Source organism: Sphingobacterium bambusae (genome assembly GCF_033955345.1).
Lineage (GTDB): Bacteria > Bacteroidota > Bacteroidia > Sphingobacteriales > Sphingobacteriaceae > Sphingobacterium > Sphingobacterium bambusae.
The window spans coordinates 4728013-4843355 of sequence record NZ_CP138332.1; the positions used below are offsets into that span (position 1 = coordinate 4728013).

General features: G+C 45.0%; 88 protein-coding genes, 4 tRNA genes and 3 rRNA genes (2 of these 95 only partly in view). 65 read left to right on the plus strand and 30 right to left on the minus strand.

Annotation, left to right across the window (positions count from 1 at the left end):
* The 18 genes from SCB77_RS19590 to SCB77_RS19675 all read left to right on the plus strand — a co-directional run.
* Positions 1–121 carry the 3' portion of a hypothetical protein gene (locus SCB77_RS19590; protein ID WP_320183696.1) on the plus strand. Its footprint begins 89 nt before the window's first position, so only the last 121 of its 210 coding nucleotides appear in the window; its start codon lies beyond the left edge, outside the window; the stop codon is at positions 119–121.
* Positions 122–224: 103 nt separating this feature from the next.
* Positions 225–926, plus strand: coding sequence for a DUF1963 domain-containing protein (locus tag SCB77_RS19595; RefSeq protein ID WP_320183697.1), 702 nt, complete (start codon positions 225–227; stop codon positions 924–926).
* A 200-nt stretch (positions 927–1126) separates the two neighbouring features.
* On the plus strand, positions 1127–1504 hold the full coding sequence (locus SCB77_RS19600) for a type II toxin-antitoxin system RelE/ParE family toxin (protein WP_320183698.1): 378 nt from the start codon (positions 1127–1129) through the stop codon (positions 1502–1504).
* Positions 1470–1760: a helix-turn-helix transcriptional regulator gene (locus tag SCB77_RS19605; protein ID WP_320183699.1), complete on the plus strand. Its 291-nt coding sequence runs from the start codon at positions 1470–1472 to the stop codon at positions 1758–1760. Before SCB77_RS19600 ends, SCB77_RS19605 begins: the two co-directional genes overlap by 35 nt.
* A 302-nt stretch (positions 1761–2062) precedes the next feature.
* Positions 2063–2872 (plus strand): hypothetical protein, encoded by an 810-nt coding sequence (locus SCB77_RS19610; protein ID WP_320183700.1) that lies wholly within the window; start codon positions 2063–2065, stop codon positions 2870–2872.
* Positions 2869–3735: a WG repeat-containing protein gene (locus SCB77_RS19615; protein ID WP_320183701.1), complete on the plus strand. Its 867-nt coding sequence runs from the start codon at positions 2869–2871 to the stop codon at positions 3733–3735. Before SCB77_RS19610 ends, SCB77_RS19615 begins: the two co-directional genes overlap by 4 nt.
* Positions 3736–3757: 22 nt before the next feature.
* Positions 3758–4564, plus strand: a complete 807-nt coding sequence (locus SCB77_RS19620) for a hypothetical protein (protein ID WP_320183702.1) — start codon at positions 3758–3760, stop codon at positions 4562–4564.
* Positions 4565–4617: 53 nt separating this feature from the next.
* Positions 4618–4839 carry a hypothetical protein gene (locus SCB77_RS19625; protein WP_320183703.1) on the plus strand — a complete coding sequence of 74 codons (222 nt, stop codon included), beginning with the start codon at positions 4618–4620 and terminating at the stop codon, positions 4837–4839.
* A gap of 190 nt (positions 4840–5029) precedes the next feature.
* Positions 5030–5746 (plus strand): hypothetical protein, encoded by a 717-nt coding sequence (locus SCB77_RS19630; protein WP_320183704.1) that lies wholly within the window; start codon positions 5030–5032, stop codon positions 5744–5746.
* Positions 5747–5916: 170 nt separating this feature from the next.
* On the plus strand, positions 5917–6555 hold the full coding sequence (locus SCB77_RS19635) for a hypothetical protein (protein ID WP_320183705.1): 639 nt from the start codon (positions 5917–5919) through the stop codon (positions 6553–6555).
* Positions 6556–6688: 133 nt separating this feature from the next.
* Positions 6689–7855 carry a carboxypeptidase-like regulatory domain-containing protein gene (locus SCB77_RS19640; RefSeq protein WP_320183706.1) on the plus strand — a complete coding sequence of 389 codons (1167 nt, stop codon included), beginning with the start codon at positions 6689–6691 and terminating at the stop codon, positions 7853–7855.
* A gap of 51 nt (positions 7856–7906) precedes the next feature.
* Positions 7907–8416: a hypothetical protein gene (locus SCB77_RS19645; RefSeq protein ID WP_320183707.1), complete on the plus strand. Its 510-nt coding sequence runs from the start codon at positions 7907–7909 to the stop codon at positions 8414–8416.
* A 13-nt stretch (positions 8417–8429) separates the two neighbouring features.
* Positions 8430–9257 (plus strand): hypothetical protein, encoded by an 828-nt coding sequence (locus tag SCB77_RS19650; RefSeq protein WP_320183708.1) that lies wholly within the window; start codon positions 8430–8432, stop codon positions 9255–9257.
* A gap of 116 nt (positions 9258–9373) precedes the next feature.
* Entirely contained in the window at positions 9374–10375 is a 1002-nt protein-coding gene (locus SCB77_RS19655; protein WP_320183709.1) for a helix-turn-helix domain-containing protein, read from the plus strand.
* A 727-nt stretch (positions 10376–11102) separates the two neighbouring features.
* A complete protein-coding gene (locus SCB77_RS19660; protein ID WP_320183710.1) occupies positions 11103–11711 on the plus strand; it encodes a hypothetical protein in 609 nt (202 codons plus the stop codon).
* A 66-nt stretch (positions 11712–11777) separates the two neighbouring features.
* Entirely contained in the window at positions 11778–12434 is a 657-nt protein-coding gene (locus tag SCB77_RS19665) for a hypothetical protein (RefSeq protein WP_320183711.1), read from the plus strand.
* A gap of 137 nt (positions 12435–12571) precedes the next feature.
* On the plus strand, positions 12572–13138 hold the full coding sequence (locus tag SCB77_RS19670; protein WP_320183712.1) for an NAD(P)H-dependent oxidoreductase: 567 nt from the start codon (positions 12572–12574) through the stop codon (positions 13136–13138).
* Positions 13139–13633: 495 nt separating this feature from the next.
* Entirely contained in the window at positions 13634–14539 is a 906-nt protein-coding gene (locus tag SCB77_RS19675; protein ID WP_320183713.1) for a LytTR family DNA-binding domain-containing protein, read from the plus strand.
* Between the two features lie 294 nt (positions 14540–14833).
* Here SCB77_RS19675 and SCB77_RS19680 read toward each other — a convergent pair whose 3' ends face one another.
* The 3 genes from SCB77_RS19680 to SCB77_RS19690 all read right to left on the minus strand — a co-directional run bounded on the left by SCB77_RS19680 (position 14834) and on the right by SCB77_RS19690 (position 19619).
* The gene (locus SCB77_RS19680; protein ID WP_320183714.1) at positions 14834–15724 is read right to left on the minus strand and encodes a PepSY-like domain-containing protein; all 891 of its coding nucleotides are present in this window, start codon (positions 15722–15724) and stop codon (positions 14834–14836) included.
* A gap of 261 nt (positions 15725–15985) precedes the next feature.
* Positions 15986–16825, minus strand: a complete 840-nt coding sequence (locus tag SCB77_RS19685) for an SDR family oxidoreductase (protein WP_320183715.1) — start codon at positions 16823–16825, stop codon at positions 15986–15988.
* Between the two features lie 103 nt (positions 16826–16928).
* The gene (locus SCB77_RS19690; RefSeq protein WP_320183716.1) at positions 16929–19619 is read right to left on the minus strand and encodes a carboxypeptidase-like regulatory domain-containing protein; all 2691 of its coding nucleotides are present in this window, start codon (positions 19617–19619) and stop codon (positions 16929–16931) included.
* 227 nt (positions 19620–19846) lie between these two features.
* On the opposite strand from SCB77_RS19690, the gene SCB77_RS19695 reads away from it, so the two are divergent.
* Genes SCB77_RS19695 through SCB77_RS19710 form a run of 4 tightly spaced genes read left to right on the plus strand, consistent with a single transcriptional unit; the run spans position 19847 to position 24188 of the window.
* Entirely contained in the window at positions 19847–20872 is a 1026-nt protein-coding gene (locus tag SCB77_RS19695; protein WP_320183717.1) for a TolB-like translocation protein, read from the plus strand.
* 11 nt (positions 20873–20883) lie between these two features.
* A complete protein-coding gene (locus SCB77_RS19700) occupies positions 20884–21501 on the plus strand; it encodes a hypothetical protein (RefSeq protein ID WP_320183718.1) in 618 nt (205 codons plus the stop codon).
* A gap of 52 nt (positions 21502–21553) precedes the next feature.
* Positions 21554–23575 carry a tetratricopeptide repeat-containing sensor histidine kinase gene (locus tag SCB77_RS19705; protein WP_320183719.1) on the plus strand — a complete coding sequence of 674 codons (2022 nt, stop codon included), beginning with the start codon at positions 21554–21556 and terminating at the stop codon, positions 23573–23575.
* Positions 23568–24188 carry a response regulator transcription factor gene (locus tag SCB77_RS19710; protein ID WP_320183720.1) on the plus strand — a complete coding sequence of 207 codons (621 nt, stop codon included), beginning with the start codon at positions 23568–23570 and terminating at the stop codon, positions 24186–24188. Before SCB77_RS19705 ends, SCB77_RS19710 begins: the two co-directional genes overlap by 8 nt.
* A gap of 23 nt (positions 24189–24211) precedes the next feature.
* Here SCB77_RS19710 and SCB77_RS19715 read toward each other — a convergent pair whose 3' ends face one another.
* The 3 genes from SCB77_RS19715 to SCB77_RS19725 all read right to left on the minus strand — a co-directional run bounded on the left by SCB77_RS19715 (position 24212) and on the right by SCB77_RS19725 (position 28738).
* The gene (locus SCB77_RS19715) at positions 24212–25546 is read right to left on the minus strand and encodes a sensor histidine kinase (protein ID WP_320183721.1); all 1335 of its coding nucleotides are present in this window, start codon (positions 25544–25546) and stop codon (positions 24212–24214) included.
* A gap of 383 nt (positions 25547–25929) precedes the next feature.
* Complete coding sequence (locus SCB77_RS19720; protein ID WP_320183722.1) at positions 25930–27357, minus strand: 7TM diverse intracellular signaling domain-containing protein; 1428 nt, start codon at positions 27355–27357, stop codon at positions 25930–25932.
* A 418-nt stretch (positions 27358–27775) separates the two neighbouring features.
* The gene (locus SCB77_RS19725; RefSeq protein ID WP_320183723.1) at positions 27776–28738 is read right to left on the minus strand and encodes a lipid A deacylase LpxR family protein; all 963 of its coding nucleotides are present in this window, start codon (positions 28736–28738) and stop codon (positions 27776–27778) included.
* 330 nt (positions 28739–29068) lie between these two features.
* Here SCB77_RS19725 and SCB77_RS19730 point away from each other — a divergent pair, with 330 nt between their 5' ends.
* The gene (locus SCB77_RS19730; protein WP_320183724.1) at positions 29069–29542 is read left to right on the plus strand and encodes an LIC11966 family surface protein; all 474 of its coding nucleotides are present in this window, start codon (positions 29069–29071) and stop codon (positions 29540–29542) included.
* A gap of 267 nt (positions 29543–29809) precedes the next feature.
* Positions 29810–30865 (plus strand): NAD(P)-dependent alcohol dehydrogenase, encoded by a 1056-nt coding sequence (locus tag SCB77_RS19735; protein ID WP_320183725.1) that lies wholly within the window; start codon positions 29810–29812, stop codon positions 30863–30865.
* Between the two features lie 21 nt (positions 30866–30886).
* Here SCB77_RS19735 and SCB77_RS19740 read toward each other — a convergent pair whose 3' ends face one another.
* Together SCB77_RS19740 and SCB77_RS19745 are read right to left on the minus strand one after the other, a co-directional pair.
* Positions 30887–32953, minus strand: a complete 2067-nt coding sequence (locus SCB77_RS19740) for a M48 family metallopeptidase (protein WP_320183726.1) — start codon at positions 32951–32953, stop codon at positions 30887–30889.
* A gap of 463 nt (positions 32954–33416) precedes the next feature.
* On the minus strand, positions 33417–34628 hold the full coding sequence (locus SCB77_RS19745) for an MFS transporter (protein WP_320183727.1): 1212 nt from the start codon (positions 34626–34628) through the stop codon (positions 33417–33419).
* Between the two features lie 260 nt (positions 34629–34888).
* On the opposite strand from SCB77_RS19745, the gene SCB77_RS19750 reads away from it, so the two are divergent.
* The 5 genes from SCB77_RS19750 (at position 34889) to SCB77_RS19770 (ending at position 38255) form a co-directional block, all read left to right on the plus strand.
* Positions 34889–35233 (plus strand): hypothetical protein, encoded by a 345-nt coding sequence (locus SCB77_RS19750; RefSeq protein WP_320183728.1) that lies wholly within the window; start codon positions 34889–34891, stop codon positions 35231–35233.
* Between the two features lie 144 nt (positions 35234–35377).
* Positions 35378–36220 (plus strand): ABC transporter ATP-binding protein, encoded by an 843-nt coding sequence (locus SCB77_RS19755; RefSeq protein WP_320183729.1) that lies wholly within the window; start codon positions 35378–35380, stop codon positions 36218–36220.
* On the plus strand, positions 36213–37019 hold the full coding sequence (locus SCB77_RS19760; RefSeq protein WP_320183730.1) for a hypothetical protein: 807 nt from the start codon (positions 36213–36215) through the stop codon (positions 37017–37019). Before SCB77_RS19755 ends, SCB77_RS19760 begins: the two co-directional genes overlap by 8 nt.
* A gap of 1 nt (position 37020) precedes the next feature.
* Positions 37021–37398 carry a GntR family transcriptional regulator gene (locus SCB77_RS19765; RefSeq protein ID WP_320183731.1) on the plus strand — a complete coding sequence of 126 codons (378 nt, stop codon included), beginning with the start codon at positions 37021–37023 and terminating at the stop codon, positions 37396–37398.
* A complete protein-coding gene (locus tag SCB77_RS19770; protein ID WP_320183732.1) occupies positions 37398–38255 on the plus strand; it encodes a hypothetical protein in 858 nt (285 codons plus the stop codon). The genes SCB77_RS19765 and SCB77_RS19770 overlap by 1 nt, the downstream gene beginning before the upstream one ends.
* An 83-nt stretch (positions 38256–38338) precedes the next feature.
* Here SCB77_RS19770 and SCB77_RS19775 read toward each other — a convergent pair whose 3' ends face one another.
* Positions 38339–39424, minus strand: coding sequence for a mechanosensitive ion channel family protein (locus SCB77_RS19775; RefSeq protein WP_320183733.1), 1086 nt, complete (start codon positions 39422–39424; stop codon positions 38339–38341).
* 218 nt (positions 39425–39642) lie between these two features.
* Here SCB77_RS19775 and SCB77_RS19780 point away from each other — a divergent pair, with 218 nt between their 5' ends.
* Positions 39643–40887: a DEAD/DEAH box helicase gene (locus tag SCB77_RS19780; protein ID WP_320183734.1), complete on the plus strand. Its 1245-nt coding sequence runs from the start codon at positions 39643–39645 to the stop codon at positions 40885–40887.
* Between the two features lie 45 nt (positions 40888–40932).
* On the opposite strand, the gene SCB77_RS19785 is transcribed toward SCB77_RS19780, so the two are convergent.
* The 3 genes from SCB77_RS19785 to SCB77_RS19795 are packed head-to-tail and all read right to left on the minus strand — an operon-like array spanning position 40933 to position 42508.
* Positions 40933–41205, minus strand: coding sequence for a hypothetical protein (locus SCB77_RS19785; RefSeq protein WP_320183735.1), 273 nt, complete (start codon positions 41203–41205; stop codon positions 40933–40935).
* Positions 41206–41215: 10 nt separating this feature from the next.
* Complete coding sequence (locus SCB77_RS19790; protein ID WP_320183736.1) at positions 41216–41410, minus strand: hypothetical protein; 195 nt, start codon at positions 41408–41410, stop codon at positions 41216–41218.
* A 33-nt stretch (positions 41411–41443) separates the two neighbouring features.
* Positions 41444–42508, minus strand: a complete 1065-nt coding sequence (locus SCB77_RS19795) for a helix-turn-helix transcriptional regulator (protein ID WP_320183737.1) — start codon at positions 42506–42508, stop codon at positions 41444–41446.
* Positions 42509–42935: 427 nt separating this feature from the next.
* Here SCB77_RS19795 and SCB77_RS19800 point away from each other — a divergent pair.
* The 4 genes from SCB77_RS19800 (at position 42936) to SCB77_RS19815 (ending at position 46063) form a co-directional block, all read left to right on the plus strand.
* Positions 42936–43001, plus strand: a tRNA-Lys gene (locus tag SCB77_RS19800).
* A 7-nt stretch (positions 43002–43008) separates the two neighbouring features.
* A tRNA-OTHER gene (locus tag SCB77_RS19805) sits at positions 43009–43068 on the plus strand.
* Positions 43069–43408: 340 nt separating this feature from the next.
* Positions 43409–44506, plus strand: coding sequence for a slipin family protein (locus SCB77_RS19810; protein WP_320183738.1), 1098 nt, complete (start codon positions 43409–43411; stop codon positions 44504–44506).
* 138 nt (positions 44507–44644) lie between these two features.
* Entirely contained in the window at positions 44645–46063 is a 1419-nt protein-coding gene (locus SCB77_RS19815) for an RtcB family protein (protein WP_320183739.1), read from the plus strand.
* A 61-nt stretch (positions 46064–46124) separates the two neighbouring features.
* Here SCB77_RS19815 and SCB77_RS19820 read toward each other — a convergent pair whose 3' ends face one another.
* Positions 46125–47177, minus strand: a complete 1053-nt coding sequence (locus SCB77_RS19820; protein ID WP_320183740.1) for a saccharopine dehydrogenase NADP-binding domain-containing protein — start codon at positions 47175–47177, stop codon at positions 46125–46127.
* Positions 47178–47368: 191 nt separating this feature from the next.
* On the opposite strand from SCB77_RS19820, the gene SCB77_RS19825 reads away from it, so the two are divergent.
* A complete protein-coding gene (locus SCB77_RS19825; RefSeq protein WP_320183741.1) occupies positions 47369–48784 on the plus strand; it encodes an aldehyde dehydrogenase family protein in 1416 nt (471 codons plus the stop codon).
* An 83-nt stretch (positions 48785–48867) separates the two neighbouring features.
* On the opposite strand, the gene SCB77_RS19830 is transcribed toward SCB77_RS19825, so the two are convergent.
* Positions 48868–50142: a DEAD/DEAH box helicase gene (locus SCB77_RS19830; RefSeq protein ID WP_320183742.1), complete on the minus strand. Its 1275-nt coding sequence runs from the start codon at positions 50140–50142 to the stop codon at positions 48868–48870.
* A gap of 199 nt (positions 50143–50341) precedes the next feature.
* Positions 50342–56227 carry an alpha-2-macroglobulin family protein gene (locus tag SCB77_RS19835; protein ID WP_320183743.1) on the minus strand — a complete coding sequence of 1962 codons (5886 nt, stop codon included), beginning with the start codon at positions 56225–56227 and terminating at the stop codon, positions 50342–50344.
* Between the two features lie 220 nt (positions 56228–56447).
* Between SCB77_RS19835 and SCB77_RS19840 the strand changes: the two genes are divergently transcribed.
* The 14 genes from SCB77_RS19840 (at position 56448) to SCB77_RS19905 (ending at position 80840) form a co-directional block, all read left to right on the plus strand.
* Complete coding sequence (locus tag SCB77_RS19840; RefSeq protein ID WP_320183744.1) at positions 56448–57320, plus strand: glycerophosphodiester phosphodiesterase family protein; 873 nt, start codon at positions 56448–56450, stop codon at positions 57318–57320.
* Positions 57321–57495: 175 nt separating this feature from the next.
* Positions 57496–57786 (plus strand): peptidase associated/transthyretin-like domain-containing protein, encoded by a 291-nt coding sequence (locus tag SCB77_RS19845; protein WP_320183745.1) that lies wholly within the window; start codon positions 57496–57498, stop codon positions 57784–57786.
* Positions 57783–59513 carry a TonB-dependent receptor gene (locus tag SCB77_RS19850; RefSeq protein ID WP_320183746.1) on the plus strand — a complete coding sequence of 577 codons (1731 nt, stop codon included), beginning with the start codon at positions 57783–57785 and terminating at the stop codon, positions 59511–59513. Before SCB77_RS19845 ends, SCB77_RS19850 begins: the two co-directional genes overlap by 4 nt.
* A gap of 2 nt (positions 59514–59515) precedes the next feature.
* Positions 59516–60691 (plus strand): PepSY-associated TM helix domain-containing protein, encoded by a 1176-nt coding sequence (locus SCB77_RS19855; protein WP_320183747.1) that lies wholly within the window; start codon positions 59516–59518, stop codon positions 60689–60691.
* A 317-nt stretch (positions 60692–61008) separates the two neighbouring features.
* Positions 61009–63270 (plus strand): GH92 family glycosyl hydrolase, encoded by a 2262-nt coding sequence (locus SCB77_RS19860; protein WP_320183748.1) that lies wholly within the window; start codon positions 61009–61011, stop codon positions 63268–63270.
* Positions 63271–63854: 584 nt separating this feature from the next.
* Complete coding sequence (locus SCB77_RS19865) at positions 63855–66080, plus strand: alpha/beta hydrolase family protein (protein WP_320183749.1); 2226 nt, start codon at positions 63855–63857, stop codon at positions 66078–66080.
* A 148-nt stretch (positions 66081–66228) separates the two neighbouring features.
* Complete coding sequence (locus tag SCB77_RS19870) at positions 66229–66711, plus strand: hypothetical protein (RefSeq protein WP_320183750.1); 483 nt, start codon at positions 66229–66231, stop codon at positions 66709–66711.
* A 193-nt stretch (positions 66712–66904) separates the two neighbouring features.
* Complete coding sequence (locus SCB77_RS19875) at positions 66905–69190, plus strand: GH92 family glycosyl hydrolase (protein ID WP_320183751.1); 2286 nt, start codon at positions 66905–66907, stop codon at positions 69188–69190.
* Positions 69191–69206: 16 nt separating this feature from the next.
* On the plus strand, positions 69207–70145 hold the full coding sequence (locus SCB77_RS19880) for an endonuclease/exonuclease/phosphatase family protein (RefSeq protein WP_320183752.1): 939 nt from the start codon (positions 69207–69209) through the stop codon (positions 70143–70145).
* 115 nt (positions 70146–70260) lie between these two features.
* Positions 70261–74172: a PAS domain S-box protein gene (locus tag SCB77_RS19885; RefSeq protein WP_320183753.1), complete on the plus strand. Its 3912-nt coding sequence runs from the start codon at positions 70261–70263 to the stop codon at positions 74170–74172.
* A 349-nt stretch (positions 74173–74521) separates the two neighbouring features.
* Positions 74522–77608: a SusC/RagA family TonB-linked outer membrane protein gene (locus tag SCB77_RS19890; RefSeq protein ID WP_320183754.1), complete on the plus strand. Its 3087-nt coding sequence runs from the start codon at positions 74522–74524 to the stop codon at positions 77606–77608.
* Between the two features lie 14 nt (positions 77609–77622).
* The gene (locus SCB77_RS19895; RefSeq protein WP_320183755.1) at positions 77623–79302 is read left to right on the plus strand and encodes a RagB/SusD family nutrient uptake outer membrane protein; all 1680 of its coding nucleotides are present in this window, start codon (positions 77623–77625) and stop codon (positions 79300–79302) included.
* A 201-nt stretch (positions 79303–79503) separates the two neighbouring features.
* Complete coding sequence (locus tag SCB77_RS19900) at positions 79504–79914, plus strand: Rrf2 family transcriptional regulator (RefSeq protein WP_320183756.1); 411 nt, start codon at positions 79504–79506, stop codon at positions 79912–79914.
* Positions 79915–79988: 74 nt separating this feature from the next.
* Positions 79989–80840 carry an SDR family oxidoreductase gene (locus tag SCB77_RS19905; RefSeq protein WP_320183757.1) on the plus strand — a complete coding sequence of 284 codons (852 nt, stop codon included), beginning with the start codon at positions 79989–79991 and terminating at the stop codon, positions 80838–80840.
* Positions 80841–80878: 38 nt separating this feature from the next.
* On the opposite strand, the gene SCB77_RS19910 is transcribed toward SCB77_RS19905, so the two are convergent.
* Positions 80879–81175, minus strand: coding sequence for an HU family DNA-binding protein (locus tag SCB77_RS19910; protein ID WP_380936949.1), 297 nt, complete (start codon positions 81173–81175; stop codon positions 80879–80881).
* A gap of 645 nt (positions 81176–81820) precedes the next feature.
* Between SCB77_RS19910 and SCB77_RS19915 the strand changes: the two genes are divergently transcribed.
* Positions 81821–83659 carry a gamma-glutamyltransferase family protein gene (locus SCB77_RS19915; protein WP_320183758.1) on the plus strand — a complete coding sequence of 613 codons (1839 nt, stop codon included), beginning with the start codon at positions 81821–81823 and terminating at the stop codon, positions 83657–83659.
* Positions 83660–83726: 67 nt separating this feature from the next.
* Here the strand turns inward: SCB77_RS19915 and SCB77_RS19920 are convergent, their stop codons facing one another.
* The 3 genes from SCB77_RS19920 to SCB77_RS19930 form a co-directional block, all read right to left on the minus strand.
* A complete protein-coding gene (locus tag SCB77_RS19920; RefSeq protein WP_320183759.1) occupies positions 83727–84476 on the minus strand; it encodes a head GIN domain-containing protein in 750 nt (249 codons plus the stop codon).
* Positions 84477–84828: 352 nt separating this feature from the next.
* The gene (locus SCB77_RS19925) at positions 84829–87486 is read right to left on the minus strand and encodes a glycoside hydrolase family 78 protein (RefSeq protein ID WP_320183760.1); all 2658 of its coding nucleotides are present in this window, start codon (positions 87484–87486) and stop codon (positions 84829–84831) included.
* A gap of 443 nt (positions 87487–87929) precedes the next feature.
* Entirely contained in the window at positions 87930–88295 is a 366-nt protein-coding gene (locus tag SCB77_RS19930; RefSeq protein ID WP_320183761.1) for a diacylglycerol kinase family protein, read from the minus strand.
* Between the two features lie 292 nt (positions 88296–88587).
* Here SCB77_RS19930 and SCB77_RS19935 point away from each other — a divergent pair, with 292 nt between their 5' ends.
* The 6 genes from SCB77_RS19935 (at position 88588) to rrf (ending at position 96231) form a co-directional block, all read left to right on the plus strand.
* Entirely contained in the window at positions 88588–90408 is a 1821-nt protein-coding gene (locus SCB77_RS19935) for a sensor histidine kinase (RefSeq protein ID WP_320183762.1), read from the plus strand.
* A gap of 603 nt (positions 90409–91011) precedes the next feature.
* A 16S ribosomal RNA gene (locus tag SCB77_RS19940) occupies positions 91012–92541 on the plus strand.
* Between the two features lie 111 nt (positions 92542–92652).
* A tRNA-Ile gene (locus SCB77_RS19945) sits at positions 92653–92726 on the plus strand.
* Between the two features lie 86 nt (positions 92727–92812).
* Positions 92813–92886: transfer RNA gene (locus SCB77_RS19950), tRNA-Ala, on the plus strand.
* Positions 92887–93096: 210 nt separating this feature from the next.
* A 23S ribosomal RNA gene (locus tag SCB77_RS19955) occupies positions 93097–95980 on the plus strand.
* 139 nt (positions 95981–96119) lie between these two features.
* Positions 96120–96231: ribosomal RNA gene (rrf, locus tag SCB77_RS19960) — 5S ribosomal RNA — on the plus strand.
* Together the 16S, 23S and 5S rRNA genes with 2 tRNA genes alongside form the textbook arrangement of a ribosomal RNA operon.
* 54 nt (positions 96232–96285) lie before the next feature.
* On the opposite strand, the gene SCB77_RS19965 is transcribed toward rrf, so the two are convergent.
* Positions 96286–96543, minus strand: a complete 258-nt coding sequence (locus tag SCB77_RS19965; protein ID WP_320183763.1) for a hypothetical protein — start codon at positions 96541–96543, stop codon at positions 96286–96288.
* 349 nt (positions 96544–96892) lie between these two features.
* On the opposite strand from SCB77_RS19965, the gene SCB77_RS19970 reads away from it, so the two are divergent.
* From SCB77_RS19970 to SCB77_RS19990, 5 genes are all read left to right on the plus strand, one after another.
* Positions 96893–97135, plus strand: a complete 243-nt coding sequence (locus SCB77_RS19970) for a hypothetical protein (protein ID WP_320183764.1) — start codon at positions 96893–96895, stop codon at positions 97133–97135.
* A gap of 70 nt (positions 97136–97205) precedes the next feature.
* The gene (locus tag SCB77_RS19975) at positions 97206–98189 is read left to right on the plus strand and encodes a lipoate--protein ligase (protein ID WP_320183765.1); all 984 of its coding nucleotides are present in this window, start codon (positions 97206–97208) and stop codon (positions 98187–98189) included.
* A gap of 122 nt (positions 98190–98311) precedes the next feature.
* Positions 98312–98617: a hypothetical protein gene (locus tag SCB77_RS19980; protein WP_320183766.1), complete on the plus strand. Its 306-nt coding sequence runs from the start codon at positions 98312–98314 to the stop codon at positions 98615–98617.
* A gap of 48 nt (positions 98618–98665) precedes the next feature.
* On the plus strand, positions 98666–99568 hold the full coding sequence (locus SCB77_RS19985; protein ID WP_320183767.1) for a TIGR01777 family oxidoreductase: 903 nt from the start codon (positions 98666–98668) through the stop codon (positions 99566–99568).
* A 193-nt stretch (positions 99569–99761) separates the two neighbouring features.
* Positions 99762–100484, plus strand: coding sequence for a carboxypeptidase-like regulatory domain-containing protein (locus tag SCB77_RS19990; protein WP_320183768.1), 723 nt, complete (start codon positions 99762–99764; stop codon positions 100482–100484).
* A 74-nt stretch (positions 100485–100558) separates the two neighbouring features.
* On the opposite strand, the gene SCB77_RS19995 is transcribed toward SCB77_RS19990, so the two are convergent.
* Entirely contained in the window at positions 100559–101521 is a 963-nt protein-coding gene (locus SCB77_RS19995) for a helix-turn-helix domain-containing protein (protein ID WP_320183769.1), read from the minus strand.
* A 117-nt stretch (positions 101522–101638) separates the two neighbouring features.
* Here SCB77_RS19995 and SCB77_RS20000 point away from each other — a divergent pair, with 117 nt between their 5' ends.
* Entirely contained in the window at positions 101639–102274 is a 636-nt protein-coding gene (locus SCB77_RS20000; RefSeq protein WP_320183770.1) for an LA_2272 family surface repeat-containing protein, read from the plus strand.
* A 4-nt stretch (positions 102275–102278) separates the two neighbouring features.
* On the plus strand, positions 102279–102938 hold the full coding sequence (locus SCB77_RS20005; RefSeq protein ID WP_320183771.1) for a hypothetical protein: 660 nt from the start codon (positions 102279–102281) through the stop codon (positions 102936–102938).
* A 57-nt stretch (positions 102939–102995) separates the two neighbouring features.
* Here the strand turns inward: SCB77_RS20005 and SCB77_RS20010 are convergent, their stop codons facing one another.
* The 8 genes from SCB77_RS20010 to SCB77_RS20045 all read right to left on the minus strand — a co-directional run bounded on the left by SCB77_RS20010 (position 102996) and on the right by SCB77_RS20045 (position 111966).
* The gene (locus SCB77_RS20010; protein ID WP_320183772.1) at positions 102996–104531 is read right to left on the minus strand and encodes a hypothetical protein; all 1536 of its coding nucleotides are present in this window, start codon (positions 104529–104531) and stop codon (positions 102996–102998) included.
* A gap of 682 nt (positions 104532–105213) precedes the next feature.
* Positions 105214–105960, minus strand: coding sequence for a phosphate ABC transporter ATP-binding protein PstB (gene pstB / locus SCB77_RS20015; protein WP_320183773.1), 747 nt, complete (start codon positions 105958–105960; stop codon positions 105214–105216).
* The gene (pstA, locus tag SCB77_RS20020) at positions 105950–106804 is read right to left on the minus strand and encodes a phosphate ABC transporter permease PstA (protein WP_320183774.1); all 855 of its coding nucleotides are present in this window, start codon (positions 106802–106804) and stop codon (positions 105950–105952) included. The genes pstB and pstA overlap by 11 nt, the downstream gene beginning before the upstream one ends.
* Complete coding sequence (pstC, locus tag SCB77_RS20025; protein WP_320183775.1) at positions 106794–107684, minus strand: phosphate ABC transporter permease subunit PstC; 891 nt, start codon at positions 107682–107684, stop codon at positions 106794–106796. Before pstC ends, pstA begins: the two co-directional genes overlap by 11 nt.
* The gene (locus SCB77_RS20030) at positions 107674–108546 is read right to left on the minus strand and encodes a PstS family phosphate ABC transporter substrate-binding protein (RefSeq protein ID WP_320183776.1); all 873 of its coding nucleotides are present in this window, start codon (positions 108544–108546) and stop codon (positions 107674–107676) included. Before SCB77_RS20030 ends, pstC begins: the two co-directional genes overlap by 11 nt.
* Before the next feature lie 194 nt (positions 108547–108740).
* The gene (locus SCB77_RS20035; protein WP_320183777.1) at positions 108741–110456 is read right to left on the minus strand and encodes a fibrobacter succinogenes major paralogous domain-containing protein; all 1716 of its coding nucleotides are present in this window, start codon (positions 110454–110456) and stop codon (positions 108741–108743) included.
* 45 nt (positions 110457–110501) lie between these two features.
* Complete coding sequence (locus SCB77_RS20040; protein ID WP_320183778.1) at positions 110502–110672, minus strand: hypothetical protein; 171 nt, start codon at positions 110670–110672, stop codon at positions 110502–110504.
* Between the two features lie 406 nt (positions 110673–111078).
* Positions 111079–111966 carry a 1-aminocyclopropane-1-carboxylate deaminase/D-cysteine desulfhydrase gene (locus tag SCB77_RS20045; protein WP_320183779.1) on the minus strand — a complete coding sequence of 296 codons (888 nt, stop codon included), beginning with the start codon at positions 111964–111966 and terminating at the stop codon, positions 111079–111081.
* Positions 111967–112017: 51 nt separating this feature from the next.
* Here SCB77_RS20045 and SCB77_RS20050 point away from each other — a divergent pair, with 51 nt between their 5' ends.
* Positions 112018–113058, plus strand: a complete 1041-nt coding sequence (locus tag SCB77_RS20050) for an RluA family pseudouridine synthase (protein ID WP_320183780.1) — start codon at positions 112018–112020, stop codon at positions 113056–113058.
* A 17-nt stretch (positions 113059–113075) separates the two neighbouring features.
* Entirely contained in the window at positions 113076–113933 is an 858-nt protein-coding gene (locus SCB77_RS20055) for an aminotransferase class IV (RefSeq protein WP_320183781.1), read from the plus strand.
* A 141-nt stretch (positions 113934–114074) separates the two neighbouring features.
* Here the strand turns inward: SCB77_RS20055 and SCB77_RS20060 are convergent, their stop codons facing one another.
* A protein-coding gene (locus tag SCB77_RS20060) for an amino acid permease (protein WP_320183782.1) crosses the window boundary here: on the minus strand, positions 114075–115343 show its 3' portion. 162 nt of this gene lie beyond the right edge of the window; only the last 1269 of its 1431 coding nucleotides appear in the window; its start codon lies beyond the right edge, outside the window; the stop codon is at positions 114075–114077.

Consider the following 115343-nt stretch of genomic DNA (forward strand, 5'->3'; position numbering starts at 1 on the left):
GCACATTGACCAGCTGGCTACACAAGATGGTTGGGTGCTTATTTCGCACAATGGTGACCATTATCTAAATAACTTTTCAAACCCTGATTATCATCTCCGCATGCAGCTCAATCCTTCTTAATCTATACGACCGTAAATGTATCTACTGGAAAAGAGGCACGTTTGTTGAATAACTTTTTGAAATAACAAGCAGATAGACTGGAAGTGCCTAAATGGAATGACTTATGAGTAGAATCGAAACAAAATTTGACATTATACGATTTACGCCCGATGGTAAACAATACTATCCGGCCTCCATGGAACATGAAGATTGGATGTCCGATAACTATGTAAAACATACGGAAGTGGATATTGCGCTGGGCCAATCTCGCTACGGTGGACCGGTGATAGACTTGCCCGAAGGTTTCGAGCATCCGCAAGAATTGAGATTTGCAGGTCAACTGGATTTGGCTAAATTTTCGCCTTTTGACGCGTCGGGGCTCCTGCCCAAAACCGGACAGCTTATTTTCTTTGCCGACTTGTTCACGGATACCGGAAAGGTGATATATGCTGATGTGCCGAATGAAAGGTTGATACGAACAGTTAGGGAACATGAAGATAACTTCTTCTCCGGTGTCCTAGTCGATAATATATTTGCCGAAACAGAAACGCTGGCCGAGCGTTTCCGCGAAGATAGCGATGAGGAAGATGGCCAATCTTGGGATTATTTTGCGGGAACGGAGAAATCAAAAATATTTGGGATTTATACACATTGCCAGTACGAGCAGAAAGAAATTGAGAAAATGGCCTTTTCGGAAAGAGTTTTACTGTTACAGGTTGGAGAGGCCGGCTTTAACGACGACGGTGTTTTTAGTGTGACAATTCCAAAGGACGATTTGAAAAATCTGGTTTTTGATCGTTGTGAATTTGCTTGGGGACAATCCTAAAGAATATCGGACGAGTCTAAAAGGCTTTGACGAGCGTAATCTAGGCTACATCAAGGAAGATTTTAGCAATGAAGACGGAGAGGTGGTGAAACCGCAGTTCTGTACCGCTTCATATTTATTCTAAAAGGCCACGTAAATATTTTTAAATAGAGGGCTTCGTAAAACTTGTTAAAAGGTAACTTTTAAATTACCTTTGTGTAATGAAAGTAAGAGAAGTCATAGCTTTTAAAACTTATTTTGAGGATTTTCTGTTGGAACAACCAAAGAACGTTCAGGACAAGATCTTTAAAATTATGGAGGCTACCGAGACACTTGAACGTGTTCCTTCAAATTACTTAAAACATCTAACCGGAACGGGTGGACTCTACGAAGCAAGAATTCAACTTGGTTCTAACATTTGGCGGGTATTTTGCTTTTTTGACGGAGATAGGCTGGTTATTTTAATGAATGGATTTCAAAAAAAGACACAGAAAACGCCAAAAAGCGAAATCAAAAAGGCTTTGAAAATTAAGGTAGAATATTACGAACAAAAAGCACAAAGCGATGGAAATCAAAAGCTGGAAAAATATAAAAGATAACGTCTACGGAGAAGTCGGCTCGGAAAGAAGGGATGAATTGGAAAGAGTAGCTGAATCTTTTAAGATTGGATTACTATTGAAAAAAGCGCGAGAAGATAAAAATCTAACACAAGCAGAGCTTGCAAAGCTTGTGGACAAAAAACGCGAGTACATCTCTAGAGTAGAAAACAACGGAAGTAATTTGACATTAAAGACTTTATTTGATATTGTCGAAAAAGGCTTAGGCGGAAAAGTGAAAATATCAATTGAAGTATAGTATGCGCAAACATTTGGTGTGGGCAAACTGATCGTTTTTTCTCGTGAATAGGGGAAGTGATACATCGTGCAAAACGAAGAGATCGAAAGGTATTTTAAGAAGCATGGAGTACAAGGACACGATTTTGGTTAGTTCGTCAAGATGATATGGTGTAGGTGTAGGTAATAGATTGTCATTCGTAAAAAAAGGCACACTTGTTGACGTAATATCTTACGTAGATCATTACCGAACTACTGTTTAATCTATTACGAAACCGAAGACATGACAATCATTAAATTGATAGGTCGTGTAAGCAAAAACCTATGGGGGAGCTAGCATTTCAAACCGTCGAAGAGTTGATTAACCATACGCCAAATCGTTTCAAAAACAGAAAGGCGAACCAGCAGGACATCGAAAAAATGAGCGAATGGATGCGCTTGTTCTCTAAATTCTTGCCAACAGTGGGTATCGCACAAGCCGATTTAAAATTGTTGGAGCAGAAGTTAGGCTCTAAAATTCCTGCCGAAATTAAAACGCTTTATGCCTTCATAGGCAATAGCACCGAAGCTTTAAAAGAAGAGAGCCTCAAGCTACATGATTTTCAATTGCTCCATACAAACGACTTTTGGATAGAGAAAGACGTCATCATCAAAGATTATTACACAGAGGAAGACTGGTTTAAAACCGACGTTCTGGTTTATGCTAGCTTAAAGAAAAAAAAAAAAGCCCTTTACGGTGTAGACTTGATTAACGGCTGGGGGCTATATTACCAAAAAGACTGGTTTTGGCAAAAGGACGATATGCCGCTCTTTCAAAAATTAACCTCGCTTTATGTCAATGTCATCATCGCCAATAAAGCCAATGTTATCAAAACGAAGGTGAAAGGAATAACAGGTATCAAACGCGACAACAAAGCAGAAGAACTGTTTAAAGGCACAATGCTCAGGTTGCCCGATTTTGAGCACTACGAACATACCATTTTTATCAGCGAAGAACTAGACCTTGTGGGGTGGCTCAGGGCGGGAATGGGCATTGATTTTCTGGTTGGTAGCGATAAAAAAGAAAGCCTAACAAATGTCATTGAAAAATTTGCTTTTACCAGCGCCAAATTTCTGAAAGAAGAAAGCAAATGAAAACACTACTCTCCATATTGATTTTACTGTTACAGCAATCAGCTAATGCACAAAGCGATCCCGAGCTATTTCCCGTTAACGATAGAAAAGCGGGTTATCTTGGCTATTACCTAAAAGACGGAACAAATGTGGTGAAGCCGCAGTTCTGTAGCGCTTCGTACTACACCGATGGCTATTATATGGTTTCCAAAGCCGAGCACGAGTACGATGCCAATGGCAGAAGAAAAGAAGCGCATATTCCCAATACCGAAAGATATGGCTTGCTTGATAGCAAAGGTAATTTTATCATCGATTTTAGCAGCGGCTACAGCTTTGTTGGGGTAAGCAACGGTGTTATTTATGTGATAAAAGACAATCGTTATGGTACCGTAAACGAAAAGAACGAAGTGCTCATTCCCATAATATATGAGGAACTGGAAGTAAAAGGCAAGAACTGGATAAGCGTTAAGCGGAATGGCAAATACGCCATCCTCAACCCTTCAGGGAAACCGATTATTCCCTTTCAATACGATTACTTCTTAGGTGATATGTTGATAGACGAAGCTAAGAACGAATTTTTGACCATTGTAGCTATCGGCGATAAAAATGGAGTCATCAATCAGCGCAATGAATGGGTAGTACCACTTAGCACCATGAACTTAATTGGGGTAAGCAAGGTTTCGGTAATTGCCAAGAAGAATAACCAATACGGGCTGCTCGACCATAACTTAAAACCCATATTACCTTTCGAATTTGAAAGTTTAACATTTGATGAGGGAAAGATTGTGGGCAGCAAAGATGGAATTGAGTATAATTATACCATGGATGGAAAGCTGTTGAACAGAAAAGAGGTGCCAAAAGAGGGCACAAAAAGCATGGATTAAATAACTGTTTATTCCTTTGACAATGAAGATGATGACGCATACCTGTGCAATGTTAAAGATGGCTGTTGCTTGCATCGTGCTGCTATTGGCTTGTGGGAGCAATACAGAAAAAGCAAAAAATAGTAAAAGTGAAACCAATTTAATGAAGCAGGGAACGGTAAAATATAAAAGCGACAGCACCAATGAATTAACCTTAGATTTTAAGCATTTGACCTATTGGTATGACGAGGAATATGCACCAAAGCCCGGTGAAGATGTGGGATATACCTATAACTCAAGAGGAAAATTTTCGATCCAAAATGACACACTTACTTTATTGTCTGCAATGCCCTCAGAGATAGACACGCAAAAAGGTTGGACAACCAATACCGAGTTTTTACCCTTGTACGCAACACATGAAAAGCTCAAGGAGAATACGGTTAAAATCTATTTTGACAATATTGCCGAGCCCGATTATTACCTAGCATACGAGCTCACAGTTAGGGGATTTGAGAAACTGACCATCGAGGAAGTTCGGTCTTTGGAAAGCCCCAAATACCTCAAGGCCGAAAAAGATACCCTATTGCTGTTTAAATATGCGCTCGTCACAAAGCCTAAAAGTAATAAGCTTTTAATCGTTGACAAAGAAAATCCCAACAACAGTTATTTTTTCGACTTGGATAAAACACCTTCCTCGTCGTTTCATTTTTATACCCGTGCGTATTGGAGTTATTACGATTTTACCGGTCTGAAATTTAAGATGTCCAGCAATAGCCTACAGCTCATCGATGAGGGCAGGCTTAACCGCTATGAACACAGTGTTATTAATAAGGTTTTTGAGAAGCAATAGTTAATCATTTTCAATGGTAAGTGTAGATCAAACAGTTATAAAATAAAAGTAATATGGAATTCCTCAATAGTAATTTGGCCAATTATGTTGAACATGCCTTAACGGCTGTTCAAGAAGCCACATTCGTCTCGATGCATATCCATCCCGTTTGGGAAGACAATGATGAGATTTTGGTCGGCAGAAAAATTCATGTCCTACCCATGTATCATAAAGAATTTACATCCTCCATTGCGCAATTGATTAATGAAATAGCAGCAGGGGAGGTCCTGCTATAAAGTTGAAAGTTAGCAGCGGCTACGTATGAACTGGGACAGTTGTTTATTGAACGCGCGAGAACACGTTGGAAGCTATGCCCATTTGGTACTCAAAAATTTGGGAAAAAGATGTTGCTATCTACGACGAGTAAGAATTGAAATACACACCATTCTATTTTAATACATGATTTAAGATATGAATAACAGGCAAATGATAAAAACCTTGGTCATCGTAGGATATATAACCGTTACGCTAAGTTTCATCGGCTGTGGCGGCTGCTCAAAAAAAGAGGCTGGTTGGGCTTCAGATCAAATGCAAAGGGAAGTTGATCAGATTTCAGACACACATAGTAACAATCTTGAAAATATGGTTATCAAAGCATTTAAGGAGAACTGGGGATCGACAACAGTTCCAACCGAACTGGAGAAGTTGATTGAATTTCAAAACAATGTCTCTGCTCCGGAGTTTTACGTGCATGGGTTTGCCGTCACGATTGATGATAAACAGGGACTCAAAAGCTGGAGTGAGGATCCTACTTTTTTAGAAAAACTGCATCCTTTTGCACAAGCAAACGGTACAGGCTCTTTTTATGCCATATGGCATGATGGCACGGTAAAACCTATTCACGAAATGCCCATTGTGGTGTTTGGTGATGAAGGCGGAACACATGTTGTAGCTGAAAACATACGACAGCTGATGCAGTTAATCACTGTTGATGTCGAAGTTTCCGTCGAATTTGACAAGGTCTATTTTTATAAAGACGACAGCTACCAGGAAAGTAGGGATCTCGAAAAATATCTGAAATGGCTGGGTGGTGCGTATAACCTAAAACAAATTCAAGATCCTGCAAAGATCATTACTGTCGCACAAGCGCAATATAAGCAGGCCTTCGATAGCTGGTTCAAACAGTATTATACAATCGATTAAACCACAGCTTTCTTATTGTATTGATATGGTAAATGACAAAACGATTTGCTTAGCATAAACAAGATATTAACGATGTTGTCTAGCGATTTTTTTTTCTAAAAGGCCTAGTCTATGAAGAATGAGCATTGCTAAACCAAGCTGCTTTGTAACACTTTAAAACAGCAACTACCATGATAAAAAACACCCACATCGTCTTACTAGCCCTATTGCTGGTTACAGGTTGTCGAGATATCGAAAATTCTACGCAAGAAAAAAAGAAGGAGCAGCTAGAAAGGATTGCTCCGCAACATCAAAACCCATCGCCTTCAGCGCCTCTAAACGAAGTGCCTGTAAAACCCATTAAAAAAGATAGATTGGATAGCGTATTTATTGGGAAAACTACACAGGAATTAAACCAATATGAGCTCCACCAATGTTTCGGAACCCTAATAGAGACAACATCGGAAAATGAAAAATATGCTGTTTCCCAATATGCCTTAAACAGGGAAGAATGCGGCAATGGCAAAAGCAAAATTCTTTTAGAAAAACTGCTGGGCTATGATGATGAGCGAAAGGCAAACTTTGCAATCAAAGACGAACTGATCGTAAACCAAAACCATCAAAAATACTATTACGCTTCCGTTAACCTAAAATTAGATGGAGACCAGGTAGCAAAAAATTATCTGGTAGCATATAAAGACAATGCAAACCCTACAATTGCCAAAATCTATAAATTATGGAAAATAAACCTGAGTAGGGGGAAATTCACGAACATTGAGGTGCCAAGAAATTTGACGTTTGATAATCCAAACTATGCAGACGGGATATAAAAATTAATGATATTGCCATGAATCTACAACCGACATCAAAAAACAGATTGAAAAAAGTGCTATCCATCAAATAGCCAAAGCAATAGCTTACGAGTGGAAATAAGAAAATGGAAATCAAAAGCTGGAAAAACAAATGAAAAACCTAATTTACATACTACTGTTAACACTTTTCTCCTGCAAAAGTGCCAACGATTTCTATCAGGGTCGGGTTACGGATGAGGACAACCAGCCGCTGGAAGGCGTGATCGTATCGGAAGATGGAAAAAAGGACAGAAAAACCCAAACTGATGAAAACGGTTATTTTAAACTTGATAGAACACCCGAGTGGTTGGGCGAATTGGTTTTCAGCAAGCATGGTTATAAAACGGATACTGTGCGAACAGTACGAAGCAGAGCAGGCGAGCAGATTTATTACAATTTCATCTATAGCGACACCACACAGGTAAAGCTGCATCGGGAAGAAAGCAAGGATCTCACTTGTGAGCAGCTGTTGACCGCTATGGTAGGGTCCAGCAATGCGCAGGCATTTAAAACATTTGGTCATCAAACCGTTCGCGTGCGACTAAGTGATAGGGCACCCGAAAAATTGACAATTGAGCTTTATGTCGTTAATAACGCGTCGAAAAATCCTGACGATCCGAAATTTGCCGAACATACAGTAGGCTGGCTGGAGTTCCACCGGCCGTCCAAACGCTTGCTCGATATCACCAACGATCCGGAGAACCCTGTGATATTAACGTATGACAGCACATTAATAGCGTCGTTTGATCTTTTTAAGCAATGTGATCCGGCGGCAGAGGTACCCGCATCTAGTGCAAGCACAGCGCCTGACGTTGATGTCATGTTGGAAGAGGATATACTGTTTAATGGGAAACTAACACGTTTTTTTTCCTATGCAGATTTTGAAGAAGTCTTCGGAAAAGCGGACAGCATCAAGCTATTGAAGGATGAGCAGCCCTGTACCTCTATTTTCGAGACCGAAGCGCCAGATGATAAATACCTTTTTAAAAATGGTTCTTGTTTTGAAACCCATGATCAGCAAGTGGCAGTAAGCGAGTTTTACCTACAGCATGGACACTATATTACCTATAAAGGCAATCGTATCGACGAACATAGCTCCATGCAGGATCTCCAAAAGCTCTTTCCTAATTCCGTTAAAAATCGATCGGCCTTGGATAAAGAAGGTAAAGACTGGCTTATCCAGCTTCGCGAGGACAGCAATGGGATATCGGACGGATTGATTAAGCTGTTTTTAAGAAATGGAAAAGCATCGCTTATCCTGTGGTGGTTTCCGTGTTGAAGCAATAGTTTACGATTGGAAATAGCGAAATGTAATGATGAGCCCTCAAAAATGATAACCAACAATCCCAGCGATATCTATTTTTTTAGACCAGACCTGCCGACTATTGATACGGCAATACTGTTTAACATTACGCAAGAAAATGAAGGACTTCGTGTGCAGAATCAGCATGTAAGTTTTCTATTCGCCCATTTGAACGAAAAGGAATTTGACGAAATCTACAATAAGTTTAACCAGCACCTTAACCTTAATTTTGAACCACTGATGGTGAAGAGCAAGGTTGTCGAATTAACGGCACCGGAAAAAGAAAGTTTGTTACAAAGAATCATAATGCACTGGATTTATTACTACACGGTCAACCATCTTCCTGTTCTTGTTCAGCGCTCCGATTTTTTACATCCGCAAACCACAGATGAAGTGATTTGGGCACTCAATGAAAAATTCAACCTGAAAAACAGGGATACCCAATTAAGCTTACTTTTTGGTGCACATATTTTAAGAAGAGATATAGCCGACTACACGGGAGACGTTAAAGGTCGCCGAATATATTACGATAGATAAACAAAAAGATAACATGGAAAAACTGCCACTACATAAACATTCCATTTGGGAACAATTAGATAGCCCTTTCCGCAACGCCGCAGAGGTACCAGCAGTGCTTGAGGAGTTATCAATAACTTTTGACCCTGATCTTTTGGTAGAAATTACCACGGAATACATTACCCATCAAATGAGCTTGTATCAGGTCACCTTTGCTGCATTCCCACATCTTTTAGCCACTTGCGAGAGTGCCGAAGACAGGGATTTTCGACTACAGGCTTTGCTCGACATCACCGTGATGTTCGCCGAATATGGCGGCGATGCGGAGATGGAAGCTATTTTTTTGAACAGCCAATGCAAGCTCGACCGAGTAAACGAGATAAAAACAGCTTTTAAAGAAGCCTTTAAAAGATTAAAAGCAATAGTCCATTCAGCAGAAAACGATATCCTACAAAAAGACGAAAGCGAACGTAAATACTTTTTGCTTGCCTTGGCTGTTGCGTATGAAATTTATCCAGTTGCAGCTATTTTGTGGCGATATCATGATAATGAAGAATATGAATGTAGTTGCCCGCATTGCGATGAAACATTTACCCTTTGGAATGAAGCTGATAAATTGGTAATCTACAAGGAGGATCCCGTGTTTACCAAAACGCAACAAGCATATGCTATACAACCTGCAGCGCTACTACCGTCCTGTTTTTCAAAAACGATAACAGCCGATAAAAATTACGAATGGCTGAGCTATTATATTCATATGTTAAATATCACATCGTTACAAAAAAGCATCGACTATTTATTTGGGAAAGCAAACTGCCCTTATTGCGAAACAGAATTTGATGTATTCGAGAACATTCAATAATCTAATATCAACGTGCGAAGCGCCGAGTTTTTATGCAAGTTTATTCCGAATCAAAAGCGCGAGCAATAGCCAATCAATTCATATCGTTTTATAACATTTGGAAAATAAATGTTATATTGGTTTATCAATTATCGGTCTATATGATGTCGGAGCAGCAGCAGGTTTTCAATATATGGGAAAAGTCCAGCTTTTCCAAGCCTTTGCATCGGGATACCTTCAAAGGCATGCACTTGGCTGCATTGCAGCATCTTGCCGAAAAGTCTTCAGATAAAGAACTATATGTGATCAGGTATGCAGATCATGATTTTGTGTTGCTGGAAGTAAAAGGGACGCTAAGCAAGGACATGCATATTGACCTAGGCGCAACTGGCGTAGGAGGGATGTGGCTATGCCTACAGTTTCAGGGGCAAACGATATTTTCTGCATACGAGCGCCTAGCACCTGAGCGTATGGCTGCTGTCAAGACGCGCGTCGAAGGAACCGATCCCTGTCTCTCGTCTGAAAAGAACTGGGGACTTTTTCTCGGTCTTTCTGCGGCCTTACAGCAGCAGTTGACCATGGAGTTTCCCATACTGAACGATTACTTAACGAAGCAGTTAGAGGGGATACCGCTTCCTGAAGTGCCTATTTCCTACGCGGACAGGCGTCTGTTGGATACGTTTTCAAAGATGAAGTTTGGCTCCTTTTCGACAAAGCATCACCTCGGTCAGCTTTATCTGAAGCTTTACGCTAATTATGCGCAACGCCTACCATACGCTGAAAGGCGATCCACTGACGAATCCAACATACAGCTTTACCACCGCGCGAAGCAGTACATACAGGAAAACTGCATGGAAAAGCTGTTAGACCGGGAAACGCTGGCCGATGCTCTGCATTGCTCCGTGCGAACCATTAATCGTGCCTTCGAAGGGCGTAAGTTGTCGTTGGCGGCGCAGGTGCTTGATGCGCGCCTGCGTAAAGCGAGGGAACTGCTGAAGCACCGGACAGATTTACCGATAGAGCAAATTGCATTGATGCTTTACTTCTATGACGGTAGCCACCTGAATATACATTATAAGAAACGCTTCCACCGTACGCCGCGTCAAGAACGCAAAGAGGTGAAAGCAAAAAGGAGGTAGCGTATGGGAAATAGGTCGCTCGTCTAGCTACGAAAAAGCGTATCCAGCGCGTGCAGTATGAGACTTAATTGCCAGTCTTCCTGATTTTAATGCTGGCTGTAGGAAGGAAAGTGCTAGCAGATACAAAAAAACAGCTAGCCTCTTTTCCTAAAAGGATAGCTGTTGGACAAGATAAGCTAGCAAAGAAGGTAAAAACGCTAGCATGTTAGTTAGAAATGCTAGCACTTCGAGTTGAACAGCTAGCACTTTTTCCGCATATGCTAGATGTTAGGTTTCACATGCTAGCATTTCTATTGTACATGCTAGAACTTCTGATAAAAGAGCTAGCACTTTTTCTGGAGATGCTAGATGTTAGGTTTCACATGCTAGCATTTCTATTGTACATGCTAGAACTTTTGACAAAAGAGCTAGAACTTTTAACAAAAATGCTAGAACTTTTAACAAAAATGCTAGAACTTTTAACAAAAATGCTAGCATTTCTGACAAAAGTGCTAGCATTTTTAAAACGCTATTTTTAGTTTTTTTAGGCGCGGGTAAATATCCCTTAGAGGGCATTTAAAGGCAGTTTTAAGGTGGAAAATAGGAGGGAAATCTCTTGAAAAGTAGGATAAATGAGCCAATCACTTTTTTTGAGTGGACCGTTTTTTGGCTCATATATCCTGTTTTTTAAGCATTTACGATCTCATCTTTGTAGAGCAATTATTTGTTTACTTAAAACTTTAAAAAAATGGCAAGACCAATTTTTAAAAGCACAGACGCAACCGGACTGTTGCGCTATGCAGAGAGCATCTTACTAAAGATGAGACAGAATGCGGATCTTTTTACAGATCCAGTACCCGATTTGGCCAGCTTTGAAAGCTTACTGGAGAACTACCGGAACGCTTTCGCCGAAGCCAGTTTCCGCGACAAGCGGGCGGTGGTTGTCAAGGGAAAGACCGGCCAAGCACTACAGGAAGCTATCTACAGGCTTTCACAGTATGTAGATGCCCAAGCGGAGGGCGATGTAGAGCTGATCTTGGCGGCAGGCTTTATTCCCGGCAGTCCAAGCACTAATCGCATCAATCGGATCCCCAAGGCGGAGAACCTCCGTGTGGAAAACGTGCAGGTGGGAACGGGCATCCTGCGTGCCCGAGTGAGACGCTGGAAACATGCGCGCCTCTATCGCTATGAGTACCGCTTACTCGGCACGGAAACATGGTCCTCCGTGCTGCACAGCCGCTCGGTGCTTGAAGTGCAGGGCTTGGAGATGATGAAGCACTACGAGTTTAGGGTGTCCTATGTGGGAACCAACACCCAGCCCAACTACAGTGATATCATCACGGCTCTAGCCGTATGATCCGCAAAGAGGAAAGGCCCAGGGCTGGCCTTTCCTCTTGTTAAATAGACAGTATAACGATAAATCATGATGAAAACAGAAACTATGTACACTAAACATGCGCTACGGACGATCATCTTGCGATTTGATCGCCAAAAAAAAGCGCCAGCATTTGAAACCTTAGCATTGCGCTATTTTCAGGAGCTCCACGATCGTACCCTACAACTCAAACAACAGGTTCTGCGGGGCAGGAGAGCCGCATTTCCGTTTACGCTGCTGATTGAAGATGTGGAGGAACTGCTTGAGCAGGCCGAGTCTATGTTGCAGCAGCTTTCCGTCATGTTGCCCGAGCATCGGGAAAAACAAACCGTAGAAGAACAACTCCGCAAACTCCTACACGATATCCCGCAGCAACAAGGGGAATTTGTGCAAGACCTCATCCGCGAGACCCAACAGTTTTATCAATATGATAGCGATTTGCAACAGTACGAGCAATGGATGGAGGAAACCGCTTTTCCACAGTTTCATCAAGTGTTTCAACGCTACCAAGAATGTGCGATAGATATTGTTTCCTTCGATCGTGATCTAGAGGATTTTAAAGGTGTTTTGGGAGCGGTAAAGCGGCAGGAGGAAAAGTACTTCGACAGCATGAACGAACTGATAGAGCGATATGACGATCTTAATCAACAGATTGCGGATTTTTTTGACAAGGTGGCCGATTTTGATCCCGGGCTTGTTCCATAAATCGAATAAAAGATGCCGCATTTTAAAATGCTTGTAGCCCCATGAAAAATGAATCGTTTATCGTATTTTTGCTCGGATAGCCTTGCCACACCGAGCACAAACGGGAGAAAGGGAGGTTTTTCAAGGTCGCCAATAGCATGAAAAATATCTTAATTATCAATGCTGATTTGTTTAAAACAGAAGCCACAGAGTTTTTGCTGTCTGCCTATGTCGATGGTGCCCGTCAGGAAAATCATCAGGTAAGAAAGCTGGCCATCGCCGACCAGTTGTTCAATTTCAACCGGCAGTTTCCATCTAGCCAGTCTGCAAAGTTGGAAAGCGATTTAGAAGCCGCGTGGCGACAAATGTTATGGGCAAATCATATTGTGCTTTTCTGCCCCGTATTTGCCACGCATATTCCATCGAAAGTCAATGGCTTTTTTGAACGTCTGTTCAACCAAAATGAACCTTCCATTCATACTTGGCGATCGCAGGCCTTGCACGGCCGATCGGCACGAATTGTCTCCGTTTTGGACGAACGCCTCTTTCAAGAGTGGATGCTCGACAAGACCACTAGCTTTATGGCCATTAAGAAAGAGGTTTTCAAGCGCATGCACATCAACCCTGTGCATACCGCCACCATTGGCCACTTGCACACCTTGGATAATGAATATAGCCAGAAATGGACGAAGAAGCTCTACACATTTGGGCAAAAAGGCATCTAACTTAGAATCTTCAGCAACAATAGTGGGCCTTATCTCGGTTCCATGTTTTCCATCGATTCATGTATAGTTCCGGAGCTGCCGCTTTGCCATCACGAGTGGATTAACCTTTTAAAAACTATTTCGTTCCACAACATTGTTTACCTACTGTCGTTCATGCCCATATTTTGGTTTCTTCCTAACAGCTTTTTTTAACGCTTAAAATTATTGACCAACAAATGAGCATTGCGAACAGTGCTTATCAGATAATTTTTGATATAAATTACTGTTAATTAGCTTGTTGTTGTTTTGCTTTTGTTTCAGGAGTTTAAGCGATTTCCGCTCCATACTAAACAGATTATTTTTCCTTTCCGCATTTTGTACAGCCTTATTTTTGATGTCCACTCATGGTTTGTTTTCTTTTATAGCACGAATTTTACTGTTTGTTTAACTTTGATTAATTAATTTAGCATCACTGAATTTTTGATTTTGTTTTAGTTCTGATATATTGTTATGTATTTGAAAAAGTTAACTAACCGATTTTGTGTAGAGAATAGGCTATCATACTTTCCATTTTATGTACAGTTTATTTTAAGCTTTATACTCGCCTATTCGTTTTACCGCCTTTGCGTCGCCTATGTGTTGGGTGATAAAGGGACTAGTCTTGAAGATATCATCTTCGTCGGTATTTTTTTGTTCATTATCCTGTTCTCCGGAACGCTACAGCAGCTTGTTGCCTGTCTCGATAGGGCGAAGCCTTGGTTGCTGTATTTGCCACATCGGCTATTGATACAGTTTGTTATGGGAGTAATGCTACCATCGGTGCCCACAGCAGTGGGGATGGCTTTTTTCTTTTCCCTTATCATCGAGGAGTGGACGGTTTCCATGGTCTATGTTTTTGCCCTCTATCCAGCGACCTTGCTGCTGATTGTTGTGATTAATCTGCTCTATTTAATTTGGTTTTTTATCCATTTTTCCTTGTTTATGGCCAAGTTGTATGCGGAATCGAACGAGCAGCTGTCGCACCTGCAAGATCAGGCAGATAGCCAAGTAAATGCCGAAGGCTCGGGCTACCTGCGCTCGCTCGAGGTTCGCGTTGGCTTTCGCCGAGAACTTTTGTTTGTGAAGGATATCGGTATTTTCGAGGCCTCGGCCGAACGACGAACCTGCACCTTAAAACAGGGGGGCGCACGCTATGACTTTGACTACAGCTTGGATATGTTGGCTGCGCGCCTTGATCCACGGAAATTCTACAAGGTTAGCCGACGCTATATCCTTAATAGAGCCGTGATTATGGGATACAAGGACCGACGGAACGGGAGCTTACTCATCAGGCTCAACCGCGAAGCGCAGGCCATGTATGAGATTACCGTCAGCCGAGGATTTGCCAAAGAGTTTAAGAATTGGTATATAGGCGCAGGCTGAATGCCTGTCATTACCGATCCCAAGATTTTTATTTAAGCCAATTATAACTGCTGTTGGTTAGAAAGGGAGAAGCAAGGTGATCCATTCCAATCGTTTTACTGTGCTCGAGTTCACGATATCACCTTGCACCCTTTTTTCTACGATGTGCGATCCCATAGCGTACAGCGGAAGGATAGCAATAAGAAACGCTAGTGTAAGGAAAGGCCTAACTGGGGAGGGACCATATATACGAACGGCTGCCCATAATGGAGCAGCCGTTCATTATTTGAAAACCGCTAATTGCGGTAATAGTGACTAATCGTCTCTGCGAACAAAGTTTCCATTCGCATCGAATATCAGCTCGATGTCGTTACCATTGATGCGGTTCTCGATCTCTATGGAGAAGCCTCCATTGCTATTCTTTTCTACCTCGCTAAGGAAATACGCAGGATAGTTTTGCAGGATATACTGCACAATACCTGTTGGAAGCGCCGCGGCAGGAATTGCTACATCGTGCTTGCTTTCAATTTCAATCCAGTTGCCTGTCGCATCAAACTCTACTTTGATACCGTTGTCCAAATACACTTCGTAAGAAACTTCGTTATCGTCTGTATCTTTCTTCACGGTAATGGCCGTTGCGCCCTCGAAGGAAGCAGAAAGGAAGTTACGCGCATTTTCAGGAAGCTCTTCCAATGGAATACGAATTTCATCATCGTCATCATCATCTAGATCTACACCCACAAAGCGTTGGTCGCGGTCAAACACCAAATCAACGCCGCTGTTTAGCTCGATGGTGAAGCCAAAACGCTCACGTTCAATTTCGACAACATGGTTGCTTGCATAATTTGCCTCCAAGTAAGCTTGTACCTCCGGTAGTTGGTCTTCTAAGAATTTCGTCGGAATAGCTAGATTTTTTTCGCTCTCGATTTCTGTCCATAGCCCATTCTCATCGAAGTCTATCTCGAAGCTATTGCTCAATAGGGCAGTGTAAATAGATCCGTAGATGTTTGCGCTGCTAGCACGCTTGGCCGACGTAACCGTAGCATCGTTGAAATAGGTGTTCAAGGTTGTACGGGATGCTTGTGGCAAGGCCGATGCTTCTATATTTTCTCCCTCTGGCGTGCCGAGGTCATTGTCATTACTGCAACTAAAAAGGGTGATGGTCGCCAACAGTGCAAGGAAAGTTCTAGAAATTAGTTTGTTCATGTTCTTGTTGTTTAATTAACGTAATTGTTTTGTGACATGCTGCCTGTTACAAGTTTTAGGCCAAAATGCTGGCAGAACAGCGTTGATTTATGAAAAATGATCTAGGACGGTCATGCACAAAGCCAATGACGACGCGCTATTAGAGCGTTTTTTTGACGGTCAGAAAAAAATGTTGATTCGACATTTATCAGGTAGGGGAAATGACGGCAAGGTGCCGAATTGGGGAGGTCTGCTGTTCCCCAATTCGGTCATCCGTTTTGTCTATTGTTGATCGAAATCTGTGGATAGGCTCCAAGCTTCGTGCTGTTTTAGCTCGTTGGTTTCCTCTGCCTGTTGGGCAAGGAAAAGTTCGTGGGCATCGGGTCCGAGTATCAGGCGTTTCGGAGGGTTTTCCATATCTGCGACCTCTGCCAGTATGTTGACTAGCTTTTGCGGATCGCCGGGTTGTTTACCGCTCTGCTCTGCCCATTCTACTTCTGCCTGGTCCAGTTCGTATTCCGGTTCACGGGCAGCTGCAAAGGCTATGGATCCCTGCTCCATAAAATTTGTACGAAACTCGCCCGGAGCTACAAGAGTCACCTTCACGCCAAAAGGCGACACTTCCTTGGTCAAGGCCTCGGTGAGGCCTACGACGGCATACTTCGACGCGCTGTAACTGCTGGCCAGCGGGATTCCAAAATAGCCCGCTATAGAGGCGATGTTGATGATGTGGCCAGCTCGCTGCGCACGGAAATGTGGCATAATATGCCGAATAACATTGATCGTAGCGAAAAAATTGACATCCATCGTTTGTCGAAATTCCTCATCACTGATCTCTTCCACACTGCCCGCCAAGCAATAGCCTGCATTGTTTACCACGACGTCTATGTCGCCAAAGTGCTGGCGCGCATAGGCCAGTGCTTCAGCCACCGCTTTGTCTGACCTAAGGTCGACCTGCAGCGGTAAGAAAGTGTCTTCATATCCCAATATCGAGGCGCTGAGCTGCTCCACATTACGGCTGCTGGAAACGACCTTGTCGCCGCGCGCAAGCAATAGCTGCGTCAGCGCTAAGCCAAATCCTTTGGAGGCGCCCGTGATAAACCAAGTTTTTTGTTTCTGCATAGCTTAATTTTTTTGTTTAATCTTGTTTACCCATCGATGAAACCAAATGTAGCGTTTTGAAAATAGATTTGCGCCATGTCGACGTACACAATTACCGTAAAGCTTATTTGGTTTTTACGTAATTGAATTTATGCACATAACCAAACAAAAAGTATTGGCGCAAGGTAAGCTGGTTGCTGTAGTAGGTGCTGTTGCCATTGTTCCCCCAATAGTTTGATATATTTTGGTTCAGGATGTCAAAACCTGATAATTTCAGCTGGCTTTGGTTCTTTAACGTGTAGTAGAACGAGCTGTTCAGGATGTGAAAGCTCTGACGCGCATCGATGCCGCTGGCCCGGTTTTCCAAAGCGTAGCTCGTTTCGAGCGAGAAACCTTTGATGGGGTTCACATTTACTCCCAGTTTGAACACATGGGTGTGGTAGGCCGCCTCCATAAAATCGGGATTGTCTTTCACGCTGTTGAGGTTTTTATTGTATCCGAAGGTATAGGAAGGGGACAAGCTAACCAGCGATTTCCAAGATAGCGTGAACTCTTGTTGGATCTGGCTGTTCCAAAGTGTAATCTGGTTAGGGATATCATTGATCGAATTGTATTGTTGATAGCGATAACTCGTGGTTTGGTTGGACAAATACAGTTGCCATACCGGTGTTTGCAACAGTTGGTAACGGAAGCTCATGCCCACTTGCCCCGTCATCGTTTGCCCCGCTTGGTATTGTTGCGAGACATATTGCCCCGTTTGTGCATTGCGCCAAGTATGCACACCTACGCTCTTATCGTTGATGCTTATGCCGGTATACAGACCAAGCTGCAGCTTGTTGTTGTATTTGTTGAACGTCAACCGGTAGTCTTGTACAACAACGTTGTCAAATTCTGTCGATTGCAAACGCACATAGAGCGGGTTGAGATTGTAGTCGTTTACCAAGATGCCATGTGTTTGTGGCGATTGTAAATCCCTTGCCCAAGTAAAGTTTAAGCTTTTGTAGCGCACGTTGATATTAGGGAGCCAATAGCCTTTCGTGTTGGCGATATTGTTGGCCTGCCCGAGAAAATCGAAATGGTTCGATTTGATCTGATAGGCGTTGCCGACGTTGATGGCGAACTTTGGCGAGGCATTGAAAAACATGCGAAAGCCTGTGATGTAGTCTTGATAGGTATATCGAAAGCTGTTCTCCAAGGCTCGTTGACGCTCGGATCCGCTGCCATTTCGGTCAACAAAAAGCTCTTGGATAGGGTTTTCGTTCGCATGGCGAAAAGAAAGAAAGGACTCGAAGTTGAACTTTTTGAAGGACTTGTTGGCATAATTGGCCAACAGATAGAAGTCGTCATTCCGCCGCTCTTCGAGGGTGCTGCTCCATATCCGGTTATCGGGGTTTTCCGTTTGGAAGAGCGTGGCATGTTGCTCGCTGTCCTCCTCCGAGCTGTTCGTGCCATGGGTAAAGGTGTTGCGAAACGATAGCACATGGGATTTCGCCAACTCCTTCTCCCAATATAGATTATGTGCGTAGGAAAAATTGCGCCCGTCTTGATCCGTCCGGCTGCTATCACTGGTCAGTCTTTCCGCTTCCGTGCGCATCTCATTGCTGGACCAGCTCTTCTGGCGATTGTTGGATAAGGTTAGCGTGGGTTGAAACTCCATAAAGCTGGTGCTATCAAAGCGGTGTCGAAATAAGGTTCGCAGTGTATTGCTGAGGTTACGCTGTTCATTTTCATTCATGTAGTCCGCAAATTGTGTGACGCCATCATAGCGTGAATTGGTGAAGCCATCGCTAGATGAGCGACTGTTTTTGTGCGCCAGCATAAACATGATATTTAGCTTTGTCTTTTTGCCCCAGTCATTGTTGAGATTAAAGCCTATACCTTTATCGTCGCCTACTCCCCAATAATTGCGACCACCTAGGTTGTCGAATCCATAGTTCTCGGCGCGTGCCATGCCGCCATGTTCACTCAGTTCGCCATAGTCAAAGCTCTGTCGATTGATGTTGTTGCCGAAGCCGATCAAACTGACTTGTAGCGTATCCCGAAAGGTATTGAACAAGGCGCCTCCTTCATAGCGTCCGCGCGTGCCTCCACTGGCATAGGCCTTCCCGAAGTTTGCCCGCAGGAAATCTTTTTTAAACTTGAGGTTGATGGTGACTGGTAGATCTTCTTCGTTGGCAACGATGTTTTTAGACTCGCCACGATCGCGATACACCTGCACCGTCTTTACCAAAGTAGCGTCGAGGTTGCGCGTGGCCACCCGCAGGTCCGATGCGAAGAAGTCGCTGCCATTGACCTTGACCGAGGATACTTCTTTTCCTTGATAGTAGATGGTGCCATCGAGGTTTACCTGCAGGCCGGGCAGCTGTTTCAATAGTTCCTCGACATTGGCGTTGGGGCGCGTTTTAAAATAATTGGTGTTGTATTCCAACGTATCGGCGTTCATGCGCACCGGCGGTGCCGCGGTAACGACAACTTCATTGAGTCGTTTGCTCTCCAGCATGATACTGTCGAGATCACGGATCTCTTTCGGCTGCAGCGTAAGCGACTGGTTGTGCGGCGCACCGTCGATATGGGATATGGAGAGGCTAAGCTTGCTCCCTGCCGGTATACGTACTAGATTGAACTTACCCGATTTGTCGGTTAGCGTGTAGGAAACAACCGATGAATCGGCCTCGCGTATCAGGGCTATTGTTGCTTTATCGAGCGCTTGACGGCTTTCATTGACGACAATTCCGTTAAGTGAAGCATACTGTTGAGCCTGTAGTAAAAATCCATTTGTTAGGAATAAAAAGATGAAAAGCAAGGTTTTCTTCATGCGGTTAAGTTTGGGTCAGTTTGTATAATCCAAATCTACTAAACCCCAGTATGCACAGGTGTTAACGAAGTGTTAATTCAATTTTTATTTATGTTTTTTCTGCTAAGACGGCACCTTTCAATATCGGTCTATCTAAACGAAGTGGATATACCCCGTAGTAAATTACTAGTTTTCGTGGATTGTGGCCGCTTCACCTATTCGGTAATTTTGTTAAAAACACATATGTTATGCATACACTGAAGATAGAAAAAAATAGACTTGGCGACGCGCGGACGAAGCGGCGTGGTCTGTTTGGTAGATGCGCCACCTATACCTGTCTGTTGTTGCTGTTGATGGGTTGCTCGAAGGATCGTGCTCCGGGAGATGATATGCCGGATGCTTACCCTCGGGAATTGTCAGGTACGATATACTACGATTGGGCAACAGAGGGAATCTTACAGATGAGCTTGCCTGATGGCGTGGGCGGTGCGTTTATACCCGACAACAGCAAACTTAATAATTTCGATATCTCCCGCGATGGTAAACTGAAACTGACGGTGGTGAATGCCAGCACCTTGGGGCAGTATGATGTGCGTTTCACCACGAGCAACATGTCTGACGGGAGCATTGTGGATGAATTTATCTATAATAGTCCGGCGGGGAATAGCTATTGTAAAGGCTATTTATCGCCGGATAATAGCCTCATTGTGGTTACCTCCAACGATGAAGAGGATGGCATAACGATCTTAAAGCGCAATGGTGAATTTGTTGGCCGCCTACACGATATCAATGGCGAGTCTTTTGATTTTAATCAAACGGTGCTATGGCTACCTAACAACGGCTTGCTGCTTACCCACGGCAACTATATTCTCCGACTGGATCCGCCATACAATTCGGGGAGCGTTGTTAAACAGATGGATTACGAAGACTGGGGCGATTTGCAGGTGAACCTGCAAGGAACACAACTGGTGGTCCGGATCGGGAACCATTTGCACAGCATGAAAAGCGACGGAACAGATCTCAGACAACTTACAAATAGTAATTTTAAAGAGGCGGAACCTGTTTTCTCGCCCGATGGAAAGTTTCTACTGATTGGTACGGAATACCGACAGACAGGTCCGTTCGGTTATATGTGGTCTTTAAAGATTATTCCGAGCAGCGGAGGCCCTTATCAAGTTGATCCGGTAGCCGCCAATTCTCCGGAGGTGATACCGGTCATATGGAAAGGAAAGGATAGAATCGAATCGGCTGGTGGACAGATGCTTTGGCGATAAAAAAGAAAGACATGATGAAAATTAAAACTTTAAGCTGTGTTTTTGCAGTTCTCGTTCTTCTCGCGTTGGGCTGCACGAAAGATGATAGTGCTGACGATCAGTCAGACAATTTTGTGGAACGTTACGGTGGAACCCCGTTCAACGGCAATGCCAAGGGGATACGCTTGGTGAACGGACAGAGTAACTATGAATGGACAGGAGATGGACGTATCGTGCTGATGGAGTCGACGGTAGATTCGGTATCCATGCTGTTCATGGCCGATTTCGGCGATGAAGGTGAAATCAATTTTAAAGTACGTGGCGCTTATCAAGATCTTAATTTTCGAGCTGGTGCTGATGATCCTACGCAAGTATTTGCAGTGGACGATGGACGAGTGAGCGGGAAGATCGTAAACCAGGAGCAAGCAATCGATTTTAGTGGTGATCTGCAACGGGAAAGAGCGAGTGTACACATGCGTGTGGAATTTCTGGAAGCAACACCTGTTTTTCCTGCAAACTCGGTGCTCGATCTCCATTTCGATACACAGCGGAAAGTTGCTGATGGAGGAGATACTGACGGATGTCAAATGCGTTTGGTGCCGATTTGGAGTCCATCAGGTGTAACGATGGGCATGGTGCCTGATTGTTAGTTTAAAATAAAATACCTATTTTCAAGAGCTACCGCTAATGGAATAATTTGCTATGTGTCGAAAATTTTATGTGCTTTTCCTATTTATCTTGTGGTTCAACAGCCTTTCTTTTGCGCAGCCCGCTGAACATGTTCGACAGTATGGAGATAGCCTTTATCGAGAGGCTAACTCGCTCAAAGACGACGAAAAGAAAGCGGAAGCGCTATTGGAATTAAGCTTCTTCTGGGGAGATTATGACACCGTAACCGCACTAAAGTATATCACGGAGGCGAATGAGGTACTGGGTAAGCGAGCCGAGCAGGAATATTACAAAGGATTTTCGGCGTTCTACCGTGCTGCGGCGCATTTTGAGTTGAATCCAGAGCTGGCCAAGAAGCTGTACATGCAGGCTGAAGATCACTTGTCTAGATCAAAGGGGCATCCAAAGGCTACTCGCTTCCGTGTTCGCCTATGGGGAAGTTACGGCGCGCTATTGCAACGGGAAGGGAAGGCCGAAGAGTATGTCGATGTATTGTTGAACAAGGCTATACCTATGGCCAAATCTATTCGTGACTCGGTACTATGGGGCAACAACCTGCAGAACGTAGCGATGACCATGATGAACTTGCAGCAATACGAAAAAGCGAACCGCTACTACCGGGAAGCCCTTGGACTATTGGATGGCAAACCGCAAAGTGACGAGCAACGCTTGATCTTGTGCGTGAATGCAGCGCGGAACAGCGTATTTCAGCGCGATATGCAGGCGGCTAGGCAATTCTTGGATCGTGCAGCAGAAATTTGTGCGCGAACGCCTTGGTCTAGTGCGGTGCCGCTCTACTATACCGCGGAGGCCAACTATTGGGAGCGAAATGGGCAGGTACAAAAAGCGCTTGACTATCTTGAACGTGGATTAAAGTTGGCGAAGGATTTGCAAAGCGAAGATTTGGTGCCCAACATACTTTATGGGCAATATGAAACGTATAAGCGCGCGAACAGATTGGAAGAAGCCAAAAAAGCATTGCTGCAGGTGCTGCCCTATGTGGAGGGGAAAACCCTGCTGCGAAATAAGCAGACCATCTACTACAATATTGCCCACCTACATAGGCTGATGGGCGACTTCAAGCTGGCGACAGACTGGTATGAGAAGTTTAAAGTGATTTCCGACACGGTATTTGCACATGCCGGCGAACAGAAGATACTGGATCTTGAACATAAGTACAATACGGCCGAACGCGAAAATGAGCTCCTATCGGCCAAGGCCAAGAACCAAGCGCAGGAGCTGTCGCTAAGGCGTGCCCAAAGCTGGCTTTTTTTCGTAGGCTTGGCCTGCATCCTGTTGCTGATGCTTCTTTTATTGTGGTTTATCTCGGTGAGGAATAGACGCCGTCTAGGCGTGCAAAAGGAGCTTTTGCTGCAGCAGGAGCTTAAGAACCTGAAACAACGGGAACAGATTAGCGTTTTCAATGCGATGGTGCAAGGACAGGAAAAAGAACGCAGCCGCATAGCCCGTGATTTGCACGATGGACTGGGCGGTATGTTGGCCAGCGTAAAACTTAAGCTTTCTGCTGTTGCCGATGAGCAACGTAAATTAACAGTAAACGATACCGATATGGAATTGTACACGATAATAAACCAATTGGATCAATCGGTCAATGAGCTGCGTCGCGTGGCACGTAACATGATGCCCGAGTCATTGCTTTACATGGGGCTTGAAGCCGCCCTGCGTGATCTATGCAAAGCCATGGAGCATGGTGCGGTATCGATCGAGTTTCAGGCCAGCGGATTGCGCGCCAACTACGAACAGCCTTTTCTCATTTCGGTATACCGCATTGTGCAGGAGCTCTTGACCAATGCGGTGAAACATAGCGCGGCGGAGAAAGTGTGGGTGCAGTGCGGCGAACACGATGGACATGTCTACCTGTCGGTAGAAGATAATGGTAAGGGATTTCTTTTTGAGGAGGCGGTACAAGCTGCCCGCGGAATAGGTCTTGCTAATATCAAGAATAGGGTAGAGCTGCTCAATGGGCAGTTGGAGGTTGATGCGGCGCCAGGTAAAGGAGCATCTTTTCATATAGACTTTGATTTAAATGGCTAACAATATTTCGGTGATTATAGTGGATGACCACCCTTTGGTTCTCCGTGGATTTGAGTTTATTTTACGAAACTGTGCCGATATCCGGCTAGAGGGATCTTTTGCCACAGCGACGGAAGCTCTTGCCTTTTTGGGGAGTAGTTCCGTGGATGTGGTGCTTATGGACATCAACCTGCCCGATATGAATGGCATTGACGCTACAGAGCAGCTAAAGAAGAAGTGGCCCGCTATTCATGTAGTTGCCATCAGCAACCTCAATGAAGCTAGTGTCGCAAGACGTATGTTGCAGAGCGGTGCCTCCGGATACCTGTTGAAAAATGTGTCGTCGGCAGAGTTGATACAGGCCATCGTAGATGTACAGGCCGGCAAAGAGGTTGTCAGCAAAGAAATGCAGCATGCCTTGGCGGAGACAAAGGAGGAGATACCTTTTGTGACGGCACGTGAAAGAGAAGTGTTGGGACTTTTGGCCGAAGGGAAAACTACGCCGGAAATTGCCAATCAGTTATTTATCAGCAAGCTCACCGTAGAAACGCACCGCAGAAATCTCTTACAAAAATTCAAGGTGGCAAATTCAGCCTCGCTGATACACCGCGCTTCCGAGCTTAAATTTATCTAGCTTCCTCGCTGTTTGTTATCGCATTAAGACATGGCGTTTGCTACCGTTTGTCGTGCCTCGGCGATTTTGCCTAAGGGAAACAACAACTGCACGGTGGTGCCTACATTTTCTCGACTCAACACCTTGATCGTTCCTTGATTAATTTGTACCAAATTATTCACCAAAACCAAGCCTAAGCCCGTGCCGCGTTCGCCAGAGGTGCCATAGCTGGGGTGCTGCGGGTGGCTGAACAATTCTTTCACCTTTTTGCTAGACATCCCGACGCCCGAATCTTTGACCGAAATTTGAACCTGCGCGTCGCTTTGCTCCACCGTAATTTCGATCAATCCATTTTCGTAGCTGAATTTGATGGCATTGTTTAAGATGTTCCGCAGGATGATGCGTATCTGCTCTAAGTCGGCAAACATTGCAAGGGCTTGGGGATTGTGTGTCTCAAATGTCACGTTCTTTTCCGAGGTCTGCGTTTTCATGCCCTGCAAAACCTGCGATAGCAATTGCTCTACGGGAAAATGAAGCGGCCTGCTAACTAAACCTTTGAGATTTTGGGAGCTCCAGTGCAGGAGGTTGTCCACGTTTTCTGTCATGGCTTGCAGCTGGGCATTGATCTGCTGGATCGCTCTTTTCTTTAGTAGTTCATCCGTTTCTTCCTGACACAGCATTTGTAAAATTTGAGATGTGGCAACCAGCGGAGAACGGATGTCGTGCGCCACGATAGCAAAAAGCTGCTCTTTATCACGGTTGAGCTCTTCCAAATGAATTTGCTGTTTTTCGATTTCCTCCTGATAGCTCTGCTGAATCGATTTAAAGTGTCGAACCAAAATAAAGATAAAGAGGATGGCTATAGGTACATTCACCAAAAGTCGGTCTTCGCCCACGGCAAAGGAATAGGGGAGGTCGTCCGCGAAGAACTTGGGCACGAGGATGGCAATAACTAAGCTACCACAAATAACGGCCTGCACCCAGATCCGATGGAAAACGAGGATGCTAACAATCAGCACGCAAAGCAGGTAATATTCAGCAATATTATAGGAAAGGAAATTGATGGTGATCAGGAACAATGAGCTGATGATCAATAGGTAAACTTTAGCTTCGGCATAAAGGTACTCTCGATGCAATTTGAAGACGAATAAGGTCCCCAGGGCGTAAAATATGTCCACAATTGAGAGTATGGGGTGCTGTCCACCAAGGATATTGCCTACACCATAGCAAAGTGATCCCACAAAAGCCGATACCGCAATCAGGTTGACCATCTTCAGTCGCCGGTTTTGCAGATAAGACATTTCTGGGGTAACCCCCACAGATTCGATGCGCTGCCATAACCTTGCCATAGGTGCCCACCATCCTTGCGATCTACTCATATATAATTCTATCTTGATTGTATAGTTATAATTACAGCTTTTACAACACTCTGCTCCTGTCTTTTTGTAGGCGTTTTGATGAAACGAGCAAGAATCTCTAAGCAAAGGTACTATTTTTTCAGGAAAGAATAGATGACCTTAATGGATCATCTGAAATTTAAGTAGTTGATAATGAGATTTTGCATGTGTTTCGGTAGGAAAGAAGAGGAAAAGCATCGGGCATTGCCGATGGGCAAGAAGAAAAGTAACCTCGCTCAGCATGTTGCAGCTAAACGAAGGACATATCTGCGCAGTGAGTTGCATAAATAACTAGGTCCTCTTGATTTATCTTGCGGTTATTACGTTTATATTTACATAATTATCAGCGCTGGATGAAACGGCACTTAGTCGCGCAGCGTCTGTACTTGGTTCCGGTTCTTCACGTCGAGCTTCACATACAGATTCCCAATATGATATTTCGTTGTACTCACGGTGATGAAGAGCTTGTCGGCAATTTCCTTGTTTGTTAATCCATCCCAAATGCATAGCAATACCTCCAATTCGCGCTCTGTAAGGTCATATTGTTCTTTCAGTCTGTCGCCGACAGAAATACGCTGTTCTAAATTTGTTTCCCGCAGCGGGTCTGCCGCAGCGCTTAAGGTGTTTAGCGGATCGTCCAATGTTCCTACCTGTTCGATGGAGCGCAAGTACTTGTCCAGTTCTTGCCTGTTTTTTTCGTTTTCATCCTGCAAGGCTCTTACTTTATAGATGATCGCAAAGCTGACACTGATGATCTCTAAGGCGCTGACCAGCCGGAAAGTACCTAAGTCAAACAGGTGGTAGGTCTCGGAATCTATATGGGTGTAGAGCACATACAGGATCGCCGTAACAATAACAAGGCCGAAAGCTAGTACCAAAAAGCGTGCATAAACATCTTGCTTAAATTGTTTTACCGCCAGTACGATACAGGATCCGGCAAGTAAAAAGCACAGTATATAAACCGTTGCGTAAAAGATAATGTGGTCAGTGAAGGTGAACAGCAGTGCTGCCAAAAGTAAAGAGATAGATCCGTACAGATACCAGGCGCGGTACTTGCGAAAGAAAGTATGCAGATCCAAAAAGTATTTTGTAAACGGAATGGCAATGAGTGCGGTCACAGAATTGTTCCATACCATTAAATAGTCTAGTGTCCAGCGCCCATTGGAGAAGAAGTAGAACATCCCATCCTCATAGAAAAAGGAAATAAATGTGGTCAAGAGCAGCAGACAGTAGGTGATGAACCTTCGGTCCTTAAAAATGAGGTAGAAAACAAAATTAAAGACCACCGACATAATGGCTAAACCATAGTAGAGCCCTATGCGGAATAGACGCATGGATTCCAAACTGGTGAACTGTAGCTGATCTTCGAGTTGCACCTGCGGAATTTTTAAGGTATGGTCTTTAAATCTTAAGTAATAGATGGAGTCGTTTGTTTCAATTGCGAAACGGGGAAACCGACTCGGGAAATGGCTGGTTTCGTTATCGTTGGCAAGTGTTTGTTTTGTCCATATACCATCTTCCTTCAAAAAAACATCATAGTGGTGCAATCGTGCGGAAGGTATCTGTAAGATGAGCGGGCGCCCGCGGAGGGCAGCAGGTATCAGTCCTTTAATGCCGCTGGCTTCTATCTGCGCTTGTGTTACTGTGGCATCCTCTCTCGGTGTCGCAGCAGCGACGTCTATAGCCGGCAAGTCTTTATCCGTCGTTTCGGCCTTAAACGCGAAGGCAGCTGTCTTAAGAAAACTTAATGTAATAAGTAGGCAAGCACAAAGAACAAAATATAAAGGTCGCATCGTTATTCTAAATAAAAAATCTATAGTTAGGTCTTTGAAGACCGCCAAAAATAGTAATATTTTACAAGAACTGTTGGCGCTATAGCTGTTTGAGGCCTGTTTTTTCACTTTTATGAGAATACTTAGGGAAATGGCTGTTTTTGAGAATTATACCCCCGGCTAGTAAATACTATACTTTGGTATAGGTTTGTTTTTGAGGCTGTCCTGTACATTTGAGGCAGTTAGTAAGGGTTTTGCCAAACCAAAAATAGGAGAAAATACACGTAACCTTCCTTTCACTGAAAAACCATTTAACAGGTCCTATGAAAATCATTTTAGGTTCGCTGCTGCCGCTCGGCGGCAGCGTCTAAAACGTCCTTGCCCAGATCCGTTCTGCCGAACGGAATCATGTTCATACCCCTTAAAGAAAATATGATGCTTAAAATCTATAGCTGCTGCTGATGGTGCCGAACTGGTGTTGCCTGGCGGGGCTCTGCAACTCTTTGGAGCGGAAGGTAAGGGAATAGTCCAGGCTAAACCGTCTACTGCTATAGTTTACTCCGATTTTTTGTTCGAACACCAAGGGACGGACGGCAAAAGTGACCGGACTATTGTCGACAAAAAAACTGCCCTGTATGGTGGCATCGTAGGCTACATAATGGAGCTGCGGCTTGGCATAGAAGTAAAACTCTCGCTCGGTGGCCGCTTTAATGTTGCCGTTGTGTCCCACTCTGGCCTGATGGTAAGCGCTGTGAAAAAATTGGTTGATGTCGCCGATTCGAAAAAGTAGACCGGCGCCCATGCCGGTAAAGGTGGTGCCGAGGTCGAGATGGCTCTCCAAAGAAAGGTCGAAAGAGTCGTTACTTCGTCGGTAGATCAGAGCGGCATACGCACTATGCAGGTTGAAGGCGGGGCTGTTTCCGATTTGGTCGTCCCAACCACTCGTGCTATATAGACCAATAGTATTGTGGAGCAGATTTTGGGCTTCGCGGGCGAACGAATTTGGCCCCACGGTACCTAGTGATAAGCCAACCTTTAGCACCTGTTCGTTCTTATACAGAAAGTTGACCTGCCCACGGCCAAACAGATAACCTGCAAAAGGCCGATCTTGAAGCTCGCGCTCGGGCACAAAGCCAGAGAAGGGCGTGTACATTTGCTGCCCAATGCTGAAGCTATAGACTACCTTCTCCAGCTTGCGGGTTCTAAATTTGCTTTGATCAGGAGCATGCCTATAGGAAATGAAGAATCCGTTGGTGTAATAGCGATCCTGCCCATACCAAAGGTAGGCATCGTTGTCACTTTGGATACCAAATTCGTTTTTATATTCTTGTGCTTGAAGAACCCAAATGGAACAGGCGTGCAACAGTACAAACAGCAGAAACTTTCTAAGGCTCTCTCTCACGCAGCACTTTTAAGATAAAACGAAAATAAACGTATGATGCATATACATATGTTTCAACTTGGTTCTGTTGTTTAAAACGCCGTAATGTACGTATTATTACGGTTTGTTTTAGGACATGCCACCATTTTTTTGTTGTAAAACATGGAAATGCACAACCGGGATAGAAAGTAAAAACAGCAAGCGAGGGTAGCATGAACCTTTCTGGGCAGATACTGCTTAAATCACTGGTTTCGGTGATAGGAGTTCCTATTGGCACTGCGTATTTTTGTGTTGTTCGATTGGCTAGGAGCTGTTTCGATAACAAAAAAAGTAAATTAAATAACAATACATATGATCAGAAATTTCATTTCAACAGCAATTTGTTCCGCCGTTTTGTTTTTAGCGAGCTGCGGTGGTAGTAAAGATCCGGTAGCTTACAACAATGCCATTATCTCGGTAATCAACGACAGTGAACGGCAGGTAACACTGATGAACGAAGCTATGAATGCGGCCGACTATGCAAAAGCGGAGGAGGTGCGCCTAGGCTGGGAGAAGTCCGTGAACGAGGACATCAAAAAGGTGGAAGATCTAGGCGATTTCAATGGTGACGCTGCTTTCCAGCAGGCCGTGCTAAATGGCTTGAAGGGTTACCAAAAAATTGTGACCGAGGACTACCCGAAATTGATCGATATCCGAAAAACAGGTACTGCTGCAGATGCCGACAAAGAAGCGCAGCTGTTGGGTAATATTAATGCTGCTTTCGAAGATATGGCCAAAGGCGTCAATGAAGCATCCGATAAATTTGAGCAATCCTATAAAAAGTAGACGCCCAACGGGATACCGCACGCGCAGCGGATTGCTTTTTAGACGCTGAGCCGTCCCTCGCCACAGAACTTGGCGGGGGACGCTTGTTTTTGTGCCGTGCACAATGATACCTTAAAGCTCGCAGGTATTGTTTTCTTGATGTAAATATTAGGGTTTTTCCTAGACCTTTGCTTGCTTTCCTTCTTTTTCCTCTGCTATATTTGTATTGCTGGTCGGCAGCTGCACTTGATTTTTACTGCTGTCCCAGCATAATATAATTCACACACTATGATTAAATCAAAAGGATACGCCGCTAAAAGCAGCGACTCGCCACTTGAATATTGGGAATTTGAACGTAGAGCGCTCGAACCGAATGATGTGTTGATCGATATCTTGTACAGTGGTATTTGTCACTCGGACATTCACCAAGTGCACGATGAGTGGGGTGGCACGCAATACCCCATCGTGCCGGGACATGAAATTGTAGGCAAGATCAAAGCTGTAGGTACGGCAGTAACCAAGTTCAAGATCGGCGACTTGGCGGGCGTGGGCTGTATGGTGGCCTCCTGCGGCGAATGTGAGAACTGCAAAGATGATCAACAGCAGTTTTGCCAAGCCAAGAAAACGGTATGGACCTACAACAGCAAGGATGTGATGCACGACAACAGCATTACCTTTGGAGGGTACAGCAATAATATCGTTGCGGATGCCAACTTTGTGTTACGCGTTCCCGAATCATTGGATATTAAAAAGGTAGCACCCTTGTTGTGTGCCGGCATAACGACCTATTCACCGCTGAAGCGTTGGGCGGTAGGAGCTGGACATAAGGTAGGCGTACTTGGATTGGGTGGTTTAGGACATATGGCGGTGAAAATCGCCGTGGCGATGGGGGCAGAGGTGACCATGATCAGTCATTCGCCACGTAAAAGAGATGATGCGGCACTATTGGGCGCTCACCACTTTTTAAATACCCAAGAGGCCGATGAACTGGATAGCCGAAAATCGTACTTCGACTTTATCATCGACACGGTGTCGGTGCCTCACGACTATAACCTTTACCTCAGCTTGCTCAAAACGCGGGGTGTACACATCTGTGTGGGCATTCCGGCGGCGCCCATGGAAATCAACGGACGCTCCATTATGGGCGGAAACAAGATTTTGACGGCATCTAGTATCGGTGGTATTCAGGAAACACAGGATATGCTCGATTTCTGTGCGCAGCACAATATTCTGCCCGAAACCGAACTGATTGATATCGATTACGTCAACGAAGCCTACCAGCGCGTGCTAGACAGCGATGTGAAATATCGATTTGTTATTGATATGGCATCGATTGAAAAATAAAAGATACGAAGCAGGGTGGTTTTATGAAACCCCCTGCTTTAACCTGTTTTCCTGCAGTTGCAAGAAAAAGTTCAATAGCTGCTTTTTCGACAGGAATACATGACGTTGCGAGAGAATCCCCAATTGTGTAATCGCATTCATCATCAACCCCAAATTATCGTTGTCATACTCGTCCACATGGAAATAGGTCAGTTGGTGTTCGGTATATTTTTCCAGATCGTTCTTTAGGGCATCATCCAATTCGGAATGGATGTCGGCATGCGACAGTAACGCGCGCAATGCTTCTTTAAGCCGCGGTTCCTTTCTTGCAAAATCACGCAATCGTGCTTCGATGTCTTGATGTTCATGGCGCTCAAACATAAAAGAAGTGTCCTCAGAAAGCTCGTTGACAAGTTTGCTATTTTCCTCCAATAGATTTTTCGCTTCGCTATAGCGACGGAAGCGTTCCTGAAATACTTCTTCTTGTGCCTGATTGATGGCTTGGGATCTGAAATAAAGATGGATACGTTTGTCATGTTGTGCCACCTCATCTTCTAGTAAGGAAATGCGGGCATCAATTTGTCGCAGCACAGTTGCCGTTTGGTTGGCAAAGTATTTTATGCCGCAATAGTCGAAGGTTTTTACCACGATGTGCCCATCTTGGATAGCCTGCAAAACCGAGCGGTCATTTTGTAGGGCAATCAGCTCATTTAGGGTTTCTAATTTGGCATCGCTGTATAGATCTTCAAAACTAGCTGTGCTGTCTCCAATCGGCAAAGAGGGCATTGCCGTTTCATCGATATCGTGCTGATCGTAGTACCCATTAAATTGCTGATCCAAGTTTTCTTTATTGGCAAAATCTAAGAAGTGCTGTTGAAATTCGCTAAAGGAGTAGGTGCTAGGTGTCGCCGTGTAGTAATTATCGTTAAAGAGCGAACGCGCAATACGCGCACGAATCGATGCGGCGTCATGCAGTAGGTCCATTGCGGGCGTATTAACACTGTCGGTGACCACAATATTGAGCTTATGTAGTGCTTTGACACGATCTTCATCGGAGGGGTGTGATGCCCACTGATTGTCAAGGTTTAATTGTGAGCGGTACATGCGCGCCAATTGATGAAGCTCGATGACGGGAAGCCCATCTTGCATTTTGAAGCTATGCTGCTTGGCTAGCTCGGCCAAAACAAACTGCTGCTCGGGGTAAATATCTTGGCTGCGAACCTGTTGGTTGATTTTACTTTGATAGAAGGCCAACACACCTTGGAAGGCATGGTTGGCAAGTGTAAGACGCAAAAGGGAGTCGCCTAAGGCCTTTGATCCGGCAACGTGGGCGGCAATCTCGTCTGCATGAAATTCCATCTCCCTGGATAGTGCAAGGTAGTTGTGGTTTACATAGCTGTACAACTTTTGGAGTACGGCCTGTATCTGCCTGATGATGAAGAGGGAAATACCGATGAAAATGGTTGCCGAACCACCGATATTGGCCCATTTTTCCAACATCGTGTTAAGCGATACATTGTTGTACAGCATGTTGTAAATAATCTTATTGACATGGTATACATAGCTGCCAACTTTCATGCTGCGTTGGGAGAAGTGGCCAAACTCATGAGCCAATATGGCTTTGAGCTCCTGCTCGGTAGTCGTGTTGATGAGCCCCATGCCGATCAGAAGGTTCTTGCGAATAGGAAGAAACATGCTCCAGAAATTAGAATCGTAGAAAACCGATGCGTTGACATCTGCGTCTAGAAAAACTTTTTTAGGCGATTGTGTGTCGACCTTTTGCACGACCTCGTCGATCAAATGGAACAGCCCTGGCTGATCTTCTCGATTGATTTCAATCAGGTTGCTTCGATCAACTTTCGTCGATGCAAAAACAAACTTGACCAAGAAGAAAAGAACCGTTAAACCTGAGGCTATCAGCCCTAAACAGATGATGCCTGTGTAGATTGCCGGGTGAAGGGTAAAGATCCAAATCCCCAAAACGCCGAAACCGATGGTAATGCCTACAGCAATGATCAACAGCAGGATATAGGTGATAGCGAAAATAACAATAGACACGATGGTTTTTCGAGCGCTTGCTTTAAAGCTCGCGGAGGGTTCGATATACATAATTGCAGCAGGTTAATGATGATATGAATAACTGTAAGACGAATATAGAAAGTTTTGCAGCAGTTTGGATAATTATTACAAATTTATAATAATTATTTAACAGGGGTTTTGTCATGGAAAAAACCGATTACACAGGACGGTCATTCAGCTGCGTTTGCCCAGATAGGCTCGTTAGCTGCAAGCGGAATAGAAAGATGTCTGTTACATATCGCGGGTAACAAACCTTCTTGAACACTTCAAAAGCAGCTGCCTGAAAAAATCTTTAAATAAAATTTGCAAATGTGAAAAGTAAATCCGAATTTAACAGTTCATAATTCAGGCCGCTATGAGCATGGCGGTAAGTTATAATTGGTTTTGAAAGGTTTCCATTCGCCCGGATGGAAACCTTTCTCTATTTAATGGGCTGATGGATTTCGCCTCGGCGCAGGAGCGGCGGCCGTTCCCAATTGCAGAAGCTGCTGCGCTAGACTTGCTGCTTCGCCGGATTGCGCTTTCGAAAAACAAGGCTCAATGGAACCCACGCGGCACCAATAAGCAGGGCAAAGCCGAAATAGCTGAAAGCTAGTTGCGATTGGTTGTTGATTGCCAATATCGAGACCATGGCATAGCTGAGTAGGGACGTGAACAGGTAACTGCCACCGCTAGTCAATCCGCTTGAAACACCCGCATACTGCGGAAAACGCGTTAAGCAATAGGTGAAGTAGGAATTGTATATAAAGCCGGAAGCGGTGTGGAGGCAAAGTACGAACAACATCAACCAAACGATGCTCTTGCTGTATGCCCCGTTAAAATACATAACGATAGCCATAAACATGATGGATAGGATAGCAGAGGCAAGCTTTTTGACGAGAGGCTTGTGGATGTTTGCTTTGCCTAGAAAACCACCCATCATCACCCCAACACCAGATAGCAGCGCGCAATAGCCGGTTTCTACCGATGAAAACCCAAAATGGTTTTCTACCAAAAAAGGCGCGGACATCGCGAATACCATAATCATGGAATAGGCCGTTCCCAAGACAAATAAGCCAAGGAAGAAGTCGGGCGCTTGAAGGACAGCTTTATAGGATGTTAAAATCTGTTGTGGGTGAAAAGGCTTTAGCGCACGCGAGGCTTCTCCGGAAAAGATCAGCTCCAGCAATAAAACCAAGATAGCATATATTCCCAACAGGTGGAAGTTCGCCTGCCAACCCCATAGCTGCTGCAGATAGCCACCAATGAAAGGTGCCGTGATCGGAGCTATTGCCCAGATGATCGATAGCATAGACATATAGCCTTGCAGCTTCTTTCCGGAAAAGATGTCGACAAGAAAAGCTCGTTTTCCAACGACGATGAAAGCAGTGCAGATCCCTTGTAGGATGCGCATAGCGTAAACGAACTGTATGTTTGGCGAAAGTGCTAAAGCAAAGTTGGTACCAGCGAAAATCAATAGCGCTATTAAAACCAGTTTGTATCGGCCAAAACTATCCACCAAGGGGCCTACAAAAAGCATGGATAGCCCGTAGCTGATCAGGAAGTAACTTAAGGTCATCTGTATGCCCGTACTGGATACGGCAAATGCTTTTTGCATATCCGGAAAAGAGGGTAGGTAGATATCGGTGGCCAATCCAGACAAGGGAATTAAAAGAAAGGTAGAAAAAAGGGCAATGGACTCGTGCTTGCTATTGTAGATCTTCATGTTCAAATGTAATACCGCAAAAGTACCAATGCAACGTTATTCTTGAAAGTACTTTGATCATCTGAAAATCACAAATTGATTGATGACCCCCATTGGGATGTACAGGTGCGTTTGCCTTTATTTATCGAATATCAATTGATTTTTGTTAAAGACTGTTAATTTGTAACATACCTGATACGATTGCTAAACTATTTCTTCTGTTGATGCGTTTGATAAGAAAAGAGTAAATAATTGTATTGATTGATTAAAGTAATAAAAGTATGAAAAAGTTAATTTTGACAGGTTTAAGTTTATTGTTTGCATTAACACTTACATTCGCCCAAGAGGGTACACCTGAAGACAAAGCAAAAGCAAAAGTAGAAAAAATCACGGAGAAGGTTACCTTGACTCCAGAGCAGCAAACAGCAGTGTATGATATCGTTTTAGAGCATACCAAAGCAAAATGGGCACTTAAAGCGGATACCACCATTGCGGAAGATGTGGCTAAGCAACAAGCCGAAGCGTTAGCAGCTAGTGCTGATGCAAAGATCATTGAGACCTTGACAGAAGAGCAGAAGCCGTTGTATGCAAAATATGTCGAAGAACGTAAAGCAAAGAAAGACTAGTTCTTTAACGACAGTCTAGTAACTGAAAAGGGCATCGCAAAAAAAGGCGATGCCCTTTTCAGTTATTGTAAAAAAAATAGACAGAAAATTTTGTTTTTAAAAAACCTTATCTATATTAGTGTATTATTTAAATAGTACACTAGTATGATAGCTATCCAAGATCTAAATTTTAGCTACAACAAAGGTCGTCCTTTGTTCAAGCAGATGGACCTGCAGCTCGAGCAAGGCCACATTTATGGCTTGTTGGGGAAAAATGGTGCAGGCAAGTCGACCTTGCTAAAGAATATTGCCGGTTTGGTTTATCCCAACAAGGGCTCCATTGCGGTGCTGGGGCACGATCCTAGAAAGCGAGAGCCATCGCTGCTGAAGGAGATCACGTTTATACCCGAGGAATTTTACCTGCCGGCCGTACTGTCCGACAAGTTTATCCGCGCCAATGCGCCATTCTATCCAAATTTTGACATACAGTATTTCAAAGAGCTATTGGGCGAATTTGAAATACCGCTGAATCAACGTATCGCAGATATGAGCTACGGGCAGAAAAAGAAATACCTGATATCTTTTGGCTTAGCCAGCAATACCAAGCTGATGATTATGGATGAGCCGACCAACGGATTGGATATCCCGTCGAAGGTGCAGTTTCGTAAGATAATGGCTTCTGCCCTTACCGAGGAGCGCTGCATCCTGATCTCTACCCATCAAGTTCGCGACTTGGACAATCTGATCGACTCGGTCATTATTTTGGACGAGCATCGCGTAGCCGTGAATGCTTCCGTTGCTACCTTAACGGAACGCCTTTGCTTTAAGAAGGTGAAAGAGCTACCCGCAGATGTTGTCTATGCAGAAGCGGCACTAGGGGGCTACAACAGCATTCAGGTGAATACCTTTGCGGAAGACTCCAAGCTAGATCTTGAACTGCTCTTTAACGCCGTATCTCAAAAACAGGGCGTAATTACCAACCTTTTAACGCAACCCACTTATGTCTAATACTTTTCAAACAAATCGTTTTTTTGCGCTGGTAACACGACAGTGGATCAGCTTTGGCAAAATATACCTGATGTCTATAGGTATCGCAGCGGGCGTAATTGCGGCCTTCTATGGTTATGCGCTCTATGAGTTTCGTATTGCTGTAGACTATATTCCCTCGGGATTGCTTGATTTTAGGATGCCTCTTTTTATTTTATTGGGCTTGTTCTTTGTAACAATCATTTCCGCGAGCTATTTCTCTGATTATGGCCAAAAATCCAAAGCTATCTTTGAGTTGCTGATTCCGGCATCGCGTCTGGAAAAATTTTTGACGGCTATGCTTTACAGTGTTGTCGTTTGTATGCTATCCTTTATCGCTGTTTTTTGGTTGATCGATTTGGCTTTTGTAAGCTATTTACGTAATCAAGCGACTTCTTCGGCCATGATTCATGCCGATGAAATAAAAAATATTGACCATAGCTTGGCGTATATTACAGCACATTATAGACATCAGGAACGAGTTCGGTATCTATTCTTTTTACCCTTTTTGCTGAATGCTATCTTCCTGTTGGGCTCTATTGCATACCGTAATTTCCATTACGTAAAAACAGCAGTTGTCTTGATTGCCTATATCGCCATATGGAGCTTGGGGACGGTGTACATTATGAAGGCCTTGACCGATGGTTCAGTAACGGTGCGGCAAAGTGCCTTTTTTGAAAACGAAGATAATCCTTTACAACTGTGCTTGCTTGTGGGTATTTTGGTGACGTTGATATTGTGGGGAATAGCTTTTCTCCGATTAAAGGAAAAGGAGGTTTAACATGGATTTTAGCGCAAATAAGGCAATATATGTGCAGATTGCCGAGCATGTTTGTGAACATATTATGCTGGGCACTTGGAAAGATGAAGAGAAGGTGCCTTCAGTACGCGATTTGGCTGTGCAACTGGAGGTAAACCCCAATACGGTTATGCGCACCTATGACCTGCTCCAACAAAAAGCGATTATCGCCAACAAAAGGGGGATAGGTTTTTTCCTAACGACAGATGCTGTGGCACAGGTAAAGGCTTATAGAAAAGCGATGTTTCTGGAAGAGGAACTACCGCAGTTATTCCGTAACATTTATTTGTTGGATATCGGTCTCGAGGAGCTACAGAAACGCTATCAAACGTTTATTAATGAAAATTTTAACCAAAATTGATGATGAAAACGAGTTCGAAATTATTGATCATATTAGGCATTACGCTGTTCGTTGTGCCCATTGCTATTATGTCATTTACGGTCATGGAAAATCGCGTTGATGTCGTCGATTACCAAAAGGATATGGATCGCGAAGCTACCTCGCTCGAAGGAGAGGATGTGTACCTGCAAACAACGCCCCTAAAGGCATTCGATAAAGTGCGGCTGCTGGGCGAAGGACGTCGGGGACCGATTAGCCTGATCATTGTGAAAAGTGATAAGCACGCATTGAAACTGGAAAAAAATAGGGAGGTAAAACTTAAGTTTGAAGTTGATGACAAGGGTACATTGATTATTCACGGAGAAGAGTCCGCTGAATACTACTTTAATACGGTATACCTTTTTACGCCAAACGTGCATAACCTTGAGTTGAAAGATGTGGATGTTCAAACTAAAATTGAAACGGATAGCCTTACTGTTCAGGGTGATAATTTATCGGGATTTCAGTTAAGCTCAGGTACTAAAATCGATGATTTATACTTGAATCTGAAGAAATCGAAAATAGCAATGAACACAGATAATCGGGAAGAGAACGTTAATTATTCGGTAAGACGTTTGTCATTGGATGTCGATAGTAGTGAGGTAAATCTGGGGCCTCATGATTTGAAAAAGCTATCCCTGTTGGCGAAAAACTCGAAGGTCAGTTTTCCTAGCAAAGGCAAGCGCTGGATGCTTGATGAGCTGAGCCTCATCACCGAAGGGAAAAGTAGTATTACGCTAGATAGTCTGCAATCAAAGACCTTGTCTGGAAATTTATCCGATCAGACAACGATTGACTTGCCCGTTCAACAATTGAGACAAATCATTAGTCGGAACTAGTTCTCCGATGCAAAAAGCCTATCCCTTCATGCCGGCGGCGACTCGAACGCCGGCATGAAGGGATTTTGTCGTTTGTCCTGGTTTTAAACAGCTTCGTTTTGCTGCTCGCCCGATAGCTTAACCCGTGTCTGTGAAAGGCTGCCCGGATAATGCTCGGCAATGTATTTAATCATTTCCTCTCGCACATGACAACGCAGATCGAATGCTTGCCCTGAGTTGCGACAGCTCATTAAACAGCGTATTTCCATGGTTTTTTCCTTCAGATCGGTGACGTGCAAAACATTAACTTGCCCATCCCACAAGCTGTTGGCGTGTAGGAGTTCGGTCAATTTTTCACGCAACTTATCAATCGGGACGGTAAAGTCTGTGTAGATAAAAACGGTGCCGAGGATCTCCGCGGTGGTCCTTGTCCAGTTCTGGAAAGGCTTCTCTATAAAATAGTTAATAGGCAATACCAGCCTACGTTTATCCCAAATGGCGACCACCACATAGGTGAGGTTGATCTCCTCTACGCGCCCCCATTCGCCCTCCACCACCAATACGTCGTCCATGCGTATCGGTTGGGTGAACGCGATCTGAAAGCCTGCCAACAGGTTGCCCAATGACTTCTGCGCCGCAAAACCGATAATGATACCGCCAATACCGACGCCCGTAAGCAAACCGGCACCTATTTTGCGCATATTTTCGAAGCTTAACAGCACAATGGCAAGAGCCACCAAGATGATGATACTGACCAAGAGCTTTCGGATAAAAACAATCTGCGTGCGTATCTTCCGTTCTCGCAGGTTGTTTTCCTTGCTAACATCAAAGCGATGGTACAGGTAATCTTCAAAGACCCGAATTAAACGGATAATGATAATCGCGAAACAGCCAACAAAAAGGATTTCCGTGATCTTGGTGACTACAGCCAAGGTTGCACTGTTGAAGCGCGTGAAAGGCAGTAGGGCGTTGAATACGAGCAAGGGTATAAAAAAACTGAATATCTTATTGAAATGCCGAATCACTGATCGAATAACGGAATAGTTGCCGTAAGCATTGGACTGTTTCCTCACGAGCGGTACTAAAATGGCTTTCACCAGTATACCCAATAATACCGCAAAGATAATGACGACCATATTCCATGCCCAAGCGGGCATCTTCGTCGCTAATTGTGATAAGTACTGTGTCATGGCTGTTGTTTAAGTTGTTCTATAGAAGTAACGGTACTTTCCGCCGACTGTTTTTATTAATTGAGATTCGTATCTTATGCATCGCTGCTCGGCGCTGCCGATCGCCACGAATAGCTTGTCGAGTTGGCCAGCAGCCACAAACCGATAATTATTAATGGCTTTGCTGTTGCTAATGATAAATTATTACGCTATTTTTAACAAAAAACAATACGTAAAATTTGGAATTTACTGAATTCGGCTTCTCCGCTACATTAGAGGAAGGCCTTGATAGCATGGGGTTTGTTGAGGCAACCCCAATACAGGCGCAAGCAATACCCGTTATTTTGAAACAGCATGATCTTATCGCATGTGCGCAAACGGGAACAGGCAAAACAGCATCTTATCTTTTACCGGTTCTTAACCGAATAGCAGAGAATCCGCAGGAGCGCGTGAATACACTGATTTTGGTGCCTACGCGCGAATTGGCGCTGCAGATCGACCAACAGATCATGGGCTTTGGCTATTTTACGGGCGCCACTTCCATCTGTGTGTATGGTGGTGGAGACGGCATAGGCTACGAACAGCAGAAGCGTGCTATTCGCGAAGGGGTGAATATCATTGTAGCTACTCCTGGGCGTTTACTCGCTCACATGTCTTCCGGCAAATTTGACTTCAGCCATTTGGAGCATCTTATCCTCGACGAGGCTGATCGGATGTTGGACATGGGTTTTCATGATGATATTATGCGCATCATCAGCTACTTGCCTAAAAAAAGGCAGAGCCTTCTTTTCTCGGCCACGATGCCACCGAAAATCCGGACGCTAGCCAAGAAAATATTGCACGAACCGGAGGAGATCAATGTAGCCATCTCGAAGCCTAGCGAAGGGATCGACCAACAGGCTTATCTGGTGTATGATGATAACAAAATCGCCCTGATAAAAGCGCTATTGGATAACCCGAGCTACGAAAGTATTATCATCTTTGCCTCGAAAAAAGATCTTGTAAAACGTTTGACTCGGGAACTTATCAAAATGGGACTCTCTGCTGAAGGTTTTCATTCGGATTTGGAGCAGGCGCAACGCGAAGAAATTATGCACCGATTCAAGGCGAAAAGGTTGCGCATACTCGTCGGTACGGATGTTATTTCGCGTGGTATCGACATCGTTGGGATCAGCTTGGTCGTGAATTTTGATGTGCCACCAGACCCAGAAGACTACGTGCACCGTATTGGACGTACAGCCAGAGCGGCAACCACCGGCACGGCCATTACCTTTATCAATGATAAAGATCAAGGACGCTTTGGGCGGATCGAACGATTGATCGAAAAAGAGGTTCCCAAGAAAGAAATGCCAGAAGGTATTCCCCCGGGGCCTGCTTATGAGCCTACAGCGAAGAAACGACCTAACGGAAACAATAACAACAAGAAAAAGAAATTTCGGAAGTTCAACAAGCCGAAACCCGAAAATAAGTCTAAAACGGAGTAAGGGACAAAGATAGACGGTAGGAGAGCTGGTAATAGGCGAATAACGTTACGAATTGCGTTGCAGCTTTAGCTGTTCGTTTTGCTGCAGCAATGCCTTGCAGAGCAGATCCAACTCTTCTACCAGTTCATCGTCCAACTCGACAAATTGTAGGGACTCCATCCCCGAACCAATGTAATTGTCTAACACCAAATCAAGGTCATACTGATTTTCCTGCACAAGATATAAGGTACGCTCGGTTTTGCGGGCCCAAGAACTTAGCCCATTATTTTGGAATAGTTGCTGTAAACGCAACAAAATGTCCGTGATTTCGTTCTGCATGGCGGAGGCTTTATCGGTTAATATCTTTTTTCGCAACAACGGACAGAGCTGCTGCTGCATGTCGCTGATTTGATAATAGAATGATACGTAATGTGTTAGTTAGTTTTGCTACACCGAATATCTCTAAAAAATGGCTAAAAAACAAGTTTTTTTCTTTCTTTTCAGCAATGTTACGTTTTGAGCCTGAGAAATCCTTGCTATGCATACTGCAAACCACTATTGTTGCTTGTTCAAGGCGTTATACATTAGGTGGCGGATCGGTTGTTTGTGCGTTATTTTTTGTGTCATCGCTACTGTAATTGTTATAGGCACGTCGCAGGCGCGAAGCTAAGCGGTTGCGCAACAACCTAGGCGACAGCACCTGTACAGATTCACCAAAGCCCAATATCTCACGCTCCAGCTCGAAATTAAGCACCACATCCAATCGGATGATGATCTTGCCGTCCTCTCTGCGATTGACTACCACTTGCGATGCATGCAAGGGTTTGGTCTCCACGTAGGGTGCGGTTCGGGCATCCACTTCCAACGTGACCCGCTGACCCCGGTCGCGCTCGGACTTGGTGACACCAATAGTGTCTGCATAATAACGGTCGAAACTAACGCCTTCGTATGGGACAAAGCCCGTTTTGGCCATTTCTTGGATGTCCAGAATACGGTCCAAGGCCAAGGTGACTAGAATGCGCCCCTTTTTGGGCTTCGTAATGACAAACCAACGATTGCGGTATTCCTTTAGCAAATAGGGGTAGTAGACGGATTCGGTAGCCTGCTTGGATTTAAAGGACTTGTATGATATCAGGAGCGGTATTCGCTCGCGGATGGCTTGATGTATGGGTGTGATCCAGTTGAGCCCTTTCAGTAGGCTGTTGCTCTCCAGTTGTATGCTCGTTGCAGCATCGTTCGCTTGTTTAGCCATATTATGCTCTAAGCGCACGATCATATCGCTCATTTCCTCAAAATGAGCAAATCCGTTGAGGTGTTTGAGAATATCAACAGCCTCTTTCATTTTCTCCATATCATTGTGCGTGAGCGGCGAGTTGCTGATGGAATAAGCGGGGTCTTCGTAGGTATAGTATTTCCTTTTTAACACAATGATAGGCGCATTGTAGCCGAGCTTATTGCTGCGCATAACCTGTATATCGCTTTGGATGGTGCGTTTGCTGACCCCATTGTGGATGCCTTCAAACTCATATAGCGCATCGGAAACACGATCGATAAGGTCTTCCAGCGTCCATTTTCTATGCGTTTGGCGTAGGCAATTGTCTATAGTTTTGTAACGTATGAGTGCAGCTTTGTTGGTAGACATGGGTAATGATGACGATCTGTTGTATAGCTAAAGCTATAAAGAATATCTGAATTACGCAATATAGCTGCGTAGTTGACCCTCTCGTACCATGGCTTGTGAATTTCATTTCATTTTATTCATCTGTTTTACAGTTGTTTAATTTGTTGTTGTGCTGTTGCTAGTCCGTTTTTTTTATTGCGCAGTCCTGCTGCGCATAGCTGTTCGCAACTTTGTCATGTCAGCAATGGCCACGTTCTTTGATAAAACAAGCAATCGCTTAAAGATATAGCTCATCAGAGCTTAAAGAAGCCTTAATTACCGACTTGCACCCTGCATCATCTGCTTCTGCATGGCAGGATAGTGTCGATCCCACTGGGACACGATATACTGGGGGTAACGACGTATTTGGGCACCACGGCTGAGGTTAGGGGTTCGAGTCCCCTCTTCGAAAGAAGTAGCTCAAGGGTTAGAGTACAGCCCCATTTGCGGGTCGAAGGTTCGATTCCTTCTTCCGACTTGTCGGAATAGCTCAGAAGGTTAGAGCAGCAAACAACAAAGTGTGGGTTCGAATCCCACTTCTACTTCGGTAGAATAGCGTAATGGTATCGCACAGATCTAGGGTATCTGGTTACATGTTAAACTTCATCAAAAAGTTAAAACGAATGGGTAGGCGATAGTCGATCTGGCAATTTAGCGGCTAGTATTTGGGCGCTTTCTTGCAATCGTTCAGCTGCTTCGCGATTGAAAACAAGCTGCTTGATGCTGTTTCGAAAATAGGTGGACTCGTTTTACTGCTGTAGAACGGAAGTCAACAAGAAGTACAAACCAAGGCAGGCGGCTCCTTTTGAATCCCGTAGCCGACCGATGGATCGGACGATCGCTTACCTTTTTAATAAATGAAACAATATAAAAATAGAAGATATGAAAAGAATACATATAGCTGTTAACCACGTAGGTTTTGTGGTTAAGAATCAAGTGGTACAGCGGGTACTTACATCGGGGAAATACTGGCTGGGCTTTGGCGAGAAGCTGGAGCTTCACGATAAGGCAAAGGCATTTCAGACGAATCACGATGTGGACGTACTCCTGCAGATCGAAGGCTTCGCAGCCTTGGTAGAGCAGGTTGAGGTTGCCGATGGATGCCTGTGCATCGTCTTTATCAACGAGAACTTTACAAAGATTTTGACCGCCGGACGCTACATCTTTTGGAAAGGCTTACGGAACTACCGTTTCCATATGGAAGATACCTCGACGATGGTTATTTCATCAGCACTGGGAAGAAATCTATTGGAGTGGCCAGAGTTCGCACCTTTTGTGCGGCAGTATAAGTTGGATCCTGCAGAAAAAGGATTGTTATTTATCGATGGGCAGTTTCAGCAGGTGCTCGAGGGTGGCGTGTACACTTGGTGGAAGAATGCTACCGCCATTGCGGTTTCAAAGGTCGACACCCGTGTGTTGTCCGTAGACATCAATGGGCAAGAGATACTGACGAAGGATAAGGCACAAATCCGCGTGAACTTTTCCGTGCGCTACAGGGTGCTTGATGTGGTACGCGCACTGTTGGAGAATAAAGACCACGAAAAGCAGCTCTATATGTTGATGCAATTGTTACTGCGTACATACATTGGGCACATGACACTGGACGAGATCATGGAAAAGAAAGATGACGTGAATACGTTCATTGCCTCCGAAGCGCATGTACAAGCGGCGTCGCTCGGGTTGGAGATACAATTCTGTGGGATCAAGGATATCATCTTGCCAGGTGATGTGCGGGATATCATGAATCAGGTGTTGATTGCCGAGAAGCGTGCGCAGGCAAATATCATCACGCGGCGTGAAGAGACGGCATCGACGCGAAGCTTGCTGAATACTGCAAAGCTAATGGAAGAAAATGCTATGCTGTTCAAGCTGAAGGAGATGGAGTATGTGGAGAAGATCTCGGAAAAGATTAGTACGGTATCGCTGTCCGGAAATGGGCAGCTTATCGATCAGCTAAAGCAATGGTTTGTCAAGAGCTAATTGTGACGCGAGCTTGGTGACAAGGTCATAAAAAGATAAAGTCAAAAGAGGCGCAAGGGCAACAAATATAAAGAGGCGTTGTCCTTGCTTAAAGAAGAAGTTAAATTGAAGCGCTTAGCGCTATAAAAAAGAAGAAAAATGGAAAACAAACGTATAAATGGTAACGATCTATTGGCCTTGGGCTATGCCGAAAATTCTGCTTTGGGCGTCGCCTTGCAGATCAATAAGAAAAGATTGGGCTTTACGCGTGAGCAGATGCTAGCTCATTTCTCGGCTATATTGGCCAATCCGGAAGCGTATGCTGAAGATGCAGTTTTTAAGACATTGGCGCAGGAGCTGTTGAAGCAAGATGAGCTGGAAGCCTCGTATATCGCACTTAAAGAAGAGGGGCATTACGAAATTTACGGGGAAGAGCATATTGAAGAAGGGGCGAAGCAGCAGATGCAAGTAGCTATGACGTTGCGTGTCTCTGTAGCCGGCGCCCTGATGCCAGACGCGCACCAAGGCTATGGCTTGCCTATCGGCGGGGTGCTGGCCACGGGCAATGCCGTCATTCCCTACGGCGTGGGCGTGGATATCGGTTGTCGCATGGCGTTGTCTATTTTTGATCTACCTGCCGCATACCTGACGGAGCATAGCGATGCGTTAAAGAAAGTCATTATGCAAACCACGAAGTTTGGCGCTGGCCAAGGTTTCCAAAAAGGAGATCGAGCAAGCCATGCCGTTTTAGAGCAGGATACTTTTGCCATGAACGATTTGTTGCGTTCGTTGAAGGATAAGGCTTGGGCGCAACTAGGGACTTCCGGAGGGGGAAATCACTTCGTGGAGTTTGGGGTGATAGCCTTTGATCAGGCGGATGCGGAATTAGGTATTGAAGCGGGTGAATATGTCGCGCTATTGACGCATTCGGGATCACGCGGGCTGGGGGCAACGTTAGCCGACCACTACACCAAACTAGCTAAGCAGCTTTGTAAACTGCCTTATAAAGCACAACATTTGGCTTACCTAGATTTGGGAACGGCCGAAGGACAGGAATATTGGATGGCGATGAATTTAGCGGGCGACTACACATCGGCATGTCACGAAGTGATCCATGAAAAGGTGCGCCATCAGCTGGGGGCAGAGCGCTTGGCAAAGGTCGAAAACCACCACAACTTTGCATGGAAGGAGATGTGGAATGGGCAAGAGCTGATTGTACACCGAAAGGGAGCAACGCCTGCAGCCAAAGGGGTAATGGGTATTATTCCGGGTTCCATGGCCTCGCCAGGATTCTTGGTGCGCGGTAAAGGACAGATGGAGTCCATCAACTCGGCCTCGCACGGTGCCGGACGATTGATGAGCCGTACAAAGGCAATAAAGACGCTGGCGCCATCGGATTTAAAGGCTATCCTAAATGATCAAGGGATCACTTTGATGGGGGCCGGTATGGATGAAGCGCCTATGGCCTATAAAGACATACATACCGTGATGGCTGCGCAGCAGGATCTTGTTGACGTGTTGGCTACATTCTCGCCTAAGATTGTGCGGATGGCCGACGATGGTAGTCGAGAGGATTAGGTTTTGATATTGTTTTATGAAGCGGAATACGTCGTAGTCCGCTCCATAAAACAATTCCCCATTAAAGCACACTCCGAAAATCCCGATCATACCGCTCCAGCTGCTTGATAAAATTAGGGATATCCAGCACAAAATCATGAATGTGCATAACGCCTGTTTGCGGGCTTTGCATAACCTGTATGGCCAATTCAGCAGCGACGGCAGCCGTAACTTTGGCCTCCGATTTGCCAGAGAACGACGCTTCATACAGCTGCTGTCGATCCATGCCGCAGCTCGCTTTTACGGCAAAGCGATCAGTTCCGAGATTTATCCGATGAAACAAACGGTGGAGCGCTCGCTGCAACGGTTTATACTGCAGCACTTTCGTCAACCCAATTTTACGGCTCCAAAATAGTAACTCCGTGATCAAGAACGAGTCGAAAGCCAGCCTAGTCTTGATGTTTTTTGTAGGCCAAAGACTAGCCAAGCTATGCTGATCCGAGAAGTTAAAAAGAAAGTAGCGGCGCTTTTTGTCCATAGCTGTCCATTTTGGTCGGCTGAACGATTTCACCAACGTTGGATGTTGCTGTTCTAAGATGGAGTAGCTACGGTGCATATTGTCAAACGTCCACTCGAATGCAGCATATCCATGCTTTTCGCCTAACCCCAAGAGAATATCGATGTCTACCCACTCGCTCTGTAAGTGATGGTTGATGCAATGCTTTGCCAATAAATTGCTGATTCCGGGCGCCAGGCCAACGCTCAGTAGAGCCATGGATTTGGGCTTCGGCTGCTGTACCTTTAACTGCTCTATGGCATCGATCAGTTGATTGTTTGCGGTGATGTCTATATAATGTATGCCTTTAGAAAGGCAGTAGGCTGCTAAGAGGTTGTTTTTACTCTCCACACATAAGATCAGTAGCGATGCATCTTCAATAGCTTGGTAATCCGGAATGTCTAGGTCAAAAAAACGTGCCGAGGCCTGCGGTAAACGTGCTGCGTACTGTTCCGCTTTGGCGAGGCTCCGCCCAGCGATAACCACCTCAAACTGTTCCTGATCGTGGAGAAACTGGCCGATGTACTGACCCACGGCGCCGTATCCGCCCACAACAATAATCTTATGTTTTGTATTCATGGTGTTTTCGATAAATTTGATTACAAAACAACAAAAAGTAGGAGCCGACCGCTTTACACAATTTTTGGCGTTTTTTGCATATTTTGCACGCATACGCAGGGATCCTAGATCCGATTTTGAAATTAATAGGCCTGTGCCAAAACGGAAACAACCGGAGCGTAGTTAACAAGAAGAACAGCATCCGAAAAAGTATGAACGAGTATACAGCAATAGACGATATTAAACGTGCTTATGACGCGCAGGTGCAAAGCCGCGTGATTTATAAACAACACGATGCAAGCTGGCGCCAAGCCATATTGCGTAAACTAGCGCAAGAAATCGATCGGAACCACAACTTTGTCGTTGCTGCCATTGCGAGCGATTTTGGGAAAAGCGCCGTAGAGGTGGAGGTAACGGAGTTGATGCCGGTGCAGATGGAACTGAAGGAAGCAATAGCGAAGCTGCCTCGTTGGATGAAGGATAGGAAGGTTTCCCGTTCTTGGAAGCTGTTTTCGATAAAGCCTTACCTGCATTATGAGCCGAAAGGCAATAGCTTGATCATTACGCCGTGGAACTATCCTTTCCAATTGCCGATGGCGCATTTGATATCCAGTATAGCAGCAGGCAATACGGTTATGTTGAAGCTGTCTGAATTTTCGCCGCATATCAATTCTGTGATCCGGAAAATTATAGAAGCTGTTTTTCCAGCAGATCATGTTTTTGTTGTGGAAGGCGCTGTAGATGAGACGACCTTTCTCTTGGGGCTGCGTTTTGATCATATGCACTTTACCGGATCACCGGCCGTAGGCAAGATCGTGATGCAGGCCGCAAGCAAATTCTTGAGTGATGTCACCCTCGAATTGGGAGGGAAATCTCCCGCTATCATCGGGCCCAAGGTCAATTTAAGGACAGTGATTCGAAATATTATTTGGGCTAAATTCGTCAATGCCGGACAAACCTGTATTGCTCCAGATTACCTATGGATTGATCGCGCTTACCAAAATGATCTGGCCACGCTTTTTAAGGAGGAAATCCTCCGTGCATTTGGGGATCGGCCAGCGGACTCTCCCGATCTGGCGCGCATCATCAACGACAAACAGTTTGATCGTTTAACGCAAGCGCTAAACGAAGCTGTTGACGATGGGGCTACGATTTGGGTAGGGGGAGATAGTAGCGCCGAGCAACGCTATATCGCACCAACCGTATTGACCGATCTAAAAGCAGAATCAACCTTATTACAGGAGGAGATATTTGGACCTATCTTGCCAGTGATTTACTACACCCACATCGACGAGGCTTTGCAACTGATCCAAGAAAAGGAAAAACCATTGGCTTTATACATATTTAGCGGCAGCAATGCCTTCGTGCAGCGGGTAATTAACCATACTAGTGCGGGAAGCACCTGTGTTAACGATGCCATGGTACAGGTGATGCACCCCAATCTGCCTTTTGGTGGCGTGAATAATTCGGGTATAGGGCAGTCTTTCGGCTGGTATGGCTTTCGCGCTTTTTCGCACGAAAGAGCCGTAGCCGATGTGAAACTTATGCCGTTATCAAAGTTTTTCTGGTTCCCATATATCGATAAGACAAAAAGACTGCTGCGTTTATTTCGGCGATTTATGGCATAGCGTGCTATAAAAAAGAAGCTCCTAAATTTTAGGAGCTCCATATAAATCATTAAGAAGGGCATCTTCCATTTATGGTTGGTCGCCTATCTTTTCTTATTTTTCTTGGTCATTTTAGCTTTTAAACCGCTTCCGTAGTTATACGTTTTGCTGTTGCTTTCCTTCTTTTTATGGAAGGCACCTCCTTGGGTTTCATCGATCTTCTCTTTTTCCTTTGGACCATCCGTAGGACGATAAATAATAAGGTCGTCGGGCAAAGGCATAACAGGAATCTTTTTGCCGATGGATTGTTCTATTTTGCGAAGCGCTGGAAGTTCAATATCTGTGGCAAAGGTGATGGCCAAGGCTTCCGAGTCTGGCGTCTTCAGGATATGCGACACGAAGACCTCACTCTCTTCCGGGATCTCAAAATGGATGATAAACGGAATGTTGGAAAGGTCGATTTCCGTGGTACCCTCATTAGCGACCAAAAGTATTCTGCATTCTGCTATTTCTAGAAAATCACGGATCTCATCGATACCCGCATCATCATGGAAAAATGGCCGGTAGATGGCTGCCTCACCCTTGCCGACGTGCAGTCTTTTTAATAGGTTATGCGCCGTCAGTCGGCTATTCACAAACACCACTACCTTATCGAATACTTCCTGATCACGCATGAAGTCATTGAGCAAATTGATCTTTGTCGTGAAGTTCGGGACTTGATAAAGTATAAGATCCTGCGTATCTAACGTATCTTCGCTAAGCTCATCCACTTCGACTTTCGTCGCAAAAGGCATAAAATCGTCGATCATCAGGTGCAATTTATCATGGTCTACCGTGCTGAATGCCAAGTACTGCACGTCGCCGCAGCTTTGCGCCAGCTCCCTAACATTGGTTTGCATACCTTGTTTCACAATTTCTTCCGCATCATCGATGATAAAGGTCTGTATACGGTTGAGGTTAAGACCCAATTTTAGATATACCGCACGGGCTCGGCTGGGTGTAGCAACGACGATGTCCACCCCGCGTACCAAGTCTTCGATCTCTTCTTCCATGCTTCCGCTGCTTTTCAGCCCCATGATATGAAGCTCTCTATTTTGACTTATAGCAAAGAAGCTATCAACGATCTCTTTGATTTTTTCATCATTCGGCGCTAAAATTAGAACTTTAGGAGCCTCATCATGCGTGTATTTTAAACGCATCAATACGCCCAATACGTAAGTCGTCGTTTTCCCAGCGCCTTCAGGAGCTATGCCAATGACGCTGTGGCCACCGACAATGCGGGAGAGCGATTTTAACTGGAATTCTTTTGCTGTAAAATACCCCAGATCTTTCATGGATGTTTGAAGACGCTTGCTAAGTTTTAATTTATCTAAAGACACGGCCGAATGTTTAATTGAATACCAAGCTACAAAGGTAAGCAAAATTTAACGACTGTTTGCGGCATGCATCCAAATCCGTCGGGGAGGTAAAGAAACCAACTCTATGCAGCTGTAGGTAATACCAGACAAAAAAGGAGTGGAAGACAAACGTTTTCCACTCCTTTTAAACGGAATCTACAAGCTGAGTGGCGTAGATAGCCTATTCCACAATTTCCAGCGTAACGCTACTTGCACGTGCATTGACCGAGGGATCGTACATAGACCCAATTGTGCTTATGCCCGATTGGAATACGCCCGCATTATTGGCCTTAACCTCGTATTCATAGACATGCTTGCCTTTTGATAAGCGATCAAAGAAGTAATTGGTCGAAGCGTCTTTCATGCTGAAGTAATAGCCTTCCCAATATTTATATCCAGAAGGCTGGTAAATAGGCTCCACGCCCGACGGACGGCTATCCTTCAAATGTAGATTGCTGAATGACTCTCCTGCGATGACGATAAGCCGAACCTTGACTTTTTCGCCAAGTTTGGCGCTACTCGAAACGATCCACTTTCCATCGCGCTGCACCAGATATTCCTTGCTGATCGAGAGATTGTTAACTACTGCCGAAAGCGATGTTTCGTTGGCAAAATACTGGTGGTTTAGATAGCCGTAGATCGCCCGGCTGTTATTGTTTTGAACCTCCAACTCCAGATTTTTCTTCAAGTCTTGGCGGGTAAATGTTTTGGCCACCTGCCCCAAACTGGCGGGCTCGAGGGGCACTACTTGCTGATCTATGCTCAGGGTAACGCTGTTTTCCAAAACAAATTCGCTGGGATTATTTGCTAGCAATAGCGCATAGATTGCATCGACGGTCATCCAAGTCGTTTGCCAATGACTAGCCTGCTTATGGTAATAGATCCACTGGGTAAGGGCGTCTAGCTTGTTGGGATCATTTAGCTTATAGGCCTCTACCATATAAGATTGCAGGCTTACGGCGTTATAGCTTTTCATATTACTTTCCCAATACATTCCCTTTTGTGTATCGTTTAGCACTTCTTGGATGATGCGGTTCCTGATTTGATCGGTCTGCTCGCCTTTGCCGAAAAGCTGATTAACGATCCAACTTTTAGCGGCAATGCCGGCGCTGCGTTGCGCTGTGAGGAGGGGCGATTGACTGATCTTATCGGTCAATAGTGCCTGTTGCTTAGTATCCAAGGGATAGAGTCCCTGCCAATAATGTCTGGCGTAGAGGTAATCTAATGCCATGCTTGCGGATGCTTTCTCGTCCACGATCAGGCTATCCTTGTCGAGATATTTCGTCAGCTTTTCGGCAATCTTACGCATGTCGTTGGAAACTAACCGATGGTCTAGCTTCAATACTTTTCCCCAAATCTCCAACAATCGGATGGAGATATAGGCATTGGCTCGTCCTCCTTCAAACCAAGGGAATGCGCCGGTTTCCAGCTGTTGTTTAAGCAGTTTCTTTTCTATTTCGGCGATTTCAAACGTATTGTTTTCGTCAAAAAGCTTGCTCAGTGCCGCTAGTTTTTCACTGTCACGCTTAATATCGCGGATCCAAGGCATTTCTTCGGCGCTAAGCTCTGTTAACGCGCTATTTTCGCTAAGCTTACTTTCGGTTTGCTGGCTCCGCAACGCACTGAAGTAGTTGGCAATGGCCGGGTAGTGCTGCTGTATGTATTGCACCATTTTTAAGCTAAACCATTTGCTGCTTAGCTGTTCGGTACAGGCGTAGGGGTAATTATTGAGGTAATCTAGCGCACCGATAACCTCCAATATAGGGTTGCTCTGTATTTGTATACGGGCCTGCATATTTTCTTTGTTGGCCGTCTCCAGTTGGAATTGTTTCGTTTCATTGGGCTGCAGCAGTAGCGGACTGGTTTCGGAAACGAGCACCCGATTAGGCAGAATAGCCAATTCATGGATCTCCCCATCGGAGAAACTAGCGCTGGCCGCTACAATTTTTACCTGCACCGTGGGGAATCCCATCGGTATCTGCACAGCCCAAGAAACAGTCAAATTCTTTTTTGAATCCACGGTGAAAGGCTGTGTAGGCTTGTCGAGAAAGCGCGCTGAGATAACTTCATTCGTTTCCGGGTTAATAAATTCAATCCGTATATTGCCTTCCATCGCTTCCTCACGAAGATTTTGAATAGTGGCTTTTAGAAGTAGCTGATCTCCCTCTCGAAAATAGCGAGGCATGTTAGGGCTCACCATCAACTCTTTCTGTGTTCGGGTGTAGAAGGTACCCATGCCGGCTTCGAGATTTTTGCCATGCGCGAACAGCAACAGCTTCCACTTGCTGAGTGCTTCGGGGCTGTTAAATTCTACCGACACGTCTCCTTGCTCGTCGGTGTACAACGCAGGAAAGAAAAAAGCAGTCTCTTGGAGGTTGCTACGTGTTTGTGCAGCCGCCAACTGCTCCTGTATTTTACTTCCTTCTTTGGTGGTTACAATAATGACACCCCCTGCCGCCCTCGATCCATACAGTGCGGTGGCCGCCGCATCTTTTAAGACGCTGAAGCTATTGATTTGGTCGGGCATTATTTTACTCATATCGATCTGTTCCATCACTTCGCCGTCGACAACATATAAAGGCGCGTTAGACGCAGCACTCGCTGTTCCACGTATAACGACGACTTCGTCAACTGTGGAGGAGCCGCCTATCGCTACCCCTGCAACACGACCCCGAAGTGCAGATGACAGGCTTTTTGCGGCATAATGATATCGGCCTGCTGTCCATAAACCGTAGGAACGAACTATGGGTGTTTGTATGTACAGTTGGGCTTGGTAACGCGTACCTACGAAAACATTGCTGCTATTGGTTTCCTCGTAAAAATCGCCCAACAAATGCTGCTGCGCCTCTTGTCGGTGGTAGTAATAGGGGGATGGTCGATCAAAAGAATGAGGGAAGATGTGTGCCTGGAATTCATCGAGCGCCGCATCGTACATACTCAATGCCAGCTCTGCCGGTATCACATCCTCGTTTTGTTTGATCTTAAAACGCCAGCTTTCCGCTTGGCCCGGTGTTATCTTATCGCGAAAGGTTACGGTTTGGATTGCTAGCTGTTTATCCTTTTGCTTGATCGGGATGTGGATACTCCTCAATTCGGCCATGTCGTTTTTAATAATAAAGGCATGGAGCGCAACAGGAAGCGCTTCAACATCCTCTTTATTTAGATGGAAGCTGTAAACGGCTTTTCCGTCCCGAATGTCTATTGCTATGGCGTTGGCAGGTTTACCACGGCGCTTATGAAAAACAAACAGCTGTTTGGCATCGGCGAGATCGGTTTCAAATCGCACTTGGACTTTATCGCCGACGGTATAGCTGCTGCTGTCTAAACCCACAGTGAGGAATTCTTTGGCAGATACCCGTCGACTGACTGGATCATAAATCTGCTTGTAGCTATGTGCCCGGATGGTGTCCGTACCTTGGATGCTGAAGGCCTCGATGCGGTAGCTGCCTCGCGAAAACAGGGTACTATCCAAATGAATGGTATCCCTGTCGTTGCTGTTGAAGTTGTAGGTCTTTACCCATGTTTTTTGCTCTTCCCGGCTTAGCAGAACCTCATCAAACTGCATTGGAAAATAACGCTTGTAATCCGACACGGACAGCAGATGGTAATCTGCACTCATAAAATAGCTCTTCGACCGATCGGCAACGACCAAATCAGGCTCTTTAACTTTGTAAATATGTATCTGACCAGCAAAAGGTAGTGGTTGCCCATTCGGATTTTTGGTGGCGATCGTGAGCTCGCTCCATCGGTTTTCGGCGGTGGGAGAGCCGGCTATAATGTCTATATTCCACGGTGTCTTTGCGTAGAAGTAGCGCTCATTTGCTGACTGCATTTCGCCGGAAGGACTGGTTACCTCCGCTGTATAACGTAAAGAAAAGTTGCTCTCCTGCAACATGCTACTGTCGTTGAGCGGTATGCGCAATTGGAATTTTCCCTGTTGATCGGTCTGTGTAACGCTGTCCAGCAAATTGTGATGGCTGTAGTTGCGTGACTGCCCATAAAGTTCAATCTTGTAACGTACGTTGGCCTGCGCTATGGGCACACCAGCGAAGCTTTCGGCATGGCCAATGAAGACAGCGGTATCAAGAAGCTTATAGGTCTCTTTATTGGTTTCAAAAGTAACTTTAAAAGTCGGACGTTTATATTCTTCCAAACGGATGTAGGTCGAATGCAATTCCTGTTTTCCAGCGAATACCTTTATATTGAAACGACCATTCAGGGTTTTGAGAGGTAGTTGCAAGATGCCGTTTGCAGACCCGAAAAGGTTGGTTTCGGCTTTTAGCGAGTCTACCTTTTGTCCATTGGCATCATGTAAATATACGGCAATCTTTTTTTGTGCCAATATTTTGCCTTTGGTGGAACTATTGTTATAAAGGATGGCCTTGAAGTAAACTTTCTGCCCGGGTCGGTAGATTGACCTATCCGTAAGGGTGATAGCCGTTTCTTCGCCCTCAAGTTCCTCCTCCATATCGTATTCATCATCGTAATGCTCAGGTATTTCAAGATCCATGAGGGAGATGAGATGATTTTCTGTGGGCAGTAGCAGGTCGTAATAGTCCAAATCGTCGCGATTCCGACGATCGCTGGTTCTATAGGTAAACTCTCCCGCTTTATTCGTCGTGAAGCTTTGTACTTTACGCGCTTTACTTTTAGGATTCGTTTCGTATAGCGCCACTTTTTTATTCGCATAGCCTTTACCTGTATTCCGGTCGATCAGGAGAATACGGTAGCGCTCATCATGATCCGTTTCCTCGTCGAGCAAAGCCGAAACAAATACATCGCTTACCGTAAAGCTACTGTGCGCTACCTCTTGGTATAAACCGTCGTCTTTGAATTGTGTATTGTTGGAGAGCAGGACAGTATAATGCCCATGGTCCAATGGATTGATTTTGTAGATACTATGATGATTGAAGTGATCATCAAATTGGCCCAAAGCAATGGATTCTTGATAGGCCAAAGGTGCGTCCAAGCGTGTTTCGTGCGTCGTTGAATCATGACGTATTTTAAAGGTCTGATAGGCGGAATTGGCCGTATTCGTTGTTCGAAAAACCTGAATAAATAGGCTGTCGGCATTTCGTGTATTGACCTTGATCGGATGGTAGGCATGTGCTGGGATGCGAAAGTCGTGCTGAACGTCGATGGATGTTGCCCGTATTTGTTGTTCTATCTTCTCGGCCTCGGCCCGCCACATTGAGTTGGGATAGGCACTAAAAACGCGTTGTACATACTGCATGGCCTGTTTGTAGTCGGCACGTTCTTGGAATGCCGCCGCGATCCTGCTGAGTATGTAGGCATTATAAGCACTGGGCTGCTCTTCCATGATGCGGTTCAATTCCGCTAGTCGAGAAGCGATATTCCAAGAGTCGTCCAATAGCTTTTTGCTGAGGAGGTAAGAGGTAGCCTCGGCATATCCTGCTTGCTTGTTAAAGGCCAACACCTCCGCTTTCAATTGATCTGCCTCGCCCAAGCTGTCGCTACGCGATGGCAATACCTCAAGGTATTGGTAGGCCAAGAGGTGATATAAGGTGGGCATCAGATAGCTGTTTCGCGTATCGTCAAAGAGGGAAGACCATTGTGTTGTGAGCTCCTGCTGCAACGCCGCTTTGGCAGCTAGCGACGTGCGAAAGACGCTGTCGATGATCTGTTGTTTTTCTTCCGATGTGGCTTTGATAAAGCGATTGGAGCTGACGGGCTGAAACCGGTGGCTGTTCGATTCCAAAAAGAGGGCATAGAAATTTTTGATAACGCTGCGTTGCACGATATCGCCCTCCTGTAGGGTGCGCTCGAAGTGTTTTTGAATTTCTTCAAATGTCTTATCATCGGTCTTGTTTACACGAAGGGCTTGCGTTTCAGCCAAAAAGGCCCTGATGTACACATCCCGAATACCGTTTCGCTTAGCATGCGCCTTGATATCAGCAAGGATAGGTAGTGTCTGTTCGTAGTTTTTGATGGCAATAAGTTGCTCGATTTGCTTCCATTGACCATCAATGCCGATCCGCAGAGGTTGTTCTTGTGCAAAGAGGAACATCGGTGCTAGAAGCAATAATAACAGGAGGTTTCGTTTCATAATTTATAGAATATTAGTATAAATATAACATCTTTTGTTCGTTTTTTGACGGATGCAGCATGTCGCGAGATTCCATAACGCGATTTTATTTTTTTTCTGGGTTGTGTTTTCCTTTTGATGGACGTGCAATGCAAATAAGAGCGGCGTAGCCTTTCGATGTTAACAGGAATTAAATAATGGCTTAGCATAAACTTCATCTGTATACTTTATTTTTGAAATTATGGATCTACCTAAGCTGTTTACCTTTGCGCTGCTCGCACTAACATTAAATACCTATGGCCAGCAAGTGCATCAATTCTCCTTCAACAATGCGCAGGATATGCGTCGCTATTTCAAGGTGACGCCAGGTTTGCAGATTATTAGCGGGCACCGCGGAACCATCGAGGAGGGCATGCCCGAAAATTCGATCGCTGCCATGGAGGCTGTATTGCAACATACGCCAGCAATCTTTGAAGTGGATCCGCGCTTGACAAAGGACAGCGTGGCCGTTATGCATCATGATGCGGCTATGGAGCGTACAACAACAGGAAGGGGTTTGTTAAAGGACCATGCATTTGCAGATCTTAAGGATATTCGGTTGAAGGACACAAAGGGCAACATCACCTCATATAACATCAACACCTTGGATGAGATGATCCGTTGGGCGAAGGGGAAAACAATCCTCAATTTGGATAAGAAAGATTTGCCCTTACAAATGACGGCCGATATCATTGAAAAGCATCAGGCCTATGCTTGGGTGTGGGTCACCGTTCATACGGTTAAAGAGGCTCGTTTTTTCTTGGAAAGACATCCTGATCAGTTTATTTCCATGCATATAAAAACCAAAGAAGCACTAAAGGACTTTGTTGCTGCTGGATTGCCCTTTGATCGGATGATTGTATATATCGGATCAGAATTGAAGGATAGCAACCTCGATATGTACCGTTTCTTTAACAAAAAAGGGGTGATGTGCATGATTTCCACAGCGCCAAGCTATGATAAGCTGACAGACAAAACGGAGCGAGCAGAACGGTATAAAGCTGTTTTTGCGCAAGGAGCCGCTATATTAGAGTCGGATTTGCCTATAGCCGTTTCTCAAGCGCTAAGCAAGTAAAAATCGTTTCTGCATGCCGCATTTCCTAAATGCCGCATTTTCTGGATTGTACATTCTGCATGACTCATTAGGGGGGCAGTTTAGCTAAATTTCGATTTTCACCGATTTGGGAATTGGCGGCTCCCAAAACTTTTCTATATTTGGGCAATTTAAAACAAGTCTAAATAAATAAACTATGTTATTTAATAGAAAAATGCATTTGAATCCGCTTTTAACGGCCTTGTTGCTGTGTAGCGGAACATATGCCTTTGCGCAAGATGTGACGGTGCAGGTTAAAGACGCCCAGCAACAAATGCTTCCGCAGGCCAATATTTGGGTGAATGGAAAATTGCAAGGGCGAACAGATTCCGAAGGGAGTTTGGTGTTCGCTCGTCCCAAGATTAAGAATCTAGAAATTCGTATCTCCCATAGTGGCTACCCAGACCGTATACATCGCGCGATATCCGATCTATTGACCCTAGCGTGATCGAACGTGTAGAAGTCATAAAGGGCGCCACTTCTATTTATGGAAATGGATCTGCCGGCGGGATTATTAACTACATCACGCGTAAAAACGATCCGCAGGCTAAAACTGTTGGCGGTTTGACCACATTGCGGGGGACGCTGAACCCTTACAACAATAAGGAGACCGAAGGCTACCGCTTTTCACAAACGCTGTATGGCCGTCACGATAAGTTCAGCTATACCGCTAGCGGCGCTGTCGATTACACCGGTTTGCAGCGCGATGGCGATGGTGTGCCACTGGGACAAACAGATGGGCTTTCAAACAGTAAATCCTACAATGCCTTCTTAAAATTAGGCTATGATATTGACCCTAGTTCGTCCCTGTCCTTCGTCTACAACTTTTTCAATAGCCTTCAGCACGCGCGCTATCTAAGCCAAAACGGAAAGTACGGACAGACAGCAACAATCGGTGTACCGGGTACAGACCCCGGCGAAAATACAGGAACACGCTACAACCACAATGCGATGCTGACTTATTCGAAAAACCAATTGTTCGGAAATACTTCGCTCAATGCATCGGTTTATTACAATACCTTTCGCTCTATGAACCGCTATGTAGAACGTGCAAACTCTTGGTATGGTCCCGGCCAGTCGCAGATCAACTCGGATAAAAAAGGATTCCGTGCTGACCTAAATACACCTTTTCAATTCGGTAATGTGCTGGGCGGGGTCACCTATGGGATCGACCTATTGAATGATGTGACCTACCAAGACTTGACCGATGGACGAGTGTTTGTGCCTAAAATGGATATGTTCAACTATGCACCCTTTGCGCAGCTGACCTTAACATTTGTGGATCACCTTATCTTTAAAGGAGGAGCGCGCTACGAAGATGCGACGGTGAAGATCAAAGATTTTGAAACGCTACCAACAGGACCTGGCACGGAAGGAAGTATCGCGGTGCAGGGAGGAACGATACCTTATCGAGGCGTAACCTTTAATGCGGGACTGCGCTACAATAAATATGCATTCTTTAATCCTTTTGTGAGCTTTTCGCAAGGCTTTACCATCAATGAGCTGGGGCGTATTGTGCGTAACGCCACCGATAGCGATCTGAAGAATATACAAACCGATCCTATTGTTACCAACAACTACGAAGCTGGATTTGCTAGTCAAATCAGTATTTTTAATCTTTCGGCGGCTTACTTCATCAGTACCTCTAAATTGGGCGTAAACCTAACCGCCGATGAACGTGGTTATTTCTTTCCCGAGCGGGCACCAGAGCGTATTCATGGGGTTGAGGTAGCTCTTGACGCACGACTATCGTCAACCTTATCCGTTGGAGGAACCTACTCTTATGTGGAAGGAAAACTGAAAAATGAAGATGGTACAAGAACATACCTAAGCGGTGCGCGCATTATGCCACCGAAAGCTACCGGCTATGTAAATTATGCGCCGATTAATGCCTTGGATCTTCAACTATCATGGGTGCACACGGGCAATCGTGACCGTTTTGAGCCCAGTGCAAATGGCGCATATCTAGGAAACCAAGGGCCAGTAAATGCGGTAGATATTCTTAATTTTAATGCGGGATATAAGGTGAATAAACAATGGTCTGTAGGCTTAGGGGTTGCGAATCTATTGAACGAAGATTACTATTCTGTGTACAGTCAGTTTGCGGCGACGGATGCAAATTACGTAAAAGGGGAAGGCGCAACGCTGTCGCTAAACCTTAATTACCGGTTCTAAGGATGATCAAAAAAGCGATACTTTGGCTGCATAAATGGTTGGGCATACTCTCTGGTATCGTCGTCTTTTTGGTGAGCTTAAGTGCTGCGCTGTATACCTTTCAGGATGAGCTGAAACTGTTGTTTTATCCGAATAAGTACTTTTTGCAGAGCGATGCAGGAGCACAGCAACCGAAGCCTTTGACGGAGCTTATCGCTAAAGCACAGGCGAATCTTCCGGATAAGGAGACGATTTCGAGGGTAGACCTGTATCCCGCGAAAGATAGATCCTGGGTTTTTCGTGCCTCTGCAACCAACGCTGAGGGATTTGGTTATTGGAATTACCAGAGCTACTATAAACGGGTTTTCGTGAATCCTTATACCGCAGAAGTTTTAGTGGTGGAAGATACCAAGAATGAGTTTTTCCAGCTCTGCCTGCAGCTACACATGAACCTGCTCTTGGGAAAAACCTATGGGCATGCCCTCGTGGGGTACAGCACGGCGATTTTTGCACTGCTATTATTATCGGGGATGGTGCTATGGTGGCCCAAGAAATGGCGAGGTAAGCCTTTGAAAAGGGCTGTTTCTCTAGACTGGAAAGCGAAATGGAAACGACTCAATTATGACCTGCATAATGTGTTTGGATTTTATAGCTTCGCGGTAGCACTTGTCATGGCCCTGACCGGCCTAGTATTTAGTTTTCCGGCATTTAAGAAAGCGTATATCGACTTTTTTAATGTTTTCGCAACAGAAGTCGTGCTAACGGATTTAAGCCAAGACAAGGCCTCGGCGGTTCCTTATCGCTATATCGATCCTTTGGATAATGGCCTGAGCCATTTGTTGACCATCTATCCGTCGGCAGATATGATGTCTGTGCGCCTGCGGGATAAGGATGAGCCTTTGGTGGATGTACAGATACGCTTAGCGGAAAATCGGAGTGGGGTTTTCAAATGGTATTATTTTCGACGAGACAATCTGCAGGTCGATAAGATACAGGATAGCGAAAAATTGACTGGTGGAAACAAGCTGGCTTCGCTGAATTTTGATTTGCATACGGGAAGCATAGGTGGTATGCCTACCAAGATTTTCGCCTTTATAATCTCGATGTTTTGTGCAAGCCTGCCTATTACGGGATATATCCTTTGGTGGCAGAAAGGACGTAAATCTACTAAAGCCAAAACAAAGCGCGCAATTCGATAGGCGGGATGGATATAAGGGTGTTTTCTGGTCAACGATTTCCTGCTTTTGCGGTTCGTTGACGCAACAGATCGGGCAGCTCTTTAGGGCAGAAAGGGTCTGGCCGTTATCCGACAACAGGAGAAGAATTAGACGAACTGTTTGCTTCTTTTAAAAATTTATTATTGGAATGATAAATAGTTTTAGCAGATGCTCGGGCTAAATATTTTGAAAAAAGCCGTCTGCTTCTATTTCTTGGTAATTTTTCAGCTATAAATGGCTCTTTGCTCCGGCAAGGGCCATTTATTTTTTATCTTGTGGGCTCAACAGATGATAAAAACATGAAGAAAATCCTAAGCCTTCTCAGTGTGATGTGTGTCTTTCACGCGGGAGAAGTCACGGTCTCTGCGCAGACCACAAAATCTGCGGTCGATTACGTGAACCCCTATATGGGTAATATCAGCCACCTGCTTGTACCCACTTTCCCCACGGTACACTTGCCGAACAGTATGCTGCGCGTGTATCCCGAACGCGGAGACTTTACCGGCGACGAGATCAAGGGCTTGCCGTTGGTGGTAACGAGCCACCGTGGTCGCTCGGCTTTCAACCTCAGCGCCGTGCAAGGTAAAAGCAATAAAGAGCTACAACCAGTCTATCGCTACAGCTACGACAACGAGGTCATCAAGCCTTATTACTACGAAGTGTCCTTGTTGGATGAACAGATCGACGTGGCTTTCGCTCCCTCGCATCAGTCGGCAATATATGCTTTGACATTTAACGATAAGGGGGTACGCTCCTTGATTTTTAATACGCTCTCGGGAACGGTAGAAGTACAGGGCAAGGAAGTTTTTGCTTCTCAACGCTTACAAAACAATACCGTCGTGTATCTCTATGGAGAGTTTGACACGGCTCCAATTGAAGCGGGTGTACTCGTTAATCAGGGCATCGATAAAAATAAAAAGAAGGCTGCAGGTAAGGAGGTCGCGGCAGCTTTTCAATTTGCCGCAAATATACCTAAGGTTCATTTCCGATACGGCATTTCGTTTATAAGTACCGAACAGGCAAAGCAAAACCTGATGCGTGAAATACGTGATTTTGATCTCCAAAAAGTAGCGGATACTGGTCGTGCTGTATGGGAAAAAGCACTTTCTTCTGTTGTAGTAAAAACGCCTGTTGAAGATGATAAAGTGTTGTTTTATACATCGCTATACCGTTGTTTTGAAAGACCTGTGAATATCTCTGAAGATGGTCGCTACTTTAGTGCATTTGATGGTCAAGTACACGAAGACAAGAAGCCTTTTTTTACCGACGATTGGATTTGGGATACCTACCGTGCAACGCATCCGCTACGTTTGTTGATCGACGAACCCACGGAATCTAATATCTTGAATTCATTTATCCGGATGTCGGAACAGATGGATCATTTTTGGATGCCTACCTTTCCGGAGATTACCGGAGACTCTCGCCGTATGAATTCCAACCATGGCGTGGTAACCATTGCCGATGCCTATGTGAAAGGACTACGCACCTTTGATGTAGAGAAAGCCTATGAAAGTGGAAAGAAGGCGGTACAGGAGAAAACCTTAGCGCCATGGTCGGCTGCACCCGCCGGATGGTTAGATCAGTTCTATAAAGAAAAGGGCTACATTCCGGCCTTGCAGGCAGGAGAGAAGGAAACGGTGCTCGAGGTGCATGGTTTTGAAAAACGCCAACCTGTGGCGGTTACGCTGGGAACAGCCTATGATGAATGGGCCTTGGGGCAATTGGCGACGGCACTGAACAAGAAAGCTGATGCAGCGTTGTTTTTGCAACATGCTACCAACTATCGCAATCTTTACAACGAAAAGACGGGCTTCTTTCATCCGAAAGATAAGGATGGACGGTTTATTGAGCCGTTCGATTATCGTTATGCAGGTGGCCAAGGTGCCCGGGAATACTATGGCGAAAATAATGGCTGGGTATATCGTTGGGATGTACCGCACAATGTTGCCGATTTGATTTCGCTGATGGGTGGTAAGGAGTTGTTTATTAAGAATCTAAATCAAACATTTAGGGAGCCGTTGGGCAAAAGTAAATTTGACTTCTACAGTCAGTTGCCAGATCATACGGGCAATGTAGGTCAGTTTTCTATGGCCAATGAGCCTAGTTTGCATGTGCCGTATCTTTATGCTTATGCAGGGCAGCCTTGGATGAGCCAAAAACGTATTCACGACCTTATCGGGCAATGGTTCAGAAACGACCTGATGGGCGTTCCTGGCGATGAGGACGGTGGAGGTATGTCGGCCTTTGTGGTCTTTTCCATGGCTGGATTTTACCCGGTGACACCCGGTTTGCCAAGTTACACTATTGGTAGTCCTTTCTTTGAGGAAACAAGTGTTAAATTGTCCAACGGAAAAGTGTTCCGCGTTAAAGCAACAAACTTTTCAAAACAGAACAAGTACATACAGTCTGCTACACTCAATGGAAAAGTATGGAACTCCTCTTGGATACATCACAAGGATCTTATCGCTGGAGGAGAGCTCGTGCTAGAAATGGGGGATAAGCCAAATCGTAGTTGGGGAGCACAGGCGCCGCCACCATCGTTTGAAATGCCGAGTAGGTAACGGTCTGAAAGAAACTAGATCAGAGAAGCCCCTCTTTCGTGTTTGTTGTAAACACGCACGAAAGAGGGGCTTTTTTATTGAGCCTGTTTTTAACGGGAACTCGTGCTAAGGGATGTGGATAGAATTTTATCTTTATTGTTTTGGTGTTCCTATAACTTTCTATTTTTCAGTATAAAACATTCGATTACCTATTGTTTTAAATTTGTTGAAAACAACGCTTGTTTGCTAGGGACGATGGAATACATAAGAGGATTTGTTCAGGATGAAATACGGCAACTTTATGCTCCACAAGGACAGATGCTTTCCCCATGCTGTTTTGCTCTCGCTAAAGCGTTCGCGTCGTTTTAAAGCGCTACTGCGTACTGAATATTGTTTATTTATTAGATTATATAGATATTGTTAACTTTTAGAAATATAGTTATTTATGTTTATAAATTATTAATCATTGCAAATTTCGTAATCACGATTTTTTATTTTTTTTATTATCGATTGTAACATTTCTATATCGTTGGCGACATATACTGCAAACAACTGAATTAATGATGAAGCAGATTCTTTATTCGATTGTATTTGTAGTTTTGGGAATGTCAAATACAATTGCACAAATCAAAGGAGATTGGAAAGGTACGCTAGATGTTCAAGGTACCGCCGTCGAGATTATTTTTCATTTTACGGAAGCAGATGGAGCTTTAGCAGGCTCGATGGACGTACCTCTGCAAGGCGCAGCAGGAATTCCGCTAACGGCTGTAACGTTTGAAACCCCAGCATTGACGTTTGCGATCGAACAAGCAGGAATCAAATATAGCGGTGCGCTAGAGGGTAACAAAATTACGGGCACCTACAGCCAAGGCGGGATGGAACTTCCGTTAGTCTTGGAGAAAACCGTCGTTACGAAACCAGGAGACACGACCTTGGTGTCAACAAAACAGCAATTAGCCGATTTGATAGCCTTGGATCAAGGTACTTTTAAGTACAGGGTCGAGGATTACTTTGCCAAGCCGAAGACTTCAGGTTTTCAATTGTCTCCCAATGGTAAGTACATCTCTTACCGCGAGAAGGATGAGAAGAATAAGCGCCATGTGATGGTCAAAGAGGTGGCTACGGGAAAAGTGGTGCGTGCCATCGAGGAGAAGGATGAGCTTGTCCGTGGCATGGGTTGGATTAACGACGAGCGTTTGGTTTATGTGATGGATCAAGGGGGGAATGAAAATTATCACCTCTACGCCATTAATATTGACGGTAGCAACAATATCGATCTTACGCCATTTGACGATGTACAGGCCTCGATCCTAAATATGCTGAAAGAGCAGAAGGACTTTATCATCATTCAGATGAATAAAGATAACAAGCAGGTATTCGAACCGTATAAGGTCAATATTCACACCGGTGAGATGGAGAAGTTGTTCACCAACGAAGATGCTGCAAACGCCATTGTGGGCTACGAATTTGACAAGGATGGTGTGCTTCGCGGCTACGCAAAAATGCTGAACGGGATCAATACCCAGTTTTTCTATAAACCAGCCGGCGCGACGACCTTTGAACTCTTTCATACCACAAAGTGGGATGAGACCTTCAGTGTGGTTTCGTTTAACTATGCGTCGAAAAATCGGGATGAAGCTTATGTCCTGACCAATCTAGATTCGGACAAAACGCGTATCGTGCTTTATGATCTTAAAAACAAGAAGATCTTAAAAGAAATCTATTCCAATGAAGAATATGATGCAAACCTGATTTCATTATCTAGAAAACGCAATTGGGAGATTGATTTTGTAGGCTACGAAGGCGAAAAGGTCGTGATCAATCCGATAAGCGATACCTTCAAGAAAATCTACAAAAACTTGGAAAGCCAATTTAAGGGCTATGAATTTAGCATTGCCGGAAGGACGGATAATGAAGATCAGCTATTGGTGGTCGTACAGAGTGATAAATTATATGGTCGTTATTACCATTACGATGCGAAAAGTGGCAAGGCGACCTTGTTAGTCGATTTAATGCCGCAGTTGAAGGAAGACGATATGGCGGAGGTGCGTCCAATCACGTTCAAGTCGCGTGATGGATTGACGCTTCACGGTTATATCACGCTTCCTAAGGCGGCGTTGGAAGGTAAGAAGGTGCCCCTGATCGTCAATCCGCATGGCGGACCACAAGGGATTCGCGATAGCTGGGGATTTAATCCGGAAACACAGTTGTTTGCCAGCCGCGGATACGCGACTTTGCAAGTTAACTTCCGCGTATCTGGAGGCTACGGAAAGGAATTTTTACGTGCTGGCTTTAAGCAAATCGGGCGGAAGGCCATGGACGATGTGGAAGATGGCGTGCAATATGTAATCGATCAGGGCTGGGCAGATAAAAGCAATATTGCGATCTATGGAGCCAGCCATGGTGGATATGCTGTATTGCGTGGTTTGACGAAAACCCCAGATCTATACAAAGCGGGCGTCGATTACGTGGGTGTATCCAATATCTTTACGTTGATGAGCTCTATTCCGGAGTATTGGAAGCCTTACAAAGAGATGCTGTATGAAATTTGGTATGACCTTGATAAGGAAGATGAGGCGGCCATAGCAAAAGAAGTGTCGCCATTGTTTCATATCGATAAAATTAAGGCACCCCTGTTTGTTGTGCAGGGTGCAAACGATCCACGCGTGAAAATCGCGGAGGCGGATCAAATTGTAAAAGCATTGCGCGAGAAGGGCGTGGACGTACCTTACATGGTTAAATATGATGAAGGACATGGATTTGGTAAAGAAGAAAACCAGATCGAGTTCTACAAAGCCATGATGGGATTCTACAGTAAACACCTGCGCTAGTCATTCGTTGCCTGTTGTTCAACAATAATGTCAGCAGCTTTCCTTCATTGGGGAGCTGCTTTCTTTTTGTTAAAAATCCCCATTATAGGGGATGCTGTAGCATGTTACATTGCCTTATCTTTGCTACAGTAAAACAAGGAGGATGAAAATGAATAAAAACATATACGTATCGTTACTCTTGATGCTGCTTAGCATGGTGGCAGCAAAATCCCAAATTATAAATTTAGGATATAAACAACAGGAGAAGGGCATGTTCCAGTTTTTGTTTAACTATCCTTTTGTATTGGATCGTTACAAGCCCTACGAAGTGATGCTTGGTATAGATTACACGACAAACAACCGAAAGGCTCCTTCTGGATTAAGTCCGCAAGCCACATTCCACTATTACCTATTGGATAATGCAAACAGTAACTATCTGCTTGGCGCCGGGGCAAGTGCGGGCTATCTTTTCGATTTTAATAAAGGTTACTCCAATCAACTACGTTTTAGCCCCCATCTTTATTTTGAATATGGTTTGTTGTGCAATGTGCGCGCGGGCTATGACCTGTTGCCCACACAGCAACGCGGCTACCCCTATATATCGATCGGTATCGGCGGGCTGCACTTGATGCGCCGACTCCGTATGATGTGATAGCGCAACGAAAAATACTTCCTTATTGCCTTACGTATTACTTTTTTTACAAAAAAATAAGCCTCATCGCACAAGGAGCTAAAACGAATATGCTACCTTTATCGTGCTCTATTTACCTATTCTAAACCGTTTAAGCAATTATTTATTTGGTAAGGAGCACTAACAGAGTTTCGATACACATATGCGTTGTTTTATGAAAAATTGGTTCCTTATTATCTTTGCTTTTGTGGCGCTTTTATCGCCTGCATCTGGTCAACAGAGAACTCCTGTTGATTATGCAGATCCCTCGGTAGGTACGCTGTCGAAGTATGAGCTTTCTCATGGGAATACTTACCCCGCCATTGCACGCCCTTGGGGTATGCATTTTTGGACGCCTCAAACTGGAAAAATGGGCGATGGCTGGATCTACACCTACACTGCAGATAAGATCCGAGGATTTAAGCAGACTCATCAACCTAGCCCGTGGAACAACGATTACGGCCAATTTGCCTTGATGCCGGGTATCGGCAAGGCTAAGTTTGACGAAAACGAGCGCGCGAGTTGGTTTTCGCACAAGGGCGAGCAGGCAAAGCCTTATTATTATAGCGTATACCTTGCTGATCACGACGTGCTGACGGAAATTACGCCATCTTCCCGCGCAGCAATTTTTCGACTTACCTTTCCCAAGAGCGACAGCGCTTTTGTGGTGATCGATGCGCTCGACAAGGGATCTTACGTAAAGGTGATTCCTGAAGAGAACAAGATCATCGGTTATTCCACAAAAAATAGTGGTGGTGCTCCCGAAAACTTCAAGAACTATTTTGTGATCGAGTTTGATAAAGCTTTCACGTCTACCATGTTGATGGAGAATGGCGTCGAACGCAAGCAAGCCTTAGCGCTAAAAGCTAATCATGCCGGTGCCATCGTGGGGTTTTCTACAAAAAAAGGAGAGCAAGTGCAGGTGAAAGTGGCCTCCTCGTTTATTAGCCATGAGCAGGCGGCCTTGAATCTGCAGGAAGTGAAGAACAAATCGTTTGATCAGACAGCAGAGGAAGGACGTGACGAGTGGAACAAAGTGCTTGGCCGTATTCAAATTGAGGATGACCGTCCCGAATTGCTGCGTACATTCTATTCTTGCCTCTACCGGGCGACCTTGTTTCCGCGCGATATTTCGGAAATCGACGCTGCAGGAAACCGGGTACACTACAGTCCTTACAACGGACAGGTATTGCCCGGCTATATGTTCACCGATACCGGATTTTGGGATACCTTCCGAAGCCTTTTTCCTTTGCTCAACCTGCTTTATCCGTCGATGAACGAGCATATGCAGGAAGGGTTGGTAAATGCATACAAAGAAAGTGGCTTTCTGCCCGAATGGGCCAGCCCCGGTCACCGAGCTTCCATGATTGGTAATAACTCCGCATCGATCGTGGCAGATGCTTATCTGCAGGGACTTAAAGGCTATGATGCGCAAGTGTTATGGGAAGCTGTACAGCATGGCGCAAATAATGTGCATCCTACTAATTCCTCTACGGGTAGAGCAGGATACAACTGGTATAACAAATTAGGGTACATCCCGTTTGGAGAAGATATTAATCAAAATGTAGCGCGTACGTTGGAGTATGCCTATGACGATTGGTGCATCTACCAATTTGGAAAGGCATTGGGTAGGCCGGCAGCCGAGTTGGAAACCTATAAACAGCGCGCTTTCAACTACAAGAATTTGTATGATCCGCAGACGCGCCTGATGCGTGCGAAGAATGCGGCAGGTCAGCCTATTACATCCTTTGATCCTAGCGGCTGGACAAGAGAGTATACGGAGGGAAATGCTTGGCATTGGAGCTTTTGTGTGTTCCATGATCCGCAGGGGCTGATTGACTTGATGGGCAGCAAAGAAGCATTTGTTCATATGTTGGATACGGTCTTCACCATCCCGAGTATGGAGGGCATGAAAAGCCGTAGTATGATTCATGAGATGCGTGAAATGCAGGTGATGAATATGGGGCAATATGCACACGGAAATCAGCCTATTCAACATATGCCGTTCCTCTATAATTACGCGGCAGCACCTTGGAAAGCCCAGTACTGGACCCGACAGATCATGGATCGCCTGTACTCCGCAACTCCAGATGGATACTGCGGTGACGAAGATAACGGACAAACCTCGGCTTGGTATGTTTTTTCAGCGCTAGGATTTTATCCCGTATCGCCGGGTGCTGGAGAATATGTCATTGGATCGCCACTATTTAATAAGGCCACCGTGCTCTTGGAGAATGGTAAAAAGATCGAGATAACAGCTAAAAATCAAACGGAAGACGCCGTTTATGTATCGTCACTCTCCTTGAATCGTAAACTTTATACGCATAATTTTTTGCGGATTAAGGATTTAAAGGCTGGAGCGAAGTTGCAATTTGATATGTCGCAAAAGCCAAATTACAAGCGGGGCACGAAGAAAGAAGATGCGCCTTATTCGTTCAGTAATGAACTGCTAGCTAATTAATCTAAGAAAATACATCATGAAAATAGATACGATGAAAACTATGTTTTTGAAATTCTTCCTCTCGACGATGTTATTGGGCATGGTCGCCTTACAGGCGCAGGAACTACGGGTAGGAAGCTATAATATCCGTTACGACAACGAGGGCGACCGGCAGCATGGAAATGGTTGGCCCAATCGTCTTCCCGTCATCAGCTCCATTATTCGCCATATAGATTTCGATGTGTTTGGTGCGCAGGAAGTGCTGCACCATCAGTTGTTGCAATTGGACTCTACACTAGGAACGGTATATGCGCATGTCGGCGTTGGTCGAGATGATGGGCTTACCAAAGGTGAATATGCGCCGATCTTCTATAAGAAAGATCGCTTCAAGGCATTGGCTAATGGCGTTTTTTGGTTGTCGGCAACGCCGGAGAAACCGTCTAAAGGATGGGATGCGGCATTGCCACGCATATGCACCTGGTTGGAGCTTGAAGACAAGCTAACGAAAAAGCGCTTTTGGTATTTTAACCTGCATATGGATCATGTAGGCACCAAAGCCCGAGAAGAAAGCTGCAAATTGGTGCTTAAGAAGATGCAGCAATTCGTGAAAGCTGATGAAATCGCGATACTAACGGGAGATTTTAACGTGGATCAGGAAAACCCCATGTATCAGATACTAGCTGGATCTACCTTCTTGAATGATAGTTATGCCGCTGCTGCCTTTCGTTACGCTTGGAATGGTACCTTCAATGCATTTGATGCAAATCTATTTACCAAAAGTCGCATAGACCATGTGTTTGTAACGAAGAACGTAAAGGTCATGAAATATGCCGTGTTGACGGATAGCTATAGAAGTCCGAAAAGCGAAGATAGGGAGATAAAAAAAGGTGATTTTCCAAAAGAACTATCTTTCAAAGATTATACAGTGCGTATGCCCTCTGATCATTTTCCCGTCGTTGTGGATTTGACATTTTAGTGCTATCGTCAGCGAATAGGCTTGGTCGCTAAATTATCAGAAATGTTAGGTTGTGATTTTGCTTTTTGTTAACTTCACGACAGTTAACGACCAAGTCTACTTATGATGACGGCTTATGAAAAAGTACCCGCTGCCTGCTAACGAGCACGAAAGGTTGGCAAGGCTTGCTGCATACGATTTATTGGGACTGGAGAAAGATCCGGATTTGGATGTCTTTGCACAGGCAGCAAGTCTCATTACGGATTGTCCGATATCATTGATTGCGATGATGGAGAAGGACACCCAGATCATACAAAGTTGTATCGGCCTTGCTTTAGATGTTGTAGAGCGTCGCTATACGGCGTGCCAATACACGATATTGAGCAATGAGGTGTTGGTTATCGAAGATACCGATACGGACGCGCGCACAGCAGACAACCCCTTGATACGGGAAGGAAACATCCGATTTTATGCGGGCGTCCCCTTATTGGATGATGATGGCTATGCCTTGGGAACCTTGTGTGTGATTGATTATAAACCGAAAAAACTGGATGAAAAGCAAATAGATTCGTTAGAGAAGCTTGCAAAAGCTATCACCAAGATGTTATTGGCTAAAAAAAGAAGGATACAAGCCGGTTACTATGCCGAAATCTTTACCCTTACCAAGAATATCATTTGCGTGATCGATGAAACCTATCATTTGAAAGATGTTAATCCGGCCTTCGAAGAGGGGTTCGGGTTAGCGAAAGAAGATGTGCTGCATAGGTCGTTTTCGTCGGTACTGCAAAAAGATGAACGCACGGTGGATAGCATTCTTTCTAGCGTACATGAAGAACGGCATGCCGTATCGTTTACTAGCACCACAAAAAAGAAAGACGGCAGCATTGTGTCGATCGACTGGTACCTTAAATATCATGAAGCTAGCCAAGAGATATTCGGTTTTGGTCGTAATGTGACCAACGAACTCGACGAGAAATTGAAACTGGAACATTCAGAGCGTCGTTTTCGAAATTTTTTCGAAAATGCTATCGGTCTGATGAGCGTGCACGATTTGCAGGGCAATATTCTAGCCGTTAACGAAAAAGGTCGTAACCTTCTCTTGTATAGCGAAGAGGAGGTCAAGCAATTAAAACTACAAGAGATTGTGCCAACGGCGCATCGCCCTTTATTAAATCAATATTTACAGCGTATTGCTGAGGTAGGTGAAGATTCTGGGATGATGGTGCTCTTGAGCAAAGATGGTCAGGAGGTACATTGGTTGTACCAAAATATGCTGGAAACGGATGGTGATGGAAAGCCAGTCGTAATGAGTACCGCCATCAACATGACCGACAGAATTCAGCTGGAGCGGGATTTGCTTTATACCAAGAAAATACTGGAGCAAACCAATGCGGTCGCGAGAGTTGGCGGATGGGAGGTGGATTTAAAGAAGAACCTGGTCTATTGGTCGGAGTCTTGCAAAGACATTCACGGCGTAGACAAGCAATATAAACCCGACTTCGATAGTGCGGTTTTTTTCTTTGAAAACGATAGTCAAGATCGGATACGATACCTGTTTGAAAAGGCGGTGCAGGACGGCCAGCCTTACGATGAGGAGCTTCGGTTAAGAAAACAGGACGGCACGGTAATTTGGGTGCGTGTTAAAGGTATTCCAGAATGGGAAGATGGTCGCTGTCGTCGTGTCTTTGGTATTATTCAGGACATAGACGTAAGTAAAAATACCTATCTCGAATTGGAACGGCAGGAGGCGATGTTGCAATCTTTTGTCGACTATGTCCCTGCCTCAGCGGCTATGTTCGATCGGGAGATGAACTTTGTTTCCGTCAGCCGGCAATGGGTAAACGAATTCCATCAGCAAGGAAAGAACGTGCTCGGAAAGAATTTGTATAACACCTTCAAGAATGTTCCGGAAGAGCGACGTAAAATCTATGATGAAGCACTGCAGGGCAAAGCTTACAAAAATACGGATCAGCTGATTGTTATGGGCACACTTGCCGAGGCACAGCATTTTAATTGGGAGGTACGGCCTTGGCACATGGCGGATGGTCAAATTGGAGGGGTCATCATCTTGGTGCAAAACATCACCGATAATGTGCGGGCCAACGAAGAACTAAAGACGGCAAAGGAGTTGGCCGATTTAGCGAGCAAAGCAAAATCGGAATTCTTAGCTAATATGAGCCATGAAATACGAACTCCGTTGAATGGCGTCATTGGCTTCTCTGATCTGCTGTTGAAAACGCCGCTTAATGAGGTGCAGAAACAGTATCTACACTATATCAATGAATCCGGTAATAGCCTGCTGAATATCATCAACGACATTTTAGATTTTTCTAAAATTGAAGCAGGGAAGCTCGAGCTGTTTATCGATCGTTGCGACCTGTACGAGTTAGGAAATCAGGTGATCAACGTGGTGCTCTACCAAGCACAGCGAAAAGATCTCGAATTGCTTTTAAATATTGAGCCGGGATTGCCGACTAGCATCTATATCGATGAAGTACGCACCAAGCAAGTGTTGATCAATCTCCTTGGCAATGCAGTTAAATTTACGGAACAAGGCGAAATAGAACTGAAAGTGGAGAAGCTCGCTGCCCATGATAAAGAGATAACACTCCGATTTTCGGTAAGGGATACGGGCATAGGCATTTCACAGGATAAGCAACAACGTATTTTTGATGCCTTTACACAGGAAGATAGTTCCGTTAGCAAGAAGTATGGCGGAACGGGCTTGGGACTGACTATTTCCAACACCATCTTGCGATATATGGACAGTGCGCTTTCTTTAGAGAGCGAAGTGGGAAAGGGCGCGACGTTCGCTTTTGACATCAACGTTCCCTATGAGTCTTCAGCGGAATCGATAGTTGAAGATCTGCCGATAAAGCGTGTACTCATTGTCGATGATAACGAAAACAATAGGATCATCATGGAGCACATGTTGGCCTATCGCAATATTGATTCACAGCAGGCGACCAATGGCGTGGAGGCTTTAGCTATCCTTGCACAAGGCGAGCACTTCGACGTGGTGCTGATGGATTACCATATGCCATTTTTGTCAGGCGTTGAGACCGTCGCAAAAATTAAAGATCTGTTTCTTTCCCGGGGCGACACTACCCCCTTAATTGTATTGCATACCTCCTCCGAGGAGGAGGAAGTGATGGCTGCACTTCGTAGCGAAGAACCACCCTTTTGCTTGTTAAAACCTATAAAATCTCAGGAATTGTATGCGATGTTGCAACGTGCTACACAACAGATGGTGAAGGAACCCCAAGAGCGTAATCTGGAAAACAGCGATTCGACATTGTCTATGGATAAGTTGATGATATTAATAGCCGATGATAATCCGGTAAATATGGCGCTGAACATCAAAATGATGCAGGAATTGCTGCCCCAAGCCACCCTTATCGAAGCCGCAAATGGCCTTCAGGCTATTGGCGCCTGCGAGCAGCAAAACGTATTTGATCTGATTTTGATGGACGTGCAGATGCCAGAAGTTGATGGAATTGAAGCTACGCGCAAAATACGGAGGCTACCTGGATACCAGACGATTCCCATCATTGCCGTTACGGCGGGCAATGTGCTAGGGGAGCGAGAAAAGTGCTTGGATGCCGGCATGTCGGACTTTTTGCCCAAACCCGTTCGTTTAAGAGATTTGCATGCTGTTCTCAAAAAGTTTATCAAGCAGACGGATGCCGATTGGCAACAGGACATCCTCGAAGAGCATCATCTGGATAGGCAAACGTTGGATGAACAGGTCGGCGATGATGTGGAATTTAGGATTTTTTTTCTGCGCTTAGTGATGCAGGAGCTTCAGCAAAGTGAGGCTAAGCTCGATAGCGCATACCAGGAAGCTGATCTTGTGCTATTGAAAGGGATACTGCATAAGCTACGTGGCACAACGGCAACAGCTGGCTTATTTAAGCTCGCGAAACTAATCGTGGATGCAGAAAAAGACTTGGAGATGCTTGTCAAGGATTCCCGTCTATACGACGCGTTGAGGGAAGAGATCAAAGTGGCTAATTACCTAGTTCGGCAATTGCTGAGCAAACCCTAATAAAAAATTTCTGAACTACCTGAACAACTGATATAGCGATTTTTGGCAGGTCTCTAGTCGAACAGCGGCATGCCGTACTTTTTTTGCAATCGTTACCGGCAACGATTGCGTAGTTTTTTATGGCCAATCCCCCACAATCGGCCAATAAGTTCATTACATTGAGCATTGCTAATCAAAAGTACGCCAACTCCCTTGGACTTTGTGCATACTTTCATTTATAAACAGAAGACGATAATTATGTGCGTAATCCATCATTTTCTACTCGTTTTTTCATTGCATTACGGCAGTCAACGTTAGTCTGAAAGCGGATTTACAGCATCGTTTAGCTAATCAATTTAAAGGAAGTCATATGAGAAAATTTTTGATCTTTTTTGCCATGTTGTTTTACGGCGGTTTTGCTGTGGCACAAACCAGGGAATTGAAGGGACGCGTTGTAGATGAAATTGGTGGTGACGGATTGGCGGGCGTCAGTATCCGCGTAGGAAATCAAGATGTCGCCGCGATAAGCGAACTTGATGGTCGTTTCAGCTTATCTATCCCAACTACAGGAACGGTGCAACTGCACTTTAGTTTAATCGGCTACAAATCAAAAGATGTGGCGGTGAACAAGGAACCGTCATTGACCGTAACGATGAGCGCCGACGGCGAAATCGCGCTCGAAGAGGTTGTCGCTGTGGGTTATGGTTCTGTCAAGAAAACCGACTTGACGGGGGCTGTCGGTTCGGTGCAGGGCAAAGAACTGCAGGCACGAGGAACGACATCTGCGATGGCCGCGCTACAAGGTACGGTGCCAGGTGTTGATATTAGTAGCACATCGACAAGGCCGGGCGGGTCGTTCAATATTCTGATACGCGGACAGAACTCCATGCAGGCTGGAAATCCGCTTTATATCGTGGATGGCATAGCAACCTCCAACATCGATTTTCTGAACCCAGCGGATATCGAACAGATTGATGTGCTGAAAGACGCTTCCTCAACGGCGATCTATGGTTCTCGCGGATCAAACGGGGTTGTTATCGTGAAAACAAAGAATGCCGGTAAGCCCGGTGCGACACGTACCACGGTAACCTACGATGGTTTCTATGGTATACGGCAACTGGCGCGTATTCCCGATTTTATGGATGGTAGGGAATGGATTGATTTCCGTACTTCTGCATTTTACACCTATGCAAACGGTCAATATGGGCTGCCCACACCGGCAACCATCTTGCAGAATAGCCCCTTGCTAGAATCCCGTCTTTATAATGAGCAGTACGAAGACTGGTTGGGGCTGGGAACAAAGCAAGGTAAACAGCAAAACCATTATATCGGCATAGGCGGTGCATCAGAGAAAATGACCTATAACTTAGGTGTAGGCTACCAACAGGAAGAAGGAAACTTTATCAAGGAAAATTTGGAACGGTACACCTTGAAACTTTCTGTAGAGCATCGTATTTCTGATCTGCTTAGCACAGGTGCAAGCATAAATTTTGTACATGGGATCAATAATTTCGGTAGCGAATTTGGTTATCGCGATATCTTGCGTATGCCGAACATTCTATATGCTTATGACGATGATGGAAACCTGATCGCTCAACCCGGCATTGCTACTGCGATACAGGGAGTGGGGAATTTTACAAGTTCACCCAATCCGCTAAACGAAATCAACAGCGGAACAGAAGAAATTCGCCAATATGATATTCTATCCAGTGTCTTTGCCGAATTACGTCCTTTAAAAAATTTGTCGATCCGCAGTTCCTTTTTGCCACGTTTTAATAGGACGCGCATTGGGCAATACTATGGGGTGGTGCCAGGGCAACGTAACCAGGATGTGGCCTTTCAAAACAATGAGGAGTCGCTAGAGTGGACCTGGGATAATGTGGTAAATTACAATACCCATTTCGGGGACGATCATAAAATCGATGTGTCCCTCATACAAAGTGCATACAAAACCCGTTTTGAAGGTATTCAGGCGCAGACTAACGACCTGCCTTATCCGTCATGGTGGTATAACCTTTTCAGTGGAGCACTTGTGCGGGGAAATTCCAATTCCTCCTACACCGAAACGAGCCTGTTGTCTTTTGCTGCTCGTGCGAACTACGATTTCAAAGGGCGTTATCTGTTGACCGGAACAGTGAGGTATGACGGCAGCTCGAAGCTTAAAGATAAGTGGGCAGCCTTTCCGTCTGCGGCCTTCGCCTGGCGTATTTCTGAAGAGAAGTTTATGAATATATCGGCCATAAACGACCTTAAGGCACGGGTAAGCCTTGGCTATTCGGGAAACAATAATGGTATCGGTGCATTTGGTGCCCAGCAAACACCGCAGACGGGCTCGCTGGTTTGGTATGATTACAACGGCCAGCTGGCTTCCGGTTTTGCGCCTGGCAGACCTGTCAATCAAAATATTACTTGGGAGAAAACACGTGAGCTCAACGTTGGATTGGATTTTAGCTTATTCAACAACCGTTTAAGGGGAAATCTGGAGTGGTATGATAAATTGTCTGATGGGCTATTAATGCAACGAACGTTGACGATCGAATCGGGGGTAGATTATATGATTGACAATATTGGCTCGGTCAATAACAGAGGCGTGGAGCTTGGGCTGCAAACGGCCAACGTAAGAAACGAGAACTGGGAATGGACCACTTCGTTTATGTTTTCGCGTAATAAGAATGCCATCCGTAGCCTGTATGGCAAAAAGGAAGACAGGCCAGGGGAAGCGCGCTTTATCGGTCAACCGATAAATGTGATCTACGATTATCGCATTATTGGCCTGTGGCGGATGGATCAAGCGGAAGAAGCCGCTAGGTTAGGGCAGCAACCGGGACAGGCCATCGCCGCTGATACCGATGGAAATGGCACGATAAATTCAGATGACCGTACAATCTTAGGGTCCCCTGATCCGCAGTGGATAGGTAGCGTGACCAGTAACCTACGCTATAAAAATTGGGATTTTTCCTTTAATTTCTACACACGGCAGGGGATGTTTGTGAGCGATGCTTTCTTAGATGAGTTTGGACCCAATAACGCGCAACGTGGACGACCTAAGATTAATTATGATTACTATATTCCGCCCGGTGTTCCTAGATATGATTGGAACAATTGGGACACCCATCCAGACGGTAGTCCAAAAGCGGTTTGGGGAACGAGCGGAGCAGGAAATGAAGATGCGCAGTATCCACATCCTCAAAACAAAGGGCCATTTTATGGTAATAACGGACGTTATACCGATGCTTCATTTATCAAACTGAGAAACGTTGTGCTGGGCTACAGCTTGCCCAGTGACCTGATAACGAAGTGGAAGATGTCCCAGTTTCGTATTTACGCCAATATCTTGAACCCACTGGTCTTTACCAAATACCAAGGGTGGGATCCTGAATACGCTACAACAGCGCTAGCCGAGGGAAACGGACCAACAAATATCACCTATCAACTCGGGGTTAATATCCGATTTTAAAAGCACCTGATACCATGAGAATACTGATCTATATATTATTTATTGGCGGCTTGTCCATGACAGGATGTGCCAAATTTTTGGATGAAGATAATAGGGGTGGAATCAGCAATGATGAGTTCTATCGTACTGAAGCCGGTTATAATTCCATTGTGACGGCTGCATACAGCTCCTTGCGTACGACGTTTCGGAGCACACCTTGGCTTTCCTTGGCAGGTACGGATACCTACCAAATGAATCGCGAACTGGGCAACCGAGCATTGATGGAATATACCCAGTTATATGCCGATAATCCAGATGTACAAACCTTCTATAGCAATTGCTACAACGGCATTCAAACAGCGAACGTTGGTATACATTACAATAATATTGTGGAAGTGGATGAAAATCGAAAAAAAGCGTGGATGGCCGAATTTCGCTTTCTACGTAGTCTTTACCACTTTCTACTCATCGAGCAGTTTGGGGGCATCGTCATCAACGATGAAGTTACCTTGGATGGACCGCGGTTAAGCCTTCCTCGCGCTTCGCTTGCGGAATCGTACGCCTTCGCCATTGCAGATATGGAAGCCGCGTTACCTGATTTAGGTACTGATCGAAGCCGTGCAAGCAAAGCTGCTGCTAATCATTATCTTGCCAAGATGTATCTGACCAGAGCATGGGACCTCAAGGATAATGCGGATTTTGAACGAGCAAAGCAGTATGCTACAGCAGCGATCGATGGGTACAGCATTAGTATTCCCTATGAGCAGCTTTGGTCACCGACGAATGAGATGAACGATGAAATCCTTTTTGCTGTACAATATGATATAGAGTCCATCCCCAATACTGATGGGGGCAATAATCAGCAATCGCTGTTCGGTCCCTATCTAGGAGGAGCAGAGCTCAATCACAAATACATGACATCTGCATTTATTCCATCGTGGAGCTTCCATAACTACTACCTCGAAAATGATGCGCGTTACGAAGCTACCTTTATGCTTACGATCTACGACCAGTATTTTGATTACTATGATAACAATAAGGATAAAAGCCAGATCCCGATTCGGGCTTACTATCCAAGGGTATGGGGTCGCGAGTACAGCAGAGCCGATTCTTTGGCTTGGGTGCAGGGAAAAGAACATCAGATCCCAACTAATTTTAGATATTATCCTTTTAAAGGAAACGAAGAGGCCTATCGCGCAGCCTATCAGATCGATATGAGTACGCCTGTCATCAAAAAGTTCGATAGCCCAAGCACACGGCAAGTTTTTAATACCAATGCAAGCATTCGCGATATTGTGCTCGCTCGCAAAGCGGAGAGTTACTTCCTCTATGCAGAGGCTAGCATCGGATTAAATGACTTCGTAACAGCAGCCGACTATGTGAACCGCGTCTTGGCAAGACCGGGAAATGCAAAGGACAATACAAGCCTCGCACCTTTACGCAATATTGCTACTGCTGCTAGCCAAAGCGCTGCCTTGGACGCATACCTCATAGAAAGTGCAAAAGAGTTTATCGGTGAGTATCTGCGCTGGCCGGAGCTGCGTCGCACCGGAAAGCTCAAGGAGTTCTGTGGTCTGTATAATTATGATATCAAGAAAGCAGGCCTCGATGAAGCGTTTCGTGGCATTGATGGGCAAGATAAAATTTATCGGCCGATTCCACAGTCTGCTATTGATATCAATGAGGCGGATGTACCGCAAAATCCGGGATATTAAAGCAGGATAATTCCCTTATGGGCTTGATGCACTAGCAGCAAGCCCATAAGGGAATATAGTGTAATCAAAAACCAGCTCATCTAAAACAGATTATCTAAGCGGTGCTGATTTTGTCAAACGAATGTCTAAAGACATCAGTTCTATAAAATATAATGTAATAAAAGTTGTTACATTAAAGAGGATTCTTACCTTTGTATCGAGATGAACAATACACGCTTTGCAACGGCCATACATATATTGACACTTTTGGATCATAATCCACAGGTCTGGTTGACTTCGGAGTGGATAGCGGGAAGCATTAACGTCAATCCTGTTGTCGTGAGGAAGGAGCTAGGTGCGCTTCAGGAAGCGGGCTTAGTGATCAGTCGCAAAGGTAAGGAGGGAGGATCGATGTTGGCAAAGGAGAGCGTAGATATTTCATTGGATACGATTTATGATGCGGTACGTAACGCGGAAGTATTGGGACGGAAAAACCAGCATACAAATCCCCTATGTCCGGTAGGTAAGCAGATCAATGAAAAATTAGATGATCTTTTTGTCGAAACGGATAGGTTGTTGAAGCACTTTTTGGCGGGCAAAACGTTGCGTGATTTTTCGCAGCAGTTCGAATAGCATTTTTTTTCTAATTAAATGTAACAATAGTTATTACATATAAAGTCAAATTTCAAATATAATTAATAGAAAACATGAAAACAGGTATTACAGGAGCAACTGGTCAACTAGGACAATTGGTTGTTGAACAATTAAAAGAAAGAACAGCGGCAGCGAACATTGTTGCGTTGGTCAGAGATACGGTGAAAGCTTCCGGCTTAGGCGTAGAGGCGAGAACATTCGACTACAATAAGCCTTCGGCATTGGCTTCGGCACTGGAGGGAATCGATCAACTCTTATTGATTTCTGGAAATGAAATAGGCCAACGTAAAACGCAGCATGAACATGTCATCGCTGCAGCGAAGGAAGCCGGGGTTAAGCATATTCTTTACACCAGTTTGCTGCATGCAGATCGTTCTACCTTAAGTTTGGCACCAGAGCATTTGGCAACTGAAGAAGCATTGAAAAATTCAGGTGTAGCCTATACTATCTTGCGCAACGGTTGGTACACGGAAAACTATACAGGGTCTATCTCTGGATCGTTGGCAGCAGGAGCCTTTATTGGTAGTGCTGCTGAAGGAAAGATTTCGTCTGCTTCCCGTTTGGATTTCGCGGAAGCAGCGGCAATTGTCTTGACTAGCGAAAATCAACAAGGAAAAACTTATGAGTTGGCAGGTGACGACGCCTATACATTAGGCGATCTAGCGGCCGAGCTTAGCAAACAACAAGAGAAGGAAATTCCATACACGGACTTTCCGGAGCAAGAGTATGCTGAAGTTTTAAAAACTTTTGGCGTGCCTGATGCATTTGCTCATGCTATAGCCGGATGGGATGCCAGCGCCGCTAAAGACGATTTGTTTGACAGTGGCAAAGAACTTTCTACATTATTGGGAAGACCTACCACGCCGTTGAAGGATACCATAAAGGCCACTTTGGCAGCTCTATAAAAAATAAAGGGAGCAAAAGCTCCCTTTATTTTTTATACTTACTTTTTCTTTCCTTTTTTAGGAGCATCAACAGCTTCTTTCAACGCTTTACCTGCAGTGAATTTTGGTAATTTCTTCGCTGCGATCTTGATGGTAGCTCCCGTTTGTGGATTTCTTCCATTGCGGGCAGCACGGTCAGAAACACCAAATGTTCCAAATCCAATTAACGTTACAGAGTCTCCTTGAGATAGTGCAGAAGATACTGCACCAGTAAAACTGTTAACGGCTTTCTCTGCCTGTGACTGCGTAATTCCAGCCTCGCTGGCAATATGCTTGATCAAGTCTGCTTTGTTCATTATATTTAAATTTAAAGATTGATAGTATCTATACTAATTCTGTGCCACAAATCGCGCATTCGCGAATAGTAACACAATCATTTTCTATTTATACTTATTTTTTTGCCGAACTACCTTAGTATGTTGTCTTGAAAAGACCACAGAAGTGCATCGGTTTATAGATCATGTTAGCAGGAACTAATATATAAAAAAATCGCACTTAATTTACTAATCGTGCGAAATTTATTGTTTTCATCACCGATAGAAACGTTTTCTAAGGCTACACGCGGTATTTACTTCTTTGCATAACATATTTGTCGCGTCATGTTTTGTCTGCAAATAACGTCAGTGCATAGCTTATCTTATTGTCTATGTGTTTGTTTTATTGGACAACTTGTAGCCGATGGAACCAAGTGGGTAGTAGTTGGAGCTGTAAAGAATCAATACATGTAGGTGTCGCGCGATTTTCGAAATATCTATTTCTTCATCGTATTTATGTTTTTATTTCGGCTATTATGGGTTATATTAGGTGAAAATATATCATTTATGCGCTATTCTCCAGCTTTTCTACGCCCTTTCGTATTATTTACTTGTTGTTTTTTTGCATTGTTACCAAATGTTTTTGCACAACGTACACAAAAGCCTCCGCTACATGGCAAAAAATGGATGGCTATCACGGGAAAGCCGCTGGCAGCAACTGCCGGCGCGGCTATTTTTCAGCAAGGTGGGAATGCCGTAGACGCAGCCTGTGCGATGCTGGCTGCCACCTGCACCATGTGGGATGTGTTGAGTTGGGGAGGAGAAACACAGGCGCTCATTTACCACCCAAAGCTAAAGAAAGTGATCGCCATCAACGCGCTAGGCGTAGCGCCTAGTGGCGCTACTGTAGATTTCTTTAAATCCAAAGGCTATACGTTTCCTCCAGAGTATGGCCCGCTAGCGGCGGTAACGCCCGGAACTCCCGGCGGATTATGCCATATGTTAGCGCATTATGGTACCAAAAGCTTGGCAGAAGTGTTGCAGCCGGCGATTGATATGGCCGCAGGGTATCCCATTGATGCGCAAACGGCAAATAGTATAGAGCGTGGTAAAGATAAAATAAAGCAGTGGCCCTACAGCAAGGAGGTTTTTTTGGTGCATGCAGGCGAATCTCGCGAAGCCCCGGAAGCCGGCGAACTTTTCGTACAGGAAAATCTGCGCAGCACACTGCTGAAAATGGTTGAAGCAGAACGGGAGGCGCTAAAAGAGGGAAAAGATCGTAAAACAGCGATCATGGCCGCTAACGATCGCTTTTATCGTGGTGATATCGCCGATGAATTTGTGCGCGGCAGCCAAGAACAGGGAGGTTTGATCAGTAAAGCGGATCTCGCCAATTGGAAGCCTATCGAAGAGGAGCCGCTACACGTCAATTATAAGGGCATAGATGTTTACAAGCTGCAGGAATGGACGCAGGGACCTGCCTTATTGCAGAGTTTGAATATACTCAAACACTTCGACTTGAAAGGAATGGGATATAATTCTGCCGCCTATATACACACCCTTTACCAAACTATGAATTTGGCCTTTGCCGATCGTGACTTTTACTATGGTGATCCTTACTTTAAGCCGAAGGCCCCAATGCAGGGTTTGTTGAGCGACGCTTATGCTAAAGCGCGCGCATTGGAGATCGACCCGACAAAAAATAATCCTTTTGCCGCGCCAGGTGATCCTTACCCATTTGAAAATCGTAAAAATCCGTTTACTAATTTGTTGAAGAAACGTGCTGCACTTTTGGATACCGCCGGTACAGGGATAAAGGATTTTGTTCCTAAACATGATGCACAGCCTACTTTGGGATACCTCGAAAACGAGAACGCCCAAAGCTTATCATCGCTTCCAGTCGACAGTAGCTACCTAGATCGCTTACTTCGCGGAACGACTAGCGTCGAAGCTGCTGATGCGGAAGGATGGGTAGTATCCATTACGCCCAGCGGCGGTTGGTTGCCCGCCTGCATTGCTGGCAACACGGGGGTAGGGATGAGTCAACGCTTGCAGAGTTTTGTGCTGGATTCCCTAATTAGTCCTTTCAATGTGCTGACGCCTGGCAAACGTCCACGCGTAACCTTGACACCGTCATTGGCTTTACAAGATGGCAAACCTTTCTTGTCGTTCGCGGTGCAAGGTGGTGATACGCAAGATCAAAACCTCTTGCAGTTCTTTCTTAACGTTGTCGAATTTGGTATGTCGGTACAAGAAGCTGCAGAAGCTCCAAATATCAATAGTAACCAACTGTGGTTATCACTAGGAGGTGGTAAGTTTGACGACCGGAAACCAAGGGCTGGAAGCCTCTTGTTGGATAAGCGTGTGGAGAAGTCTATTGCAGACCAATTAAAAGGTATGGGCTACACGATTCAATTTGGTGATCGTACTAGCGGTCCCATTAATGCCATTTTCTTTGATGAAAAGCACGGTACGTTGTGGGGCGGCAGTAGCAATAATGGAGAAGATTACGGTATCGGTTGGTAAAATAGTTCGGAGAGGAAAAACAGTTTTTACACGGAAAGTGCCTGAACTTTCCGTGTAAAAAGATCGCCTATCGCGCCGTAACTTGGCCGCCAGATGATTTGTCGGTTTGTACACTTGCAGGCTTGCCGATATAGGTGATTTTACCGGAAGAAGAGGCATCGGCCACTAATTTGTCACTCACTTGAACGGTAGCTTGCGCAGATGAACTCGCGTCCACAACGGCATTTTTTATTTTAAATTCCGCCATATTTACCTGTGCTGACGAACTGATATCTATGGTAGCAGATTTTGCCGAGCCCATCAAATTCAGCTTCGCTGAGCTAGAAGCTTCCACCGTCAAAGCATCCGCTGTGATTTTAGCATCGAAACGTCCCGACGAACTAGCATCAAGCTCAGCAACTTCCGTCACAAGATCGGCTACAAAAAGCTTGCCCGATGAGTTTACATCGATGCTGATTTTCGACGCTTTTAACGGCGCTTCTACACGCAAGGATGCACTCGATGTTACTTTTATCCGTTGCAAGGACGATGATGTACTGTAGATGGTCACCCGATTTGCTCGCCGAGTTCGTATATTGCTATTTGATCGATACCCGATCACTAGGACACCTCCCTCAACAACCGTTTCTAGTTTTTTCAAGTGATCGGCATCTTCCGCGTCTAGCACAACCTCGTTGCGGTTGGAATGTACATAGGTTGCTTCGATGGAGCTCGACACGGCGACACCTTTGAACGAGCCGACTTTGCGGGTCTCTTTGTGCTGCGCCTGAGCGATAACACTGCTCAAAATAAATACGAGGGCTACTAATTTTTTCATAAATAGATTTTTTACGTAGTTGATGAAGAAAACACCGTTGTTTTCCTTGGATTGATTTCACTTCTAAGGTATTTGTTTTTTTATGGAAAAGCAAGCATCATCGCTTAACATCCCTGAGCAGGCAAGGCAACGCCTGAACATCGAATGCTTGTCAATCTCCATTGACCCGTCGGTTTTACAGAAACGCAACGACCAAAAAAGGAAAATTCCCTGTATGGGACAGGGAATTTTTCCTCCTATTAAAAAATAGAACACAAAAAGATGTGTTGGTCTAAATGTAATGCGGGATAAAGATACACAACAAAAATAATTTCACCAAAAATGGAATAATTTTTTTTCAATTTATTTTCGATTATTTCATTTTTGTCGTGTAGGTATACGTTCCTGACCCCACGCGCAAGGATTTTTGATCTTCGTCCTGCTGCGGAAGTACGATGTTGGCTCTTGTGTTTGGTGGAATGGATACCTTGAGACTAAACAGGTCGTTTTTTATCTCCCACGATACCGACACTTTTCCATATGGCGTTTCCAAAGAGGCCCGGGCTTCCTTGATGCCGCCCCCCAGAATAGGGGCAATGCGAATATCCTTGTAGCCCGCCGTCTCGGCATGTATGCCTGCTATGTTTTTGTACATCCAATCGCCAATAGCACCGTACGCATAATGGTTGAAAGAATTCATGGATGCCGTCTGGAAGGTGCCATCGGGCTTGATGCCATCCCAACGTTCCCATATCGTTGTGGCGCCCATCTTAACGGGATACAACCAGGAGGGATAGGTTTCCTGCATCAGCAAGTCATAAGCTACCTGTTGATGCCCAAAACGAGAGAGAACATGACAAAGATAGGGGGTGCCCAAGAATCCGGTCGTAAGATGGTTCCCATAGCTTCGCACATTTTCTACTAAGCGTTCTGCTGCCTGCTGCCGCAAATCTACCGGCAACATATCGAATTGGAGCGCCAGCACGTAAGCCGTTTGTGTAGATGATACCAATCTTCCGCTAGGGGTCAAGTATTCTTGCTGAAACGCGCTTCTTATAGCTGTCAAAAGATCCCTGTATGTTTGTTCGTCGCTTGTCTTTCCTAGAATTTTGGCGCTGTTTGCGAGGATTTCCGTGGAATGTGCGTAGAAACATTGGGCAATAAGATACTTGTCTGTTACGGCAGCTCGCCCATCATTATCATCGTCCGGCCGGTAAAATAGCCAATCTCCGAAATGAAATCCGGTATTCCATAGGTCGTTCTTGCTTTTCGAATGCATGAAGTCTACCCAGGCTTTCATACTGTTGTATTGACGCTCCAAAATACCAACATCTCCATAAGCTTGGTACATTCCCCAGGGGACGATCGTCGCTACATCGCCCCACCCGGCAGCGCCGGCATCATTGCCGGTTAAAATGTCGGGGATCACAAAAGGTACGCTTCCGTTTTGATGTTGATCCGCTTCCAAGTCTTTCAACCATTTGCTGAAAAATGCCTGCACATCCATGTTGTAGGCTGCGGTATTAAAAAATGCCTGCGCATCACCTGTCCATCCCAAGCGCTCGTCTCGCTGCGGACAATCGGTAGGGACGTCGACAAAATTGCCTTTTTGCCCCCATACGATATTCTTTTGAAGTTGATTGATCAATGGGTTCGACGTTTCGAAGGTACCTGTTTCCTCCATGTCTGAGTATAGAGCAACGGCAGCAATAGCGGATTCCGACAGCTCGCCGGGATATCCGCTGATCTTCACGTAGCGAAATCCCTGAAAAGAGAAGTGCGGTGAAAAAGATTGTTCCTGATCGGAACCTAAAACGTAGCGGTTTTGTTGTTTTGCTGACCGAAGGTTGGTCGTGTAAAAGTTTCCATTCCGGTCGAGTACCTCGGCGTGCTCGACGATTATGGTCGTGCCGGCTTCACCTTGTGCATTTATTTCTACCCAGCCCACCATATTTTGTCCAAAGTCGACTATGATATCACCCGTGGCCGTTCTACTGATCTTCTGCGGCTTGAGGCGTTCTCTTTTTCTAACTAGCGGGGATTGATTGCCTACAAGATTGTCATAAGGGTAGGGTAGTGTTTGAACCGGTAGCCATGCAGGCGATTCGGTATACTCCGCTAGTTTCCAACCCTTTTTCGCTAACCGCGCATCATAGGTTTCCCCGTCGTATATGTCGGAAGAAATAATGGCACCGAAGCTTGTTTTCCAACTATCGTCTGTTTTCCATGTCTCCTGACTTCCGTCTGTATAGGTTATTTCTACTTGCAGAAGCAGGGCTCTGGTATCACCATAAAAGGCACGTTGGTTATTGAAGCCTATACGGCCGCGGTACCAGCCATCGCCTAACACGGCCGAAACCGTGTTTTTTCCAACGTTCAATAGCGCAGTAACATCAAAAGCCTGATATTGTATTTGCTTTTTATAGCTCGTCCATCCCGGCGTGAGGTACGCATCCCCTATTTTTTGACCGTTAATGTAGGCTTCGTAGAGACCTCTAGCTGATACATGCGCAGTGGCGGATTTGATTTTTTTCTTGATCGTGTAGCTTTTACGAAACAATGGACTTGCCATGGATGTGTCTTTCCCCGGCACACCTATCCATTGTGCCTTCCAGCTGGATACCCCAAGTGCCATTCGCCAATGTTGTACCTTGCTCCAAGCAGAGCGGTTGCCATGGTTATCTTGAACACGTACCTGCCAATAATATGGTTTGCCGGATTCTAACACCGGACCGGCATATGGAAGAGCGATAGATTGTTCGGTTTGTCCTTTTGTTATCCAATGTAGATTTTTACCACGAACAAGATCTTGCTCAGCTTTGGCAACCCGCACTTCGTAGGATTGCTGCACGGTCTCTGGCGTAGTGGATAGAATTTTCCAGCTCATTAGTGGATGATCACTCGTCACCGTAAGAGGCGTATGCTGATGGTCAATACGTAGGTCGCTTACGGACAGGCCTTGTGCCATCGCGAAATAGGTTCCGTTCACGAGCAGGCAAAAAGCGACGGAAAGAAGAGGTAGTAAACGCATAAAAGTCGATAAAGGTTTAAAATCGATATAGCCAGTTACGCTTGTCGTCGGTAAATCATGTGATCACCTCGGGGATATTAGCGTTTCTGATCAGTCTAAGGTATTAAAAAAGCGTAATAAATGCAATGAATAGCTAGCATGCAGCGGGTTAAAATAAAAAAATCCTTTAGCAGGGTGCCTCAGGATTCTTTTAAACTAACCAATTATTAACCTAAAAATTATGAGTTAAACATCGTACAATTGCTGTGCCATCTTGGGCGTGTCACTTTAATATTACGAATTTGTGTCCGAAGTGCAGGCAAAAGCGCTAAGCCAGCCCCCGCTCAACCGGCGAGATCGTGCTCGAAAACCGTGAAAAGTTTGCACTGCCAATACAGTCTCGGTCACTGTTGTCTATTGCGTACAGACAATGCCTTGTTTTTTGTACAGCACGTACGAAAAGCTTAGATCCGCGGCAGAAAGACCAATAAACCGACAATGACGGAAGCTAGTGCAGCGACGAGTACAGCTGCTGCAGCGACATCTTTCGCTTTTTTTACAAGTGGATGCCAAGTCGGTGAAACGATATCCGCTAACTGCTCCACCGCAGTGTTAATAAGTTCCATGCTGACTACAAATGCGATGCATAAGGTAAGGGCGATCCAGTCTCGGGAGGATACCTTGAGATAGATTCCGACGATGATAACCAACACCGTTGATGCGAGATGTATCTTGGCGTTGGTTTCTTCTTTGAACAGCGTGATTAGGCCATTGATAGCGTATTTAAAGCTTTTTAAGCGCGATTTTACATTTATTTTCTTTTCTTTCATGGTGGATGTCGCAGCTAATGCTTGCTAAAATGGGTAAAATTTATGAGGATTACTTGGTGTTTTTTGCGACGTTGTAAATTTAGGACACATAATTAGCCTATTTGCTAGCTTTTCTTATTTTTGTAGCATCATATTAACCTCATAAAGTACAGACGGTTTGACACCTACCTTGAAAACAGTAACACTAAGCATGTTTTTTCTCTTGCTTAGTTTTTTTGCGATAGCTCAACAATCCGGTTGGGACAGATTGAATAGCGAGTTAGCTAAGCTTAGCGACGACTCGTCTAAAGTTATGGCGCATTATAAAGTATCGACAGAATTGTATAAAAGTGCTCCCCAAGAAGCGAAAGATATAGCAGAAAAAGGATATGAGCTAGCTGTAGAAAACAAAATGGAGGAGGTTGAATTATCTTTTCTTAATGTGATAGGCGTTATTGAATCTAAATTGTACCATTTTGACGAGAGTATAAAGACACATTTTAAAGTGCTTCGCGCGCGGGAGAAACGAGGTGATAAACAAGGTGCTATGCTATCTCTGCTTAACATCGGCAACGTATTCAATATGAGTAGAGATGCGAATCAAGCACTTATTTATTATGAAAAAGCAATGTTGCTAGCTCGGGAAGTGAATGATTTGCGGAACGAAGCCAATATCGCCGTTAATATAGGTAACATTCGTGCGCAAGGCGCCTTGAAGGGCAGTAGCAAAAGCGATGTGATCGCTGCGATATCCTATCTCTTAAAAACCGTCGATTTTTGTAAGCGTAAAGCACCTGAAGTGGATTTATATAATTGCTATATTCTGCTTGGGTATCTGTATCTCAAAAATGAGGATGTCAATAAAAGTGAGTATTACACCGATTTGGCTATTGGTATTGCCGAAGCAGGTGATTTTACCTATGGAATTTGTTACTCGCGGATAAATAAAGCAAATATTTTTGTCCGAAGAGGTCAGTTTGATCTTGCGCAAAAGGAAGTGGACATTATCCGAAGTAACATAAAGAAAAGTGGACTACATGATCTGTACGACGAATTTAGTTCGGACTTTACAAAAATAGCAAAGGCGATTCAGGAAAACGATAGAAATATTGTGCTTACGGACGTCGATAGTGCTACACGCGCAGATAGCGAAGCTGCGGAGTTGATTCGTCTTAAAGTGCGCGAGGAACTTCGAGAAAAATATGACACCGAGAAAAAAGAACTGGAAAATCGGAACCTGCTGTTGGAAAATGCCGCCGTAGAACGCGAATCGCTCTTATTTAAAATCCTACTGGGCGGAGCCGCCGCCTTGTTGCTTATGTTTATCCTCATGTTGGTATTGTTGCAACGCAAGAATCGGCAACTGCATATGGAAAAGAGCAAGGTCGAACAGGCACGAGATGAAGTAAAGGAACAAGCAGAGAAAATACAGCTACAGCACCAAGAGCTGGTTCAGGCCGACCGTTTTCGTTCGCGTATTTTCTCGGTGGTATCCCACGATCTGCGTGCCCCGATAGCCAATTTTCAAGTATTGCTTTCGGTATCCCGTTTAGTAGACTTGCCTGCAGACGATATTAAGAACACCTTGATTGCTATTGGGCAGGAGGTAGAAACGGCGTCTAAAATGTTGGATGAATTGCTCGTTTGGTCGTCGCAGCAGATGAGTAACGAGAGTTTGACTTTCCAACAGCTCAAGGTACATGATTTGGTCGATGAATGTAAATTGCTTTTTGCAGATCGACTACGTATCAAGGAACTGACGCTTTTAAACAAAGTCGATCCGCAGGTTGTTATTTCTGGCGATCTGAAGCGCTTTGAATTTATTCTGCGTAATATCATCAGTAATGCCATTAAATTTAGCTTCTTGGGAAAAACGGTGACCGTATCTCATCAAGAATTAGTGCAGGAAGTAATTATCGCTATCACTGATGAAGGCGCGGGTATGGATGCCGAAAAGCTGCAGAAACTGCAGGGCAGGGATATGCAAGAAAGTTACTTAGGAACATTTCAGGAAAAGGGTGCGGGTATTGGTTTGATGCTTTGTCATGAGTTTGCAAATCGAATGGGCTGGTATATTCGGATGGAAAGTAAAATTGGACTCGGTAGCGTGTTTTATATATGCATACCGAAATAGGGGAGCTTGAGGTATAGTGTAAATGGCAGGCTTGTTCCTATTTTGCTAGCTCGAAATAATGTTCATAGGCTCCCCATTGGTGCATTTTATCTTTTTCTTCAAAAATATCGCACAGTATTCCAGCGTCTTGTGTGCTGTCCGAAAGAAATAAGCTGGAATAGTTTGGAAGATATATGCCAAAGTTTCTATCTTTGCACCACTCCGCAAGGGAGGGACGATTGAAAAGCGAAAAACAGAAGATGGAAAAAGCCTTTAACGAAGGGCGTTTCCACGGTTAAAAGGCCCGAAAGGGCATCGAAAAAAAAAGTTCAACTTTATTTTGCGAAACCGAAAAAGTCTTCTACCTTTGCAGTCCCAACGAGAAGGAGGGAAACAAACAAGATAGTTCGGGCAGCGATGCCACGATATATAAAAAGCCAAAGCGCGACGCGGCGGCGAAGAAAGTTCTTTAAGAAAGATGATCATGTAGCGTAACGAGTAGTCGGAAGATGAAAGTTAGCAATAACAAAAAAATCAACCTGTCAATTACGGATCGTAAGATACAACAAAAAACGATTCCGGTTATTTATTAGTAAATAGCCTGGTATCGAACAATTCATTATTACAATGGAGAGTTTGATCCTGGCTCAGGATGAACGCTAGCGGCAGGCCTAATACATGCAAGTCGGACGGGATCTATCGGAGAGCTTGCTCGAAGATAGTGAGAGTGGCGCACGGGTGCGTAACGCGTGAGCAACCTACCCATATCAGGGGGATAGCCCGGAGAAATCCGGATTAAGACCGCATAATACATCACCTTCGCATGGAGAAGCTGTTAAATATTTATAGGATATGGATGGGCTCGCGTGACATTAGCTAGTTGGTGGGGTAACGGCTCACCAAGGCGACGATGTCTAGGGGCTCTGAGAGGAGAATCCCCCACACTGGTACTGAGACACGGACCAGACTCCTACGGGAGGCAGCAGTAAGGAATATTGGTCAATGGGCGGAAGCCTGAACCAGCCATGCCGCGTGCAGGACGACTGCCCTATGGGTTGTAAACTGCTTTTGTCGAGGAATAAACCTATCCACGTGTGGATAGCTGAACGTACTCGAAGAATAAGGATCGGCTAACTCCGTGCCAGCAGCCGCGGTAATACGGAGGATCCGAGCGTTATCCGGATTTATTGGGTTTAAAGGGTGCGTAGGCGGTTTTTTAAGTCAGGAGTGAAAGACGGCAGCTCAACTGTCGCAGTGCTCTTGATACTGAAGAACTTGAATGCCGTTGAAGATGGCGGAATGAGACAAGTAGCGGTGAAATGCATAGATATGTCTCAGAACTCCGATTGCGAAGGCAGCTATCTAAGCGGTGATTGACGCTGATGCACGAAAGCGTGGGGATCGAACAGGATTAGATACCCTGGTAGTCCACGCCCTAAACGATGATGACTCGATGTTAGCGATATACAGTTAGCGTCCAAGCGAAAGCGTTAAGTCATCCACCTGGGGAGTACGCCCGCAAGGGTGAAACTCAAAGGAATTGACGGGGGCCCGCACAAGCGGAGGAGCATGTGGTTTAATTCGATGATACGCGAGGAACCTTACCCGGGCTTGAAAGTTACTGAATGATCTAGAGATAGATCAGTCCTTCGGGACAGGAAACTAGGTGCTGCATGGCTGTCGTCAGCTCGTGCCGTGAGGTGTTGGGTTAAGTCCCGCAACGAGCGCAACCCCTATGTTTAGTTGCCAGCATGTAATGGTGGGGACTCTAAACAGACTGCCCGTGCAAACGGTGAGGAAGGCGGGGACGACGTCAAGTCATCATGGCCCTTACGTCCGGGGCTACACACGTGCTACAATGGATGGTACAACGGGCAGCTACACAGCAATGTGATGCCAATCTCTAAAAGCCATTCACAGTTCGGATCGGGGTCTGCAACTCGACCCCGTGAAGTTGGATTCGCTAGTAATCGCGTATCAGCAATGACGCGGTGAATACGTTCCCGGGCCTTGTACACACCGCCCGTCAAGCCATGAAAGTTGGGGGTGCCTAAAGCATGTAACCGCAAGGAGCGTGTTAGGGCAAAACCGATAATTGGGGCTAAGTCGTAACAAGGTAGCCGTACCGGAAGGTGCGGCTGGAATACCTCCTTTCTAGAGTGTCCTAATTGACACTCGTTGCGCCACATCATGATCGTTAAGAAAAGAAGAAAGTGCCCACCCCGAGAGGACGTGGATACCGAGAGAAGATGAGAAAGATAAGCTAGTCCCGTAGCTCAGTTGGTTAGAGCACTACACTGATAATGTAGGGGTCAGCAGTTCAAATCTGCTCGGGACTACGGAAAGTAATGCGTATAGCGTATTGCGTACCGCGAATTTTTATGGCGACATTGAAATCGCACTACCCATTACCCACTACAAAAAAGGGGAATTAGCTCAGCTGGCTAGAGCACCTGCCTTGCACGCAGGGGGTCAACGGTTCGAATCCGTTATTCTCCACATTTCAAAGTAAAAATTAAAAAGTAAAAAATAAAAAGACCTACAAGGTTTTTGACTTTTGGATTTTGACTTTTTACTTCGAATCCGTTCTTTGACATATTGAAAGAAAGAAAACACAAGAGAAGACAACAATGGTTTGAAAGTCAAACACTAGTTGTTTGATTAGTAGAACAAAGGCAGCCATATACCTAGCAAAAGGGGTATATGAGCGAAGAAAGTAACAAAGGGCACACGGGGGATGTCTAGGCTCTCAGAGGCGATGAAGGACGTGATAAGCTGCGATAAGCCACGGGGATCAGCAAATGTGACTTGATCCGTGGATTTCCGAATGGGGCAACCTAACATACTGAAGGTATGTTGTATAATACGCGAACGCGCCGAACTGAAACATCTAAGTAAGCGTAGGAGGAGAAAATAATAATGATTTCCCAAGTAGTGGCGAGCGAACGGGAAAGAGCCCAAACCGCTATTGTTACGGCAATAGCGGGGTTGTAGGACCACGAGATGTGATTCGTCGAGCGAAGTGGAACCGGATGGGAAGCCGGGCAATATGGGTGATAGCCCCGTACACGTAAGCGGAACGACGCTAGTGGTATCCTGAGTACCGCGGGACCGGAGAAATCCTGTGGGAATCTGCCAGCACCATCTGGCAAGGCTAAATACTCCTGAGAGACCGATAGTGGACCAGTACCGTGAGGGAAAGATGAAAAGAACCCCGAACAGGGGAGTGAAAAGAACCTGAAACCGTGTGCTTACAAGCGGTCGGAGCAGATTTATTCTGTGACGGCGTGCCTTTTGCATAATGAGCCTACGAGTTACTCTTATCTGGCAAGGTTAAGTCCTTCAGGGACGCAGCCGAAGCGAAAGCGAGTCTGAATAGGGCGCATAGTCAGGTGAGGTAGACGCGAAACCTTGTGATCTACCCTTGGGCAGGTTGAAGTTGCGGTAACACGTAATGGAGGACCGAACCGATAAACGTTGAAAAGTTTCCGGATGACCTGAGGGTAGGGGTGAAAGGCCAATCAAACTGGGAAATAGCTCGTACTCCCCGAAATGTTTTTAGGAACAGCGTCGGCATAGAGTCTAGTAGAGGTAGAGCTACCGATTGGGTGCGGGGGAGTCAAATCCTACCAAATCCAGACGAACTCCGAATGCTACATAGATATGGCCGGCAGTGAGGCTTTGGGTGCTAAGGTCCAAGGCCGAGAGGGAAAGAACCCAGACCATCAGCTAAGGTCCCCAAATATACGCTAAGTTGAACTAACGAGGTCCGGTTGCCCAGACAGCTAGGATGTTGGCTTGGAAGCAGCCATTCATTTAAAGAGTGCGTAACAGCTCACTAGTCGAGCGGCCGGGCGTGGATAATAAACGGGCATCAAGTGTATTACCGAAGCTATGGATTTGTAGCACAAGCTACATCTGGTAGGGGAGCATTCTATGAGGGGTGAATCCGTCAGGTGACTGATGGTGGACTTTATAGAAAAGCAAATGTAGGCATAAGTAACGATAAGGCGGGTGAGAAACCCGCCCACCGAAAGACTAAGGTTTCCTGATCAACGCTAATCGGATCAGGGTTAGTCGGGGCCTAAGGCGCATCCGAAGGGAGCAAGCCGATGGACAACGGGTTAATATTCCCGTACTTTTTATAACTGCGATGTGGTGACGGAGTAGTGACACTGCCGCGAACTGACGGAATAGTTCGTTAAAGTGCGTAGGTATACAGACTGTAGGCAAATCCGCAGACTGTGCTGAAACATGATAGTACCGCAAACCTTCGGGAGCGTGGATAGTGCAGGTAATCAGACTTCCAAGAAAACCCGCTAAGCTTCAGGTTATAAAAACCCGTACCGTAAACCGACACAGGTGGTCGAGGAGAGAATCCTAAGGTGCTCGAGTGAATCATGGCTAAGGAACTCGGCAAAATGGCCCTGTAACTTCGGGAGAAGGGGCGCTGTCTCGCAAGAGCAGCCGCAGTGAAAAGGCCCAGGCGACTGTTTAGCAAAAACATATGGCTTTGCGAAATCGAAAGATGAAGTATAAGGCCTGACACCTGCCCGGTGCTGGAAGGTTAAGAGGGGATGTCATCGCAAGAGAAGCATTGAATCGAAGCCCCAGTAAACGGCGGCCGTAACTATAACGGTCCTAAGGTAGCGAAATTCCTTGTCGGGTAAGTTCCGACCTGCACGAATGGTGTAACGATCTGGGCGCTGTCTCAGCCATGAGCTCGGTGAAATTGTGGTATCGGTGAAGACGCCGGTTACCCGCAACGGGACGGAAAGACCCCATGCACCTTCACTATAGCTTAACATTGAAATTGGGTACAGGATGTGTAGGATAGGCGGGAGATGTTGAAGCGGGTTCGCCAGGATCCGTGGAATCAACCTTGAAATACCGCCCTTTCTGTATTCGGTTTCTAACTCGATCATGTCGAGGACATTGTTTGGTGGGTAGTTTGACTGGGGTGGTCGCCTCCAAAAAGGTAACGGAGGCTTTCAAAGGTAAGCTCAGTACGCTTGGTAACCGTACGTGGAGTGCAATGGCATAAGCTTGCTTGACTGTGAGACCAACAAGTCGACCAGGGTCGAAAGACGGACATAGTGATCCGGTGGTTCTGTATGGAAGGGCCATCGCTCAAAGGATAAAAGGTACGCTGGGGATAACAGGCTGATCTCCCCCAAGAGCTCATATCGACGGGGAGGTTTGGCACCTCGATGTCGGCTCGTCACATCCTGGGGCTGGAGAAGGTCCCAAGGGTTGGGCTGTTCGCCCATTAAAGTGGCACGCGAGCTGGGTTCAGAACGTCGCGAGACAGTTCGGTCCCTATCTGTTGTGGGCGCTGGAAGTTTGAGTGGATCTGACCTTAGTACGAGAGGACCGGGTTGGACGGACCGCTGGTGAACCTGTTATGCCGCCAGGTGTACGGCAGGGTAGCTACGTCCGGAATAGATAAGCGCTGAAAGCATCTAAGTGCGAAACTAGCCACGAGATGAGACTTCCTTATAGGGTCGTTGTAGATGACAACGTTGATAGGTCATAGGTGTAAAGGTTGAGAGACCAAAGCCGAGTGGTACTAATAGCCCGAAGCTTTCCACGCCGGTAGAACGTTGTTGTCTTCCTTCTTTTTCTTTCTTTCAATGCATGTCATCATGCAATTAAAAATTAAAATGTAAAAATTAAAAAGTCCTGTATGGTTTTTTACTTTTGAATTTTGACTTTTTACTTTGCAAAGATATTCAGGTGCCTATATCGGCGGTGTCTACCTCTTCCCATTCCGAACAGAGAAGTCAAGCCCGCCAGAGCCGATGGTATTGCCGTAACAGGTGGGAGAGTAGGTCGGCGCCTAATTTTAAACGAGGCCCCTTCAGGAAACTGGAGGGGCCTTTGTGTTTTATACGCCATCTAGTTCGCAATACGCATTACCCAATACGCACTACTTTCGATTAACAAAACGGCCTTCAGGGAGCCTACGATCCACTTTTCGGCATTTTCAAAGCTGCGCATGCTACGTAGCATGCGTTTCTCGGCAAGAAGATACTTTCCTTTGATGGGCTTCAGGAACTCGTCTTCACCTGTTTTCTTCCAGTTGTAAGATGTTCGGTTCTCTTCCGCACGTGTTTTTTCCGTATCGGAGAACGACGGAATCTGCTTGCGTAGCATCAGGTTTTGTTTGACGGATGTCTTTATTGCACCTTCATAGACATCAGTTATTCATTTGTGCATCAAACGGACAAAGACGTGCTTCAATGTCGGGAAAACAGACGACTGTGCGCCGTTGGCGTTCTTCAGCATCTCTTAGGAATCTTACAAAATGTTTGTGACAACCTTTTGTTTGGGGAAGGTGGGTGTTGTTATAGTTAATTGAATTGTCGGCTAACGAATGCTACGTAGCATTCGTTGGTTGATCTGCGGCGGATCGACGTTGATGTTCAACAATGTAACATTGATCTTTAAGGCATCAAGATTGATGTTCTACAAAGCTATACTGATGTTCTAGAATGGAACACTGATGTTTGAGAGCGAGACGTTGATGTCTGTTGGTCAGGTATTGATGGATGAGGAGATGATTTTGATAGCCATCGTCGGCTTGTCGAGGTTGGAGGAAACCTTATTGATCTTGGACTTTGCGTTATTGTTTTCCGTATATGAAGCGCTGTACGTATGCAGAGGCTGGCTGATGGTCAAGGAGAGCTTTTTGAAGGATGAAACCGATATACTGCAGGAAGTAGCGTGCATATTTTCAATAACTTAATCAATTTTGACAATCTAGGGATAGACTGTAATGATAAAGGGATTAAATTTGAAATACTTATTGTACTAGTATGCTTGTCATAGAATCTCCTTATACCGATGCGTATTTTAATATAGCATCTGAAGAATATTTGTTAAATCGATTCCCAACGGAAGATATTTTTCTACTGTACGTCAATGCTCCCTCGATCATTGTAGGTAAGTTTCAGAATACCTTGGCCGAAATCAACTTGGACTATGTAGAAGATAACAAAATTGATGTTGTGAGGAGACTTTCTGGCGGTGGAGCGGTGTACCATGATCTTGGAAACCTTAACTTTTCCTTTCATACCTTGTTGGGCAACAATGACTTTACCGAGTTTGCTACTTTCACGCAGCCTGTCATTAATCTATTGCAGAGAATTGGCGTTTCTGCAAAGTTGGAAGGTCGTAATGATCTGCTTGTCGATGGGAAGAAGTTCAGCGGAAATGCCAAGACCGTGAAGAAGGGTAAGATGCTGCAACATGGGACTATTTTGTTGAATTCAGATATGAGCGTGTTAGCTGACGCGCTAAAAGTGAATCCATTAAAATTTACGCATAAAGCTGTGAAATCCAATCGTGGACGGGTGACCAATTTGATAGATCATTTTCCAGCAGATTTTCAACTAGGGCAGTTTAAGTCGATGTTGATCGACGAGATATTGCATGCTTCAACGGATTCGAAGCAATATCAGTTTACAGCGGAGGACGTGGAGGAAATACGCAGGCTTGCCCTTGAAAAGTATAGCACCTGGGAATGGAATTTCGGGTTTTCGCCAGATTACAATTTTAATAAAGCGATAAAGATTCCGGCAGGATTTATTGAAATTCATCTAGATGTACATAAAGGGACGATAGAGCAGGCCAAGATCTATGGTGATTTTTTTTCATCGCGGCCTATCGAAGAGTTGGAAGCGGTATTAATTGGGAAAAAACATGATCCGCAGGCGATAGGACAGGTGCTAATGAATGTAGACCTGCCGATTTTTTTCGGCAAGGTGACCACCGAAGAGTTGCTCCCTCTTTTTTATTAGCCCCTTTCTACGAGATGGGAGATAGCTTATCATTATTGTTCCTTATCGGTTATATGGAAAAGATTTACTTTTTTTAAGACAAAATACTTGTTCTTTTGTTCTATTAGAAAACAGCCACAACAATGGAATACAGACCTCAAATAGTAAAATCTTTGCGGACACTTTTTGTATCACGTGAGCACTTGTTTACGGATATTTTGAATATAGCTACGGCGGGAGAAATGCGTCACATTATGGACGCTTTCGAGGATGGTGATGTGTATGATTTCCAACTTTCCCATGTCGAGGATTTGAAAGATCCTAATGTAAAGAAGCTTGTTCATCTGATCCATGAGATGGATCGCGTGCTCGAGGAGGTAAAGACAAGCAATCATATCTTGGATACGGAGCTTTATGAACGAGAAGGTGATTTGGATAAACGTAATTAATTGGCGCAAATCGATGCGTATCGTTAAAAATATACAACCTGTTTTATCATGAAGAATATCTTGATTTCCGGTGGTACTGGATTTGTCGGGAAGGCACTGATTGCCTATCTGCTTGAACATTATCCCGATGTCACGTTGACGATATTGGTTCGTGGTGAAGTTGCTCTAGATCCTTCACCACGGGTGAAGTACTGTTTATGGGACGTGAATAAACGGTTTATTGATCCATCATTATCTGAAGATATCGACACCATCATCCACTTGGCGGGCGCCAACATTGCTGAAAAGCGTTGGACACGCAAGCGCAAAGAACTGCTGCTAAAGAGTAGAACCGAGAGTGGGAAGCTATTGGTGGATTGGATAATGGCACATGGTCGAAAAGTAAAAACCTTTGTTTCGGCTTCTGCCGTAGGCTGGTATGGTGAAGGAAAAGCTGGTCAGCTATTTAAAGAGGACGACCCCGCTGGCAAAGGGTTCTTGGCTGATGTGTGCCGTAAGTGGGAAGCCACTACATCGCCGCTGATAGCGCGAGGGATTCGCGTGGCTTGGATCCGTACCGGATTGGTGCTGCATCCTAGCGGAGGCATGTGGAAGGCTTTATCAGCTTCTTTTCGCTTTGGCATAGCGCCTCGTTTTGCTTCGGGAAGACAGTGTTTTAGCTGGATTGGATTGGCAGATTTGGTTTCCTTGTATGCATTTGTGGCGGCGCATGATCATGTTGTGGGACCGGTAAATGCCGTTGCGCCCCATCCTGTTTCACAACTTGCATTGACGAAGGCCTTGCTGGCCAAGCAATCCGGTTCTTCGCTAGTTTTGCCCGTGCCAAGCTTCCTTTTGAAATTGGCGTTGGGAGAGTTGTCTATCGAGTTGTTGAAAAATGCGGCTGTTAGCGCTGATAAGATACAGCAGGCTGGATTTCAGTTCTCCGCGAAGAACCCATCTGATCTCTAGGTTTTAACATCCTGTAGCCTTGCTATTCGTCGTGCTTCGCTTAATAGGAGCGAGTTTCGGTATACATCACCATGTTATGGAGAGCGAATAGTAAACAGCGTATACAGCGGCAGGTGGAAGATGCGTTAAAGCTTGTTAAAAGTTTGTTGCATAGGTTTTTAAGTGCGTTTTTTGTAGGCATCAACTCCTAGCTATGAAAACTGTACTCGCTATCTCCGCCATATTGATTGGCTTTTATGCCTCAGGGCAACAATCAATCATCCTCGTTCGTGATAAATTCAGTAGTCGTGTTGTGGTGGGGGCAAAGGTGCGTGTGTACAACCAGGAGTTTTTAAGTGATAAAGGAGGGCGGGTTACTATCCATCAGCTGCGACCCGGCGATAGCATCGCTATCAGTGCAGCAGGCTATCACCCGACAGTGATGCCGATTATGCAGCGGGATACCACGCAGGAGATCTTGCTCGAACCTCTGCCCCATATGTTGGAAGAAGTGGTTATCGATCGCATGCGATCGGCTTCTCGAGATAGTAGTGGTTGGAGGCGCGTGATGGAACGCCGTTTCGCACGACAGAAATTAAATGAAAGGCGTCTTGGCATTTTTGTGCAACGTGGTGGATTTGATCCCTATTGGCCACGACATGTCGCATCCGGTAGTACTGCTGCACTGGCCACGGTAAACCTGAGTAAGCTAGTCGCTTTATTGCGTAGAAAGGAAAGCGATGCTGTAGCATCTGATGTTTGGACGGAGCAGGATAAATTATCGTTGGATCAGTGGTTTACAGCAGAAGTAGTTGCAAGTTTGACTGGTCTGAAAGGGGATGCTCTCCAATATTTCATGATTCGATATAGGCCAGAGAAGGCCGATCTACCTGAGCTCTCGGAATATCAGGTGCTTTTGCATATAAAAAGTAGCTAATACTATGTTTTTGGCTGAATCAACAGAAGCCGATCAATGAGGCCTGTTGGTGGAGCTAGGTTTATTCCCGACCGTTATAAGTAATTGAAATCTTGTGTTGATAATACCTGTTGTTTGTAAAATTCAATTTTTTGATAGGCCCTGTTGAAGAATATTTTTCGATCTCGGGTGCCGGCTGTGTTTAGCAATTTGGAATTTTTAAACTGATGATGGAAAAAATCCAAGGCATTGCGGCAGGTACGCTCGTCTTTTGTAATGAAGTATCCTAGCATTGTATAAGGCACAAACAGGGATCGCTGCTGCTGATCAGACACCAGTACATTATTGTTCAAAATTAAAAGCTCATGGTAATAGAGCTTATACTGCTCATTGTTAGGCATACATTGTTGCTCCAAACTAAACAGTAACTCTTTTATTTGTTCGCAAAGTTCAACGGCGTTTTCGCCCGTGAGTAAGCCGGCTTGGAAGAAATAAACGATTTGTTGCAAAGTACTGTTGATGGTGGTGTCGTTCCAAATCTCATGTTTGCTTACGTTTTCATAAAAGCCGTAAAGATTTTGGCTGCTTTCTACCAACGGGGCTTGTATTTGAAAAGAAGAAAAGGCTGGGGCATCTTCTTCGTTCGCCAATAAATTCAACCAAACAAAGGATTTAAATTTTGAGAGCAGCCCACTTTGAATGGTGTAAAATAGCGGAATATCTTTTGCCGAATAGTAGATCTGTGTGGATTCTTCTGCTGGATGTTCTCGTAAAGAGCGATAGGCGCTTTCGAAATAAACGGATAAACCTTGGAAATTTTTGATCTCTTCTGTTTTTTTTACCAACACCTGCTCCTGTCCCGCGAAGAGATTGTCCAAGGATATTCCATAATGCTTGGCTATGACCACGGCCTCATCCACGGAGAATTTACTTTTCATTGATATACGACGGTGTGCCGCGTCGTAACTTATATCTAGTACATTGGCCAACTCTGTGATTAGCGAAGTTGACGGTGCTTTCTTTTTATAAAGCGTAGCAATTAGTTTCTCTTGGAACATAGCATCTTTGCTTTGTGTTTTTGTGAATATCGCAAATTTTTAGCTTATTATTATTTATTTACACAATTTTTTTGTGAAAATCAGCAATAAATTTGATGTACATAAATCAATAGTACCATGAAAAAAATTGCAATAGGTGCTTTGCTGCTGCTGGTTACTCAGGTGCAGGCACAACGTACAAAAATTTTTAGTCTCTCGCCTATGAGTATGGAGACTGCTAATGTAAATGGGCTGGTTGTTGGAATAGGGCATTTGGACGACGCTTCGCTGATGCAAAAAGTAAATGGGGTAAACATCGATCTATTCGTCCTTTCACCCATGGTATTGCTCTATGCAGATCCTACACGCATAAAGGAGGAGCCCACAACCTTGGTCTCTCATGGCGTGAATCTTGGAATAGGTGGATTTTTACAGCGCGGTACAGTACACCGCGGCGTGAGCGTATCCATGTACAATTTCGGTAATGAACTGGATGGACTTAGTGTCCAAGTGGCTTATGCAAGCGCTAGCAGGCTACGAGGCCTGCATATTTCTGGAATCGGAAATTTTTCGGAGCGTTTTAATGGAGTTGCTGTGGGCACGTATAACAAAAGTGATTACACCAAGGGCATACAGTTGGGGCTGGTTAACAGATCTAGGCAGCTGAGTGGTCTACAAATAGGTTTGTTTAATGTTTCGGAAGCAGTGTCAGGCCTACAGATTGGCCTATGGAATGAAAATGCCCGTCGATCCTTTCCATTTATAAACTTTTAATGCGATGAAAAATATAGGATTTCTCATTATTGCACTGTGTGCAGCAGTGCACTTACGTGGTCAAGAGTTAAAGGACAGTACGATCGCGGCCGGCGTTTACTCGGCGCGCTTTGAGCGGGTTGTTGCAGAGGGCGGTGTAACTGTTCCTTTGGGATCGATGAGGCAGCATATGAATGTTGCTCCGAATATTGGCTTTTGGATCAGGCAAAAGCGTTCCGAACGATCGGTCGTCAACTACGGAACTTCGCTGAACTTTCCAGCGCAGCGTCGATTTAATTACAGTAGAAGTGAGGAGACGGCAATTACGCGATCTTTTTCGGGTTTCGTAGGTGCGCAGTTCGATAAAGTTTTTCCCCTTAGTTACCGGCGCTACGTGGATGTCGAGTGGGGTACAGCCGTGGGTTATGCTTTTTATTTTTATGACGATTTGCGAGCTAGAGACGCATATGCTGCTTTACCCAGAGACGTAAAGACCGATAAAGACAATCCTACGTTTATCAAACCCCTGAGCAGCGTCTTCATCGGACAGTCGCTGAAGCTGCGTATCAGGGATTTCGGAATGCAGGCGCGCTACAATTTTACGCCATATTCGGCTTTTAGTCGGGTCGTCGACAGCAGTTTTGGTATGCACAGCGTCTCGATAGGTCTATTTTATCGACAATAATATCGACTGAACATAATCTTGCTTTCCAAATTTTTTGGAGATGGATGTTGGTACCTACTAGATGTTATCTTGGACTGCTTCGTTCAGGAAAACCTCCTCGTTGTCTACTTTTCTGAAGCTCAATGCCGATCTCAATTTTGGCATTACGGGTTCGGTTTGATCAGGGAATAGCTCGTTTAACAGCGTATTGTTTCCCATCTCCGCTTGATGAAAAGCGAAAAGCTGTTTTGCACTTATGCTGGAATGAATGACGATATCTTCTGGGATAATGCCCGTATCGTCAACGCCATTTTCCATGGTATACAGCAATTCATCTAGGTCTCGCTTGAAAAAGTGCGATGGAAATTCGTTCGTCAGTAAGTTGAAGTACGAGGATTCTGCGGTTTTTAGACAATCTTTTAGGAAGTCTATACGCTTTAGCAAGGCGCTATCTTTATCTTTTAAGGGGTATTTGAGTAGTCCATAGGCATTGAAGTGTCGGCTACGCTGTTGTTCTTCGGTCAAGAATGGCATAATGTCGCGGTACATGTGAAAGTCTGCTGGATGTAAGGACGGATTTGCATGCTGCCAGCGCAGTATCAACCCGTGTTGTAAGGCGTAGATCGCTCGCAGGGCTTCCATACCCATGTCAAAGTGAACATAGACAAACTTTCGATAAAAACCATCATCCGCGATGTTGGGATGGGCAACGTTGTCTTGATACCAGATCATAGTTTTGTCTTCTCCATTGAGAATATAACCGCCATAGCTCCATCCTCTTAAATAGTTATGCAGCTCCTGTTCCAGCAGTAACATCTTTTCCGGCAACTTCGCTTTGGCAGCTTGTGCAAGTTCCCGATCCCTTACCTGTTTTTGAAATTGGCGTTGCAGCCCTTCTACATCGGTCTGCAGCTCCAAAAGAAAGCGTCCTTCGAACGCATAAGAAATATCTTCATCTTGCTTGAAATGCGTTAAAGTTGGATAGCTGAAGTAGCGATCCTGCTTTTTTGTCGCTTTAAATAGCGCGGGTATATCTATGGCTATTGCCATCCGGCGAATATCGAGCATGATTTTGTCTTCCAACCAAGCCGGCATGCTGTTCTCAAGCAAGGCATCTTCTAGCATATCTTCGACTAGTACTGCATACCAACGGGCGAAAAGCCACGTATCGTGGTCGAAACATAGCGATAGGATTTGATGTAGCAGTTGCTTGGTTGATAGGACTGATGGGGCATCTCCTAATCCCTTCTCGGCGCTGAGTGCATTCCACATTTCACTACCTGCATCGAAATACAGATGTTGGTCTGTGCTCTGGAAATAGACATCGCCCACCTCTTGCCCGTTTATCTTTACAGGAAGCCAATCGCTGTCTGATGCGAGCTGATCATTTAGCAAGTCTTGTTTGTTTAATAGCTCGTCGATGGGTATGCGGTAGGTAAAGTTATTCTTGATCAAAATGTCTATTTGTCTAAAATGCGTGAAACTGCAGTCGAATAGATTTTGAAATATGAACAGGTTGAAGAAGAAATTGCGTTTTTCCTCAATAGACTCTACGTTTTTGTCGATGAATACAATTGTTTCTTCAACTAAATCTTCGATCTTATGGTAGCTCATTGTGTCTCGGTGTTAGATTTTGTGTCTTTGTTTTTAAGGTGCATACATCGCGCCAAAGCATCATATCGGCTTGTTATCTTTGTTAGATTTCACTAATAGCCTTTATCCTGTTTTTGTAGGCGATATAGCAGTTAAAAAAGAAAATCCTGAAGCGGGGAACTTCAGGATTTTACCAAACCAATTATTAACCTAAATTATGAAATTATGAATTACCTTTAAAACGTTGTTTTATCAACTATGTTATTTTATCTTTTGTTTCTTAACACTTTTTAACATTTGAAGAGGGAATAATACAGTTTTTAAACTACGTTTGTGTATAAAAAAATCCTGAAGCGGGGAGCTTCAGGATTTTTACTAACTAACCAATTATTAACCTAAATTATGAATGATAACCTATGTTCAAATTTTATGCCGATATTCTTGTGTCAGCTTTTTTTTAAGAATTTTCAACGTTTTATACTGCTTTTTACCGTGAATTGTACGGATAGGCCTTTTTATTGCAGATGCTGATCTGACAGCTGTCAAATGGGCTGCTATTTGTGGCTGTCATGCTGGCAGTTTAGCTGTGCTTTTTTTCAATCTCCCTTTTTTATTGTCGACTTGTTCTTCATATGAATGATAACGATGCTAATTTGTCAGCAGTTAAATACGCTAGGAGAATAGTTGTTTCACAAAAGATGCGCTAACCAAACTGTCCATTGATATAATTGGATGTTAGTTCGTGCTGTGGCTGGTTAAATATTTGGCTTGTAGGCCCTTCTTCCTTGACTTCGCCGAGGTACATGAAAATAGTCTTGTCGGCGATACGTTGCGCCTGCTGCATGTTGTGCGTAACAATCACGATGGTGTAACGACCCTTAAGATCGCTGATTAGCTCCTCTATTTTAAGGGTGCTTACAGGATCGAGCGCCGAACAAGGTTCGTCCATCAAAATAACTTCTGGGCGTAGTGCGACCGTGCGGGCGATACATAAGCGTTGCTGTTGGCCACCAGACAAGCGCGTTGCGGGCATTTTTAAATCATTTTTGACTTCATCCCACAAGAAGGCTTCCCGTAGCGCTTTTTCAACGATATCCTTGCCGTGTGGCAAATTATTGATCTTTAATCCGTAAGTGATATTGTCGTAAATGCTTTTTGCAAAAGGGTTAGCTTTTTGAAACACCATACCAATGCGTTGCCGAATTTTGGTGGGTTGAATATCCTTTCCGTATATGTCGGTGCCATCTAGAAGGAGCCTGCCCGATATCTTGGCATCGGGGGAAAGATCATGCATGCGGTTTAAGCTTCGTAGTAGGGTGCTTTTTCCACATCCCGAAGGTCCAATCAATGCGGTTATCTCATGTTCGACGAAAGAAACATTGATATTTTTGAGCACTTCCTTTTGTCCAAAGTTTATCCGGAGGTTTTCAACCGATAATTTATTTTTCATTCTGTCTGTACTTGTAGCGGATGTAGAACGCTGTGAGGTTTAATAAAAAGACAACGATAACCAAGACGAGTGCTGTGCCGTAGGCAATTGGGCGTACCTCGTCAATGGATTGATGTTGGGTGGATAACATATAGAGGTGATAGGGGAGCGCCATAAATTCTTGATTTACGGAAAGGCTGGTTTGGTTAATGTAAAAGGCTGCTCCTGTAAACAGTATGGGCGCCGTTTCACCTGCAGCACGGGATAATGTCAAGACGACACCTGTCAAAATTCCCGACATGGACGAGGGAAGTACAATATCTTTGATGGTTTCAAACTTAGTAGCACCAACGGCCAAGGCTGCTTCGCGCATGCTGTTGGGAATGCGGAGCAAGGCTTCTTCTGTTGTGGTGATAATGTAAGGCAGGGAAAGCAGTCCCAAGGTTAATCCCGCAGCAAGTAATGAAGTGCCCAGTTGCAAGCCTTGCACAAAGAGGGCTAGGCCAAACAGACCGTAGATAATGGAGGGCACGCCCGATAGGTTCCGTATAGAAGCGCGAATCAGTCGTGTAAGCCAGTTGCTTTCAGCATACTCCTGCAGATAGACGGCGCAGCATACGCCAAAAGGGATGGAGAATAGGGCGGTCAGTAAGGTCAACATAACCGTTCCGACTATCGGGGTTAAAATTCCACCTTTGGTCATGCCTTCGGTAGGGAGAGAAGAAACAAAGTCCCAACTGATGACGGCGCTTCCTTTGGAGAAAATCTCGTAGAGGATCACGACCAAGAAAAAGCAAACGAGTAGGGTACTCAGTAACAAGGTTCCCCATTCTACGATATGCGTCAATTTATGTTTAAGCTGCATGGTATTTTCTAAAACGGTTTATAAAATATTCGCCCAGCATATTGGCGACGAGTGTCATGATGAACAAGACGGCAGCGATCGCATAGAGTGCGTAATAATGTGTTGTTTGGTAGGGCACTTCGCCCATTTCTATGGCTATAGTGGCCGTCATAGTTTTGACCGAAGCAAACATACCGTTCGGAAGTAGCGAAGCATTGCCTGTGGCCATTAAGACGGTCATGGTTTCGCCAATGGCGCGACCTACACCCAGCATCACAGCAGCTATTATGCCGGGAGCAGCGGCAGGAATAATTATTTTACGTAGTGTTTGCCATTTCGTGGCGCCAACACCATAGCTCGCTTCCTTATATGTTTTGGGTACAGCGTGGATGGCGTCTTCAGCAACGGTGATGATGGTGGGGAGTGCCATGATGGCCAGCAGTATGGCTCCATTGAGTGCGTTTAGTCCGTTCGCGAGATCGGCCATATTGGCGATTCCTGGGCCTACGACCACAATGCCGAGAAACCCGATTACTACCGATGGTATGGCTGCGAGCATCTCAATGGTTGGTTTCAGGATGTTTTTCAATCGTGGGCCGGCATATTCGGCGATGAAGGCGGCCGTGCCAATACCCAATGGTATAGCAATAGCCATGGCGCCTAGCGTCACCAAGGTGGTGCTTAACACCAAGGGGAGTATTCCGTATTTCGGGCTTGCTCCGGTGGGGTTCCATTCAAGGCCGGTGATAAAATCGGTAGGCCGAACATCCAAAAAGAATGCCGCCGAGTTGTACACCAACATCGCGAGAATAGCACCTAATAATACAAGAACCAGTAAACCGGTAACTTTAAAGATGTACTTAAACAGCAGGTCGATGGATAGTCGCGTTTTATATTTCATCGTTGTCGATAATGTAGTAACCGTGTTCTTCAATTAAAGATCTGCCCGCTGCGCTCTTTTCAAAGTCGATAAATGGTTTCACCTTGTCCCAAGACTTTTCGAGCACATATTGGTAAAGGGGGCGCTGGAAGTAATAGCGACGGGCATTGATTGCTTCGGGATCTATCGGAGATTGTGCAGGCTCTTGTTTATGCTGTTTAATTTTTAGAATTTTAACATGTTGCCCCGCAGATGGGTCATGTGCCACATAACCAGCTCCTACATAGCCAATGCCTGATCGATCAGCCTTTACGCCTTCAATAATCTGTGCGTTTCCGGTCATCTCCTTCGCGGCATTCGAAAACTCAATTTTTAGTTTTTTCTTGATGAATGAATGGGTACCCGAGCTGCTTTGGCGACCATAGATGTTAATAGGAAGCTGTACGTCTGCAATCTCCGACCAGTTTTTAATCTCGCCACTCAGGATCTTCCCCAGCGTTTCAATATCGATTTCCTCTAGCGGCAAGGCATCGTGCACAATGAATGCTGTAGCATCTTCGGCAAAGACAATGCTGCGCAAAGGGATGTTCTTTTGCTTAAACTGCGCTACTTCTTCTTGCGATAACGGACGCGAGGAGTTGGCGATGTCCGCTTGTCCGTTCAATAGAGAGGTGATGCCCAAGCCTGATCCTCCACCGGAGATGGCGATGCTGAAGTCGGGATCCATTATGGTGTACTTTTCCGCAAGGGTAACGGCGAGGTTAACCTCGGTATCCGAGCCCTTCATTTTGATAGCAGGGCTCTTCGGGGTGCAAGCCATTACGGTTAATAGTCCGATACTGTAAACGATCAAACGAGTGGAATGCGCATGCGTACGTTTCATTGTATAAAGATCAGTTTCTAAATTAACCAAATCATTACCAGTTTATTAAACTCTTGTTAAAACTTGTAGGGTTAACAAAGGTACACGGCACATATGTTGGTTGGGGCTGTATTTCACAAGAGCAGGCCTACGGTTTTGTTCCGGAGACCTGCTATATGTGCTGGTTATTTAGTAGCAGCGTAGAAAAGGGTAGGCTAGTTGTTGACTATACGTCTTACGCAACGGATGTTTCTGCCTTCCGATTTGTTGCTGTTCGGATAGGTTACATTTCCCCAGGAAAAGCCCCAGAAAAAGCGGGTGAAAGATGACCGCACGGCGGTAGCTGTATTTGTTCCTGTTGGTGTCCCTGTCCAATAATGGCACTCTCCGGTGGCAAAGAAGCCGATAAATATACCTACTGGACTTCCAACGACGGCATTGTTGGTTGTGCGATATCCCCCAAAGGAGAGAAACAGGTTGTTATCGTCATAGGATGGGTTTGCGGGATAGTCGCTATCTCTGTTCCAAACGTATGCATACTGTGCACCAAAAAACAGACCCAAAACCTCTTTTTTCTCATCAGGCTGTCCTATGGATTGCCATTCGGCACTGGTGGGCATTCTCCAGGTATTTTCTGGATAAATGCGTGTACATGGGTCAACATTGGCTACTGCGCCATTCGGTGTTTCGGACCCCCAATTCCAAAATTCGGTATCTCGTGTGGAAGGGCTAGACCCGCCCGGGTTGGATTTGAGTCGATATCGGTCTGTCTTGTTGCTGTCATATACAATATTACTGCGAGCCCACATAATTCCTTTTACCTTAACGGCTGATTCGAGAAGCCTCAAACTGAGCGCAAGACTACCGCCTATTTCCGGCGTATGCTCGTTTTGGTAGGTAATGGTGCCAATGTTGCTGAATACGCGATCCCTGCCGTCATCAATGCGTATGTCAATTCTGTTGGCCACGACCTTCAGTTGGTTTGCCGCTATGGGTTGTGTGTCAAGTGTATAGAAGTTGGCAAGTTTCACGGTATTGCTTGGCTCGTCGTTGGCAAGCTCCATGCTTGCTCCGTTCACACTTGCAGGGCTTGAGCTAATGTTGGAAAAGCTTTCCGTCAGGATGTTGAAGTCGCCCATACTAGTATAGGGAGCATTCTGTGGACCTTTAACTAGCGTAAGTTGTGTAGCATTGTTGATTGTGCCGAATGCTCCGCGCACATTTAGACGTACTTGGGTGCGCGCTGTTTTCCGTTTAAACTGTATGTTTAAGAAATTATCGCCGTCGACGGTACTGATGCTTCCGGATGCGTAAAGTACATCCTTATTAAACAAGGAGGCTCGCGTTACCATACCAGCGGTGTTTACTGTCGGTACGGAAGGTTGCGTTTCGTTCACGGATAAAGCATACCAGCGATAGGTTCGTGATCCGTCTACCCTGATGTTCGGATCGCTGCCTGATGCAATAACTTGGTTGACCACTTGGTTGTTGTTCTGATCGAACATAATGAGACGGTAATAGACGCCGTTGGTCATTCTACTCGTACTCATTTTAGTGCCTCCGACCGCAGCCATGCGTGCCCCGGCAGCGGAATCTACCGTTGTAGGTGCTGGAATTTTGAAGGGTTTACTTTCGGTAGCGCTTATCAACACGTCAAGGGTGCCGAGGGCGACCATTTTTTCCTTCGGAATGTCGCTCTTGTTAGTCTGGCTTCCGCGGTTCACCGCTGATCTGACCATGCTTTCCATGGGATTGTTCTGCCAGATTGCATCTTCTATACTAGTAAGTTCAATCTTTAGTGCCGCATTGCCCGGCTCGCCAGTAGGGACAATAGAATCATTTTTGCTGCATGAGGAAGCTAGGTGTAGCAAGAGTACAAATAGGGTAGCGGCTTGTATAAATCGCGTTAAACTGAAGTTTATATTGCTCATCTCTTTTGTGTTTAGTCTTGGTGGTCTAAAAGATTCTTGTGCTGTTTAGATGTCGATATCGCGAAAGTCAGAACCATTGCTTTCCCAGTTGTCCAACTCGGGCGTGAATGGCGCATCCGGATTGCCCGGTTTAATGACAGAGGAGCCTGTTACTATGCCAGATTCTAAAAATAAAATTTCCATGGTTATTATTGGTGCTATATATTTCTTTCTCATAATTTTTTTTGTTTGTTAAAACATATAATGATTGTGTCTACATTTTATGATGTACAGTTGTGTTGTTTGCGTTACAAAATTTGAGTTTTATTGTTTTTTTTAAGCAAGTAAATTTTGTTTTTTAGGAAAATATGTAGCTTTTTAACGACGTTGTGCTGCTTTTTATACTTTTTATTTTCTTTTACAGCTATTGTTTAAATCTATTTTTATTTTACTTAATTTAAGTGTGGTTTTATGGGATTGCGGTGTTGATGGATAGCGATCTATAGGTGGCAAAAGAGATAAAGAAAATAGAATAATTCCTTCATTTAGATCGCCAAGCGAATTTTTATAAGGTAGGTAGCTGCTGTAACGCAGAAGGACTTAAGCAATGGGAGATTGTGGATCTCTGCTGATGAGAAATTGTTTAAAATTTATCCAGCATGCCCAACAAGCCGGTAAGTCCGCCAGTGTGCACGAGCAGTAGGCGTTGACCCTCTGCTATTTCGTCTTTTTGCAGCAGATCGTGAAGTGCAAAAAACATTTTTCCGGTATAGGTTGGTTCGATGAGTATGCCCGTACCTTTTGTAAACTGTTGGACAAATGCGATGAGTTCAGGTTTCGTTTTGGCATATCCACCAAAGTGGTATTCGAGGTGCATATGGAAGCGTTCGTCCAGCGTTATGCCGAGGTCGGTAATGGCTTGTTTGATAAATTGGCCGCCCTTTAACACAGGTATGGTGTGGAGCTGGGTTGTTAAGTCGGCTTGCTGCAGGCCCATAAGTAATCCGGCAGCTGTTGCGCCCGTTCCGCAGGCGCAAAAGATATGATCGTAGGGATGCGTCAGTTCGCCTATTAACTCACTACATCCCTTTGCGGCGAGCACACTATAACCACCCTCATCAATAAAGTAGGCTTTAGCGTCCGTGCCAAAATGCTGCTCGAAAAGGTCTTTCTTGTCTTTGTAGCTTGTGCGGTCTACAAAAGTCAAGTGCATACCGAATAAGGAGCAGAGCTTCAACACAGGGTTGTCCACACGCTCACCGCGTACAAAACCGTGGGTCTGGAAGCCAAATTTTGCGCCGGCACAGGCGGTAGCCAGCAAATGATTAGACCAGGCGCCACCGAACGTCACCAAGTTTTCCTTACTGTTGTACTTCGCTTCGGCTAGTGGATATTTTAACTTTCGCCACTTATTGCCTGATATATAAGGATGAATAAGGTCATCACGCTTAACGAAGACACGTACCTTCTTCTCCGCGTAGAGCGGATGGAAAATTTCCTCTTCAGGACTATAGAAATCGAATGTTAACATAATACGTAGACAAAGTTAGTAGATTTTGAAGGATTTCGATATTTTTGCGTAATGGCAGAAGAATTAGATTTTCAGGATCAGGACGAGCAGGAACTTTTTGAGCATTTGCGTATAGAGGCTGACAAAGGACAGGCTCCCTTACGTTTGGATAAGTTCTTGATGAACAGGGTGGAGAATACCTCCAGAAATCGTATTCAGCATGCGATAGAGGCAGAGACGGTGTTTGTAAACGGTAAATTGGCGAAAGCGAGTTACAAGGTGAAGCCCTTGGATGTGATTACCTTAGTGTTGCCGGATCCACCGCGCGATACTGAAGTATATCCCGAAGATATTCCCTTAAACATTCTGTTTGAGGATGACGACGTCTTGTTGGTAAACAAAGAAGCGGGCATGGTCGTACATCCCGGCTACAACAATTATACAGGTACGTTGGTCAACGCATTGACCTTTCACCTTAACCAATTGCCGACAATGCCGGGCAACACAGGACGCCCGGGTTTAGTGCACCGCATAGATAAGGATACTTCGGGGCTACTGGTGATCGCCAAAAACGAATGGGCGATGACACATTTGGCAAAGCAGTTTTTTGATCACTCCATAAAACGGCAATATGTAGCTTTGGTATGGGGCGATTTATCGGAGGACGGAACCATCACTGGTTATATAGGTCGTAACTTGAAGGACCGCCGCGTGATGGATATGTACGATAGTGAGGAAAAGGGGAAATGGTCAGTAACACATTACCGTATTCTAGAGCGTTTGGGGTATGTCACGTTGATCGAATGTGAATTGGAAACAGGGCGGACGCACCAGATTCGTACGCATTTAAAGTCCATTGGCCACCCGTTGTTTTCCGATGAATTATACGGTGGAAGTAAAATTTTGAAGGGAACGGTTTTCAATAAATACAAGCAGTTCGTCCATAATTGTTTTGAGCTTTTGCCTCGGCAGGCTCTGCACGCTCGCTCTTTGGGCTTTGTACACCCGCGTACTAAACAATTTGTAGAATTCGAGGTGCCGTTGCCGGAAGATTTCCAGCAGGCGCTGGATAAATGGCGTTCGTATTCCAATACGATGGATGCACAGGATTAACAGCTAGCGAGAAACGTATGTCATTACAATATATCAATTTTGACGGGCAAATTATTGCCGAGAACCAGCATATAGCCAGTATCGATAGCCGTGCTTTGCGCTATGGTGACGGTTTATTTGAAACGATGTTGTGGAAAGATGGGGATATCCGCTTTTTGAAACAGCATATCGAGCGACTACAACGTGGGATGCAAACCCTGCAGCTGGAAGAGTTTACCAAATTCGACGAGTTTTTCATTCGTTCCAAGACGGAGGAGCTTGTTCGGAAGAACAATATGATTGGACAGCAGGCAAGGGTTCGACTCATTGTTTACCGTGCCGGCGGGGGCTTGTATGCACCTGAAAGCAACAAGCCTGTCTATTGCCTGCAGGTGTCGCGTATTGCGACTTCTCTACGAGATAAAAAACTGGGCCTTATCGTGGATCTATATACCGAGTTTAAGAAACCATATAGTGATCTGTCGCATTTGAAATCAAATAATGCGCTTATCTACGTGATGGCAGGCATCTATAAGAAACGATTTGCCTACGATGAGGTGTTTATCTTAAACCAAGAGGGGTATCTGTGCGAAGCGCTGACGTCTAATATCTTTGTATACTACGAGAAGGTGCTATACACACCGGCGATTACCGAAGGTTGCGTGGCTGGTGTGATGCGCAAGGTGGTAATGGATATGGCTGCAGCAGAGGATATTCAGGTTGTAGAGGCGCAAATTAGTCCGGAAATCATGAAGCAGGCCGACGAAATATTCTGTACCAATGCCGTGCAAGGTGTGCAATGGGTGATGGGCTATAAGCAGAAGCGCTACTTCAATAAAATATCGAGGATATTGCAGGATAAGCTACAGCAGTGGTCCTATGAAGAAGAAAGCTAAGGCTTAGGAACGATTTAGGAGATGATTATACAAAATAGGCTGTCTAAAATGTTTATGTTTTAGACAGCCTATTTTCTTTTTTGAGTCGTTTTTTTCTGCGCATTGCTGGCATGTTCAGCAAGACAGATAAAAAAAAAGGGGTTATTCGGATCGTTTACGATTTCGCTGTACAAGTAGGTAACTGATGTAAAGCAGGATCAACCAAATCGGGATAAGCTCGACGGAGATCTTTAATCCAGTGAACCACATCATCAGCAGTACCCCCAATAGAAACAGCAGGCTGATATAGTTACTCAGTGGATAGAAAACAGTCGGGAAACGTGATTTTTCCTTTTTGGCTCGCAGATTTCTTTTGAAAAAGATGTGCGTGAGGGATATCATAATCCAGTTGATCACCAAAGAGGATACCACCAAGCTCATCAATACCTCCAAGGCCTTCTCTGGCATAATCTTGTTGATTACGATACATACAGCCACCAATCCCGCAGAAACCAAAATCGCGTTAATAGGCGAGTGGTTACTGTTCAGTTTCGTGAGAAACTTGGGCGCATTGCGCTGCTCGGCTAACCCGAATAGCATGCGTGAATTGCTGTACACACAGCTGTTGTAGACCGACAGTGCTGCGGTAAGTACAATCAGGTTTAGCACATTGGCAATGATATTGGTGAAATAATAAGTAGCACCAAAAAGCTCGAACTGCAGTCCTTTCAGGCTGGCGAAAACCTCCACGAAGGGACTAGTCTCGGAGGTAATATTTCGCCAAGGCATCAGCGAAAACAAAATCACCAACGAGCCGATGTAGAAGATCAAAATTCGCCAAAGAACCTGATTGGTTGCTTTTGGTATGTTTTTTTCTGGATTTTCGGCCTCCGCAGCGGTGATGCCAACGAGCTCTAGGCCACCAAAGGAAAACATAATCATGACGAGCGCTGCCAAGAGACCTTGGTAGGAACCATTTTCTGCGGTGGATAGCCATCCTTTTGGAAAGAAGCCGCCGTCGTTTGTCAAGTTCTGTATCGTCGCATTTTCGCCTCCGTTGCCGCTTATCAAGAGGTAAGAGCCAAAGATGATCATGGCAATGATGGCCACCACCTTGATGATGGAGAACCAAAATTCGGTTTCGCCATATACTTTGACCGAGGCTAGGTTGAGCGCATTGATCACAAAAAAGAAAAACAGGCTGGAGACCCATAGGGGAATCTCGGGCCACCAAAATTGCACATAATGTCCAATAGCGGTTAGCTCGGCCATACTGACCAATAGGTACAATACCCAGTAGTTCCATCCAGAGGCATAGCCGGCAAAAGAACCCCAATACTTGTTGGCAAAGTAACTGAAGCTGCCCGATACGGGCTCTTGTACCACCATTTCGCCCAGTTGACGCATAATGAAAAATGCAATTAGCCCAGC

What these genes read in the sequence shown, in the direction of transcription:
- SCB77_RS19625 (WP_320183703.1), top strand. Translation starts at nt 4,618, where the DNA reads ATGGAATTCCTCAATAGTAATTTGGCCAATTATGTTGAACATGCCTTA.
- SCB77_RS19915 (WP_320183758.1), top strand. Translation starts at nt 81,821, where the DNA reads ATGGCTATCACGGGAAAGCCGCTGGCAGCAACTGCCGGCGCGGCTATT.
- pstB (WP_320183773.1), bottom strand. Translation starts at nt 105,960, where the DNA reads ATGAAAAATAAATTATCGGTTGAAAACCTCCGGATAAACTTTGGACAA.
- SCB77_RS19930 (WP_320183761.1), bottom strand. Translation starts at nt 88,295, where the DNA reads ATGAAAGAAAAGAAAATAAATGTAAAATCGCGCTTAAAAAGCTTTAAA.
- SCB77_RS19820 (WP_320183740.1), bottom strand. Translation starts at nt 47,177, where the DNA reads ATGAATACAAAACATAAGATTATTGTTGTGGGCGGATACGGCGCCGTG.
- SCB77_RS19995 (WP_320183769.1), bottom strand. Translation starts at nt 101,521, where the DNA reads ATGTTCCAAGAGAAACTAATTGCTACGCTTTATAAAAAGAAAGCACCG.
- SCB77_RS20055 (WP_320183781.1), top strand. Translation starts at nt 113,076, where the DNA reads ATGTCATTACAATATATCAATTTTGACGGGCAAATTATTGCCGAGAAC.
- SCB77_RS19990 (WP_320183768.1), top strand. Translation starts at nt 99,762, where the DNA reads ATGAAAACTGTACTCGCTATCTCCGCCATATTGATTGGCTTTTATGCC.
- SCB77_RS20030 (WP_320183776.1), bottom strand. Translation starts at nt 108,546, where the DNA reads ATGAAACGTACGCATGCGCATTCCACTCGTTTGATCGTTTACAGTATC.
- SCB77_RS19925 (WP_320183760.1), bottom strand. Translation starts at nt 87,486, where the DNA reads ATGCGTTTACTACCTCTTCTTTCCGTCGCTTTTTGCCTGCTCGTGAAC.
- SCB77_RS20000 (WP_320183770.1), top strand. Translation starts at nt 101,639, where the DNA reads ATGAAAAAAATTGCAATAGGTGCTTTGCTGCTGCTGGTTACTCAGGTG.
- SCB77_RS19935 (WP_320183762.1), top strand. Translation starts at nt 88,588, where the DNA reads ATGGCGCATTATAAAGTATCGACAGAATTGTATAAAAGTGCTCCCCAA.
- SCB77_RS19815 (WP_320183739.1), top strand. Translation starts at nt 44,645, where the DNA reads ATGGAAAACAAACGTATAAATGGTAACGATCTATTGGCCTTGGGCTAT.
- SCB77_RS19980 (WP_320183766.1), top strand. Translation starts at nt 98,312, where the DNA reads ATGGAATACAGACCTCAAATAGTAAAATCTTTGCGGACACTTTTTGTA.
- SCB77_RS19885 (WP_320183753.1), top strand. Translation starts at nt 70,261, where the DNA reads ATGAAAAAGTACCCGCTGCCTGCTAACGAGCACGAAAGGTTGGCAAGG.
- SCB77_RS19880 (WP_320183752.1), top strand. Translation starts at nt 69,207, where the DNA reads ATGAAAATAGATACGATGAAAACTATGTTTTTGAAATTCTTCCTCTCG.
- SCB77_RS19920 (WP_320183759.1), bottom strand. Translation starts at nt 84,476, where the DNA reads ATGAAAAAATTAGTAGCCCTCGTATTTATTTTGAGCAGTGTTATCGCT.
- SCB77_RS19640 (WP_320183706.1), top strand. Translation starts at nt 6,689, where the DNA reads ATGAAAAACCTAATTTACATACTACTGTTAACACTTTTCTCCTGCAAA.
- SCB77_RS19715 (WP_320183721.1), bottom strand. Translation starts at nt 25,546, where the DNA reads ATGAGTAGATCGCAAGGATGGTGGGCACCTATGGCAAGGTTATGGCAG.
- SCB77_RS19975 (WP_320183765.1), top strand. Translation starts at nt 97,206, where the DNA reads ATGCTTGTCATAGAATCTCCTTATACCGATGCGTATTTTAATATAGCA.
- SCB77_RS19610 (WP_320183700.1), top strand. Translation starts at nt 2,063, where the DNA reads ATGGGGGAGCTAGCATTTCAAACCGTCGAAGAGTTGATTAACCATACG.
- SCB77_RS19700 (WP_320183718.1), top strand. Translation starts at nt 20,884, where the DNA reads ATGATGAAAATTAAAACTTTAAGCTGTGTTTTTGCAGTTCTCGTTCTT.
- SCB77_RS19760 (WP_320183730.1), top strand. Translation starts at nt 36,213, where the DNA reads ATGTCTAATACTTTTCAAACAAATCGTTTTTTTGCGCTGGTAACACGA.
- SCB77_RS19790 (WP_320183736.1), bottom strand. Translation starts at nt 41,410, where the DNA reads ATGCATAGCAAGGATTTCTCAGGCTCAAAACGTAACATTGCTGAAAAG.
- SCB77_RS19620 (WP_320183702.1), top strand. Translation starts at nt 3,758, where the DNA reads ATGAAGATGATGACGCATACCTGTGCAATGTTAAAGATGGCTGTTGCT.
- SCB77_RS19905 (WP_320183757.1), top strand. Translation starts at nt 79,989, where the DNA reads ATGAAAACAGGTATTACAGGAGCAACTGGTCAACTAGGACAATTGGTT.
- SCB77_RS19785 (WP_320183735.1), bottom strand. Translation starts at nt 41,205, where the DNA reads ATGCAGAACGAAATCACGGACATTTTGTTGCGTTTACAGCAACTATTC.
- SCB77_RS19810 (WP_320183738.1), top strand. Translation starts at nt 43,409, where the DNA reads ATGAAAAGAATACATATAGCTGTTAACCACGTAGGTTTTGTGGTTAAG.
- SCB77_RS19765 (WP_320183731.1), top strand. Translation starts at nt 37,021, where the DNA reads ATGGATTTTAGCGCAAATAAGGCAATATATGTGCAGATTGCCGAGCAT.
- SCB77_RS19650 (WP_320183708.1), top strand. Translation starts at nt 8,430, where the DNA reads ATGGAAAAACTGCCACTACATAAACATTCCATTTGGGAACAATTAGAT.
- pstA (WP_320183774.1), bottom strand. Translation starts at nt 106,804, where the DNA reads ATGCAGCTTAAACATAAATTGACGCATATCGTAGAATGGGGAACCTTG.
- SCB77_RS19730 (WP_320183724.1), top strand. Translation starts at nt 29,069, where the DNA reads ATGATCAGAAATTTCATTTCAACAGCAATTTGTTCCGCCGTTTTGTTT.
- SCB77_RS19900 (WP_320183756.1), top strand. Translation starts at nt 79,504, where the DNA reads ATGAACAATACACGCTTTGCAACGGCCATACATATATTGACACTTTTG.
- SCB77_RS19720 (WP_320183722.1), bottom strand. Translation starts at nt 27,357, where the DNA reads ATGCGACCTTTATATTTTGTTCTTTGTGCTTGCCTACTTATTACATTA.
- pstC (WP_320183775.1), bottom strand. Translation starts at nt 107,684, where the DNA reads ATGAAATATAAAACGCGACTATCCATCGACCTGCTGTTTAAGTACATC.
- SCB77_RS20035 (WP_320183777.1), bottom strand. Translation starts at nt 110,456, where the DNA reads ATGAGCAATATAAACTTCAGTTTAACGCGATTTATACAAGCCGCTACC.
- SCB77_RS19775 (WP_320183733.1), bottom strand. Translation starts at nt 39,424, where the DNA reads ATGACACAGTACTTATCACAATTAGCGACGAAGATGCCCGCTTGGGCA.
- SCB77_RS20045 (WP_320183779.1), bottom strand. Translation starts at nt 111,966, where the DNA reads ATGTTAACATTCGATTTCTATAGTCCTGAAGAGGAAATTTTCCATCCG.
- SCB77_RS19685 (WP_320183715.1), bottom strand. Translation starts at nt 16,825, where the DNA reads ATGCAGAAACAAAAAACTTGGTTTATCACGGGCGCCTCCAAAGGATTT.
- SCB77_RS19770 (WP_320183732.1), top strand. Translation starts at nt 37,398, where the DNA reads ATGATGAAAACGAGTTCGAAATTATTGATCATATTAGGCATTACGCTG.
- SCB77_RS19855 (WP_320183747.1), top strand. Translation starts at nt 59,516, where the DNA reads ATGATCAAAAAAGCGATACTTTGGCTGCATAAATGGTTGGGCATACTC.
- SCB77_RS19965 (WP_320183763.1), bottom strand. Translation starts at nt 96,543, where the DNA reads ATGCTACGCAAGCAGATTCCGTCGTTCTCCGATACGGAAAAAACACGT.
- SCB77_RS19710 (WP_320183720.1), top strand. Translation starts at nt 23,568, where the DNA reads ATGGCTAACAATATTTCGGTGATTATAGTGGATGACCACCCTTTGGTT.
- SCB77_RS19635 (WP_320183705.1), top strand. Translation starts at nt 5,917, where the DNA reads ATGATAAAAAACACCCACATCGTCTTACTAGCCCTATTGCTGGTTACA.
- SCB77_RS19985 (WP_320183767.1), top strand. Translation starts at nt 98,666, where the DNA reads ATGAAGAATATCTTGATTTCCGGTGGTACTGGATTTGTCGGGAAGGCA.
- SCB77_RS19680 (WP_320183714.1), bottom strand. Translation starts at nt 15,724, where the DNA reads ATGAACAAACTAATTTCTAGAACTTTCCTTGCACTGTTGGCGACCATC.
- SCB77_RS19735 (WP_320183725.1), top strand. Translation starts at nt 29,810, where the DNA reads ATGATTAAATCAAAAGGATACGCCGCTAAAAGCAGCGACTCGCCACTT.
- SCB77_RS19860 (WP_320183748.1), top strand. Translation starts at nt 61,009, where the DNA reads ATGAAGAAAATCCTAAGCCTTCTCAGTGTGATGTGTGTCTTTCACGCG.
- SCB77_RS19910 (WP_380936949.1), bottom strand. Translation starts at nt 81,175, where the DNA reads ATGAACAAAGCAGACTTGATCAAGCATATTGCCAGCGAGGCTGGAATT.
- SCB77_RS19670 (WP_320183712.1), top strand. Translation starts at nt 12,572, where the DNA reads ATGAAAAATATCTTAATTATCAATGCTGATTTGTTTAAAACAGAAGCC.
- SCB77_RS19845 (WP_320183745.1), top strand. Translation starts at nt 57,496, where the DNA reads ATGTTATTTAATAGAAAAATGCATTTGAATCCGCTTTTAACGGCCTTG.
- SCB77_RS19835 (WP_320183743.1), bottom strand. Translation starts at nt 56,227, where the DNA reads ATGAAACGAAACCTCCTGTTATTATTGCTTCTAGCACCGATGTTCCTC.
- SCB77_RS19605 (WP_320183699.1), top strand. Translation starts at nt 1,470, where the DNA reads ATGGAAATCAAAAGCTGGAAAAATATAAAAGATAACGTCTACGGAGAA.
- SCB77_RS19595 (WP_320183697.1), top strand. Translation starts at nt 225, where the DNA reads ATGAGTAGAATCGAAACAAAATTTGACATTATACGATTTACGCCCGAT.
- SCB77_RS19740 (WP_320183726.1), bottom strand. Translation starts at nt 32,953, where the DNA reads ATGTATATCGAACCCTCCGCGAGCTTTAAAGCAAGCGCTCGAAAAACC.
- SCB77_RS19705 (WP_320183719.1), top strand. Translation starts at nt 21,554, where the DNA reads ATGTGTCGAAAATTTTATGTGCTTTTCCTATTTATCTTGTGGTTCAAC.
- SCB77_RS19615 (WP_320183701.1), top strand. Translation starts at nt 2,869, where the DNA reads ATGAAAACACTACTCTCCATATTGATTTTACTGTTACAGCAATCAGCT.
- SCB77_RS19660 (WP_320183710.1), top strand. Translation starts at nt 11,103, where the DNA reads ATGGCAAGACCAATTTTTAAAAGCACAGACGCAACCGGACTGTTGCGC.
- SCB77_RS20010 (WP_320183772.1), bottom strand. Translation starts at nt 104,531, where the DNA reads ATGAGCTACCATAAGATCGAAGATTTAGTTGAAGAAACAATTGTATTC.
- SCB77_RS19970 (WP_320183764.1), top strand. Translation starts at nt 96,893, where the DNA reads ATGTTTGAGAGCGAGACGTTGATGTCTGTTGGTCAGGTATTGATGGAT.
- SCB77_RS19665 (WP_320183711.1), top strand. Translation starts at nt 11,778, where the DNA reads ATGATGAAAACAGAAACTATGTACACTAAACATGCGCTACGGACGATC.
- SCB77_RS19695 (WP_320183717.1), top strand. Translation starts at nt 19,847, where the DNA reads ATGCATACACTGAAGATAGAAAAAAATAGACTTGGCGACGCGCGGACG.
- SCB77_RS19895 (WP_320183755.1), top strand. Translation starts at nt 77,623, where the DNA reads ATGAGAATACTGATCTATATATTATTTATTGGCGGCTTGTCCATGACA.
- SCB77_RS20040 (WP_320183778.1), bottom strand. Translation starts at nt 110,672, where the DNA reads ATGAGAAAGAAATATATAGCACCAATAATAACCATGGAAATTTTATTT.
- SCB77_RS19870 (WP_320183750.1), top strand. Translation starts at nt 66,229, where the DNA reads ATGAATAAAAACATATACGTATCGTTACTCTTGATGCTGCTTAGCATG.
- SCB77_RS19840 (WP_320183744.1), top strand. Translation starts at nt 56,448, where the DNA reads ATGGATCTACCTAAGCTGTTTACCTTTGCGCTGCTCGCACTAACATTA.
- SCB77_RS19645 (WP_320183707.1), top strand. Translation starts at nt 7,907, where the DNA reads ATGATAACCAACAATCCCAGCGATATCTATTTTTTTAGACCAGACCTG.
- SCB77_RS19865 (WP_320183749.1), top strand. Translation starts at nt 63,855, where the DNA reads ATGTCAAATACAATTGCACAAATCAAAGGAGATTGGAAAGGTACGCTA.
- SCB77_RS19890 (WP_320183754.1), top strand. Translation starts at nt 74,522, where the DNA reads ATGAGAAAATTTTTGATCTTTTTTGCCATGTTGTTTTACGGCGGTTTT.
- SCB77_RS19630 (WP_320183704.1), top strand. Translation starts at nt 5,030, where the DNA reads ATGATAAAAACCTTGGTCATCGTAGGATATATAACCGTTACGCTAAGT.
- SCB77_RS20050 (WP_320183780.1), top strand. Translation starts at nt 112,018, where the DNA reads ATGGCAGAAGAATTAGATTTTCAGGATCAGGACGAGCAGGAACTTTTT.
- SCB77_RS20005 (WP_320183771.1), top strand. Translation starts at nt 102,279, where the DNA reads ATGAAAAATATAGGATTTCTCATTATTGCACTGTGTGCAGCAGTGCAC.
- SCB77_RS19875 (WP_320183751.1), top strand. Translation starts at nt 66,905, where the DNA reads ATGAAAAATTGGTTCCTTATTATCTTTGCTTTTGTGGCGCTTTTATCG.
- SCB77_RS19755 (WP_320183729.1), top strand. Translation starts at nt 35,378, where the DNA reads ATGATAGCTATCCAAGATCTAAATTTTAGCTACAACAAAGGTCGTCCT.
- SCB77_RS19690 (WP_320183716.1), bottom strand. Translation starts at nt 19,619, where the DNA reads ATGAAGAAAACCTTGCTTTTCATCTTTTTATTCCTAACAAATGGATTT.
- SCB77_RS19825 (WP_320183741.1), top strand. Translation starts at nt 47,369, where the DNA reads ATGAACGAGTATACAGCAATAGACGATATTAAACGTGCTTATGACGCG.
- SCB77_RS19745 (WP_320183727.1), bottom strand. Translation starts at nt 34,628, where the DNA reads ATGAAGATCTACAATAGCAAGCACGAGTCCATTGCCCTTTTTTCTACC.
- SCB77_RS19795 (WP_320183737.1), bottom strand. Translation starts at nt 42,508, where the DNA reads ATGTCTACCAACAAAGCTGCACTCATACGTTACAAAACTATAGACAAT.
- SCB77_RS19600 (WP_320183698.1), top strand. Translation starts at nt 1,127, where the DNA reads ATGAAAGTAAGAGAAGTCATAGCTTTTAAAACTTATTTTGAGGATTTT.
- SCB77_RS19750 (WP_320183728.1), top strand. Translation starts at nt 34,889, where the DNA reads ATGAAAAAGTTAATTTTGACAGGTTTAAGTTTATTGTTTGCATTAACA.